General features: G+C 35.6%; 118 protein-coding genes (2 of these 118 cut by a window edge). 42 read left to right on the top strand and 76 right to left on the bottom strand.

Annotation, left to right across the window (positions count from 1 at the left end; genetic code table 11):
• Positions 1–2451: the 5' portion of a SusC/RagA family TonB-linked outer membrane protein gene (locus tag UH1x_RS12880; protein WP_482622071.1), read on the bottom strand. Its footprint begins 729 nt before the window's first position; 2451 of the gene's 3180 nt are visible here — the first part of the coding sequence; it begins with the start codon at positions 2449–2451; its stop codon lies off the left edge, out of view.
• 258 nt (positions 2452–2709) lie between these two features.
• On the opposite strand from UH1x_RS12880, the gene UH1x_RS12875 reads away from it, so the two are divergent.
• Positions 2710–3276, top strand: coding sequence for a helix-turn-helix domain-containing protein (locus UH1x_RS12875; protein WP_116770494.1), 567 nt, complete (start codon positions 2710–2712; stop codon positions 3274–3276).
• Between the two features lie 65 nt (positions 3277–3341).
• On the opposite strand, the gene UH1x_RS12870 is transcribed toward UH1x_RS12875, so the two are convergent.
• The 9 genes from UH1x_RS12870 to UH1x_RS12830 form a co-directional block, all read right to left on the bottom strand.
• Positions 3342–4025 carry a phosphonatase-like hydrolase gene (locus tag UH1x_RS12870; RefSeq protein WP_482622070.1) on the bottom strand — a complete coding sequence of 228 codons (684 nt, stop codon included), beginning with the start codon at positions 4023–4025 and terminating at the stop codon, positions 3342–3344.
• A 1-nt stretch (position 4026) separates the two neighbouring features.
• The gene (locus UH1x_RS12865; protein ID WP_482622068.1) at positions 4027–5184 is read right to left on the bottom strand and encodes a TIGR03364 family FAD-dependent oxidoreductase; all 1158 of its coding nucleotides are present in this window, start codon (positions 5182–5184) and stop codon (positions 4027–4029) included.
• Positions 5171–6445, bottom strand: coding sequence for a DUF5690 family protein (locus tag UH1x_RS12860; protein WP_482622067.1), 1275 nt, complete (start codon positions 6443–6445; stop codon positions 5171–5173). The genes UH1x_RS12865 and UH1x_RS12860 overlap by 14 nt, the downstream gene beginning before the upstream one ends.
• A gap of 175 nt (positions 6446–6620) precedes the next feature.
• Complete coding sequence (locus UH1x_RS12855; protein WP_482622065.1) at positions 6621–8423, bottom strand: metallophosphoesterase; 1803 nt, start codon at positions 8421–8423, stop codon at positions 6621–6623.
• 92 nt (positions 8424–8515) lie between these two features.
• Positions 8516–10273, bottom strand: a complete 1758-nt coding sequence (locus UH1x_RS12850; protein ID WP_482622064.1) for a RagB/SusD family nutrient uptake outer membrane protein — start codon at positions 10271–10273, stop codon at positions 8516–8518.
• An 18-nt stretch (positions 10274–10291) separates the two neighbouring features.
• Positions 10292–13513, bottom strand: a complete 3222-nt coding sequence (locus UH1x_RS12845) for a SusC/RagA family TonB-linked outer membrane protein (protein ID WP_482622063.1) — start codon at positions 13511–13513, stop codon at positions 10292–10294.
• A gap of 201 nt (positions 13514–13714) precedes the next feature.
• Complete coding sequence (locus tag UH1x_RS12840) at positions 13715–14680, bottom strand: FecR family protein (protein WP_482622062.1); 966 nt, start codon at positions 14678–14680, stop codon at positions 13715–13717.
• A 120-nt stretch (positions 14681–14800) separates the two neighbouring features.
• Positions 14801–15370 carry an RNA polymerase sigma factor gene (locus tag UH1x_RS12835; protein ID WP_036152289.1) on the bottom strand — a complete coding sequence of 190 codons (570 nt, stop codon included), beginning with the start codon at positions 15368–15370 and terminating at the stop codon, positions 14801–14803.
• Positions 15371–15471: 101 nt separating this feature from the next.
• Positions 15472–17265, bottom strand: a complete 1794-nt coding sequence (locus UH1x_RS12830; protein ID WP_482622060.1) for an alkaline phosphatase — start codon at positions 17263–17265, stop codon at positions 15472–15474.
• 222 nt (positions 17266–17487) lie between these two features.
• Between UH1x_RS12830 and UH1x_RS12825 the strand changes: the two genes are divergently transcribed.
• The 4 genes from UH1x_RS12825 (at position 17488) to UH1x_RS12810 (ending at position 20435) form a co-directional block, all read left to right on the top strand.
• Entirely contained in the window at positions 17488–17718 is a 231-nt protein-coding gene (locus tag UH1x_RS12825; protein WP_482622059.1) for a hypothetical protein, read from the top strand.
• A 397-nt stretch (positions 17719–18115) separates the two neighbouring features.
• On the top strand, positions 18116–18292 hold the full coding sequence (locus tag UH1x_RS12820) for a hypothetical protein (protein WP_482622057.1): 177 nt from the start codon (positions 18116–18118) through the stop codon (positions 18290–18292).
• Positions 18293–18577: 285 nt separating this feature from the next.
• Positions 18578–18784: a hypothetical protein gene (locus UH1x_RS12815; protein WP_396632052.1), complete on the top strand. Its 207-nt coding sequence runs from the start codon at positions 18578–18580 to the stop codon at positions 18782–18784.
• Positions 18785–19070: 286 nt separating this feature from the next.
• The gene (locus UH1x_RS12810) at positions 19071–20435 is read left to right on the top strand and encodes an exonuclease domain-containing protein (protein ID WP_482622055.1); all 1365 of its coding nucleotides are present in this window, start codon (positions 19071–19073) and stop codon (positions 20433–20435) included.
• Between the two features lie 10 nt (positions 20436–20445).
• Here the strand turns inward: UH1x_RS12810 and UH1x_RS12805 are convergent, their stop codons facing one another.
• The 7 genes from UH1x_RS12805 to UH1x_RS12775 form a co-directional block, all read right to left on the bottom strand.
• A complete protein-coding gene (locus UH1x_RS12805) occupies positions 20446–21855 on the bottom strand; it encodes an MBL fold metallo-hydrolase (protein WP_482622053.1) in 1410 nt (469 codons plus the stop codon).
• 54 nt (positions 21856–21909) lie between these two features.
• Positions 21910–23658, bottom strand: coding sequence for a SulP family inorganic anion transporter (locus tag UH1x_RS12800; RefSeq protein WP_482622052.1), 1749 nt, complete (start codon positions 23656–23658; stop codon positions 21910–21912).
• A gap of 53 nt (positions 23659–23711) precedes the next feature.
• Positions 23712–24056, bottom strand: coding sequence for a TfoX/Sxy family protein (locus tag UH1x_RS12795; protein WP_482622050.1), 345 nt, complete (start codon positions 24054–24056; stop codon positions 23712–23714).
• A gap of 3 nt (positions 24057–24059) precedes the next feature.
• On the bottom strand, positions 24060–24833 hold the full coding sequence (locus tag UH1x_RS12790; RefSeq protein ID WP_482622048.1) for an SOS response-associated peptidase: 774 nt from the start codon (positions 24831–24833) through the stop codon (positions 24060–24062).
• A gap of 28 nt (positions 24834–24861) precedes the next feature.
• Positions 24862–25647 (bottom strand): aldose epimerase family protein, encoded by a 786-nt coding sequence (locus UH1x_RS12785; protein WP_482622046.1) that lies wholly within the window; start codon positions 25645–25647, stop codon positions 24862–24864.
• Positions 25640–26935 carry a M20/M25/M40 family metallo-hydrolase gene (locus tag UH1x_RS12780; protein ID WP_482622045.1) on the bottom strand — a complete coding sequence of 432 codons (1296 nt, stop codon included), beginning with the start codon at positions 26933–26935 and terminating at the stop codon, positions 25640–25642. The genes UH1x_RS12785 and UH1x_RS12780 overlap by 8 nt, the downstream gene beginning before the upstream one ends.
• 75 nt (positions 26936–27010) lie before the next feature.
• Positions 27011–28252, bottom strand: a complete 1242-nt coding sequence (locus UH1x_RS12775) for an ABC transporter permease (protein WP_482622044.1) — start codon at positions 28250–28252, stop codon at positions 27011–27013.
• A 3-nt stretch (positions 28253–28255) separates the two neighbouring features.
• On the opposite strand from UH1x_RS12775, the gene UH1x_RS12770 reads away from it, so the two are divergent.
• A complete protein-coding gene (locus UH1x_RS12770) occupies positions 28256–29491 on the top strand; it encodes an exo-beta-N-acetylmuramidase NamZ family protein (protein WP_482626508.1) in 1236 nt (411 codons plus the stop codon).
• On the opposite strand, the gene UH1x_RS12765 is transcribed toward UH1x_RS12770, so the two are convergent.
• The 4 genes from UH1x_RS12765 to UH1x_RS12750 form a co-directional block, all read right to left on the bottom strand.
• Positions 29480–30352 (bottom strand): sterol desaturase family protein, encoded by an 873-nt coding sequence (locus UH1x_RS12765; RefSeq protein ID WP_482622042.1) that lies wholly within the window; start codon positions 30350–30352, stop codon positions 29480–29482. The two genes, UH1x_RS12770 and UH1x_RS12765, sit on opposite strands and share 12 nt — an antisense overlap.
• 606 nt (positions 30353–30958) lie before the next feature.
• Positions 30959–31771: a hypothetical protein gene (locus UH1x_RS12760; RefSeq protein ID WP_482622041.1), complete on the bottom strand. Its 813-nt coding sequence runs from the start codon at positions 31769–31771 to the stop codon at positions 30959–30961.
• A gap of 178 nt (positions 31772–31949) precedes the next feature.
• On the bottom strand, positions 31950–32672 hold the full coding sequence (locus tag UH1x_RS12755) for a tRNA-uridine aminocarboxypropyltransferase (protein WP_482622039.1): 723 nt from the start codon (positions 32670–32672) through the stop codon (positions 31950–31952).
• Between the two features lie 25 nt (positions 32673–32697).
• Positions 32698–33189 (bottom strand): YkgJ family cysteine cluster protein, encoded by a 492-nt coding sequence (locus UH1x_RS12750; RefSeq protein ID WP_482622038.1) that lies wholly within the window; start codon positions 33187–33189, stop codon positions 32698–32700.
• 75 nt (positions 33190–33264) lie between these two features.
• Between UH1x_RS12750 and UH1x_RS12745 the strand changes: the two genes are divergently transcribed.
• Positions 33265–33978 (top strand): class I SAM-dependent methyltransferase, encoded by a 714-nt coding sequence (locus tag UH1x_RS12745; protein WP_482622036.1) that lies wholly within the window; start codon positions 33265–33267, stop codon positions 33976–33978.
• A 45-nt stretch (positions 33979–34023) separates the two neighbouring features.
• Positions 34024–34926: a hypothetical protein gene (locus UH1x_RS12740; protein ID WP_482622034.1), complete on the top strand. Its 903-nt coding sequence runs from the start codon at positions 34024–34026 to the stop codon at positions 34924–34926.
• Positions 34927–34942: 16 nt separating this feature from the next.
• On the opposite strand, the gene UH1x_RS12735 is transcribed toward UH1x_RS12740, so the two are convergent.
• Entirely contained in the window at positions 34943–35575 is a 633-nt protein-coding gene (locus UH1x_RS12735; RefSeq protein ID WP_405410380.1) for a 7-carboxy-7-deazaguanine synthase QueE, read from the bottom strand.
• A gap of 171 nt (positions 35576–35746) precedes the next feature.
• On the opposite strand from UH1x_RS12735, the gene UH1x_RS12730 reads away from it, so the two are divergent.
• The 5 genes from UH1x_RS12730 to UH1x_RS12710 all read left to right on the top strand — a co-directional run bounded on the left by UH1x_RS12730 (position 35747) and on the right by UH1x_RS12710 (position 39457).
• Positions 35747–37252 (top strand): helicase HerA-like domain-containing protein, encoded by a 1506-nt coding sequence (locus UH1x_RS12730; RefSeq protein ID WP_482622032.1) that lies wholly within the window; start codon positions 35747–35749, stop codon positions 37250–37252.
• Between the two features lie 3 nt (positions 37253–37255).
• Positions 37256–37813 carry a hypothetical protein gene (locus UH1x_RS12725; protein ID WP_036152225.1) on the top strand — a complete coding sequence of 186 codons (558 nt, stop codon included), beginning with the start codon at positions 37256–37258 and terminating at the stop codon, positions 37811–37813.
• 67 nt (positions 37814–37880) lie between these two features.
• Positions 37881–38720 (top strand): alpha/beta fold hydrolase, encoded by an 840-nt coding sequence (locus UH1x_RS12720; RefSeq protein ID WP_482622030.1) that lies wholly within the window; start codon positions 37881–37883, stop codon positions 38718–38720.
• Positions 38721–38777: 57 nt separating this feature from the next.
• A complete protein-coding gene (locus tag UH1x_RS12715) occupies positions 38778–39029 on the top strand; it encodes a DUF7218 family protein (protein ID WP_482622028.1) in 252 nt (83 codons plus the stop codon).
• A 2-nt stretch (positions 39030–39031) separates the two neighbouring features.
• Positions 39032–39457 carry a VOC family protein gene (locus UH1x_RS12710; protein ID WP_482622026.1) on the top strand — a complete coding sequence of 142 codons (426 nt, stop codon included), beginning with the start codon at positions 39032–39034 and terminating at the stop codon, positions 39455–39457.
• An 87-nt stretch (positions 39458–39544) separates the two neighbouring features.
• On the opposite strand, the gene UH1x_RS12705 is transcribed toward UH1x_RS12710, so the two are convergent.
• Positions 39545–40516, bottom strand: coding sequence for an aldo/keto reductase (locus tag UH1x_RS12705; RefSeq protein ID WP_482622024.1), 972 nt, complete (start codon positions 40514–40516; stop codon positions 39545–39547).
• A 138-nt stretch (positions 40517–40654) separates the two neighbouring features.
• Entirely contained in the window at positions 40655–42388 is a 1734-nt protein-coding gene (locus UH1x_RS12700) for an alpha/beta hydrolase-fold protein (RefSeq protein WP_482622023.1), read from the bottom strand.
• A gap of 115 nt (positions 42389–42503) precedes the next feature.
• Between UH1x_RS12700 and UH1x_RS12695 the strand changes: the two genes are divergently transcribed.
• Positions 42504–42650: a hypothetical protein gene (locus UH1x_RS12695; RefSeq protein ID WP_482622021.1), complete on the top strand. Its 147-nt coding sequence runs from the start codon at positions 42504–42506 to the stop codon at positions 42648–42650.
• A gap of 51 nt (positions 42651–42701) precedes the next feature.
• On the opposite strand, the gene UH1x_RS12690 is transcribed toward UH1x_RS12695, so the two are convergent.
• The 3 genes from UH1x_RS12690 to argS form a co-directional block, all read right to left on the bottom strand.
• Positions 42702–43586, bottom strand: coding sequence for a bifunctional 5,10-methylenetetrahydrofolate dehydrogenase/5,10-methenyltetrahydrofolate cyclohydrolase (locus UH1x_RS12690; protein WP_482622019.1), 885 nt, complete (start codon positions 43584–43586; stop codon positions 42702–42704).
• A gap of 46 nt (positions 43587–43632) precedes the next feature.
• Entirely contained in the window at positions 43633–44970 is a 1338-nt protein-coding gene (gene ffh / locus UH1x_RS12685; RefSeq protein ID WP_482622017.1) for a signal recognition particle protein, read from the bottom strand.
• Positions 44971–45242: 272 nt separating this feature from the next.
• The gene (gene argS / locus UH1x_RS12680; RefSeq protein WP_482622015.1) at positions 45243–47024 is read right to left on the bottom strand and encodes an arginine--tRNA ligase; all 1782 of its coding nucleotides are present in this window, start codon (positions 47022–47024) and stop codon (positions 45243–45245) included.
• A 116-nt stretch (positions 47025–47140) separates the two neighbouring features.
• On the opposite strand from argS, the gene UH1x_RS12675 reads away from it, so the two are divergent.
• From UH1x_RS12675 to UH1x_RS12665, 3 genes are read left to right on the top strand one after another with little or no spacing between them, the layout of a single operon-like run.
• Positions 47141–47566: a hypothetical protein gene (locus tag UH1x_RS12675; RefSeq protein WP_482622013.1), complete on the top strand. Its 426-nt coding sequence runs from the start codon at positions 47141–47143 to the stop codon at positions 47564–47566.
• Position 47567: 1 nt separating this feature from the next.
• The gene (locus UH1x_RS12670) at positions 47568–48080 is read left to right on the top strand and encodes a DUF1648 domain-containing protein (protein ID WP_482622011.1); all 513 of its coding nucleotides are present in this window, start codon (positions 47568–47570) and stop codon (positions 48078–48080) included.
• The gene (locus UH1x_RS12665; protein ID WP_482622009.1) at positions 48080–49516 is read left to right on the top strand and encodes an SDR family oxidoreductase; all 1437 of its coding nucleotides are present in this window, start codon (positions 48080–48082) and stop codon (positions 49514–49516) included. The genes UH1x_RS12670 and UH1x_RS12665 overlap by 1 nt, the downstream gene beginning before the upstream one ends.
• A gap of 21 nt (positions 49517–49537) precedes the next feature.
• On the opposite strand, the gene UH1x_RS12660 is transcribed toward UH1x_RS12665, so the two are convergent.
• The 41 genes from UH1x_RS12660 to rpsL form a co-directional block, all read right to left on the bottom strand.
• Positions 49538–51706: a xanthine dehydrogenase family protein molybdopterin-binding subunit gene (locus tag UH1x_RS12660; RefSeq protein WP_482622008.1), complete on the bottom strand. Its 2169-nt coding sequence runs from the start codon at positions 51704–51706 to the stop codon at positions 49538–49540.
• 3 nt (positions 51707–51709) lie between these two features.
• Positions 51710–52201, bottom strand: a complete 492-nt coding sequence (locus tag UH1x_RS12655; RefSeq protein ID WP_482622006.1) for a (2Fe-2S)-binding protein — start codon at positions 52199–52201, stop codon at positions 51710–51712.
• A 9-nt stretch (positions 52202–52210) separates the two neighbouring features.
• A complete protein-coding gene (locus tag UH1x_RS12650; RefSeq protein WP_482622004.1) occupies positions 52211–52813 on the bottom strand; it encodes a hypothetical protein in 603 nt (200 codons plus the stop codon).
• A gap of 108 nt (positions 52814–52921) precedes the next feature.
• Positions 52922–53851 carry a citrulline utilization hydrolase CtlX gene (gene ctlX / locus UH1x_RS12645; protein WP_482622002.1) on the bottom strand — a complete coding sequence of 310 codons (930 nt, stop codon included), beginning with the start codon at positions 53849–53851 and terminating at the stop codon, positions 52922–52924.
• 38 nt (positions 53852–53889) lie between these two features.
• A complete protein-coding gene (locus UH1x_RS12640; protein WP_482622000.1) occupies positions 53890–54804 on the bottom strand; it encodes a dimethylarginine dimethylaminohydrolase family protein in 915 nt (304 codons plus the stop codon).
• 94 nt (positions 54805–54898) lie between these two features.
• A complete protein-coding gene (locus UH1x_RS12635) occupies positions 54899–56185 on the bottom strand; it encodes a citrate synthase (RefSeq protein ID WP_482621998.1) in 1287 nt (428 codons plus the stop codon).
• A gap of 114 nt (positions 56186–56299) precedes the next feature.
• On the bottom strand, positions 56300–57835 hold the full coding sequence (locus UH1x_RS12630) for a glycogen synthase (protein WP_482621997.1): 1536 nt from the start codon (positions 57833–57835) through the stop codon (positions 56300–56302).
• Between the two features lie 119 nt (positions 57836–57954).
• The gene (gene eno, locus UH1x_RS12625; RefSeq protein ID WP_482621995.1) at positions 57955–59247 is read right to left on the bottom strand and encodes a phosphopyruvate hydratase; all 1293 of its coding nucleotides are present in this window, start codon (positions 59245–59247) and stop codon (positions 57955–57957) included.
• A gap of 100 nt (positions 59248–59347) precedes the next feature.
• Complete coding sequence (carA, locus tag UH1x_RS12620) at positions 59348–60475, bottom strand: glutamine-hydrolyzing carbamoyl-phosphate synthase small subunit (protein ID WP_482621993.1); 1128 nt, start codon at positions 60473–60475, stop codon at positions 59348–59350.
• A 94-nt stretch (positions 60476–60569) separates the two neighbouring features.
• The gene (gene rplQ / locus UH1x_RS12615; RefSeq protein ID WP_036152175.1) at positions 60570–61103 is read right to left on the bottom strand and encodes a 50S ribosomal protein L17; all 534 of its coding nucleotides are present in this window, start codon (positions 61101–61103) and stop codon (positions 60570–60572) included.
• A gap of 59 nt (positions 61104–61162) precedes the next feature.
• Positions 61163–62155, bottom strand: a complete 993-nt coding sequence (locus UH1x_RS12610) for a DNA-directed RNA polymerase subunit alpha (protein WP_036152173.1) — start codon at positions 62153–62155, stop codon at positions 61163–61165.
• A 17-nt stretch (positions 62156–62172) separates the two neighbouring features.
• Positions 62173–62778 (bottom strand): 30S ribosomal protein S4, encoded by a 606-nt coding sequence (gene rpsD / locus UH1x_RS12605; protein ID WP_396632095.1) that lies wholly within the window; start codon positions 62776–62778, stop codon positions 62173–62175.
• An 89-nt stretch (positions 62779–62867) separates the two neighbouring features.
• A complete protein-coding gene (gene rpsK, locus UH1x_RS12600) occupies positions 62868–63260 on the bottom strand; it encodes a 30S ribosomal protein S11 (RefSeq protein ID WP_036152169.1) in 393 nt (130 codons plus the stop codon).
• A gap of 9 nt (positions 63261–63269) precedes the next feature.
• On the bottom strand, positions 63270–63644 hold the full coding sequence (rpsM, locus tag UH1x_RS12595) for a 30S ribosomal protein S13 (protein WP_036152167.1): 375 nt from the start codon (positions 63642–63644) through the stop codon (positions 63270–63272).
• A 2-nt stretch (positions 63645–63646) separates the two neighbouring features.
• Positions 63647–63763 (bottom strand): type B 50S ribosomal protein L36, encoded by a 117-nt coding sequence (gene ykgO, locus UH1x_RS12590; protein ID WP_013305171.1) that lies wholly within the window; start codon positions 63761–63763, stop codon positions 63647–63649.
• 8 nt (positions 63764–63771) lie between these two features.
• Positions 63772–63987, bottom strand: coding sequence for a translation initiation factor IF-1 (infA, locus tag UH1x_RS12585; RefSeq protein ID WP_013305172.1), 216 nt, complete (start codon positions 63985–63987; stop codon positions 63772–63774).
• A gap of 3 nt (positions 63988–63990) precedes the next feature.
• On the bottom strand, positions 63991–65334 hold the full coding sequence (gene secY, locus UH1x_RS12580; protein ID WP_036152165.1) for a preprotein translocase subunit SecY: 1344 nt from the start codon (positions 65332–65334) through the stop codon (positions 63991–63993).
• Positions 65335–65348: 14 nt separating this feature from the next.
• Positions 65349–65801 carry a 50S ribosomal protein L15 gene (gene rplO / locus UH1x_RS12575; protein ID WP_036152163.1) on the bottom strand — a complete coding sequence of 151 codons (453 nt, stop codon included), beginning with the start codon at positions 65799–65801 and terminating at the stop codon, positions 65349–65351.
• Positions 65802–65813: 12 nt separating this feature from the next.
• Entirely contained in the window at positions 65814–65993 is a 180-nt protein-coding gene (gene rpmD / locus UH1x_RS12570) for a 50S ribosomal protein L30 (protein WP_036152161.1), read from the bottom strand.
• Positions 65994–66003: 10 nt separating this feature from the next.
• Positions 66004–66528, bottom strand: coding sequence for a 30S ribosomal protein S5 (gene rpsE / locus UH1x_RS12565; RefSeq protein ID WP_058103817.1), 525 nt, complete (start codon positions 66526–66528; stop codon positions 66004–66006).
• A 9-nt stretch (positions 66529–66537) separates the two neighbouring features.
• Positions 66538–66894, bottom strand: a complete 357-nt coding sequence (rplR, locus tag UH1x_RS12560; RefSeq protein WP_036152157.1) for a 50S ribosomal protein L18 — start codon at positions 66892–66894, stop codon at positions 66538–66540.
• An 11-nt stretch (positions 66895–66905) separates the two neighbouring features.
• A complete protein-coding gene (rplF, locus tag UH1x_RS12555) occupies positions 66906–67448 on the bottom strand; it encodes a 50S ribosomal protein L6 (RefSeq protein ID WP_036152156.1) in 543 nt (180 codons plus the stop codon).
• Positions 67449–67467: 19 nt separating this feature from the next.
• Positions 67468–67866 carry a 30S ribosomal protein S8 gene (gene rpsH / locus UH1x_RS12550; protein ID WP_036152154.1) on the bottom strand — a complete coding sequence of 133 codons (399 nt, stop codon included), beginning with the start codon at positions 67864–67866 and terminating at the stop codon, positions 67468–67470.
• A gap of 66 nt (positions 67867–67932) precedes the next feature.
• Complete coding sequence (gene rpsN, locus UH1x_RS12545) at positions 67933–68202, bottom strand: 30S ribosomal protein S14 (protein ID WP_036152152.1); 270 nt, start codon at positions 68200–68202, stop codon at positions 67933–67935.
• A gap of 1 nt (position 68203) precedes the next feature.
• Positions 68204–68755 (bottom strand): 50S ribosomal protein L5, encoded by a 552-nt coding sequence (gene rplE / locus UH1x_RS12540; RefSeq protein ID WP_036152150.1) that lies wholly within the window; start codon positions 68753–68755, stop codon positions 68204–68206.
• A gap of 2 nt (positions 68756–68757) precedes the next feature.
• On the bottom strand, positions 68758–69072 hold the full coding sequence (gene rplX, locus UH1x_RS12535; protein WP_036152148.1) for a 50S ribosomal protein L24: 315 nt from the start codon (positions 69070–69072) through the stop codon (positions 68758–68760).
• Between the two features lie 13 nt (positions 69073–69085).
• The gene (rplN, locus tag UH1x_RS12530) at positions 69086–69454 is read right to left on the bottom strand and encodes a 50S ribosomal protein L14 (protein WP_027064819.1); all 369 of its coding nucleotides are present in this window, start codon (positions 69452–69454) and stop codon (positions 69086–69088) included.
• A 3-nt stretch (positions 69455–69457) separates the two neighbouring features.
• Positions 69458–69715: a 30S ribosomal protein S17 gene (gene rpsQ / locus UH1x_RS12525; RefSeq protein ID WP_027064820.1), complete on the bottom strand. Its 258-nt coding sequence runs from the start codon at positions 69713–69715 to the stop codon at positions 69458–69460.
• A 12-nt stretch (positions 69716–69727) separates the two neighbouring features.
• Positions 69728–69919 (bottom strand): 50S ribosomal protein L29, encoded by a 192-nt coding sequence (gene rpmC, locus UH1x_RS12520; RefSeq protein WP_036152146.1) that lies wholly within the window; start codon positions 69917–69919, stop codon positions 69728–69730.
• Positions 69920–69931: 12 nt separating this feature from the next.
• Positions 69932–70360 (bottom strand): 50S ribosomal protein L16, encoded by a 429-nt coding sequence (gene rplP, locus UH1x_RS12515; protein ID WP_036152144.1) that lies wholly within the window; start codon positions 70358–70360, stop codon positions 69932–69934.
• A 20-nt stretch (positions 70361–70380) separates the two neighbouring features.
• Positions 70381–71097, bottom strand: coding sequence for a 30S ribosomal protein S3 (rpsC, locus tag UH1x_RS12510; RefSeq protein ID WP_036152143.1), 717 nt, complete (start codon positions 71095–71097; stop codon positions 70381–70383).
• A 1-nt stretch (position 71098) separates the two neighbouring features.
• The gene (rplV, locus tag UH1x_RS12505; protein WP_482621986.1) at positions 71099–71506 is read right to left on the bottom strand and encodes a 50S ribosomal protein L22; all 408 of its coding nucleotides are present in this window, start codon (positions 71504–71506) and stop codon (positions 71099–71101) included.
• 3 nt (positions 71507–71509) lie between these two features.
• Positions 71510–71788, bottom strand: a complete 279-nt coding sequence (gene rpsS / locus UH1x_RS12500) for a 30S ribosomal protein S19 (RefSeq protein ID WP_036152139.1) — start codon at positions 71786–71788, stop codon at positions 71510–71512.
• 14 nt (positions 71789–71802) lie between these two features.
• Positions 71803–72627: a 50S ribosomal protein L2 gene (rplB, locus tag UH1x_RS12495; RefSeq protein WP_482621984.1), complete on the bottom strand. Its 825-nt coding sequence runs from the start codon at positions 72625–72627 to the stop codon at positions 71803–71805.
• Positions 72628–72636: 9 nt separating this feature from the next.
• Positions 72637–72927: a 50S ribosomal protein L23 gene (gene rplW / locus UH1x_RS12490; protein ID WP_036152136.1), complete on the bottom strand. Its 291-nt coding sequence runs from the start codon at positions 72925–72927 to the stop codon at positions 72637–72639.
• Between the two features lie 4 nt (positions 72928–72931).
• On the bottom strand, positions 72932–73564 hold the full coding sequence (gene rplD / locus UH1x_RS12485; protein WP_036152134.1) for a 50S ribosomal protein L4: 633 nt from the start codon (positions 73562–73564) through the stop codon (positions 72932–72934).
• 4 nt (positions 73565–73568) lie between these two features.
• Positions 73569–74186, bottom strand: coding sequence for a 50S ribosomal protein L3 (rplC, locus tag UH1x_RS12480; protein WP_036152131.1), 618 nt, complete (start codon positions 74184–74186; stop codon positions 73569–73571).
• A gap of 145 nt (positions 74187–74331) precedes the next feature.
• Complete coding sequence (gene rpsJ / locus UH1x_RS12475) at positions 74332–74637, bottom strand: 30S ribosomal protein S10 (RefSeq protein ID WP_007094989.1); 306 nt, start codon at positions 74635–74637, stop codon at positions 74332–74334.
• 9 nt (positions 74638–74646) lie between these two features.
• Positions 74647–76779 (bottom strand): elongation factor G, encoded by a 2133-nt coding sequence (gene fusA, locus UH1x_RS12470; RefSeq protein WP_036152129.1) that lies wholly within the window; start codon positions 76777–76779, stop codon positions 74647–74649.
• A 6-nt stretch (positions 76780–76785) separates the two neighbouring features.
• On the bottom strand, positions 76786–77262 hold the full coding sequence (rpsG, locus tag UH1x_RS12465; protein WP_027064831.1) for a 30S ribosomal protein S7: 477 nt from the start codon (positions 77260–77262) through the stop codon (positions 76786–76788).
• Between the two features lie 23 nt (positions 77263–77285).
• Entirely contained in the window at positions 77286–77660 is a 375-nt protein-coding gene (rpsL, locus tag UH1x_RS12460; RefSeq protein ID WP_036152127.1) for a 30S ribosomal protein S12, read from the bottom strand.
• A 402-nt stretch (positions 77661–78062) separates the two neighbouring features.
• On the opposite strand from rpsL, the gene UH1x_RS12455 reads away from it, so the two are divergent.
• The 6 genes from UH1x_RS12455 (at position 78063) to rlmB (ending at position 88958) form a co-directional block, all read left to right on the top strand.
• Positions 78063–81305, top strand: coding sequence for a SusC/RagA family TonB-linked outer membrane protein (locus UH1x_RS12455; RefSeq protein ID WP_482621981.1), 3243 nt, complete (start codon positions 78063–78065; stop codon positions 81303–81305).
• 30 nt (positions 81306–81335) lie between these two features.
• The gene (locus UH1x_RS12450; protein ID WP_482621980.1) at positions 81336–83012 is read left to right on the top strand and encodes a SusD/RagB family nutrient-binding outer membrane lipoprotein; all 1677 of its coding nucleotides are present in this window, start codon (positions 81336–81338) and stop codon (positions 83010–83012) included.
• A gap of 11 nt (positions 83013–83023) precedes the next feature.
• A complete protein-coding gene (locus UH1x_RS12445; protein WP_482621978.1) occupies positions 83024–83893 on the top strand; it encodes a hypothetical protein in 870 nt (289 codons plus the stop codon).
• 83 nt (positions 83894–83976) lie between these two features.
• A complete protein-coding gene (locus UH1x_RS12440) occupies positions 83977–87348 on the top strand; it encodes a VCBS repeat-containing protein (protein ID WP_482621977.1) in 3372 nt (1123 codons plus the stop codon).
• 62 nt (positions 87349–87410) lie between these two features.
• Positions 87411–88157 carry a hypothetical protein gene (locus tag UH1x_RS12435; protein WP_157486444.1) on the top strand — a complete coding sequence of 249 codons (747 nt, stop codon included), beginning with the start codon at positions 87411–87413 and terminating at the stop codon, positions 88155–88157.
• A 66-nt stretch (positions 88158–88223) separates the two neighbouring features.
• Positions 88224–88958: a 23S rRNA (guanosine(2251)-2'-O)-methyltransferase RlmB gene (gene rlmB / locus UH1x_RS12430; protein ID WP_482621976.1), complete on the top strand. Its 735-nt coding sequence runs from the start codon at positions 88224–88226 to the stop codon at positions 88956–88958.
• 7 nt (positions 88959–88965) lie between these two features.
• Here rlmB and UH1x_RS12425 read toward each other — a convergent pair whose 3' ends face one another.
• On the bottom strand, positions 88966–89712 hold the full coding sequence (locus UH1x_RS12425) for a rhomboid family intramembrane serine protease (protein WP_482621975.1): 747 nt from the start codon (positions 89710–89712) through the stop codon (positions 88966–88968).
• 138 nt (positions 89713–89850) lie between these two features.
• Here UH1x_RS12425 and UH1x_RS12420 point away from each other — a divergent pair, with 138 nt between their 5' ends.
• Complete coding sequence (locus UH1x_RS12420) at positions 89851–91128, top strand: replication-associated recombination protein A (protein ID WP_036152116.1); 1278 nt, start codon at positions 89851–89853, stop codon at positions 91126–91128.
• Here UH1x_RS12420 and UH1x_RS12415 read toward each other — a convergent pair.
• The 6 genes from UH1x_RS12415 to radC form a co-directional block, all read right to left on the bottom strand.
• Positions 91125–92027 (bottom strand): hypothetical protein, encoded by a 903-nt coding sequence (locus tag UH1x_RS12415; RefSeq protein ID WP_482621973.1) that lies wholly within the window; start codon positions 92025–92027, stop codon positions 91125–91127. The genes UH1x_RS12420 and UH1x_RS12415 overlap by 4 nt on opposite strands.
• 78 nt (positions 92028–92105) lie before the next feature.
• Entirely contained in the window at positions 92106–93545 is a 1440-nt protein-coding gene (locus tag UH1x_RS12410; RefSeq protein ID WP_482621972.1) for a DUF5723 family protein, read from the bottom strand.
• Positions 93542–94081 carry a hypothetical protein gene (locus UH1x_RS12405; RefSeq protein ID WP_482621970.1) on the bottom strand — a complete coding sequence of 180 codons (540 nt, stop codon included), beginning with the start codon at positions 94079–94081 and terminating at the stop codon, positions 93542–93544. The genes UH1x_RS12410 and UH1x_RS12405 overlap by 4 nt, the downstream gene beginning before the upstream one ends.
• A gap of 58 nt (positions 94082–94139) precedes the next feature.
• The gene (locus UH1x_RS12400) at positions 94140–94829 is read right to left on the bottom strand and encodes a YjjG family noncanonical pyrimidine nucleotidase (protein ID WP_482621969.1); all 690 of its coding nucleotides are present in this window, start codon (positions 94827–94829) and stop codon (positions 94140–94142) included.
• Positions 94822–96117 carry a polysaccharide deacetylase family protein gene (locus UH1x_RS12395; RefSeq protein WP_482621967.1) on the bottom strand — a complete coding sequence of 432 codons (1296 nt, stop codon included), beginning with the start codon at positions 96115–96117 and terminating at the stop codon, positions 94822–94824. Before UH1x_RS12395 ends, UH1x_RS12400 begins: the two co-directional genes overlap by 8 nt.
• A complete protein-coding gene (gene radC, locus UH1x_RS12390) occupies positions 96118–96816 on the bottom strand; it encodes a RadC family protein (protein ID WP_482621965.1) in 699 nt (232 codons plus the stop codon).
• A 63-nt stretch (positions 96817–96879) separates the two neighbouring features.
• On the opposite strand from radC, the gene UH1x_RS12385 reads away from it, so the two are divergent.
• Positions 96880–97323 (top strand): DUF1569 domain-containing protein, encoded by a 444-nt coding sequence (locus UH1x_RS12385; RefSeq protein WP_482621963.1) that lies wholly within the window; start codon positions 96880–96882, stop codon positions 97321–97323.
• Between the two features lie 204 nt (positions 97324–97527).
• Here UH1x_RS12385 and UH1x_RS12380 read toward each other — a convergent pair whose 3' ends face one another.
• Entirely contained in the window at positions 97528–98883 is a 1356-nt protein-coding gene (locus UH1x_RS12380; RefSeq protein WP_482621962.1) for a UDP-N-acetylmuramate--L-alanine ligase, read from the bottom strand.
• Positions 98884–99134: 251 nt separating this feature from the next.
• Here UH1x_RS12380 and UH1x_RS12375 point away from each other — a divergent pair, with 251 nt between their 5' ends.
• The 17 genes from UH1x_RS12375 to UH1x_RS12295 form a co-directional block, all read left to right on the top strand.
• Positions 99135–101987 carry a T9SS type B sorting domain-containing protein gene (locus UH1x_RS12375; RefSeq protein WP_482621960.1) on the top strand — a complete coding sequence of 951 codons (2853 nt, stop codon included), beginning with the start codon at positions 99135–99137 and terminating at the stop codon, positions 101985–101987.
• Positions 101988–101990: 3 nt separating this feature from the next.
• Positions 101991–102944 (top strand): PorP/SprF family type IX secretion system membrane protein, encoded by a 954-nt coding sequence (locus UH1x_RS12370; RefSeq protein ID WP_482621958.1) that lies wholly within the window; start codon positions 101991–101993, stop codon positions 102942–102944.
• A complete protein-coding gene (locus UH1x_RS12365) occupies positions 102919–105117 on the top strand; it encodes an OmpA family protein (protein WP_482621956.1) in 2199 nt (732 codons plus the stop codon). The genes UH1x_RS12370 and UH1x_RS12365 overlap by 26 nt, the downstream gene beginning before the upstream one ends.
• Before the next feature lie 81 nt (positions 105118–105198).
• Positions 105199–105516, top strand: a complete 318-nt coding sequence (locus UH1x_RS12360) for a cupin domain-containing protein (protein WP_482621954.1) — start codon at positions 105199–105201, stop codon at positions 105514–105516.
• A gap of 54 nt (positions 105517–105570) precedes the next feature.
• Positions 105571–106356 carry an SDR family oxidoreductase gene (locus tag UH1x_RS12355; protein WP_482621952.1) on the top strand — a complete coding sequence of 262 codons (786 nt, stop codon included), beginning with the start codon at positions 105571–105573 and terminating at the stop codon, positions 106354–106356.
• A gap of 182 nt (positions 106357–106538) precedes the next feature.
• Complete coding sequence (locus UH1x_RS12350) at positions 106539–107003, top strand: barstar family protein (RefSeq protein ID WP_104515826.1); 465 nt, start codon at positions 106539–106541, stop codon at positions 107001–107003.
• The gene (locus tag UH1x_RS12345) at positions 107000–107362 is read left to right on the top strand and encodes a hypothetical protein (RefSeq protein WP_025744134.1); all 363 of its coding nucleotides are present in this window, start codon (positions 107000–107002) and stop codon (positions 107360–107362) included. Before UH1x_RS12350 ends, UH1x_RS12345 begins: the two co-directional genes overlap by 4 nt.
• Positions 107363–107516: 154 nt before the next feature.
• Positions 107517–108065 (top strand): hypothetical protein, encoded by a 549-nt coding sequence (locus UH1x_RS12340; RefSeq protein WP_482621950.1) that lies wholly within the window; start codon positions 107517–107519, stop codon positions 108063–108065.
• Between the two features lie 154 nt (positions 108066–108219).
• Positions 108220–108609 carry a hypothetical protein gene (locus UH1x_RS12335; RefSeq protein WP_482621948.1) on the top strand — a complete coding sequence of 130 codons (390 nt, stop codon included), beginning with the start codon at positions 108220–108222 and terminating at the stop codon, positions 108607–108609.
• 784 nt (positions 108610–109393) lie between these two features.
• On the top strand, positions 109394–109825 hold the full coding sequence (locus UH1x_RS12330; protein WP_482621946.1) for a hypothetical protein: 432 nt from the start codon (positions 109394–109396) through the stop codon (positions 109823–109825).
• A gap of 207 nt (positions 109826–110032) precedes the next feature.
• Positions 110033–110395: a hypothetical protein gene (locus UH1x_RS12325; RefSeq protein ID WP_482621944.1), complete on the top strand. Its 363-nt coding sequence runs from the start codon at positions 110033–110035 to the stop codon at positions 110393–110395.
• Positions 110396–110746: 351 nt separating this feature from the next.
• A complete protein-coding gene (locus UH1x_RS12320) occupies positions 110747–111265 on the top strand; it encodes a hypothetical protein (protein ID WP_482621943.1) in 519 nt (172 codons plus the stop codon).
• Between the two features lie 301 nt (positions 111266–111566).
• Entirely contained in the window at positions 111567–112244 is a 678-nt protein-coding gene (locus tag UH1x_RS12315; RefSeq protein WP_482621941.1) for a hypothetical protein, read from the top strand.
• Between the two features lie 214 nt (positions 112245–112458).
• Positions 112459–113103, top strand: coding sequence for a hypothetical protein (locus tag UH1x_RS12310; protein WP_482621940.1), 645 nt, complete (start codon positions 112459–112461; stop codon positions 113101–113103).
• Positions 113104–113314: 211 nt separating this feature from the next.
• Positions 113315–113854, top strand: coding sequence for a TPM domain-containing protein (locus tag UH1x_RS12305; RefSeq protein WP_482621938.1), 540 nt, complete (start codon positions 113315–113317; stop codon positions 113852–113854).
• A gap of 210 nt (positions 113855–114064) precedes the next feature.
• Positions 114065–114391 carry a hypothetical protein gene (locus tag UH1x_RS12300; RefSeq protein ID WP_482621936.1) on the top strand — a complete coding sequence of 109 codons (327 nt, stop codon included), beginning with the start codon at positions 114065–114067 and terminating at the stop codon, positions 114389–114391.
• Positions 114392–114549: 158 nt separating this feature from the next.
• Positions 114550–115343, top strand: partial view of an SH3 domain-containing protein gene (locus UH1x_RS12295; protein WP_482621934.1) — the 5' portion only. It continues 484 nt past the right edge of the window; only the first 794 of its 1278 coding nucleotides appear in the window; the start codon lies at positions 114550–114552; its stop codon lies beyond the right edge, outside the window.

The following is a 115343-nucleotide window of genomic DNA, read 5'->3' as shown; positions in this document are numbered from 1 at the left end:
TTGAATATCATCACCTAAATCGGTCACTTCACTTTTATTGCTCGCAAAATTGAAGGTAGAGCTCCACTTAAAGTTATCTGTAAGTACCGGAACAAAGTTCGCAATAGCTTCAAAACCGTAGTTACGAACCTCACCGGCATTGATCAATTGACTACTGTAACCACTAGCGATATCTGTACTAATGTTGATAATCTGATTCTTAGTAGAACTGTCATAATACGTAAGATCTAAATTGATTCTGCTTTGCAAGAAACGTAGATCTAAACCGAATTCGTAAGAACCTGTAATCTCTGGTTTTAAATCTGCATTCGGTATCAACGATGATTCCGTCAATATAGGTGTAGAACTATCAAAAGCAGTCTCATTTTGATAAAAGCTACGTAATCTATATGCATCGGTATCATTACCCACTTCAGCATAAGCAGCCCTTACTTTCGCAAACGTTACCCAGTCTGGCATATTGAACATATCACTGGCAATACCACTTAATGTCACCGATGGGTAGAAATAAGAGTTATTCCCCTCTGGCAAAGTACTAGACCAGTCATTTCTACCTGTAATATCCATGAACAATACATTGTCATAACTAAAACGCGCATACCCATATAAACTGTTAATGCGTTTTTCGCTATTGTTAGAACTTACCTGTACCGCCTGTCTACTATTGTTAAAAGAGTACACCCCAGGATTAATTAATTGTGGTGCAACACTTTTAGTGAAATCTTGCTTTTGGCGCAATTGGTTTCCACCTGCAGAAACATTTAAATTAAACTTTTCACCAAAATCCTTATCATAACTCAATAAGAAATCTGAGTTACTTTCTTCGAAGAAAATATTATCCTCTTGGTATGTACCAAATGGGAAACGCTGTGTACTAAACGCTCTTTTACGAACTCTAAAATCTCTATAGAAATCGCGACCACTACGTAATAATAATTTCCAGTTTTCGCTGATGTCATAAGTAAGGCTCACATTACCGAACATACGATCCTTGTCTTGCGCATTTGTATTCTCATACATGGTAAAGTAAGGGTTATCGTGGTAGTTGTAGTTGTAGTTGAACTGCTGCGTACCCTCTAAACCTGGCTGCCAGTAATCTCTTAAATTATTGGTATTCAATTGACGACCGTACCATATAAACAAGTACATAATACTTTCCGTACCATAACCAACCGCAGGTCTGTTATCACTATCAGTTTTTACATAATTCATATTGGCATTTACCTTAACCTTATCCGATACGTTCATGGTACCAGAAAAGCTTAAAGTATTTCTCTTTAAATCCGTATTCGGTAATGTACCTTCCTGATCTAAATTCTGAAAAGACAAACGCATGTTCCCCATTTCGCCACTTTTAGAAATAGCGATGCTGTTGGTCTTTGTGATTCCCGTTTCAAAGAAATCTCTAGTATTATCCGGTTGAGATACCCACGGCGTTGGAATTATATCGGCATCACTTACAAAAGTGTCACCACCACGAGTACCGTCTGTTCTTGGTGAATCAAATTGTGCAATCATAAGTCCGGTATCTAAACGAGGTCCCCAACTTTCATCAACACCATCTGCAATACCAGAACCGCTACCGTCAACAAAAGAGAACTGTTGATTGTTACCTTGACCATATTCATTTTGCCAATCTGGCAACATCAATACATTTTCAATGGTAATACCGGTATTAAAGGATACCCCCAATTTACTGCTTTGAGATGTTCCTTTCTTGGTCGTAATAATAATTGCACCATTCGCAGCTCTTGACCCGTAAAGTGCTGCTGCAGCCGGACCTTTTAATACGTTGATCGATTCAATATCCTGCGGATTGATTTCTGCAGCACCATTACCATAATCTACACTTTGCGTACCCGATCCGCTAGACCCTACAATTTCATTACTAATAGGTGTACCATCTACAATAAATAATGGCGAGTTACCATTAATGTTCAAAGAAGCATCGCCACGTATAGAAACTCGGGCAGAACCACCCAAACCTGTAGGGCTGTTGGTAATTTGCAAACCGGCAACTTTACCTGACATACTGTTCAAAAGGTTCGGTTCTCTTGCCTGAACAACTTCATCGTTATCCAGTTCTTGCGAAGCATACCCTAAAGACTTCTTTTCCCTTTCAATACCTAATGCCGTTACCACAACCTCATCTAATTGCTGTGAATCTGGCTGTAGGGATATAGTACCCGTAAGCTTGTTCGCAGTTTCAAACTCCTGCTTAATGTACCCGATATAAGATACCACTAAAATGTCATCTGAACTGTTTAGTTCAATATTGAAGTTACCATCAAAATCTGTAGCAACTCCGTTCGTTGTTCCTTTCACTACCACGGTTGCACCAGGTAAAGGAACTTGGTTTTCATCTAACACAGTACCCGTAAATACAGTTTGGGCATGTGCTACAAAACTTGCTAAGAAAACAAGCATTGTAATTAATAATGTTTTTTTCATTTTGTTCGTATTTGTAAACTTTGGTTTGTTAGTTCAGCAAATATCTAAATGAAAACTCAATGTATTGCGTTATACATATTAAGCAATTGCAACCATTGCGAGGCTAAGGTTACCTGAAGGTTAGTTAAACATTATTTACAAATATGCAAAATGTAAGTTTTATGTTAAGCCCCTTTATCATGGGTGATAACAGCCATACTACCCACCAAAAACCAATACATTTTATTTTTCATTATGTTTGTAGGAGAACACTTATCAATGGATGATTACCTTATTGGAATAGGAAAACGAATAAAGGAAATTCGCAAAAATGGAAATTTGACTATTAGTGAAATTGCCATGCGTGCAGGGGTCACTGCCGGACTCATTTCTAGAATTGAAAACGGAAGAACCATACCATCTTTACCCGTGCTTTTAAAAATTATAAGCTCTTTGGATATAGAGGTGACCGATTTTTTTAGCGGGCTACCACAATCTAACGGTGCCAATTTTATTGTTTCCCGAAAAGAGGACAATACTTTTATTGAAAAAGAAGACGATGCCATAGGATTTTCGTATTCCTTTATTTTCGGAAAACAACTGAACAGCCTGGGGTTTGAAGCCGTATTGCTACACGTGCATCCAAATTCTAAAAGAGACAAGGTGAAAACCGATGCCTATGAATTCAAATACATGCTCTCGGGAGAATGTTACTACATTATAGACGAAGAAGAAGTACTTATAAAAGAAGGAGATTCTATTTTTTTTGATGGTAGAATTGCCCATGTACCCGAGAATAGAAGTAATAGCACGGCAACCATGTTAGTGCTCTATTTTTTTATATAGCTAACAACAGAATTCAAATAAAAAAAGCCACAATCAGTGGCTTTTTTTGATTTTCATTTTATTCTTTATGATGGCAATAACAACTGTTTTAATTCGGTCAAACTATCTAAAACATAGGTAGGCTTTGCGCTCAACAATTGTTCACGCGTATGCGCACCTGTCGTTACACCAATAATTACACCGCAATTGGCATTTTTACCTTCTTCTATATCAATAATGGAATCACCTGCTTTTAACACTAACTCTTCTTGTTGCACGTTAAGTTTCATCATGGCCTCAACGATCATATCTGGATTAGGCCTACCAAGAACTACGTCATCTGCAGTTACTAAAACATCGTATTCTTTTCCAATAGTCCAGTTCATTTTATTTAATAATAACTGTGCGGTATTGGTATCATAACCTGTATTTAGAGCGACTTTAATTCCGTTAGCTTTTAAAGCATACAACATTTCCTCAACTCCCTCATAACTAGTTACGTTCAGGTTGTTATACGCATCAACCAACAGCTTTTTAAAATCTTCAAATATAGATGCGGGCATAGTGGCATCTACATTACCTATATCTGCAGTAATAATATCTTTTATAGCTTGGTGTTTTTCTTTACCGGCACCATGTTCCAAAACAAAATCCAAAGTCACTTGAAAACCTCTTTCATTAATAGCTTTTTGTAATGTTTTGTACACTACATTGTCTTCATTAACAACGGTACCTGCCATATCAAATACGGCCAATTTAATTGTATGCATGCTAAATATTAAAAATTTGTTGAATGTTATGTTTTGAAAAACCGGCACTGCCCGTCATTCCCTTACCGCCAATACCGGTTATGATATGTATATTTCTATCAATGGTACGCTCATAAATATCGGCGTTTTTACATTGAGAATACATACCAAACCAGCGTTGTTCTATTTCATAAGTAGGTAAGCTGAAAATTTCTTTAGCTTTTGACAGCATTAGATTATCAATCTCCATATTAAGGTCAAACCCAAGGTTATCCATATCATCCGCATCGGCATATTCGTGAGAATCCCCCAGAATTACACCGCCATCCATAGCTTGTTTAAACAAAATGTGTATACCCCATTTTTTTTCTAAGCTATCCAATGGTTCTTTGGATTTGATTTTTAAATATGACGGACATTCTGCAAAAGCCTCATATCTTCTAATGGACAGTCCCGTTAAAATAGAACCACTAATTTTATAATCACCCTGTGATTTCGTCTTCATCATTTGCAACTTAGAAATTTCTAAATCGCTGGTAGCGAACATCTCTGGATACAAAGTTTTAAAATCACTGCCATTACAGACAATCACCTTAGAAGACAACAGCATTCTACCATTGGCCAATTGTGTACTTACCTCGTTATTTAGAGTGTTGCATTCAATGACTTTGGCTTTGTAAAAAATACTGACACCCTTTTTCTTTAAATATTTATGTACACGACCGATCATGGTACGGGGTTCTACGGTAATTTCCTCCGGAAAAAATAAGCCCGCTTTTACATATTGTTCGTTTAGACCGGGATATTTTCTAAGACATTCCGTCTTTGTAAATAGTATAGAGGTGTAATCATTGGCACGATTAATTTCCTTTAACTCTTCTAAAAGCTGAACTTCCTCATCGTTAGAAGCCAAATAAATAGAACCTTCTTGACGTACCGAAATATCGAATTTGGCGTGAATCTTCTTATAAATCTTTAAACTTTTACGCCCGTACTGCTGCCATTTGGTATTCATGCCAGATGGCACTACCTGCCCAAAATTTCGAACGGTTGCCCCTTTGGGCATGGCATCTTTTTCGAGCAAAGCCACTTTTAATCCTTTTTTCATAGCGTGATAGGCATGAAAAGTACCCAATACACCACCACCAACTACAACTAAATCATACTCAATATCTGCCATTAACCATAGGTATTTTAAAATGGAAACTAGAATTATCTTGCTTGTATTTCTTTTGAAAATAGAACATTGACACTACGGAAACACCAACGCCCAAAAATGCAATACAGTAGGTAGCATTTACAAAAAACTGAAGCCATGAACTGTTGGGTTGTCCAAAGTTTTTATAGAGCAACACAGCCATACTACCCAAATAGCCGAAAGAATCAGCAATATAAATAAGGTAGCCAGCGTTTCCTTTAATCTTAAATGTTGCTATCATTCTATCGAAAAATATACAGTTGAAAGGAACATAACAGGCATACAGCCCAAAACCTATGAGTACCATCCAATATACGGGAGACATAGCTCCGTGCTGAAATAAAAAGGTAGAAACACCCACAAGTATACTTGCCAATATCAACAAGAAATGGAAGCCCATAAATGCCTTAAAATTATTTTTCACCAAACCAAACAACCCCAGTACCAGCAAGACTAAAAATGCAATGGGAAGTTCTGCCAAGGTATAGATAGAAGCATCACCGGCATAGCCTACACTGTCCCATAATTCCCTAGAAAAATTATCCCTAAAATCTCGCAATGCCGTAAGCGCGGTATAAAAGACCACCAAAATTATAATAGGAAAAGAAAATCTTTTGAACACTTGCTTGCGGTCTGCCGCACACATTGGTTTTCTCTTTTTCCTAAGACTAATATCTTCGGTCGTTGGCGGTGGTAATTTCTTTAAAAAAGACAGGCATATAAAAAACGGAAGTAAAAAGATTGCACCGGTTACAGCCGGAATCCAAAACTCTGAAATGCTGTATGTGGTCATTAACCATAACCCGACGGATTTCACTGCCCCGCTAGAAACTATAAAACTTGAGCATAGAATAATACTTAAAATTTCGGTCATTTTTCTACCTTCTAAATAAGAAAAGGTAATTCCCCAAATCATCCCTAAAGAGAGTCCGTTGAAGAAAAAAAGGATAAAATTATAAGGTTTTGGCAATAGTCCGAATAAAACAAGTGTCAGCTCTGCAAATAATATCATACCCGTAAGGTAGGCTACTCTATGCTGTGCCTTTAAACTTGAAACTACCCGAATACCAATAAATTTTGAAAGCATATACCCCACTACCTGAGCCAGAATGAGAAGTATCTTATAATCGATACCGAATAAAAGTTGACCATCGAATGTTGCTACCGAGAAAGGCTTTCTAAAAGCGTACATACAAAAGTAGAGTCCGAATGAAGCAAAAGCTCCGTTCAGAAGTACGTTCATATTTATTTTAGAAATTTTAAACACGCAACATTTGTTTACTAATAGTAAATATTTACTTCAAAAATCAATATTTATTTACTATTAGTAACTTTTTTAATGTTATTAGATGGTTATAAAAAGTGGTAGAATAAGTTAAACCTCTGATTTATTGAGGAGATTGTTGAAATGTATTCAACTAGTTTAAATCGATTTTGAAGTTCTCAGACTCTTCCCCATTCATCTGTTTTTGAAAAATTCGTGCAAATTGTTGCAGAGGAACTACTGTTTCATGGTTGGGTTGTGAAAGCAATGCATTAAACAAGAAGTGATATGCTTTCAATCTTGTAGCGTCAATATCTTTCAAAGCTATTTTATCGGCATTTCTAAAACGATAAAAATCTAGGATCAAATCTTCCCCAGTCCAATTTTCAAAATCAGTTATAGCAAGATCCTTATCATTCAGTTTTATTACTATTTCCCTTTCAGATAGTTGCTCGGTATATACTTGCTTTACTAATTGCCATCCGGTTTTACCAATTAACAACTCTCTAATATGTTCTGGCCAATCTGAGGGTAATAATCGCCAACGTATTAATTCCTGCAAATGTGTATTGGTGAATTCTCTGTAATTGGTAGATGTTAAAATGGTATCATCCCATAATCTACCAGGAAAATTATCCGCTAAAAAATTATACTCCACTTTATAGTTCTTAAAAAAAGAATTAAAAGAAGTCACCGAATCCAACACAATCGTTTCCACTTCTAAACTATCTGAATTCCCTACTGTAATAATTTTATAGCCAGGCGCATAAGCAGCCAATGAAGGCGTCTGAATATTCGTTAATGTATTGCCTTTTGGGGTAGTTATGACACCTGTATCGTTTAAATGCATATGCCCACCTACGTGCACTTTCAATCCCATATCGGCAAAAATTACACCTACCACCTGATTGGGTACACGATGTGCTTGAAAACTTTTGGCACCGAATAACTGTTTCATTTCATCGGTTGCCCCGTCATTGAAATCGACCATAGGGTAATGACTAAATGCAATTAAGGTCTTACCTAAACGATTCGCATTTTTAACCACTTTTTCAGTCCATTTCAGTAAATATCTTTTATGTTTCAATACCTCATTATATCCTATTCCAGAACCGTTAAATCCGTCACCGCTTGATTTTGGTGTATACACATTTGCATCTATTGCCAAAAGCCAAATACCTTCGACCGGTTCTACTAAATAGCTTACGTCTGGTATTGTTTTTAAGGGTTCATTCTTCATTACAATTCTCTGACCCAATTTAGATACCATTACTGCTTTTTCATACGTATATTGTTCATAGGTGTACGCAGAAAAAGGTGTTTCCCAATACGTGTAATGTTTTTGTGGAAAAAAGCCATAGTCTTCCAACTCTTCTAAAATCTCTTTATAGCCCCATTCTGAAATTTCTTTAGAAATAACTGTAGGCTTTACCCCATTAGAGCTTGATGTATATAACCCGTCGGTACTCATAATAGGTTGTAGTCGACCATCGTTAGCTAGAAAATCGCGCTCACCGCCTTGTTTACCATAAGGTCTAGTAGGGTCATGATTACCATTTACCATAAAAAAAGACACGTTGTACTTGTCAACATAATGGTTCATTATTTTTCTTAACCCCTTAATATGCATTGGCTGACCGTCATCACTAAAATCACCAGGCATTGCAATGATTTTAATTCTTCTTTCCACAGCATCATCTAATGCAGCTTGAAAAGCGAAATAATTTTCATTGAACAATCGGGTAGAATGCAATTGCGATTCCATGGAACGTATGAGTACATTTTTACCATTCACGGTATCGGTATATACATCAATACTTAAATCTTTCAATTCAGGATATACATCTGCGAAATGAACATCGGCCATGAAGGCAATTTGAACTTCACTCTTTATAGTTTGAGAACTGCATACCAAATGCATCATTAGAACAAATAAAAAGGATATAAAACGCTTCATACTTTGAAATTAAATTGCGAAAACAATTATATAGGAAATAAAAACGGCAAGAACATGAGTTCTTGCCGTATCTAAATAATCATGTTTTCTTTTTAGTACCCTTGGTTCTGATCCAAGAAACCATCTATACCAGAAGCACCATCAACGGCACTTTGTGGTATAGGAAATAATCTATGATTTACATCTGTATCCGTTTTTTCTGTCCAGCTATCTTCATACTTTCCAAAACGTATTTGATCTCCTCGTCTAAACCCTTCCCAATACAGTTCAAAACCACGCTCACGAAATAAGTCATCCGCATCTATAGAAGATAAAGGAGCGGGCGTTTGTTCTGGGCGTGCCGTTCTAGATGTTCTTACTATATTCACATCTGCCAAAGCTCCAGCGGTATCGCCATTTCTTAATTTAGCTTCCGCTCTCATTAAGTATACCTCAGCTAATCTCATCAACACCAAATCAACACTACTATTACCATTACCGTTTGGTGAGGTACGGCTAAATTGATATTTAGAAACTCTATATCCTGTATTATGCAATGACCCCTCATTAGTGAAATCAATTTCTAAAGTGTGATCTACATACCCAATATCTCGTGTAGGACCGTTTCCTTTTACCTGTCTTACAGGTAATATTTTAACCGTACCGTCTTCACAGGTAAGAAACTGACCGTTATCACCTTTTCTTGGTCCCCACTGTATACCGCGAAGAATACCTCTGTCCATTTCAAAAGCAACATCTTGCACACAGTAAAAGCTATCTTCGGTCTCTGTCTCCAACAGTTTTTCACGACCTTCCAAATCTGCCAATTGTACATCTGGCACCAATGTATTTCTTTGGTAGAAACGAGCATCTGCTTCTGCAGGATCTACATCGCCATAGGCATCTGCCCATGTTTGATAAAAATCTGAAGTAATCGCAGGTCCGTCAGTACCATCGGCACTAGGCCATTCCGGTCTAGGAAACATTGATCCAGCAATAGACCAATATGCCCAACGGCTATGCTCCCTTGTCAATACCCCACGTTGATCTAAAGCAAATATCAACTCAGGATTTGAATGATTTTCATCATTGAACAGTTCAAAATACTCTGGCGATAACGAAAAACTTCCAGAGTCTATGATATTGCTGGTATATGTTATTACTGCATCCATATCGGCTTGCGTAAAATTAGGCGTACCGTAAGGATCACGGTATACAGCAGCATTTAGATTTAATCTTGCTAAGAATCCGTAAACGGCAGAACGTGTCATTCTACCAGGTCCTTTATCATCATTGATTACATCAACAACAGACAACAATTCACTTTCTATATAATCAATGGCATCTTGGGTTCTCAATACCTCAGAAAGTTCTTCAGATGATTCTTTTTTAAGCACGATACCCCAACTGTCTAACAACAACATGTTCAAATAAGCCCTTAACGCTTTCATTTCATACAAAGCCCCTGCAGCTTCTGCATCTCCTTCATCCGCTAACGGAGTCAGTACTTCAATTGCTGCCAAGGTTCTGGAAATATTGGTAGTAAGCTCATTCCAACCACTGGCAACCAAATCATTTGTAGGGGTAAAATTATGGCTATGTGCCGCCAAGAACTTACCACCATCAAACCAATCTGTTCCTCCTCTATATGGTAGTATTGCCTCATCTGAGGGTATAAGCTGCAGACCATAATAATTGACATGCCTCCAAGTCCAAGAAATATAGCCGTAAGCAGGCGCAATAGCTCCGCTGATAACTTCTGCCTGGGCACCGGTCAATGATTCATCTAATAATTCTTCTTCTAGATCCGTACAGCTCCATGTCAACAATGCGACAAGAAACAATGACGATATAATTAGTTTATTTTTCATTTTGATAGTTTTATTATGTTAAAAGGATACATTTAAACCGAACAAGATGGTTCTTGAATTAGGGTAAGTATACCGGTCAATACCAAAAGTTTGAATACCATCTATTGCATTACCTGTATTTACCTCTGGGCTGTAGCCCGTATAATCTGTAATGATGAATAAATTCTGACCTGTAAGTGTAAAACGTATATCGTTCACATAATCGCCCAAGCCTATTTTACTTGCCAAAAGATTGTACCCCAACGTAGCATTATTCAATTTTAAGTAAGCACCGTCTTCCAAATATCTCGTTGAAACCTCATTGGAATTGCTTACATCTTCGTTTGGAAATTGAATAGCAAAATCTGTTGTATTCAAGTTTCTGCTCAATTGCCCTTTTGAGAAAGAGGACATTGCGGTATGGTTATAAATTTTATTACCGGAAACCCCATTGAAGTTAAAACCTAGATCAAAATTCTTATAATCGAAATTCAAATAGAACGCATAGGTAAAATCTGGCAAAGCACTACCCGAGGCAATACGGTCATCATCTAAAATTTCACCATCGCCATTAACATCTCTAAATTGATTTAAACCATCATCACCAATACCAATAAACTCTTTCATGTAAAAAGTACCGATAGCTTCATTATTTAAATAACCATTGATCGTAGCACCCGTTTGACCACCACCTTGCGCAGCACCAGTGGTAATAATGGCAAAAGGAGAATCTGTTACCTCATTGTTTATGAAAGTAGCATTACCACCAACATTTAATGAGAAATCTTCACCGATCATTGTTCTAAAATCCAATGCAAATTCCAGACCTGAGTTATGTATTTCCAAATCTTCAAGATTGGTCCATATTTTCTCGGTTGGCTGAATTGGATCTACTCTATTGGCGAACAAAACTACATCTGTAGTTACCTTATTAAAGTAATCTATTGTACCTGTAATCTTATTGTTCAAGAAACCATAATCAAGACCTATATTGGTTTGTGTAGCTACCTCCCATTTTAAATTGGGATTGGCAGTTCTCGCTGGTACCGTACCAAAAGGGTAACCATCTAAAGTAGTAGCACTATCATCTAAAGGGTAAGTGTCATTATCACTTTTACTATCAATATAACTCGCCAAGGAAACTTTATTATCTATACCTTCTTGACTACCCGTTTGCCCCCAGCTAGCTCGTAACTTTAAGTTGTTGACAACTGTACTTTCCGCCAAGAAATTCTCTTTACTAATATTCCAACCTAAGGCAACAGAAGGAAAATATCCGTACTTATTGTTCTCTCCAAATTTTGAAGAACCATCTGCACGCATAGTGGCAGTCAATAAATATTTATCTTGATAGTCATAATTTACCCTACCAAAGAAAGACTGTAACTCATTCTTCTCTGCAGTAGAAAATAAACTAGTAGGAAATTCTTGACTACTGATCTGATCTTGATATCTTGGATCAATGTCATTGTCGGCAAAACTTTGTAGCTCGAATCTCTTTTGTTGAAATAACACTTCTTGGTACGAATGACCTACTAAAATCGTTGCCCCATGATCACCTTTTTCAAATGTATAGGTCAAGGTATTATCTACCTGTGTATTTTGGTTAGTAGTAATCCATGTATTTAAATACCCTTGATTTAAATCTTCTAACAAAGCATAAGGAGCACGTTGCTGATCTCTATTCGTAGAAGAATAATCTACACCCAAGCTCAGTTTATATGTTAGCCCCTTTACAAATTCTACAGATGGGGAAATATTGGCTAGAATACGATTGCTGTTAGACTCGTCTGCATAAATTTCGTTTCGTATCAACGGGTTTAATCTGTTATCATCCAATATCGTTGGTTCTCCATTCGTGTATAAAGGAACGGTAGGATTCAACTCTAACATATCTGTAACCGTAGCGCTAGCATCTGGTCTATTGTTCAATGTTCTGGTAGCGGAAAGATTAAAATCTACGTTCAACTTACCATCCAATGCTTTTTGATTTAAGTTTAAACGACCAGAGTATCTTTTTAAAGAACTATTTGCAAACGTACCCTCCTGATCATCAACCCCTACCGAAGCATAATAGTTGAATTTATCTGAAGCACCACCGCTCATAGAAAAGTTTACATTTTTAGATATTCCTGTTTGTGTAAGCTCATCTTGCCAATTGGTATTTGCACCTCCATCAACCAAAGTACCACCAACAGCTGGCACCTGCGTTCTAAACTCATCCGCAGAAAAAACATCAATTTTATTTGCCAATGTTGCAAAAGCAGTTGAGACCGAAACATTCATTTCCGTTTTACCGGTTTTTCCTTTTTTGGTCGTGATCACAATTACCCCGTTTGCAGCACGTGCCCCATATATGGCAGCGGCAGAAGCATCTTTCAATACATCCATAGACTCAATATCTTGAGGATTGATGAAATTTAAAGGATTGGAAGCTACACCCGTAGAAGTATTATCAATGACAAAACCATCAATAACGAACAAAGGTGAAGTACCTGATCTAAAACTACCGATACCACGAATAACGATATTTTGGGAGGCACCAGGCTCACCACTTACCGAAGTAATGTTAACACCGGCAACCTTACCTTGTAATAACTGACCAGGATTGGCAACTACCCCTTTATTAAAGTTTTCGCTCTTTACCGATGCAATAGAACCGGTAACATCCGATCGTTTTTGAGTACCGTAACCAACTACAACAACATCATCTAGCTGGGTAGCATCTTCCGCTAACTGAACGGTCAACGTAGTTTGTCCCTGTAGCGCTATTTCTTGAGTTGTAAAGCCCAAATACGATACTTCTAATACAGCATCGCTCTTAACGTCTATGGTGAAGTTACCATCAAAATCTGTGGTAACTCCGTTCAAAGTTCCCTTTTCAAGTACAGTTGCACCTACCAAAGGAACACCGCCTTGATCTGTTACCGTACCATTTACAGTGAGAAACTCAACTTCTACCACTCTTTTGTAGACCTTAGGTTTTACAGTTATCGAGATGGTTTTGTTAATTCTTCTGAACGTAAGGTTAGCATCTTTTGCCATTAGTTCTAACACCGACCTTAAAGACACGCCGTCATGCGCAATATTATAGGTGTTTTTCAACTTACCCACTTTGCGGTCATAGACAAATTTAAAATTCGTCTGATTTTCGATATCATCTAAAATATCCAAAACCGATGCGCCTTTTACGGCAATATCCACTTTATAATTTTCTAATTTTTGGCCCCTAAGGTCAGCTGCAAGTATGGGATTCAGCATCGCCATGATTATAAGGAGACAAAACGTATTGAATGTCAACTTGATAAATTGTTTAATAGTTAGCAAATTCATAATTTCACATAATGTTTAATGGTTGTTATCAATAATAATTGTTGAATAAATGACAGTCTGTTTTAGCTCGCCAAAGTGTTACAGGCTGTCTCTTTTTTTGTTTCTACATCATAGGTTGTTTTTGGTTAATTAGTTTTTATCTATACAGTTTCCCTTAATCAGAATCTGGTTATTCTTCAAAGGCTGAAATGACAATCCATTTTTCACATAGCTAATACTTTCCAAAACATTGGATAAGGTTTCATTATCAAAGGATGCCGAAATATGACATTCTAAACGTTGTTCATTACTGATTACAAAAGTGACTCCGTACCACTTTTCTAAATGGACCAATGCCTCTTTTAATGTAATATCATCGAACTTCAAGATTCCTATTTGCCAGTTGAGCAACCCTGTGATATCAACATCTTTCTTTGATATACTATCTAATTTTTTATGGAACACTCCCTGCTCATTTGGCAAGAGGTATACTAAACTGTTTTTAGCACCTATTTGCACTTTTCCCGTAGCCACGGTCACTGAAATATCATCACTTTTTGGGTAGGCATTAATATTGAATGATGTACCGAGTACAGTTGTACACACATCTCCGGATTTAATAATGAAAGGCTTATCAGGATTCTTGGCTACATTAAAAAAAGCTTCTCCTATCAATGTTACCTCCCTTGTATTACCAATAAATTTTTCTGGAAATGAAATGGTGCTTCCCGCATTCAATTTTATCTCAGTTCCGTCAGATAGCACAAAATCTTTTCGTTTACCCCAATCTGTAGTTTCAACTATTTGTGAAACGGTTTCAGGAATTTTATTACCCGCATTCAAACCAAAATAGGCTACAACCCCAAGGTTGATAATAACTGCAATTGCTGCGGCTACTTTTAGCCACGATTTTTTCGACTTCTTATTTTGCTTACTGTCTATTCTATGCAACAGTTTTTTACCCAGTTGTTTTTTATGGTCATCACTTTTAAAAACACGATCTTCATTTTTAATAATTAAAGAAGCATCGAACTTTTCTAATAGCTTTTCCTCATTGGCTGTAATGGTACCATTAAGGAACTTGGTCATGAGTATTTTTACTTCTTTTTCGGTCATTATACTATCGTTACAATGATAAGTACCGAAACCGACGGGGTACGCACACTCAAAAAAGCAGGCTTAATGGTTACTTAACAAAACAACCGTTCACTTAACTTTTAGATAATGAAAAGGAAACTAAAGAAAGGAAAACAACGTTTTTGCCACTGCAAGTTCTTTACGTAATTGTCGTAAAGCATAAGAAATTTGATTCTCAACAGAGCGTTGGGAAATATCTAATTGACTGGCAATCTCCTTATTGTCAATATTGTTGACACGACTGAGCCTAAATATCACCTGGCATCTTTTAGGAAGATGAGAGATAACACTATTTATTCTTGTAGATAGTTCTATTACATCATCATTTTGATCCACTTCTGATGCTACAGAAATCGAACCTGCCATTTCTATTTGAATCTTGTTGAATTTCTGGTCTCTTAAATGATTGTAACACTTATAACGAATCGCCTTATATAAGTAAGACTTCATATGATTTACTTCTAAATCATGCCTTCGTTGCCAAAAATCTACCCAAATATCTTGAGCAATATCTTGAGCGAGGCTATCGTTCATAAGAATAGAACAGGCATAAGAATACATAGGTTCCCATAATTCGTTGAACAATGTATTGAATGCTTTTTGATCTGATTTCTTAACACGCAAAACCAAATCTTCAATTTCAATAGTATCCATACCCTTCTTTTTCATAGTTCACAAATCTCCCTTAAATTAATTGAAGTGATATTATAACATTGTAAACATTAGGTAAAATGATCTCTATAGCAAGACCTTTAGATAGTTGCTAAAAACTACTTCCTTGTAGTTATATCCAATACGCTTAATAGCTTCGCGAAAATTTCATTATTCTCGTACACCCCTTGAAATTCTTGTGACATTGGACCGTATGCAAAAACAGGAACCATAACGCCAGTATGGTCATGAGTAGTAAAGTCTGCCTCAATTTCATGTTTAGCAATATTACCTTGCGGTATGGTCAACCCGCCCGTTTCGTGATCTGCGGTTATGACCACCAAGGTATTTTTATCTGTATCGGCAAATTGTAAAGCTTCGGAAATGGCCTTGTCAAAAGAGATACTTTCGGTAATAACACCATTAATATCATTGGCATGCCCATAGCTATCTATTTTAGCGCCTTCTGACATCAAGAAAAAAGGTTTCTTCTTATTATTCAAAAAAGACAATCCATTTTTAGTTGCTAATGCAAGTTTTTCAACATAAACAGCTAAAGGCTTTTCATTAGTAGCATTGAACCATGCCCCAACCTTTTCATCTGTACTCGTCCCAATAGTATTTAGGTCTGTTTTCATAACAAACTCTGTATTTTCAATTTCTTTAACTGCTGAGGTTGGTTGTGAAATGAACAGTTTTAATTGAGAAGTGTACAAGTCTGATGCTATCTCATCGGCCATACCCCGATCAGTACGGTGTGCAAAAAACGAAGAAGGAGTTGCACCAATAATTTCATCAGTAGTAATGACACCTGTATTGAAGCCTTTTTTGGATAAAATTTCGGTTAGATTAGGAATAGCTTCACCACTTACATTGGTCCCTATTGCTCTATTATTCGTTTTTCGACCAGTAGCAATGGCAGTACCCGCACCGGCAGAATCTGTGGTAAAATCATCTGCAGATTGGGTTTTAATCAACCCAATACTTTTTAATTGCGTTAATGACAAATCGCCATTATTTGCTAAAATAGTAGCCGATATTTGTGTTAACCCGTTACCATCACCAATCAATAAAATGATATTTTTTGGTGAGCGCTGTGCTTTATCCGACTCAAAAGTTGGGTAATAGGCCTCAGAAAAAATAGAATTCTGCACTACCCTTTCATTCAGTGAAGAAATATAGCTTACACATTCATTGGGCATATCGGTATTAATAAAATCGACACCCATGTTTACAAAAGCTTTCCAGGCGGATTTAGAGTCTGGTGTAGCCCAAAAACGAAAAGGTTTCTTTAATTGATGTGCCTGTGCTATGACCTCTGTTACCTTATTATAATCTTGAGAGGTAAGCCTGCCTTTACCGTTCCATTCAGAATAGTTCTTAAAACTAACACTTACCAAGGCAATTTTATCAAGTACTTCTGTATCGGTTACCGGTTGCACACTTTGATAGTCGAAATAAATATAATTTGGATAATCTACATATTCTTCTAATGCCGGGCGGTTACCAGAGATGACAATTTTTACATCCTTATTGCTGATTATCGAAGGATACTTTCTTAGACTAGCTACAATAGCATCTAAAGTTTTATAAGCATCGGTCTTTACATCAATCAATAATTGCAAAGATCTATTGGCTGACAAATTTAAATCTAAAGCTTCTTGCAACGGATTTAAATAGAGCCTCTCTAATGTTTTATTTTCTTCTATTTCACCTTGTTCATGGGCAACCATTAACTTTCCGTTCTTATAAAAAACATCTACTTCAATTGACTGCACCTCTGCACCAAAAGCTTTCCAAAAGGGAATATTCTGCTTATAATCGTTATGGGAATGAACTTTATAATCTTGGGCAACAGCTACAAACATGTTTATAAACAGCAAGCAGGCTATTGGTAATTTTAGAAATTTCATATGTCTATTGTATAAGTATGGAAGTTTGGTCAATAAGTTTAAGGGGGTAGTTATACCTCCATAAAATTTAACAGATTGCAAAAGTGAGGTCAAAATTTCATTATTATTTTAAGTTAAGGTCAAGTAAACATTAAGATGTTATGAAAATGCTCATATCTATTTTATTTTTTTGGCAAGCTGAAAGACTTTTTTATTTATTTTTGAAAACTACCATAACCACCAATGACCGAAAATATAAGACAAATGTTCAGTAAAATGAACGACGAAACTCGCGAGGAAGCTTTACAACTGTTAAAGTCAGAGTTTAATTTGGAAAGCACCAAGTACGTTAAAAAAAACTGGATTATTGGCGGTCGTATTCCTGAAGAAAACCAAGAAAGAATAGTTCGTATTTTTCAAAATCTTCTTAGAACCCAGGTTTTTAAAATCAATGAAATTAAAGTTCAACTTTAATCTACACGAATTTTTCACTTTAGTATACCTAGAATTTTGAGTCTAACAAAAAACCGATACACTATGAGGATGTACCGGTTATTCAACTAACTCAAACTTATTCTAAACTCAATGCAAAGATGCATTCATTTATTAAGGTCAAGTTTATCTAAACATCAAGGTAAGTTTAAATTCTTTGTATTTTTTAAACCTGCTGGAAAAAAAGTTAATTAGAATTCAACTTTTATAGAAATTCAAATACTTAGTATAATTATTTAGAATATCCCCTTTAGTGGGTATTGTTCAGAAAGTTGACTTCCCATAGTTTTATACCAGTATTTGGAACAGTTAATTGAGTTAGTTGTTAGTTGTAAAAATCCGTCCTCCCCACAAGAGGGCGGATCTAAACTGGAAAAAAATGCAGAGACAAAAAGAGGAACTTCAAATTTTAGCACTTATAGGAGAGCAAAAAATTAAAACGATGAAGACAAACTATGAACTAACCGAATCTGAACTATTACACATTATTAAACTTCATCATAAAAGAAGTCATCAAAAAACTACCGACGTTTTAAAGACATTGAATATTTTTTAGACCAAGCCCTTCATGGAAATTGCCTATCAAAATCGGGGGAACTAGAGAAGCAACGAAAATGAAGGGCTTGGTTTTTATGTTTTTTGTTAAAATATCACTTATTCTTACATAACATATAAGTTAATACACTAATAAATATACCGATAGTTGTTATTAACAAGGGGTGTTAATAACATTTGTGTGCATTTCATCGAATAAAACCAACTTTTCGTCGTTAATGAATAAAGTTTAAATATTTTCGAAATGCGCTAATAAAATAGCGAGATAATTTTTACCACCAACTACATGAAATTATACCCTACCAAAACCTTTTTCGTCCCTTTAGCAGCTGTTGTTTTTCTATTAAGTTTATCTTCTTGCGGGAAGGACTATGATCTTGTTTCAGAATATGTAGTAAGAGAAAACGCTGAAAAAGTAATTACAAAAAATACTTCAGATAATAATAATTTTGAAGTAACGAGCAGTGATAAGATTGTTGCCGTTAGCAATTAATTACACTAGACTAATTATAGATTTTATTTGGTTTTAGCTAACCGATAAATCTTTATTTTACCACATAGACAGTTAGATAAATCTAACTACACTCATATTTAAAAAGCAATTCTCTTGTTTTTATTACTATTTCACAGTAAGGGTACACCTATCTTTTTCTATAACCTTTCAACTTACATAATTAAATAACCTATTAACATTTAAAGGTTATCTTAAACCCTAAGAGGGTACACCTATATTATTGCATTTTCTACTAACTTTGCAGTATTAAATCATTCTCCTCTTTTTGTACACGATAATTGACATAGAAACTACCGGAAACGGTATTAAAGGCAATCGCATTACCGAAATCTCCGTATTTAAATATGACGGACATGAAGTTATAGATGAGTTTACCTCTTTAGTAAATCCGGAATGTGAAATACCTGCTTTTATTACCGGACTTACAGGTATTGACAATGACATGGTACGCAATGCTCCATTGTTAGAAGAAATAATTCCGCAGATTGTAGAAATTACCAAAGACACGATTTTTGTAGCCCACAGCGTCAATTTTGACTACAATGTCATCAAAAACGAGTTTAAACTTTTAGGACATGACTTCTCTAGAAAGAAATTATGTACGGTTCGTTTATCCAGAAAATTATTACCGGGCTATAACTCTTACAGTTTAGGAAAATTAACAGCAGCATTAGGAATACCCCTAACTGATAGGCACCGCGCCAGAGGTGATGCACACGCCACAGTCTTATTGTTTCATAAATTATTGAGGACGGAAAATGCAGACACGGTTTTTAAACAATTCTTGAATTCAAAATCTCAAGAGGCTACTTTACCTCCTGGGTTACCAAAAGAAGAGTATCTAAAGCTACCAACAACCGCAGGTATATATTACTTTAAGGACCAAAAGGGAAAAATTATTTACGTGGGTAAAGCCAAGAACATAAAAAAAAGAGTTCTTGGACATTTCTACGATAAAAAAACAAAAGAAATCACCCTTTGTGCAGAAACTGCTTCGTTAGATTTTATGGAAACTGGTAATGAGCTTATTGCTTTATTGAAAGAATCAGCTGAAATTAAACACCACTACCCTAAATATAACAGTGCTCAAAAAAGATCTATTCAACAATACGGCATTTTCACTTATGAAGACCGTAACGGCATTATACATCTTGCGTTCAATAAAATAAAGATGACTCCTAATCCGGTTGCTATTTGTTATAGTCCGACCGAGGCCAGACAGTATTTAGAAACGCTATGCAGCACTTTTGAGCTTTGCCCAAAGTATTGCCATTTACAAGAAAATGTGGCAGTTTGCTCGCACTATAAAATAAAGCAGTGCATAGGTATTTGTTCTGACTTAGAAATGGTAGAAGAATACAACCAACGCGTTCAAGAGGCTTTACAAAGTATAAAAGACGTTGCTTCCACGCTGGTCATAAAAACCAATGGAAGAACATTGGATGAAAACGGATTTGTGGTCATAAGAGAGAATAATTATGCTGGTTACGGATTTGCCCCTAACGATGTAGCTATAGAACAAATTGAAGACCTTGAAATGTTCATTACACCACAAAAAAATACGCTGGAGACCCAGCGTATTGTTGAAAGCTATGTACGAAATCATCCCACAGCTGTATTTGCATTCTAACCTGAAGTGATTATAAGGTTGTAGGACAAACGTAATCCGTCTTTTCTAAATCTTCATTTTTAAGTGCACCATATCCACCTTTCACATCAATTAGATTGTGAATTCCCCTACTTTTTAAAATAGACGATGCTATTACAGAACGGTATCCGCCGGCACAATGTACCAAGAATTCTCCCTTATCAGGAAATTCAGATAAATGCTTGTTCAGTTCACTCAACGGTGTATGAACAGCCCCTACCAAATGCTCACTTATGTATTCCCCATCTTTACGAACATCAAAAATACCGACATTTCCTTTATCGATCAGGTCTTTGGCTTCTGATGAAGTAATTGAGGTTATTTGGTCTATTTCCTTACCTGCCGCTTTCCAAGCTTGAATTCCTCCTTTTAAATATCCAATAGCTGAATCGAAACCTACACGCGATAATCTGGTGATTGCTTCTTCTTCCTTTCCTTCAGGAATCACCAATAACAAAGGTTGTTTGGTATCGGCAATTAAATCACCCACCCACGGAGCAAAATCACCATTAAGACCGATAAATATGGATCTTGGTATATGACCTTTTATAAATTCGTCTTGATGTCTTACATCCAACACCAAAGCTTCCGTATCGTTCGCTGCTTTTTCAAACTCATTGGGTGACAACTCAACATTACCACGATCAAGCACATCACCAATATCCTCATAACCTTCCTTATTCATCTTTACGTTCAAAGGAAAATATTTAGGCGGTGGTAACAGACCATCGGTTACTTCTTTTACAAATTCTTCTTTGGTCATATCTGCCCTAAGCGCGTAATTCATATTCTTCTGATTGCCCAAGGTATCCACAGTTTCCTTCATCATATTCTTACCACATGCAGAACCTGCTCCGTGCGCAGGATATACAATAACATCATCTGCCAACGGCATAATTTTAGTTCGTAAACTATCAAACAACGTACCTGCTAATTGCTCTTGCGTCATGTCTGCAGATTTCTGTGCTAGATCTGGTCTACCTACATCGCCCAAAAACAAGGTGTCTCCAGAAAAGATCGCATGGTCTTTACCATTTTCATCTCGCAATAAATAGGTCGTACTCTCCATAGTATGCCCAGGTGTATGCAACACCTTGAACGTAATCTTACCCAATTTAAATTCTTGTCCGTCTTCGGCAATTATAGCATCAAAAGAAGGGTTTGCGGTAGGACCGTAAATTATAGGCGCACCAGTTTCCTTTGATAAGGTTACATGACCGCTAACAAAATCTGCATGGAAATGTGTTTCAAAAATATACTTGATTTTTGCATTGTCATTTTCGGCTCTTTTCACATACGGACTCACCTCACGCAATGGATCAATAATAACTACTTCACCATCACTCTCAATATAATATGCTCCTTGAGCCAAACAACCAGTATATATCTGTTCTATATTCATTCTACACTTTTTTATTTTTAAAATATCTCTTCACCTTTAAGGTACGAGATTTATTTAATTTAGGCTTCTTTTTGCTCTAGCCATTCTACTATTTTCATAAGCTACTTTTGCAGCCAATAATGAAATTTCATTTGGGTCGTCAAAGAAATCAACGGCTTCTTTCGTTTTTACGAATAAAAACTCTCGCTGCAATTCTTTGATTATACCCGTATTAAAAATGATATCTCGTGTGGGTCCTATTGCTCCTGCAATAAAAAATTGAAGTCCTCTTTCACGTATATCGTGTATGAGCTTTGATAGCATATCCGCTGCAGTAGCATCTATATAATTAATGGATTCAGCATTCAAAATAATACCTTTTAACTGAGGTCCCTTTGCTTTGATATGCTTTAATAACTGCTTTTTAAAATATGCTGAATTACCAAAGTACAATTGCGAATCAAATCGAACTATTAAAAGATCATTACGCACTACCACCTCATCTGCAAAACGAATCACATTTTTGTAATAGTCTGAGTTACCTATGTTACCAATCTCCACAAAGTGCGGTTTAGATGTTCTATACACCATCAACAATAAAGAACATAAAACCCCAATTAAAATTCCTTGCGTAATACCTACAAACAGCGTAATCAGAAATGTAATCAACATAACAAAAAACTCATCTTTACGGTTGAGCCATAAATGTTTAAAGTAGGCAATATCTATAAGTTTTACTACGGATACCATAATGATACTCGCCAAAATAGCATTGGGTAAATATTGAAACAAAGGAGTTAAGAACAATAATGTCAATACCACCAGAACAACACTGAAAATTGCGGACAAGTTGGTTTTAGTACCAGCTTCATAACTAATTGCCGATCTAGAAAAGCTTGCCGTTACCGGATAACCTTGAAAAAAAGAACCCACAATATTTGATGAACCAATAGCAATTAATTCTTGATTTGCATCTATGGTATCTTCACCTGTTTTATCTTCTATAGCTTTACCAATAGAAATTGCTTCTAAATAACCAACTAATGCCAAAGCAATGGCAATAGGCGCTAATTTTTCCATGTCTACAACATCAAATGAAGGCATAACAAAGGATGGAAATCCACTAGTAACTTCACCAACCAGCTTTATACCGTAAATATCTAATTGAAATAGATAAACAGCCAATATACCTAACACCACTATTATTAAAATTCCCGGTATATTTTTATTCCACTTTTTAAAACCTAAAAGAAGAACAATACCGACCAAACCAATACTAAAATCTACCCAATTGATTTCGCCTAGTTTATAAAAGATATTAAATATGGTCTCATAGATTTTATTACTTCCTGCCACGGAAATACCTAATAAATGCTTCAGCTGACTAAGCACTATTATTATTGCTGCAGCAGAGGTAAAGCCACTAATAACAGGTTTGGAAAGAAAATTAACTAGAAAACCCATACGAAGCACCCCTAGAATAAACTGAATTGCACCAACCATTAAGGTGAGCAAAACAACCATTGTAATATAGTTTTCTACACCTGTAATTGCCAAAGTTCCTAATCCTACAGCTACCAAAAGTGAATCCATAGCAACAGGACCAACGGCTATTTTTCTTGAGGTACCCAATAAGGCATATGTAAGTATAGGCAACAGAGAGGCATACAGCCCATGAACCGGTGGAAGACCAGCGATCATTGCATACGCCATACCTTGTGGTACCAATACGATACCCACGGTAAGACCAGCCAACAAATCTTTTATGAAGTAAGCTTTTTTATAGGTTGAAACCCATTCCAAAAAAGGGAAAATGTTTTTCACTTTGTAAATTTAATCAATTCAGAGGGCACTAATGCGAAATTAAAACGATAACATTAGGCATTCAAAAGCCTATTAAATTCCAAAGCTTTATCTACCCAAAAATCAAGATCATCTTCAGCATCAAATCCATCTGGACCAACGAATAGAAAACCGCGCAAGGGTTTGCCCGTAAAGTCCATTGGTCTGCTACCAGGTTTATTTAGTAGTTCTTCATAATTCAATTTACCCACCCTGACCATTAATTTATCTTCTTCGGTTTTCTTATCGAACATGATGCCCAAACACATTTTACCATTGACCATGAATGTGAGACCGCCCATCATTTTCTTCTCTTCAATCAAGCCTTTTCCTTTTAACCTTGGTCTTACCCTATCTGCCAAATACTCACTATATGCCATAACCTAGAAATCAAGTTCTTCCGGTTCAAGCTCATTGTATACTACTTCTTGCGTAACTGATTCTATATTTCCTTTATAGCTTTTACCACGAAGTTTGCCTACGGTATGCGCTTGCAATAATATATTGTTATTAGAGCTTAGCAGCCCTTTTAATTCCTTTTGAAAATCTGCGGATGAAGTTAGCCACTCCTCTTCCAAATCTTCAGAAAGCATTAAAGGCATTCTTGGCTCTTTCAGTTTTGGATTGTTATGAATTTTAGCCATCATACCATTACCTTTTGTGGTTACAATTGAGAATGAATTGATGATACCACCATGCTCAGGATGTATCCATTCAGACCACAAAGCAGCCAATGCTAATGGTTCATTATTTTTTCGGTGAATGAAAAACGGATAGGTATTATTATTAAAATGGTGATGCTCGTAAAATCCATCGACATAAAATACACAGCGCTTTTCATTGGCAGCATCTCTAAAAGAAGGTTTGTCAAAAATGGTTTCGACCCGAGCGTTCAAGGTACTGTTCCAAATTTTCTTTTGTTGTTCAACACTATTTACCCAATGCGGAATAAGACCCCAAGTAGCTACCATAGGGTAAAACGGATCTTCGTTTGTATAAATTAAAACCTCAGGATGCGAAAAACCCGATGCATGGTGAAGCGGTAAATCTGTCAACGGCCCCAATTTTTCAACGATTTCTTCAATCGCCTTTAAATCTTGACTTCTCTTTGCCCTTTTTAATTGCGCCTCTAAGCTGGTTTTTACATCATAACACATACACTACCCTTTAGTGATGAATTCTAAACTATACCGGTTTTAACGCTACAGCAAAAATTGCAGGCTCATCCTTTAATACCATAAAGCCTTCAGCTAAATCATCTTGTTCCACAGCATACGGATAGAATGTTATGGGCTCTATACAGACCATATTCGGTACCTCCGTCCAAAGCATAAAATGACTAAAACCTTCGGATGTTATTTGTAGCGATTTCTCATCTTGCAAAGTAATAACATCTGTATTTGGCACTTGTAATGCTCTACTACCAACTTCCATCACCTCTGGTATGGTAATGTTTTGTTCGCCGGCGGAAATAATAGCATTATTGCTATGCAACATAAATGCAGGGTGATACCCTAGCATAAAAGGCATGCCCTCTTCACCAGAAATTGAAAACGTAACCACCAACGAGTTGTCTATTAATTCAAAGGACTTTATAAACTCAAAATCGTAAGGCCAGCTCAGCTTCTCTACGGTAGATTTTTTAGGATACTTTGAATTTAAAACGGCTGTATTTGCTGTATATTTTTTAGAAAATACAGCTTTACTTGCTGAGCTTTCCATTAACTTATATTTCATTTCACGTAGCAGACCGTGCTGATCTTGAGTAGCGAAACCTTTAGGGGTTTTTACTTTAAAATCCGCCTCATTTGTTGGTCCGATCAACGGAAACATTTCAGTATCTACACTGCGCCACCCAGGGCTTCCCTTTTGGTGCATAAATTCATAACCAGAAACTTGGTAGCCTACCAATTCTCCCGCTTCAATTGTCACCTGTTGTTCACCTACTTTTAATGTTGTTATATTACTCATTTATCAATCTATAAATTAATAATGCTGTTCTTTTCGTTAATGCTTCAATAGTATTCAAATTCACTGTTTCTTCGGGAGTGTGAGCTGCATTACCCATAGTACCCAATCCGTCTAAGCAATCTACATACTCCGCCACAAAAGAAGTATCTGCCGCGCCTCTTTTACCCGGGTCGTATGCCAAAACCTCACCTTGTTTTAAATCTAAACTCACCTTGTTCAGTTTTGTCAGTAACGCCTTATTACCTTCTGTTGGTTGCATGGCAGGGTAACTATCTTTGAAAGTTACTGTTGCAGATGTATGTGGTAAGTTATTTGCCACTATGGCCCGCATGTTTTCTCGAGCGCGTTCTTTTTGTTCTTCGGATATAAAACGTAATCCTCCACGGACTTCTGCTTTTTGCGCCACTACATTAGTCTTGCCAAAAACAGTTCCCTTACTGGTCATTTCATCGAATTCCACAAAAGTACCACCAACTAAAGTACCCGGATTAAAAGTCAATAAATCTTCGCCCTTTACATCTGTATAAAATCCGTTCAAGATTCTAGACATTTCAAAAATGGCTCCTGCACCTGTGTCTTCACTAAAGATACCAGATGAGTGCGCTCTCTTGCCCTCTACTTCAACTTTCCACCCTGAAGAACCTCTTCTTGCAACAGTTGCATAATTGAACCCGGTAGAGTTTTCAAAACCTAAACCTATGTCACTTCTTTTGGCAGCTTCAATTAAGTCATGTCTACTTTTTTCTAACGGACTACCTGTGCTTTCTTCATCACCCGTAAAGGCAACAATAATTTGAGCATCATTTAGCAATCCGTTTTGTTGTAATGCTTTTAGCGCATACAGCACTATAACATCGCCACCCTTCATATCATTACCACCTGGTGCATGTGCGATAGAATCGTTCACCATTTCAAAAGTTTGAAACGGACTATCTTCCTCAAAAACCGTATCAAGATGACCAATTAGTAATAACTTCTTGCCTTTGGTGCCTTTAATTTCTGCAAATAAATGACCTGCCCTATTCATTTCTTCGGGCATAGGTATCCAAGTACTTTCAAAACCTATATCTGTGAACGCAGTAGCAAATTCTTGTCCTACCATCTCAACACCTTTAAGATTTAAGGTACCGCTATTGATGTTTACGACTTTTTCTAAAAATGAAATTGCCTCGGCATTATTTTGCTCGATAGATTTAACAACCTTCTTCTCGTTTTTTGAAAGTTTCTGTGCATTGACACCTGTCAATAAAAACACAGCAATTAGAGTACATAGTAATTTATGATGCATGTGGACTGTTTTACATCAAATTTACCAAAAAGGGGTCTAATCGAAGATTAATTACGAAATAAGCTATTGAAAAAATTACTCGAATCGAATAGCTTTCACTGGTGTAATTCTAGTAATAATGTATGATGGGATCAAAAGCATCAATAAACAAAGAAGCAACACTCCCGCATTTAAAAGAAGAATAGTCCACAAATCTATACTTACAGGTATGTACTCAATGTAGTATTCTTTCGGGTTAGGAAATTTGAATACACGAAACTTATCTTGTATAAAAATAACACCCAGACCAATAAGATTACCCCAGAACAACCCAACTGCAATAAGGTAGGCTGCATTGTACAAAAACACCTTTCTAATACTCCAATTGTTACTGCCCAACGCCTTTAGAATACCGATCATTGGAGTCCGTTCTAATATTAAAACCAATAATGCGGTAATCATATTTATACCACCAACAATGATCATGATACCAATTATGAGTGCAATATTAAAATCGAACAAGCCTATCCATTCAAAGATTTTATAGTACTTGTCTTTTATGGTTTTGGTATCTAAACTGGCTACTGTTTCACCATAGATTTCATTCGCTTTTTGATCAATTTCATCAAAACTATTTAGGAAGATTTCAAAATTACCCACTTCGGTATCTTTCCATTTATTCATGCGCTGTATATGGCGTATGTCTGTAAAAATATAGAGTCCGTCAATTTCTTCAAATCCGCTATCATAGATTCCGGTAATGGTAAACTTTCTTTGGTTAGGTATTTTATCGGCTGCATCATCCCGCAAGAAAAAGGTAAAGAAAGAATCCCCCACTTTTAAGTTCAACCGATTTGCCATTATTCTCGAAATAAGCACATCAGAATTCAACTCCCCTGAATAATCAGGTAAAACGCCATCAATTAAAAATTCATCAAACGGCTCCCAATTATATTCTTTGCCCACACCCTTGGCAATAATACCTTCAAAGGTTTCTTCAGTACGGATAATACCAGCCTTAGTTGCCACAGCTTGTATATGCACAATACCATCTACCATATTGAAGTCCGGATAAAACTCTTGCTCCGTACTCACCGGCACGACAGAAACTTCCGAATTATTATTGTCGTAATTATAGATTTGAACGTGACCGTTAAAAGCAGTTACTTTTTCACGTATTTTCTCTTTTAAACCGCCTCCTGTAGCAATGGCTACCAACATCATGATAACCCCTATTGCAATTGCTGCAATGGCTATTTTTATTATTGGTGCAGATATGCTAATTTTATGCTCCTTACCCTTTATAAGCCGTTTGGCGATAAAATATTCTAGATTCAAATGATGTTATTTTTATCCAATTTCAAAAGTACAGTTTTATTATGGTTTTTGGTATTGGCTACCTGCGGAAACGAAACCAAAGAACAAGCCATTACCACATCAGCAACCGATGAACCTCAAATAGAACAAGAAGCAAAAGAAATTGTAGTCGCGGCTAATCGTACAGAGGCATATATTCCCCTTTTAAAAGGAAAAAAAATAGCTGTTGTAGCTAACCAGACCAGTGTTATTTTCAAACCAGATGGACATACACATTTGGTAGATAGTCTTCTTTCTTTAAATGTAGATATTAAACACGTATTTGCCCCAGAACACGGATTTAGAGGGAATTTTGATGCAGGTGAGCACGTGAACAATAGTAAGGACATTAAAACAGGACTGGATTTAATATCATTACATGGTAAAAACAGAAAACCAAGTCAAGAGCAATTAGAAGGTTTAGATTTAGTTGTATTCGATATACAAGATGTAGGCGTTCGCTTTTATACCTATATATCTACCATGCAATTGGTGATGGAAGCTTGTGCGGAAAAAGGAATTCCTGTTCTAGTTTTGGACCGCCCTAACCCGAATGGACATTATGTAGACGGACCAACCATGGAAGCTGCAAATACCTCTTTTCTTGGGATGACGGAAATTCCGTTAATATACGGAATGACTATTGGTGAATATGCAAACATGATTAATGAAGAAAATTGGTTAGAAGGTGATAAGAAAGCGGACTTAACTGTGATACCTTTAGAAAACTGGACACATGAAAGTTTCTATAGCTTACCAATTAGGCCTTCTCCTAATTTACCAAATGACACTTCTATTACGCTATACCCTAGTTTAGGAATGTTTGAAGGCACTAATATTAATGCCGGTCGTGGAACGGAGTTTCAGTTTCAACGCTACGGAGCTTCATTTTTAGATTCAAAAATGTATAATTTCACCTATACTCCAAAGCCAAATTTCGGTTCTAAATATCCAAAGGAAGATGGAAAATTATGCTACGGTAAAGACTTATCTAAAGCTGAGCGTATGAACGAGGTTACTATGGATTATATTATTGATGCCTATACCAATTGCGTAGATAAAAGTAAATTCTTTCTAACTAGCGGATTCACCAAACACGCTGGTAACGATAGACTTCAAAAACAAATTGAAGCCGGTGCAACCAATGCCGAAATAAAAGTGACTTGGCAAGATGACATTATAAAGTTTAAAAAGATAAGAGCAAAGTATCTACTTTACTAAAGGCTGTTCACTTACAATTTCTGTAAGGTCACTACCATCGGTTGTTGGTTTTCTATAGCCCACAAAAGGATATTTCAACAACGAGCTAATTTGTCCATTTGCAACCTCATCTGGGAAAGTGTCCACACCATAAACGATTTTCTCTCTATCTAAATGCATGTAGGTGCCGAATAAACGATCCCACCAAGAAAATATGTTTCCGTAATTACTATCTGTATATGGCAATACATAGTGATGGTGCACTTTATGCATATCTGGTGAAATCAGCACCCAACTTAAAGCTTTGTCTACACTCTTTGGCAATTTAATGTTGGCATGATTAAATTGAGACAATACTACCGAAAGACTTTGGTACAACATAATTATACCTACAGGAGCACCAACTACAAAAACCCCCACCAAAGTAAAAATATATCGAATTAAACTTTCTAAAGGGTGGTGTCTATTCGCAGTAGTCGTATCTACATTATGATCCGTATGGTGTACCAAATGAACCATCCACAAAGGTTTTACACGGTGCTCCACCAGATGAGCCAAATAGGCTCCTATTAAATCCAACAAAGCAACACCTAAAAATACATACGCCCACAAAGGCATTTCTGGTAACCAATTAATAATTCCGAAATCATTGGCAACTGCCCAATCAGAAGTTTTTAATAATAAAAATGCTAGTGGAAAATTGATAACTATTGTAGTAAGTGTAAAAAAGAAGTTAGGCAGCGAATGCTTCCATTTGTTATAGCTTCCATTAAATAAGGGCACAATACCTTCTAGTATCCAAAAAAAAGTAATCCCACCAACTAAAATAAGTGACCTATGCGCTGCAGGGATTGATTCGAAATATGCTATAAGTTGTTCCATGAATTAAATATGTACTTTAAGTTATAAAAATGCGACACAGGACTTCAATACAAAATTAAAGTATCAACAATTAAATATGTAAATTCTGACAAATTCGCAAACAAACACTCAATATAATAAACTTTTATCGATTTTAATCTGAAAACAATTAAATTTCAAAAACACCTAACTTAAAATTTATGTATTAAATAAGTCCTAAAACTCTCAAATTACGGGAAGGTTATCAGTTACTATGAGATAGTAGGATATTAATCTGGCATTTGATTCCTCTTACTTCAATGTTGCTCCTGTTTATAATACATTCTTGGATTTTCTTCCTTTAAAGATTCTAACTCAATCTTTGCTGAATAGAACGCTATTAATATTACAAGAACAAAAATTGATAATTGAATAAACTTAAGTGGCTTGTCCTGTTCTTTAAAAATCAAAACTAAATTCCATACTAATAGCATAACAACAATTACAAATAAAATAGTGTCTAAAAATGGATTCATTCCTGAAAACAAAGTCAGATGGAATGCAATATATAATCCTATTAAAATGGAAAGGAATATTGATTTAAGAAATTTAAGATTCATGCAATCATTTTAACACTTCATACATTATCTACCGTTCACCATATATACCAACAGTTTCAATACCAGATTCAGAAAATTTTAAAAGCTCAGGTGTTAATGGATAAGCCGATTGTTCATATTCATCTATTACTACTTGACCTATGCGTTGAGAGAAGAATTCAAAATCATTTTCTGAAAATAGATAGCAAAAATTTCGCACGGGAATTACAGCATAATATGGAAAGCTAAAGTCTTTTAGAATCCTCTCTTTCATTGAAGGAGCCAACAAAAGTGCAGCTTTCAAATTAGTATTTTCAGGCGATTCTAGCATTCCTAATTTTCTACCCTTTATAGTATCATATACTATTTTAGTTCCTGATAGTATTCTATCTCCATTTTGCTGAGCTTGTTTGATTAAAATATTCTCAGAAATATTCCATTTTTTCAAGTCCTCTTTTTTTGCCCAAATAAACATGTCATTTGCCCTGTAAGTAAATATTCTATTAGCTCTTTTAGTCAAGACAAAGTTTATAAAATCTTTGTAATCGTAATCCGAAGTAAATAGTGAAACATAAATATGGTCTTTAACCTCATTCCAATCACTCGGTATTTCCAAATTATAACCAAGAATTGTTTTAACAAAGTTTTCAATAACTGCTTTATCCTTCTCCTCTTTATAAATTAACTTGATGTTATCCAAACTTATTTTTAAAGTAATATCTCCCTTAGAAATATAAATAAGTTCATTATCGTCTATAGAATCAATTTTGAAGCCTTGTTTTTCAATTTGAATTTTAAATTCATCTAAAACAAAATCTCTTTTATGATTTCCGAATCCAAAAAAACTCTTTAGTATGTTCAAGAATCAATAAGTATATAAAGGTTTGTACAAGCCTACTTCTCCCAATCTAGTTAATTTTCAAATTAACTAATAATAATAATAATATTTTAACTCTATGTTACTAATAATGCTGAAAAATTCCCAACAGTAATTATAATTAATGTTTTATCAAACTAAATTAAAAGCCCAAAAAGCCAATCTATTCCAACTCAAAAACAACATTTCTCTCTTTATTCTTCTTATACATAGTCTTAGGACCAATTTCTATGTTTGCAGTTGAGCTATAGGTTTTATTGTTTGGATTTAGCATATAGTCGAGTTGATGTTCGATCATCTTTTCAAAAGGAAGTAGAAAGTCTGTAGTATCGCATTGCTCTACCCCACCCATATTCAATAAATTTAAGACTGTATATACCGACTCGATAGTACTAAGACAAAGTGCTTTGGGTTGCTGCTTGATAATAAATTTAGATGCTATGCTATTATCAAAACTTACTCTATTCAACTTTTGCAAATTCGTACTTAGCTTGATCATTTTACGGGCGCAAGGCCAGGTACCATCTAGAATGAAGAAATTGGCACCATTCTCCATAAAAGATTTTATATCAGAAGCATTTCTTTTAGAAAGATTAAAACTTCTTTTACCTGGGTAGAGTAAGAAAGAGTTTTTCTCAGCCGTCAATATTTCATTTACACGCTCATTATTACTAAAATCGACACCAACTATAATTTCTGAATTTTCAAGCTGAAGATTCGTCATGCACCCTGTTCCATTCTTTTCTTTCTTATACTCTTTTGGATGCATGAGTATAATACAACGTGTTTTAGTCTTAATAGTACTAATGTGTTTACAAATACAGGTGCTCGATGGCCGCATGCATTTGTAACATTGTACTCTTGGATTATTATTTTGGGTTTGCAATATAAATGTCTTTTTATTTCCCTATTTACTTTATCAACTTCTTCATTTCTTCCACAATATTAAAAGCAGCAGGGCAAATAGCTACGTTTTTAAGGGTAAGGTTACTTATTTGCTGAAACTTCTTTCTATCGGTATGCGGAAACTCGCGACATGCTTTTGGGCGAACGTCATAAATAGAACAGTAATTATCGGCTCCTAGAAAAGTACAGGGCGTTTGCTGCAAAACATAATCGTTCTCTTCATCAATGCGTAAGTAAGTTTCAATGAATTTCTGTGGTTTCATTCTAAACGACTTAGATATACGTTCCACATCTGCATTTGTAAATAAAGGTCCCGTGGTTTTACAACAATTGGCACAGATAAGACAATCGGTTCGTTCAAATTCCGCCTCATGAAGTTCTTGCATGATATAGTCCAGATTCTTTGGCGGCTTCTTCCGTAGCTTGACAAAGAACTTTTTATTCTCGGTATATTTTTCTTTTGCCTTTTGCGGCAGTTCACGTAAAACCTCTTCCATGTTCGAAATTAATTCTCCAAAACTAGCGAAGTAGCACCAAAAATTGAGACTTTTGTAACTAGAAATATAAGAATTTTGAACAAGGACATTTTAGGAACGGCACTTTTAGATTATCAGAACGGTAACTATACCGAAGATATTACCACATATTCATCTCTGCTTGAAGATGATGTTTTACCGTTACCCTATATGTTCAGGGGTTTTAAAGAAATGCCAGAGCTAGAGCAAAAGGCTTTACAATTATGCAAAGGCAAAGTGCTAGATGTTGGTTGTGGTGCCGGTAGCCATGGACTGTATTTACAAGAAAAAGGTTTTCAGGTCATTGGGCTAGATGCATCTAAAGGCGCAATTGAAGTCAGTACACTTCGCGGATTAAAAAACACTACACACTCCGAGATCCTAAAATATGAAGGAGAACAATTCGATACCATTCTAATCTTAATGAACGGCATCGGTTTGGCAGGCACGCTAGACGGATTGGAACCTTTCTTTACTAAATTGAAATCGCTTTTAAAAGACGGCGGACAAATTCTACTAGATTCCAGCGACATTATTTACATGTTCGAAGATGATGAAGATGGTGGCTACTGGATTCCCGATAACGTTAATTACTACGGCGAAGTAAGCTTTGAAATGGAATATAAAAAAGAGAAAAGTGAATCTTTCCCATGGTTATATGTAGACTACAATACTCTACAAAGAGCGGCAAATTATAGTAATTTAACATGTGAACTTGTAATGGAAGGCGAACATTACGACTATTTAGCAAGATTGACACATATGAAGTAATAGCGACCCATTTTTTTCGTTATCCTATTTGTACAAAACGATTTTATGAATAAGTTCAAAAGTTTACTGCTCATTTTTATTGTAGCATTTGCCGTTTCATGCTCTAAAAATTCTTCTGATGATGATAGCTCAGAAGCTAAAGTTGACAAGGCTGCTAACTTACTGGCAACAGGAGATTCTGCAAAAGATATTCTTTCTAACGACACCTATGACAAACTTTTAATTGAAATAGCATACGTTACTGGTTTTAAACCAACTGAAGCTGCTATGGCAGATTTTACGGAATATTTACAAGAACATACATTCAAAGAAGATATAGAGATTGTATATAACGAATTATCTAGTCCGTCAGAAGACGAACTTACTTTACAAGAAATTGCAGATTTAGAAACCTCTAATAGAACAGCCTTTAATACCGGAAGCACATTGGCTATCTATATTTACTTTGCAGATGCACCGGCAGAAGGTGATGATTTAGAAGGCGGTCTTGTAACCTTAGGTGCTGTTTACCGCAATACTTCTATGGTTATACATGAAGCTACCGTAAGAGATTTAGCAAGTTTAAGTTCTTCTATTAGTGAAGCAGATGTAGAAACCACAACCTTAAACCATGAATTCGGTCACCTATTCGGCTTAGTCAATTTAGGTACTGATATGGTAAATGACCACGAGTCTGAATCTGAAAATGAAGACGGTCAGCTAGTTCCTGATAACCATTGCAATCAAGCTGTTTGCCTAATGCGCGCAGAATTACAATTTGGTGGATCATCAGGCAAATCTTTACAACCAAGTACTCTTGCGCAATATGAAGACGGTGTAAAATCTGGTTGTAGGTTATCCGGCACAACTGTTTTAAGCCTACTACAACAGCATACCGCTAAAACTACGAATACAGTACCGTTAGATGCAGAATGTTTATTGGATATTCAGGCTAACGGAGGACGTTAATTCGGTATAGAATATTTTAAGGTATATTCAAATACTTATGCGTTTGCAATGACACTTTCCATTTTGGATTGTTCATTACATAATCAACGATCATTGGTACAACCTTATCCCTAACACTCCACTCTGGCTGTAGGTATAAAATGCAATTCGCATTGGTTTTCGCCGCTTGCTCTTCGGCAAAAATCAAATCATGCTTATTATACACAATAACTTTAAGTTCATGAGCTTCGTCGTAAATACGACCTTCAGGTAATTTATTTTTCTTTGGCGATAGACAGATCCAATCCCATTCGCCAGAAAGCGTGTAGGCTCCAGAAGTTTCTATATGGGTTTTTAGACCTTTATCCTTTAATGCTTTTGTGATCGGGTTCATATCCCACATTAAAGGTTCCCCACCGGTAATAACAATAGTATCAGAATACTTTGCTGCATTATCAACAATTTGTTCGATGGCAGTAGGCGGATGCGTTTCTGCATTCCAGCTCTCTTTTACATCGCACCAATGGCAACCAACATCACACCCACCAACACGAATAAAGTAAGCTGCAGTTCCTTTATGAAAGCCTTCACCCTGTATAGTGTAAAATTCTTCCATTAATGGTAAATACACCCCTTTATTCACTTTTTCAAGTACCTCCTCATTTTTCATTCGGCAAAGATACGTTTTAGTTGACAAATTCTATTAGAAGCACACATCTGTAAATTCTGTACTCAGGCACGTACTGTTCGCACATTAAATGTTAAAAAGTCGTGATATTTAAGGCTGCTGTAGTCTTTTGGTTTGCTGAAAAATGCCCTATTTTTATCGAAAATATAAATAATGGCCGGTACCGAAGATTTTTTTGACCATATAGAAAAAGGATATTCCACAAAAGGAGACTACATAAATATGGGTGCAGCAATGCTTAACGGCGAAGCTGTTAAAGATGCTTTTGTAAAAATTCCGTTGAAAACATTAAATAGACACGGGCTTATTGCAGGTGCTACGGGTACTGGTAAAACAAAGACGCTACAGGTTTTAGCAGAAAATTTATCCGACAAGGGTATTCCTGTAATGTTGATGGATTTAAAAGGGGATTTAAGTGGATTGGCACAACCTAGTCCCGGTCACGCAAAAATTGATGAACGCCATGCTAAAATAGGCTTCCCTTTTGAAGCAAGTAGTTTCCCCGTAGAAATACTTTCTTTATCTGAGCAAGACGGAGTAAAATTGAGAGCTACGGTTTCTGAATTCGGCCCTGTTTTATTATCACGTATTCTTGATCTTTCTGACACGCAATCCGGTATTGTCTCTGTAGTATTCAAATACTGCGATGACCAAAAAATGCCATTGCTAGATTTAAAAGATTTCAAGAAAGTATTACAATACGCTACCGGAGCAGGGAAAGCGGATTTCACCAAAGAATATGGTAGGATCTCAACAAGCTCTACCGGTGCCATACTTAGAAAAATTATTGAGTTGGAACAGCAAGGTGCCGAGCTGTTCTTTGGAGAAAAATCTTTTGATGTAAACGACCTAACCCGTATTAACGAAGAAGGCAAAGGGTATATCAATATTTTAAGATTGACCGATATTCAAGACAGACCAAAGTTGTTCTCGACATTTATGTTGAGTCTTCTAGCAGAAATATACGATACCTTCCCAGAGCAGGGAGATAGTGACAAACCAGAATTGATTCTTTTTATAGATGAGGCGCATCTTATCTTCAAAGAAGCTTCAAAAGCATTGTTGGATCAAATAGAAAGTATTGTTAAACTGATACGTTCAAAAGGTATTGGTTTGTATTTTGTAACCCAAAACCCTACAGATGTACCAAACGATGTACTATCTCAGTTAGGTTTAAAAGTACAACATGCGTTAAGGGCATTTACCGCTAGAGATAGAAAAGCGATCAAATTGACCGCAGAAAACTATCCGGAGTCAGCGTATTATGACACCAAAGAGGTACTTACATCTTTAGGTATTGGTGAAGCTTTAATTTCTGCCCTAGATGAAAAAGGTAGACCAACACCACTTGCGGCGACCTTGTTGCGAGCACCTATGAGCCGTATGGATGTGTTGACCAAAAAAGAATTGGCAGAAGTTATTGATAGTTCTTCATTGGTTAAAAAATATGGTGAGATCATCGATAGAGAAAGTGCTTATGAAATCTTGAACGAAAAGATTGAAAAAGCAGAAAAGTTAGCGGAAAAAGAAAAGAATAAACCGGCTGCTAGAAAAACATCAAGTAGAACTAGCACAAGGCAAAATCCGGTAATAAAAGTATTAACGAGTGCTACTTTTATTAGAGGCGTACTTGGAGTGTTGAAAAAAGTGATGAGATAAGATATGAGATTAAAATATACCCTTTTATTGATTTTATGTTGCGCACTTCTTATTAATTGTGCGGGTGAAACAAATACGGATTTTGTAATTTCCGGTGATAAGGTGGGCAAATTATCCAAAGAAAGTTTAGCCCGAGATGTAGAATTGATTTTTGAAAAAGATTCTGTGGTTCAAGATACCGTGAAACTTAAAATTGGTAGTGGAGCCAGTAAAATTAGAATCTTTGAAAGAGGTGCCGGCGCTTTACTATTAACCCTTACCCCTAATAACGATAGCATTGCCACCATACAGAATGTATTAATCAATGATGAAAGATTTAAGACGGACAAGGGTATTTCAAAACTGAGCACATTTAAGGAGATAAGAGAAAACTATCCCATTAAAAAAATCATTACATCCATTAACAACGTAGTGGTGTTACTAAAGGACAGCGACCTCTATTTTACCATAGACAAAAAAGAATTGCCAGAAAGTCTAAGGTATAATGCCAATAGCAATATTGAAGAAGTTCAAATACCAGATGCAGCAAAAGTGAAATACATGATGGTAGGTTGGGATTGATTTCTCTTTAACATTTCAGGTGAATTATCTGAAGAATATTTTCTTTTTACATTTTAAATTTTAGCAAGTGCCTGTATTTCTTCAAAAACTCATCCCTAAGTTAGTTGGGTACTATCTTAATTTTCTTGTATGGTTTTCGCCTAAGAAAGCTGCAAAAAAAGCTTTTCTAGTATTTATAAAGGTTAGAAAAGGTCGTGTACTACCTAACCAAAAAACGTTTTTGGATAATGCCAAATTTGAGGTGTTATCAATGGATAAAAATGATATTCAAATATACAACTGGCCCGGAAAAAAAGATACCGTATTACTTGTACATGGCTGGGAAAGCAATACCTGGCGTTGGCATAAACTCATAGAAAAATTACAAAATGCAGATTATAATATTATAGCATTTGATGCCCCTGCACACGGGTATTCCTCAGGTGGCAACCTTCATGTACCGCTATATGCCGATACCGTGCAACAAGTATTAACCAAATACAGACCAACTACTGTTATTGGGCATTCCATGGGTGGCATGACCGTTTTATACAATGAGTCTTTACACCCTAACAAAACCATTGAAAAAATAGTTACCATTGGTTCTCCCTCAGAATTTCATGAGATACTAGCGCATTACAAAAAGCTGTTAGGCTTCAACGATAAGGTTTTAAAAGCATTAAAAGACTTAGTTTACAACAAATTCCAATTTACGGTAGAAGAATTTTCAAGTTCCAAATTTGTAGAAAATAACTCCAAAAAAGGGCTACTCTTTCATGACAAGTTAGATATGATCGCTCCGTATCACGCCTCCGTAGATGTTCATAAGCATTGGAAAGGAAGTGAATTGGTAAGTACGGAAGGCTTAGGGCATTCTATGCACCAAGATGGAGTAAACGAAAAGATTGTTTCTTTCTTAGAAGGATAATTTCTGATTGTATATAGCACACCCAAAAGTCACTTTTTATTTAATTTTAAAACAAAAATGGCAAAGTCAAACAACATACCTCAAATAAAAAATGAGGAACAGTACGAAGCATTAGTAGACAAAGGTTACAGTAAAGAAAAAGCTGCACGTATTGCAAATACTAAGGATGCCGGAAAGAAAGGTGGTAAAGCTTCCACTTATGAAGAAAGAACTAAAAAAGAGCTTTATGACCAAGCGAAAGAAATTGGTATTGACGGACGTTCCAAAATGAGCAAAAAAGAGTTAATTTCAGCCTTAAGAAATAACTGATTATGCAAAACGTAACACCTTTCCACATTGCCATTCCCGTTCATAACTTAGAGGAATGCAGAACTTTTTATAGAGATATCTTGAATTGCGAAGAAGGTCGTAGTAGCGACCATTGGGTTGATTTCAATTTATTCGGTCATCAATTAGTGATCCATTACAAACCTAAATCTGAATCAGAAAGTGTACACCACAACCCCGTTGATGGTCATGATGTACCAGTGCCACATTACGGAGTAGTTTTACCTTGGGATACCTTTCAAAGTTTTTCAGAAGAATTAAAATCCAAAGGCGTGAAATTTGTCATTGAGCCTTATGTGCGTTTTGAAGGTAAAGTTGGCGAACAAGCTACCATGTTTTTCTATGACCCGGCAGATAATGCTTTAGAATTCAAAGCTTTTAAAGATATGGGACAGTTGTTTGCGAAGTGATTAGGCTCTACACTTTAAATGTAAAAACCATCAACAAAAATGTATACTGATGGTTTTTAACTAAGTTAATTTCTATTTAAACTACAATTACTGCGACCAAGAAGTCGGTACTCTATCCCAACGGTGCTTTTTTAATTCTTCATACAGTTCATTAGATAATAAATGACCATCACTTGTAGCGGTATTTGCCAATACATTACGTTGCTTACGCATACCCGGTATGGTAGTACCCACATTATCGTTCATTAGTATAAAACGAAGTGCCATTTCCGCCATAGTCATACCTTCAGGTATCAAAGGACGTAAAGCATCTGCATGCTCTACCGATGAAATTAGATTCTCTGGCACAAAATAAGTCCCACGCCAATCGCCTTCAGGGAACGTAGTTTCTTTCGTCATTGTACCGGTCAATGTACCCTCATCAAAAGGTACACGTGCTATAGTTGCAATATCTAGCTCTTTACAGAGCGGAAACAAGGTATCTATTGGCGCCTGATCGAATATGTTGTAAATGACTTGTACAGCATCTAGCAGTCCTGTTTTTAGAGCTTTTATTCCATTTTCTGGCTCCCAACGATTCATACTAATACCCATTGCAGCTACTTTACCTGAAGTCTTTAAATCTTCAATAGCACGTTGCCATTCTTCTCTGCCGCTCCAAACATCATCCCAGGTATGAAATTGCATAAGATCAATTTGCTCCAGCCCTAAATTCTTTAAAGTCTTATGGGTGTATTCCATAATATGTTCTGTAGGATAAGAATCCTCAAAAGCATATTCAGGTTTTGCTGGCCATTGGAAGTTTTTTGGTGGAATTTTACTTGCTGTATATATTTTCTTAGAAGGATGTCTTTTTACCAACTCTCCAAGCAACTCCTCACTATGACCTTCTCCGTAACCCCAAGCGGTATCAAAAAAATTAACTCCGTTTTCGACTGCCAAGTCCAACGATTTTGCAGATTGGACATCGTCACTTGCCGTCCAACCAGCCATTCCCCACATTCCATATCCAACTTCACTTACTTGCCAATCTGTACGACCAAATCTTCTGTATTTCATTAAATCTTTATTCTAAAATTATTATACATATTTTAAAAATCAACAAGCATCATTGCATACTAAGATGTTTCTCGATACTAATTTTTCGTGCCTCAAAATTCACTCGAAGTGACATTGATATTTTTAAAACCACTACTCCTACTTATACCTCCAACTTGTTAAATCTGCCCCTTTGGGTGCACTTTTTTCTATACGTTCCATAATCTTTGGTACATACATGGTATTATATCTTAAGCGAGTAATTGCATTTGGTTGGTCTGGATCGCCGTTCCAACAATGTTCGTCCCTATCTCCATATTTCACCTCACCTTCATAATAAGGATCTGTAGTATTCTCCAAGAAATCTTCCATTAGGTAAACTGCATTATTAAGGTAGTAGTTATCCATATCTCCACAATAGATATGAATTTTACCTTTTAGATGATCACCTAACTTATCCCAGTCGCGTTCTAGAATATATCTTAAATCGAAATTCTCTTTCCAGTATTCAGCCACCTCCTGGTCAATATCACCTGTCTTTTTATCCCAAATCCTCTCTGGGTACCCATCTTCGGCTTGTGGCGAATAAGTAGCTTCCCAAATATCCCATTGTTGTCCTGATCTAGACTTATCTCCCAATACCAATTCCAAATGATTTCCTTGTTTCAGGGTAGATTGAATTTGACCTAGGTAATTACGATGCGATGGCACTTCTAATGTTTTATGTGCGCTCTTATAGAAGTAGGCATTTTCATCTTCATATATATTCGTTAAAGTATATGCTCTAAAATCTATGGGGTCTGGGCATGCCGCAAAGCAACCATTGTACTCATCTGGGTATTTTACCTGAACAGCCAAAGCTTCCCAACCACCAGTTGAACCGCCATAAAGAAAACGAGACCACCCCTCTCCCATTCCTCTGAATTGTTTTTCTATTTCAGGAATCAATTCATAGGTAATAGCATCGCCATATGGACCTTGACTTGCAGAATTCACCGCATAAGAATCATCATAATATGGGGTTGGATGTTGAATCTGCAGCACTATGAATCTTGGAAAATCTGGCTCATTCCAACGCTTATAAAAATCGTAAGCTTCTTGTTGTTGTATAATATTATAGCCTTCTAAACTAAATCTTTCAGAATACTCTGGTTTCATATTAGGATCTGGAGGCGTAGTTCTGAATCCGCCAAAATCTGAAGGAAAATGACCGTGAAAAACCATCAGCGGATACTTAGCTTCCGGATGTTCTTCAAATCCTTTTGGCAGCAATACATGCGCTCCTAAGAAAATATCACGTCCCCAAAACTCAGAAAGCTTTTCTGACTTCACTTTTACATGCTTAATCCACTTAGTATCTTCTGGTTCTTCAATTGGCGCAATTACCTGATCTAAATCCACCGATACATTTTCAAATCCGTTGCCGGCAACTCTTATTTTAAATGGTTTGCTATATAAATTGCCTGGTGATTTATTCCATTGCTGTCCCTCGCCATTATCCATAGGTAGCTTTACTTTATGACCGGTAGACAAATTAAAAGTTTCATAAACATTCAAAAGTGCTTGTACATTATACTCCCCCGGCGGAACATCTTTTAAGCTCTCGTACGGATAACCAAAAACTGTCTCATCAAAAGTTATGACTGAATCCTTAGCCCAGTTCTCCACATTCACTCCAAATATCAGTTGCGTATTGAGTCCGTCATTAATCTGAAACCGAGGCTCATTACTATCATCTGTAGAAAGCATAAGCAGCAAACGACCATCTTTAGCCAAGGAATCTAACTCAGCTGAATAACTAACCTTTATTGAAAATTTATGCTCTAATTTAGGAGGTTCCGTACATCCTATTACAAAAGCAACGACCACTAGTATCAAAAGAATTTTTCTCATAAGGATAAATGTTTCACAAAAGGTACAGCATTCTCAATTCACATCAAATACCAAGACTAACATTTCACCGTTTTATATACATGTCCCATTTATTTGACAGGATAAATCCTTTATTATGAAAAAATTACTATACACTTTATTCATAGGAATTTCAATAACCGTACTGGCAAGTTGTGATTATGATGACAGTAATGACATAGACATTCTAGTACCAAATGATACTACCGAAACCGGAATAACTATCAAGAAATTACCGGCATAAAAAAAGCCTCACAATACTATTGCAAGGCTCATTTATAAATTTCTATAGAAATTAGTTTCTACTTCTATGTCTCTCACGAGCCAACAATGTATTTTTCAATAGCATTGCAATGGTCATAGGACCAACCCCTCCAGGAACGGGAGTAATGTATGATGCTTTTTTACTGATATTTTCAAAGTCAACATCACCCGTAATGTAGTATCCTTTTTCTTTGGTCTCATCTGGTACTCTAGTAATACCCACATCAATTACAACGGCATCGTCTTTTACCATTTCCGCCTTTAAGAATTTAGGAACTCCTAATGCTGAAATTACAATATCTGCCTGTGAGATAATCTGTGTAATGTTTTTTGTATGACTATGAGTAAGGGTTACGGTAGAGTTACCTGGCCATCCTTTTCTACCCATTAAAATACTCATTGGTCTACCTACAATATGGCTACGACCAATAACTACGGTATGCTTACCTTTTGTATCTACTTTGTAGCGTTCCAATAATTCAAGAATACCGAACGGAGTAGCAGGTATGAACGTACTCATGTCCAAAGCCATTTTACCAAAGTTTGTAGGGTGGAATCCGTCTACATCCTTATCCGGATCTACGGCCATAATTACCTTTTGGGTATCTATCTGCTCAGGTAAGGGTAATTGAACAATAAAACCATCAATATCATCATCAACGTTCAATTCTTTGATCTTGTTCAATAATTCTTGCTCAGAAGTAGTACTTGGCATTTGTATTAAGGTAGATTCAAAACCAATACGCTCGCAAGAACGAACTTTACTACCTACGTAGGTTAAACTAGCCCCATCACTACCAACGATAATTGCTGCTAAATGTGGTACTTTTTCACCTCGTTCTTTCATCTTGGCTACCTCAGCCTTGATTTCCTCTTTAATTTCGTTGGATACTTTTTTACCATCCAATAATTCCATATCCGCTTCTCTTTAAGTTGTGTTGTTAGGTTGTGTATTTCGGTATTTATTTCATTCCTTTCATGGCGCCCATCATCTGCATCATCTTCTTACCGCCACCGCCTTGCATCATTTTCATCATCTTGCTCATTTGATCAAACTGCTTCAACAACTGATTGATTTCTTGAACTTCTCTACCAGAACCTTTTGCAATACGTTTTTTTCTACTTGCATTTAATTTAGATGGTGTAGAACGTTCTTCTGGAGTCATAGAATATATAATAGCTTCAATATGCTTGAAAGCATCATCATCAATATCCAAACCTTTTAAGGCTTTTCCCGCTCCAGGAATCATCCCCATAAGGTCTTTCATATTACCCATCTTCTTGATTTGCTGAATTTGGCTCAGAAAATCATCGAATCCGAATTTATTCTTGGCAATCTTCTTTTGGATCTTTCTAGCCTCCTCTTCATCAAACTGTTCTTGAGCCCTTTCTACAAGTGATATCACATCACCCATACCCAAGATACGGTCTGCCATACGTGATGGATAGAAAACATCAATAGCTTCCATCTTCTCACCGGTACCAATGAACTTAATTGGCTTATCTACCACAGACTTAATAGAAATAGCGGCACCACCACGGGTATCACCATCTAACTTGGTTAAGATAACACCATCAAAATTCAAGATATCGTTGAAGGCTTTTGCCGTATTCACAGCATCTTGACCGGTCATAGAATCAACAACGAACAAGGTCTCTTGAGGTTGTATAGCTTTATGAATATTTGATATTTCATTCATCATAGCCTCATCAACTGCCAAACGACCAGCGGTATCTATAATGACCACGTTATGTCCATTAGCCTTTGCATGAGCTATACCTGCTTTTGAGATAGCTACCGGATCGGTATTTTCCCTATCTGAAAATACCTCAACACCAATTTGTTCACCTACTACATGTAACTGATCAATTGCCGCCGGACGATATACATCACAAGCGACCAATAATGGCTTTTTAGATTTTTTTGTTTTTAGGAAATTAGCAAGTTTACCAGAAAAGGTAGTTTTACCAGATCCCTGCAAACCAGACATTAAAATAACCGATGGATTCCCGGAAAGATTAATACCTTCTGACTCACCACCCATTAATTGGGTAAGTTCATCTTTTACAATCTTGACCATTAGCTGACCAGGTTGTAAGGTGGTCAATACATCTTGCCCCAACGCCTTTTCTTTTACCCTATTGGTAAATTCTTTGGCTATTTTAAAGTTAACATCCGCATCCAATAAGGCTCGGCGTACTTCTTTGGTAGTCTCTGCAACATTAATTTCTGTAATCTGACCATGTCCTTTTAGTACATGTAATGCCTTGTCTAGCTTATCGCTTAAATTATCGAACATTCTTTTCTTTTTTAAGGGGCTACAAATTTAATAATATCAATGCTAATTCCGTAGCAAGTACCACAAAATAACAAAACAAAAGAGCATCGATTTAAAAAAAAGATGCTCTATTGCTGCTTGTGGGGCAAAAAAGGTGATTTCATATTCGGTATTGCCGATTGTACTCTTACCTGTTTCGTTGAAAACAAGTTCACCTAAATTTTTGCATGCTTAATTTACGCTTTTTGTTCGAGAAAATTAAATATGGAAAATATAATTGGTCTTTAATTGAACTACATACGCTCAGGTACCTCTACACCCAATAATTTGAATGCATCTTGTATTACCTCAGCAACCTTCTTAGACAATTGTACACGTAAAATTTTCTTCTCATCGTCTACTTCACCTAAAATAGATACCTGCTGATAAAACGAATTAAACTCTTTAACCAAGTCATACGTATAATTGGCAATCAAAGCCGGACTGTAATTATCTGCAGCTAATTGTATAGTATCTGGAAATAGTTGAAGTTGTTTGATCAACTCCTTTTCTTTGCTATGAAGTTCCGTAACCTTGGCATCTTTAGAAATATCGATACCCATGCTTTCTGCCTTTCTTAATATAGACTGAATACGTGCGTAAGTATATTGAATAAACGGACCAGTGTTCCCTTGAAAATCTACCGACTCTTCTGGGTCGAACAAAATTCGCTTTTTAGGATCTACTTTTAATATGTAATATTTTAAAGCTCCTAAACCGATCATTTTATAAAGTGATTGCTTTTCTTCTTCATTATAATCGTCAAGCTTACCTAACTCCTCTGAAATATTTGCAGCAGTTTGTGTCATATCAGCCATAAGATCATCGGCGTCTACCACGGTACCTTCCCTACTTTTCATTTTTCCACTAGGCAAATCGACCATACCATAACTCAGGTGGTGTAATTTATTCGACCAAGAGAATCCTAGTTTTTGTAGTATTAAGAACAATACCTTAAAGTGATAATCTTGCTCGTTCCCAACAGTATAAACCATACCGCTTACATCTGGATGATCTTTTACACGTTGTATAGCAGTACCAATATCTTGGGTCATATAAACCGCTGTCCCATCTGAACGAAGCACAATTTTCTCATCTAATCCGTCTTCGGTCAAGTCAATCCAAACACTACCGTCTTCCTTTTTAAAGAAAACTCCTTTTTTCAATCCCTCTGCAACAACATCTTTACCTAAAAGATAGGTATCACTTTCATAATAAAGGTTATCAAAATCAACACCTAAATTCTTATAGGTAACGTCAAAACCTTTATACACCCAACCGTTCATGGTTTTCCAAAGTGCTACGGTCTCTTCATCACCAGCTTCCCATTTTAAAAGCATTTCTTGGGCTTCCAATAAAAGTGGTGCTTCTTTTTCTGCAATTTTCTGATCGGTACCTTCAGCTACTAATGCTGCTATTTGTTCTTTATACGCTTTATCAAAAGCAACGTAATAATTACCAACTAACTTATCGCCTTTTAACCCTGTAGATTCTGGTGTCTCTCCGTTTCCAAATTTCTGCCAAGCTACCATACTCTTGCAAATATGAATTCCTCGATCATTAATAATCTGGGTCTTGTACACTTTTTTACCAGATGCCTTTAAAATTTCAGCAACGGAATATCCTAATAAATTATTACGAATATGACCTAAGTGTAATGGTTTATTGGTATTAGGAGAAGAATATTCTACCATTACGGCATCATCAGACTCTTTTACAAATCCGAAATTCTCCACTGAAGAAATTGAATTGAAAAAATCTAAATAGAAACCATCATTGATAACAATATTTAAAAATCCTTTAATCACATTAAAGCCTGCAACGGCATCTACATGTTCTTCTAAATAAGCCCCAATTTGCTCACCAATTTGAACCGGATTACCCTTTACCACGCGCAACATAGGGAAAACCACAATAGTGATATCGCCCTCAAAATCTTTACGGGTAGGTTGAAATTCTACATTTGGTAATTCTTTGTCAAAAATAGATTTTACCGCTTCTTTTACTTTATCTGATAGTACCTCTTGAATATTCACCAAAACGTTTAATTAAGGCTGCAAAACTAATCATTTTTTAGGCTTTTAGGGTAAACAGATGCTGTATTCATTTGGCTTTTCGCTAACTTTAATAAAAACAACGTAATTGAATTCGTATGCTTGTAAATGTATCTTACAACAATAAAGAGGCTACTAGAAAAATAGATGATGCGGTCGGTAAGCCATTTACCTTAAAACAACGTTGGGCAATGGGCGGTATTGGCTCTCCAAAATTGATTATTACAGAAACAAGCGTTGAGATAAGAAACTTGTTAATTTTAGACAACAATAGGGATACCTGTAATATTGAAATGAGACCCAAGGGAATTATAGTTGGGTTTAGATCGTTATTAGAATCTTACGCATTGATCATACCTTATTACAAACTAACGATGTATAAAGGCGAAGCATCTGTTTATTCGATTTACCGCGACAATTATTTTATTAAAGTGGAATCTGACACAAAGGCCGTACAGAAGTTCTTTAAAAAAATACTAGGCTACAAAGCAGATAATGCACCTACCTCAATTGAAGATTTATAATATGTTCGCAGATTTACCCAAAATAGATATAAATCCTACTAAAAATCAGCAAAGGCAAATTGCTATTGGGTGGATCATGATAGTGATGAATTTTATCATTATCGGCATTTTTTATACTGATCTGCCAGATAGAATTCCTGCACATTTTAATTATAAAGGAGAGGTTGATGGTTATGGAGATAAAGATTCAATTTGGACGCTTCCTATTATAATGGGATTAACCTATGCCCTATTGGCGATAATTATCAAAAAAGTGAAGTCATGGAATATGAATCATCCGGTTAAAGTCACAGAAGAAAATGCTACAGCCATTTATAAAATGTCATTACAAATGCTGATATACATGAACTTGTTCATATCGATTATAGCCACACCAACAATTATAGAAACTATTTTACAAGCTCATGAAATTAACTTAGGTTTTAAAATACCAAGTCTATCCATAATTATTGTAGTTATCGTAACCCTGCTACCCCTCTATTACATTTTTAAAATGTTCAAAATACCCAAATAATGAAAATACTACTTACAGGAGCCAATGGTTATATAGGGATGCGTATTTTACCGCAACTATTAGAAATGGGGCATGAAATAGTTTGTGCGGTACGTGATGAAACCAGACTTTCTGTAGATAAAGAAACCAGGCAACGAATAGAAGTCATTGAAATTGATTTTTTAGAAGAACCCAAAGAAAATGTAGTTCCAAAAGATATAGATGCCGCTTATTTTCTAATTCACTCCATGAGCTCATCAACACAAGATTTTGACGAAATGGAGGCTAAAACTGCCGAAAACTTCAACAAGTATGTTGCTGAAACTCAAATTCAACAAGTTATTTATTTAAGCGGAATCGTAAATGATAATAATCTTTCTAAACATCTACAATCTAGAAAAAACGTAGAAGACATTTTATATCAAGGTAATTTTAAATTAACAGTACTAAGAGCAGGTATTATAGTAGGGTCAGGAAGTTCCTCTTTTGAAATCATTCGCGATTTATGTGAAAAACTTCCGGTAATGATCACCCCTAAATGGGTATTGACAAAAACGCAACCCATTGCCATACGTGATGTCATTGCATTTCTAACAGGAGTTCTGGGAAATGAAAAAACATATAACGACTCCTTCGACATTGCCGGACCCAATGTACTCACATATAAAGAAATGTTGCATAAATATGCCGAAGTCAGAGGCTTTAAAAACTGGATTTGGACCGTACCCGTTATGACTCCAAAACTCTCTTCGTATTGGTTATATTTTGTAACCTCAACGTCATATAAACTAGCATTGAACCTAGTAGACAGCATGAAAATCGAAGTCGTAGCAAAAGACACTCGACTACAGGATATTCTAGGTATTACTCCCCACACCTACAAAGAAGCTATTGATTTAGCCTTTAAAAAAATAGAGCAGAATTTAGTGATTAGTAGCTGGAAGGATAGTATGATTAGCGGTAGGTTTGTTGATAATCTTGAAAAACATATTCAGGTACCAAAATATGGAGTGCTAAGAGATTACAAACAACTAAAAATATCTAACCCAGAAGTAGTATTGGAACGAATTTGGAGTATTGGCGGGGAAACCGGATGGTATTACGGAAACTGGCTTTGGAAAATAAGGGGGTTTTTAGATAAGCTTTCTGGTGGTGTTGGTTTAAGACGAGGAAGAACCCATGCCCATAAAATATTTGCAGGTGATTCATTAGATTTTTGGCGGGTGTTATTAGCCGATAAAAAAGCAAAAAGATTATTATTATTTGCTGAAATGAAGCTGCCAGGTGAAGCTTGGTTAGAGTTTAAAATAGATGAGAACAATGTGCTACACCAAACCGCAACATTTAGACCGCGTGGTTTACGAGGACGTTTATATTGGTACAGCATAGTTCCCTTTCACTATTTCATTTTTGGCGGCATGATCAAGAATATTGCCAATCAAAAAAATGCTAAGTAATATAACACCCTTACATTAGACCTACTGCGATAATTTCAAAGGCAGCTCTGTTAAACGCTGCCCCGTTAAACGCCTTACCGCATTAGCAATGGCGGCACCAATAGGTCCTAATGGTGGCTCCCCTACAGCACCGGGAGTATCTTTACCTTGCAGCAATACCACATCAATTTCTTTAGGTGCATTCTTCATCAAAGCCATTTGATAAGGCCCGTAAATCGTAGGAGTTAATTCCCCATCCTCCACAAACATTTGCTCGTAAAGCACAGCACTCATTCCCATGATAACACAACCTTCACATTGGGCACGTATCTGATCAGGATTTACTGCTAAACCAGGATCCATAGCCACGGTTACCTTATGCACTTTAATTTCATTGTCAACAATAGAAACCTCAGCTACTTGAGCACAAGGTGTATTCGCATCTATGGAAGCGGCGAATCCCATTGCACGACCATTAACAACTTCTTCGTTATAATTTGCTTTTTCGGCTGCAGCCTTAATCACATTTTTTAAACGGTTATCTATTGGCTCTTCACCTATTTGATGCAGTCTAAAGTCTACCGCATTCTTATTGGCCTTTAACGCCATTTCATCTATAAAACTTTCCATGGCAAACGTATTAGCTAACAAGCCCAAACTACGCCACCAACTGGTTGCAAATGGCAACACTACATGCCAATACACCGTTTTAAAATTAGGAATAGCCGTATACTGAATGAATCCACCACGAATAGCTCCAACATCTGCACCTAAAAAGTTAGTAAGTGCATTAGGTATCAAGGCAGAATCCGTAGCCACATCGCCGCTCACAAATTCATGCTCCAGCGTATCTAAATATCCTTCACTATTTAATTTACCTTTAATAATATGATGTGTTGGCGGGCGAAACATGTCATGCTGAAATTCTTCCTTTCTACTAAAAAAGTATTTTACCGGTTTACCCACAGCTTTAGACATTACCGCAGCTTGCACTGCATGCGGTGTATGTAACCTTCTACCAAATCCGCCACCTAAATAAGTAGGTACGATATTTACCTTGTCGGTATCTAAGCCCAAGCGTTTTGCAACCTCTTTTCTAGTAATGCTTACAACTTGCGTTGAAATTTTAATGGTAGCACTGTCACTTTCAACAAAAGCAACAACACCATTAGGTTCAATTTGGGCATGTGCTCCAATAGGGCTTCTAAATTCTAGTGTTTCAAATTCATCATCTTCGTCAAAAGCATCACCGTTTTTCTGTATTGTAGTAAAGTTACCGTTACCTACCGTCATCATATTAGTGATAGCAGCAGTATCTAAATTTTCATAACTATCCCAAGTTACATTAATGGCATCTTTAGCGTGCTCGGCCTCTATCATAGAATTTGCGACTACACCTACAAAATCATCTTCAACAATTATCTTCACCACCCCAGGCATATTTTCTGCAGCAGAAGTATCTGCGCTTACAAAAGTTGACCCAATTTTAGATGGTCTAACCACTGCGCCATAAAGCATATCGGGCATTTCTGCATCCATACCAAAAATTGGATCTCCGTATACTTTCGCATCCAAATCTACCCTAGCAATAGGTTTGCCTATATATTTATAGTCTTTAGCATTTTTTAACGAAGGAACATCTGGCACTTCCCAATTTTCAACTCCTTCAGCTGCCTGCGCAAAAGTCAGTGTTTTTCCGTTACCGGATATGACACCGTCCTCAACATTAAGTTCATCAAAACCAACATTCATTTTACGGGCAGCTTCTTTAATAAGCATAACCCTGAGCATTGCAGCAAGTTCCCTTAAGGGTTTCCATAGTCCAGAAATCGAAGTACTACCACCTGTAGCAAAACTATCCACATTACCGGTAGATGAAGCAGCATGAACAACTTTTATCTGGCTCATAGAAACAGAAAGTTCATCAGCGGCCATTTGGGCTATTCCGGTAAATGTTCCTTGCCCCATTTCCATTTTAGGAGAATGCAATAGTATCTCATTGTTATTGGTCACTTCAAACCACACCATAGGTTTATCCGTATTATCGGTATATGGCGCTTCAAGAGAATTTGCAAATCCTAGCAGCTCTCTACGGATGGGATTTCTGAAAATATATGCACCAACTGCAACCACACCAATAGTACCTAATCCACCCTTTACTAGAAACTTACGTCTAGATACTTTCTTTGAACCTTTTTCTTTATCAGCCATGGATTACAATTCTTTAGATTCCTTATTTTCTTTTTCAAACTGCAAATTAGCCGCTTTATGTATTGCCTTTCTCATGCGGTAGTACGTTCCGCAACGACAAACATTTATAATATTCTTATCTATATCTTCATCTGTAGGCTTAGGCACCTTATTTAAAAGGGCAGCCGTTGCCATAATAAAACCTGGCTGGCAATAGCCACATTGCGGCACAATTTCTTCAATCCAAGCTTGTTGAACAGGATGAAGGTTTTCTCTGTCTCCCAACCCTTCAATAGTAGTAACTTCTCTACCTTCTGCAAATTTTACAGGATAGGAACATGAGCGCACCGCTTCACCATCTACATGTAAGGTACATGCTCCACAAGCCGCTTTTCCACAGCCAAATTTCGTGCCTTTTAAGTCTAGCGTATCTCTAACTACCCAAAGTAAAGGCGTATTTTCATCTGCTATATCAACAGTTTTTAATTCACCGTTAACAGTTAAGGAAATTTTCATAAAATTTTATTATTTAGAAGGAATTACCGCCCCGTTAGCAAACCAGTTTTCAACAGCTTTTTTAAAATCTTCTTTAGAAACCGGAGGCAAAGTTCTTTGTTCTCCATTTGCATGAATACCTGGTTCCCATGCCCAAAGCACTAAATCATCTTCGGTCATATGTTTAACAAGTTCCTCATGACTTCTGTTTCCATTGGTGTTTTTATCCAATAAACGTTCTGCGATTTCTTCTCTTGTTAATCCTTCCCACGCCATTGAAGCTGGCGCTAATGCCCAATGTGGTGCACCAGGAACTCCAGAATTTAAATTATTTTCAGATTGATGACAGGTATTACAATTAGTAGCCTCAAAGCCATGGTCATCTTTTCCCCTTGCCATACCAAAATAATGCGGATGACTATCATCGCCTTGCTTAGGAATGTTATCACTAGGATGACAATTCATACAACGCTGATGGGTAAGTACATCCATCATCATATTATAATCATTATTAGAACTTTGAGATTGCTCTTCTACCATTTCATAAGCTGAAATTTTGGGAGTATTTGCCAATGCAAACAACAAACCCACGACAGTTAATGCTAGAAAAATATAAATTGGCTTTATTTTCATAGTGATTATTAAAATGTAAAAAACATCTAACCTCTTTGAAGATAGCGAATACTTCACAAAAAAGTTACCCCATTAAAATATATAATTTCAACAGGGTAAATATTTTATTTAGTTCTTTGGAAGAAAAACTTCTGCCATCATACAGCGAGCACTACCGCCACCACATGTTTCAATAGTATGAAGAGAGCTATGTAAAATAGCACAGTAATTTTCAATTTGAGCAACTTGTTTTGGTGTTAAACTATGGTAAGCCGCAGAACTCATGACCATATATCGCTTATCATCACTACCCAAAACCTGTAGCATATTACCCGCAAATTGATGCATCTGTTGCTCGGTAATAACTATGACTTCCTTTCCATCTTTTTTAAGGTGCTGCAATACATTTTTTCTTTCTTTCTTATCATCAATGGAATCTGTACAGATAATGACGAAATTTTCAGCCAGAGCCATCATTACATTGGTATGATAAATAGGTAATCGCTTACCATCAACAGATTGATTAGCCGTAAATATGACCGGAAAGAAATCGAAATCTTCACAAAACTCAATAAACAACTCTTCATCTGCACGTTCAGATAATGCACAATATGCCTTATTGTTTACTCTATCTATTAATATACTACCGGTACCCTCTAGAAACAATTCTTCTTCTTCAGCAGAAGTATAATCGACGACATCATTGATTTTAAAACCGTTCTGTTCTAAAATCTCAAAAATATCATCTCTACGTTCATTTCTTCTATTCTCTGCAAACATAGGATAAACACCTACTGTACCGTTGGCATGAAAAGAAATCCAATTATTTGGAAAAACGCTATCTGGAGTATCAGGTTCTTTGGTATCCTGCACAACGATAACATTTACTCCCTTATTTTTTAATACGGAAACAAATGCATCGAACTCCTCTTGAGCTTTCTGATTTATTTCTTGATTCTTCATATCAATATCTTCCATAAAGTAGTTATTGACAGCGGTCTGCTCATTCATTCTGAACGACACCGGGCGAATCATTAGTATTGTATTTGTTATTTGCATAGGGGTACTTATTAAATTGTTGTTTGTTGATTTATAAATTATGCTCTGATCAAGGGTAATGTACTACAACGCAATAACCCTTCTTGCTTTGATATTTCAGCATACGGAATTTCCTCTACCGTAAAACCTTGTTCCCGTAACCAATTATTTAAACGTGTAAATCTTTTTTCTGAAACAACCACATCTGGTGAAATGGAAAATACGTTACTGTACATATGATACATTTCTTTAGCATCAATTTCAAAGACATTTTCCTTTCCAAAAAAATCTACCAACCATTGGTACTCCTCTTCAACTAAAAATCCATTTTTATGAATAATAGCTTTTCCTTTCCCTAAAGGTTGAAAACAGCAATCTAAATGCAATGCGTTTTCTTGAGCAATGGTGTTAGACTTGCGCAATTCAAAAGACTTAATTGTTTTATGCGGAAATTGTTTGGTCAAATATTCAACGGCAGCTTTATTTGTTCTAGCAGTTATGTACGCAGCATAATCAGATGCCGTATAGGTACCTACAAAAATATAATCGTTCCAAGGCATGACATCACCACCTTCAACATGAACATTTTCAGGCGGAGTTAAAATGTTGTCATCATCAATCTTGTCAAGCACATGTAAAATTGCTTCAACCTCTTGCTCACGGTCAGGTAATATATTGGCTTTGATCAATTTATCTTCAATAACAAATGCGATATCTCTAGTAAAAATCTGATTACAATCTTCAAGAATTTCAGGTCTAAAAACCTTAACATCATATTTCTCGAACACTTCTCTAAATGCTTCCATTTCCGCAATCATATCAGATTCAGTTGGGTACGTACCAGCTTTAATATGTTCTTTTGATTTTGGATCGTAAGCTTCTTCTAAAGTAGGAGTTGGTCCAGAACTTTTGGCTATACCTAGAACAACTGCCTTTAAAGGGGAAATTTCATCATTAACATTTAACTGTAGCATATGTATTTATTTAAATCTGAATTAAAATTTGGCACAAAAAAAAAGCTCCTTTACAATTAAAAGAGCTTTTTGTTTTTTTATTAACGGTAGCAATCTACCTCTTGTCCAGTTCGACAAAAGATCTTAAATTTTCACCAACATAAACCTGTCTAGGTCTACCAATTGGTTCACCATTCAATCTCATTTCTCTCCACTGTGCAATCCACCCTGGTAATCTACCTAAGGCGAACATTACTGTAAACATTTCTGTTGGAATACCTAAAGCTCTATAAATAATACCTGAGTAAAAATCTACATTAGGGTATAATTTTCTATCTACAAAGTACTGATCTTCTAATGCTTCTTTCTCCAAACCTTTTGCTATATCCAATATAGGGTCATCTATACCTAAATCTGCCAGTACTTCATCAGCCGCAACTTTTATAATCTTAGCACGTGGATCAAAGTTTTTATAAACTCTGTGCCCAAAGCCCATTAATCTAAAAGGGTCTGATTTATCTTTAGCCTTAGCCATATATTTTTTGGTATCACCACCATCAGCTTCTATAGCCTCAAGCATTTCCAATACTGCTTGGTTGGCACCACCATGTAATGGTCCCCAAAGCGCAGAAATACCTGCAGATAAAGATGCAAACAAACCAGCATGGGAAGAACCTACTATACGTACGGTACTCGTAGAACAGTTTTGCTCGTGATCCGCATGTAATATCAACAACTTATCCAATGCCTCTATTACTACTTTGTTCTTTTTATAATCTTGATTAGGACGTTTGAACATCATTTTATGAATGTTCTCTACATAACCTAAATTATCATCACCGTAATCTAACGGAAGACCTTTCTTTTTACGCAAAGTCCAAGCTACAAGAACAGGGAATTTTGCAAGAATACGTACAATAGCATGGTACATATCATCATCAGAACTTACATCTACAGTAGAAGGGTTAAATGCAATTAATGCACTTGTCAATGATGACAAAACACCCATTGGATGAGCAGATTTTGGAAAACCATCCAATATCTTTTTCATCTCTTCATCTACATGAGACTCATCTTTAATATCCTTATGAAACTTAGCCAACTCTTCTTCATTTGGCAAGTCTCCAAAAATCAATGCATAAGCTACTTCTAAGAAATCGGCTTTCTCTGCTAATTCTTCAATTGAGTAACCTCTGTAACGTAAAATACCTTTTTCGCCATCTAAAAAAGTAATTGCACTTTCACAAGATCCTGTATTTTTAAAACCTGGATCAATAGTTATAATTCCTTTGGTTGCAGAACGCAATGATTTGATATCGATTGCAAGTTCATCTTCGGTTCCCTTAATTACAGGAAACTCGTATTTTTCACCATTATATTCTAAAATAGCTTTGTCTGACATTTTTATTTTTACGTTTTAAATACTTCTCGTAAAGTTAACAAAACAGGATTGGTCTACCAATTTCAAAAATCTGTTTTGGGTAAAATTAACAATAAGTACTATGAATAGCTTTCATTACAACAGATATAGCGACTCGTAATATGCATCTAAAGATTTTTCCCAAGTAAATCGAGCTTTTTTTGCATTCGCTTTTATCTTTTTCCAAGCATCTTTATCTTCTTCCCAAAGAGTCAATGCCTCATCAAAAACCTTAACCATATTCTCTATTTGCTCATCATAAGTTTCACCACCAAAAGCAAAACCTGTTTTTAAATGGTCCACGGTATCTTTTAATCCGCCAGTATGATGCACCAAACAAGGGTTACCATTTCTCATAGCCAACATTTGACTTATACCACAAGGCTCAAATAAACTAGGCATGAAATACAAATCTGTTTCTAAATACATAGAATCTATCAAATCTTCAGATTGCCCGTTAGTAAACACAAAATTTTTATGATGGTAGCTCATATGACGAAAGAATTCTTCATAATCTGGATCACCGGTCCCCAATAGAATAAATATACCGTCTATCTCATTTAACCTGGCAAGCATTTTTTCAAAAGCTTCAGGAGATCGTTTTAAAAAATAGAATTTCTGTTCTGTTAATCTAGCTACGCTAGAAACTATAAATTTAGGTCTATTACCTACAAACTGCATAATCTTCTCACCTGTATGAGCTAGAAAATCAGCTTTATATTTCTTTGAATTTTCTTGAAGCCATCTAAATATAGCTTTAACCGTATTTCTATATAAAAATCCTTTTTCCGCTACTCTTATATTACCATAATTACTAGCATTTAGAATACCAAAAAGACGACCTTCATTATCTGCTTTCAATAAATCGTTCTCCAGACTTTCACCTCCAATAAATTCCGGTCTCCTACTTGGTAATAGCACATCTTCTTTATAAGATGGCGAAACCGTATGTACCGCATCAGCTAAGCGTATACCTACCGCCATTAGATTGATACAATCTTGATATCTAGAATCCATTAATGCAGCATGATCTAACTGTACTTCTGGAAACCAATTATTCACGGAAGCATAATTATTATAAAAAGGACGAATACCCTGTATTGCCAAATTATGTATGGTATACACATATCTCATCTTTTTTAAATCTTGATAATTTGGATGATATGTTTTTATAAACAAAAGTGCAGCAGAATGCCAATCATGCATGTGTACAATATCTAAATCACCAAAAGCTCCTATTTTAATTGCTTCTGCAGTAGCTGTGCAAAATATGACAAACTTTATAAAATCATTAAAAAATGGCTCCGTTGGATCGTCGTGATAAATATGAGCTATACCGCCTTCTACAATTTCAGGATGATGTATAACATAATGTGTAATGTTCTTATCTACTCTCTTTGGAATAACCTCATACAATTCTGCTGTATATGGCATACCCCTAAGACTAAACTCAAGCTTTGTCTTAAAAATTCCGTTTATATGTAATCTAGAGTATGAGGGTACAACTACATGAACTTTATCTTCCCGCTTGGATATTTCTCTAGGGACGTCTCTTACAACATCACCCATTCCACCAGCTTTACAATCAGGAATGGCATCATTCTCTGCGGAAACAAAAAGAAAATTATTCATACGCTAACAAAGAGGGGTTATTATTGATTTATTCTCAAAAGGTAGTTAAAGTTTTGAAGTACGCCAAAAAAAAAAGCCTTTCTCGAAAGAAAGGCTTAATTATATATTACACTTAGAAATTAATCTAATTTGAAAGCCTTTTCTTGTGGGTAGTAAGCTGTACTTCCTAATTCTTCTTCTATACGAAGTAATTGGTTGTACTTAGCCATACGATCCGATCTTGAAGCTGAACCAGTTTTTATTTGACCTGTATTTAATGCAACAGCCAAATCAGCAATTGTATTATCTTCTGTTTCTCCAGAACGGTGAGACATTACTGAAGTATAACCAGCGTTTTTAGCCATATTTACAGCAGCAATAGTTTCCGTTAAAGTTCCAATTTGGTTTACTTTAATCAATATTGAATTAGCAATACCTTTTTCAATACCTGTAGATAGACGTTCAACATTAGTAACGAATAAATCATCACCTACTAACTGAACCTTATCACCAATTTTATCGGTCAAAGATTTCCAACCATCCCAATCATTTTCATCCATACCATCTTCAATAGAGATTATAGGATATTTAGCACTTAAATCCGCTAAGTATTGGGCTTGCTCTTCAGATGTTCTAATTACACCCGATTCTCCTTCAAATTTAGTGTAGTCATATTTTCCATCAACAAAGAATTCTGCTGCAGCACAATCTAAAGCAATCATTACATCGTCACCTAAGTTGTAACCTGCATTCTTCACTGCTTTTGCTATCGTATCCAAAGCATCTTCAGTACCACCTGCAAGGTTTGGCGCAAATCCACCTTCATCACCTACTGCAGTACTAAGACCACGATCGTGCAATACCTTCTTAAGGTTGTGAAAAATCTCTGTTCCCATTTGCATTGCATGTGTAAAGCTTTTTGCTTTAACCGGCATTACCATGAACTCTTGAAACGCGATAGGCGCATCTGAGTGAGAACCACCATTTATAATGTTCATCATTGGTACAGGCAACGTATTAGCGCTAACACCACCAATGTATCTAAAAAGAGAAAGACCTAATTCATTTGCAGCAGCTTTCGCAGCAGCTAATGAAACACCTAAAATTGCGTTAGCTCCTAATTTAGATTTATTTGGTGTTCCATCTAAATCTATCATAGTTTGATCTAAAAGATTTTGATCAAACACACTCATTCCTAAAATCTCTTCCGCTATAATACTGTTTACGTTATTAACAGCTTTACTTACACCTTTACCCATGAAAGATTTACCACCATCACGTAATTCAACAGCTTCATGCTCACCAGTAGAAGCTCCAGAAGGAACCGCAGCTCTACCCATTACACCATTTTCCGTAACTACATCTACTTCAACAGTTGGATTACCTCTAGAATCTAAAATCTGCCTTGCGTGAACATTTAATATAATACTCATTTTAATCTTTTTATTTGTTGTTTGTAAGAAGTAAAGATACAAAACAGGGAAATCACTGGGTTTGTTTAAACCCAACATTTCCCAATTAATTAATGTTAATTTAAACTATTTCGTTATGTTTTGAACTTTTCTCAATTAATTTGAAAAAATCATCAAAAAGGTAATCAGCATCATGGGGACCTGGACTTGCTTCTGGGTGATATTGAACAGAGAATACATCCTTATTTTTCATACGAATACCAGCAACCGTCTTATCATTAAGATGTGTATGCGTAATTTCTAAATTCTCATTAGCCTCTGTTTCTTCCCTATTAATTGCAAAGCCGTGGTTTTGAGAAGTAATCTCTCCTTTACCTGTAATCAAATTTAGTATTGGATGATTAATACCCCTATGTCCATTATGCATTTTATAAGTTGAAACTCCGTTTGCCAAAGCTAAAACTTGATGACCCAAACAAATACCGAAAAGAGGCTTATCTGTTTGTATCATTTTTTTAACTGCAGTTATGGCATCAACCAAAGGCTCTGGATCACCAGGACCATTAGAGATAAAAAATGCATCAGGATTCCAAGAAGACATTTCTTCAAAACTACTGTTAAAAGGAAACACTTTTACATAAGCTCCACGCTTAACTAGATTTCTTAAAATATTCTTTTTAATACCTATATCAAGTGCGGCAATTTTGAAAGTAGCATTTTCATCACCTACAAAATAGGGCTCTTTCGTAGAAACTTTAGAAGCCAACTCTAGTCCTTCCATACTAGGCACTTCACTTAACTGTTTTTTTAAGTCTTCTATGTTCTCTATATCCGTAGAAATTACAGCATTCATTGCTCCATTATCTCTAATATAACTAACTAAGGCACGTGTATCTACATCAGATATTGCAAATAATTCATTTTTATCTAAAAAACCTTGTAAACTATCATCTGCCAAAGGTCTAGAATATTCATAGCTAAAATTTCTACAAACTAATCCAGATATCTTAATAGACTCAGATTCAACTTCATCTTTATTTACTCCATAATTACCAATATGTGCATTAGTAGTTACCATAATTTGCCCAAAATAAGAAGGATCAGTAAAAATCTCCTGATAACCTGTCATTCCCGTATTAAAGCACACTTCTCCAAAGGCAGTACCTTCTTTATCGCCAACAGATTTTCCATAAAAGATAGTACCATCTGCAAGTAATATAATAGCTTTTCTCTTTGCCTGATATTTCATTTTAGTCTTATAATTTATTCGTTCACAAAAAAACATAAAAAAAGGATAAGCTAGAAAGCTTATCCTTTTTCATTATTAATATTTATCGACAATTTTATTCCTTAGAATCATCTGTCTTAGCTTCTGTTTCTGTTTGAGCTTCTTCAACTTTAGTTTCTTTCTCTGCAGAAACCGCAGCAGCATCACTACCACCTGATCTTCTACTTCTTCTAGTAGATTTCTTCTTAGGCTTACCAGCATTATACAATTCGTTGAAATCAACTAATTCTATCATTGCCATATCAGCGTTATCACCTAAACGATTACCTAATTTGATAATTCTAGTATAACCACCTGGTCTATCAGCAACCTTTTCAGATACTACACTGAACAATTCTGTTACAGCATACTTATCACGTAGGTTCTTAAAAACAATACGTCTATTATGAGTACCTTTCTCAGCACTAACATTATTTTCCGCTTTTGATTTTGTAATCAAAGGCTCAATAAACTGCTTTAAAGCTTTAGCTTTAGCAACTGTAGTGTTGATTCTTTTGTGCTCGATCAAAGAACAAGCCATGTTTGCTAACATTGCTTTTCTATGAGCAGTCTTTCTACCTAAGTGGTTAATTTTTTTACCGTGTCTCATGTTTTAATTTTATCATCTTGCTACCAAACTCGACAGAACGAGGAGCAAAATATGATTATTTAATCTTTATCTAATTTGTATTTTGATAAATCCATACCAAAACTTAATCCCTTATTAATAACAAGTTCTTCAAGTTCAGTTAAAGATTTCTTACCGAAGTTTCTAAACTTCATTAAATCATTCTTATTGAAGGAAACTAAATCTCCTAAAGTATCTACTTCAGCAGCTTTTAAACAATTTAGAGCACGAACAGAAAGGTCCATATCCACTAATTTAGTTTTCAACAATTGTCTCATGTGTAAAGACTCTTCATCATAAGTCTCAGTCTGAGCAATCTCATCAGCTTCTAATGTAATACGCTCATCAGAGAATAACATGAAGTGATGTATAAGAACTTTTGCTGCTTCAGTTAAAGCATCTTTTGGATGAATTGACCCATCTGAAGATATTTCAAAAACCAATTTTTCATAATCGGTTTTTTGCTCTACACGAAAGTTTTCAATACTATATTTTACATTCTTAATTGGCGTAAAAATAGAATCAACAGCTATTGTACCTAATGGTGCACCAGATTTCTTATTTTCCTCTGCAGGAACATAACCTCTACCTTTTTCAATAGTTATCTCCATATTGATACTAACTTTAGCATCCATATTACAAAGAACTAAATCTGGATTTAAAACTTGATATCCAGAAATAAACTTTTGAAAATCACCAGCAGTTAATTGATTCTTACCACTTACAGAAATTGAAACAACTTCAGCTTCAGAATCTTCTATTTGCTTCTTGAAACGAACTTGTTTCAAGTTTAATATAATCTCTGTTACATCTTCAACAACGCCAGGTATGGTAGAAAACTCATGCTCTACCTTATCAATCCTAACCGAAGTAATTGCATGACCCTCTAAAGAAGAAAGCAATACTCGTCTTAATGCATTCCCAACAGTTAATCCATAACCAGGTTCCAAAGGGCGAAATTCGAACTTCCCTTCGAAATCAGAGGAATCGATCATTATTACTTTATCGGGTTTCTGAAAATTAAATAATGCCATAATTGGATCGGTATTGTTTATTTAGAGTATAACTCCACGATTAATTGTTCTTTGATATTTTCTGGAATCTGTAATCTTTCTGGAATACTAACATAAGTACCTTCCTTCTTCTCACTGTTCCAAGAAATCCACTCATATACTGCACTACTAGCAGCTAATGAATCTTGTATACTTTGTAATGATTTAGATTTTTCTCTAACACCAACAACATCACCTGCTTTTAATGAGTAAGATGGTATATTAACCAACTCTCCATTAACTGTAATATGTCTATGAGAAACTAATTGTCTTGCACCACTTCTAGTTGGAGATATACCCATTCTAAAAACTACGTTATCTAAACGAGACTCACATAATTGAAGTAAAATCTCACCAGCAACACCTTCTTTTCTCTTTGCAGTTTGGAATAAGTTTCTAAATTGCTTTTCTAAAATACCGTAAGTATATTTAGCTTTTTGCTTCTCCATCAACTGAACAGAGTACTCAGACTTCTTGCCTCTTCTTCTGTTGTTTCCGTGTTGTCCTGGAGGGTAATTCTTTTTTTCGAAAGATTTATCATCTCCGAAAATTGCTTCGCCGAATTTACGTGCGATTTTTGATTTTGGTCCTGTATATCTTGCCATTTTCTTTTAATTTGAAAGTGAGATTATGAATTAAGGCTTATCCTTCGATAATCGTAACTACACTTTCGGTGAAATATAATAGTAATTAATTAAACTCTTCTTCTCTTAGGAGGTCTACATCCGTTGTGAGGCATTGGAGTAACATCGATAATCTCAGTTACTTCGATACCAGCATTATGTAAAGATCTGATTGCAGATTCTCTACCATTACCTGGACCTTTTACATATACCTTAACTTTTCTTAAACCTGCTTCATGAGCAACTTTAGAACAATCTTCTGCAGCAACTTGTGCAGCATAAGGTGTATTTTTCTTAGACCCTCTAAAACCTAATTTACCGGCAGATGACCAAGAAATAACATCTCCCTTTTTATTTGTCAAAGAGATAATGATGTTGTTGAAAGATGCACTTATGTGCGCCTCACCTACAGAATCAACTATAACTTTACGTTTCTTGGTAACTTTAGTATTTGCCTTTGCCATACCTAATTATTATTTAGTTGCTTTCTTCTTGTTAGCAACTGTTTTACGCTTTCCTTTTCTAGTTCTAGAGTTGTTTTTAGTACGTTGACCTCTTAAAGGCAAACCTGACCTGTGACGAATACCTCTATAACAGCCAATATCCATTAAACGCTTAATGTTCAACTGAGTCTCTGAACGTAACTCACCTTCAATGGTAAATTCAGAAACAGCTTCCCTGATACGACCTATTTCATCATCATTCCAATCAGAAACCTTAGTATCTTCGCTAACTTGGGCTTTACTCAATATTTCTTGTGACCTACTTCTTCCAATTCCGAAAATATAGGTTAAGGCGATAACGCCTCTCTTTTGTTTTGGTATATCTATACCTGCGATTCTTGCCATAATTACCCTTGTCTTTGTTTAAATCTAGGATTCTTTTTGTTGATTACGTACAACCTGCCTTTTCTGCGAACAATCTTGCAGTCGGCACTTCTCTTCTTAACTGATGCTCTTACTTTCATCTTGTATCTTAGTATCTATATGTAATTCTTGCTTTAGTAAGGTCATATGGACTCATCTCCAATTTAACCTTATCTCCAGGTAATAGTTTTATATAGTGCATACGCATCTTACCTGATATATGCGCTGTTACCACATGTCCATTCTCCAATTCTACACGAAACATTGCATTTGATAATGCTTCAATGATAGATCCATCTTGTTCTATTGCTGCCTGCTTAGCCATAAATTATGCTACTTTTCTATTTTTACCAGTTTTCATTAAGCCGTCATAATGTCTATTCAACAAATACGAATTAACCTGTTGTACCGTATCTATAGCAACACCCACCATAATTAAAAGTGAAGTACCACCGTAAAATAACGCCCATCCAGCTTGAACATCCATCAACTTTACCACTATCGCCGGTAAAATAGCCAGCAAAGCTAAGAAAATAGATCCAGGTAACGTTATTAATGACATAATCTTATCTAAATAATCTCCAGTTTCTTTTCCTGGACGAATTCCAGGGATAAAACCACCACTCCTTTTAAGGTCATCTGCCATCTTATTGGTAGGAACCGTAATTGCAGTATAAAAATATGTGAAGATTATAATCAATATTGCAAAAAGCAAATTATAAGCCCAACCAAAAATATCGCTAAACTGTACTTGCATCCATTGTCCAAATGAAGTATCATCAAAAGCTCCACCTATCATACCCGGTACAAACATTATTGCCTGAGCAAAGATTATTGGCATTACTCCTGAAGCGTTTAACTTTAATGGTATATACTGTCTAGAACCCATGATGTTTTTCTCATATCCACCAGAAGCGGTTCTTCTTGCATATTGCACAGGAATTTGTCTTGTAGCCATTACTAACAGAATACAAGCCAAGATTACTAGGAACCAAACAATTACTTCAATTAATATGAACATTAGTCCACCATTATTATTAGTAGTTCTTGATATAAATTCTTGAACGAACGACTGAGGCATTGTAGCGATTATACCTATCATAATCAAAAGTGAAATACCATTACCAATACCTTTATCAGTAATTTTCTCACCTAACCACATTGCAAACACAGTACCTGTTACCAATATAATAACAGCTGGAACCATAAAATCTAATCCTTTCCCTAATAAGAAAGCACTATCCCTTACACCGAAAGCCTCAAGACCATACAAATATGCAGGAGCTTGAACAATACAAATACCGATAGTCAACCATCTAGTAATTTGATTAATAGTCTTACGACCACTTTCTCCTTCTTTTTGTAATTTCTGAAGATAAGGAATTGCAATACCCATTAATTGAACTACAATAGATGCAGAGATATAAGGCATGATACCTAATGCAAAAACAGAAGCATTAGCAAACGCTCCTCCTGTAAATGCATTTAAAAGACCAAAAATACCTTGATCAGTACTATCCGTTAAACCACCTAATTGTGTTGAATCTATACCTGGAAGTACAATTTGACAACCAAAACGGTAAACCAATAAAAGACCTAACGTTATAAGAATTCTATTTCTTAGCTCTTCTATCTTCCAAATATTGGATATTGTATCAATAAAATTCTTCATGCTCTCGTTTATGCTTACAAACTTATTGCTTCACCACCTGCCGCTTCAATAGCTGCTTTGGCAGATGCTGTAAATTTATGTACTGAAATTTTAAGAGATGCTTTTAATTCACCATTTCCTAAAATTTTCACTAAATCGTTCTTACCAACTAAACCATTCTCAATCAAAAGATCTAAAGAAACTTCATTGGTTATAACTTTGTTATCAACAAGCTCTTGCAACTTTTCTAAATTGATACCTTGGTAGCTCTTACGATTGATATTCGTAAAACCGAACTTAGGTACACGACGTTGCAAAGGCATTTGACCACCTTCAAAACCAATTTTCTTAGAATAACCAGATCTTGATTTTGCTCCTTTATGACCTCTTGCAGCTGTTCCTCCTTTTCCAGAACCCTGACCTCTTCCAAGGCGTTTTCCGTCTCTATTCACTGAACCTTCTGCAGGCTGTAAATTATGTAAACCCATTTTATTCTAAATTTAAGCTTCCTCAGTGGAAACTAAATGTTTAACTTTATTTATCATACCAAGAATGTTAGGTGTATCATCATGTTCTACAACCTGACCAATTCTTTTTAAACCAAGAGCCTCTAAAGTCCTTTTTTGATTTTGAGGTTTCTTAATTCCACTTTTTAACTGTGTAACTTTAATCTTTGCCATAATTTTCCTCTTAACCTTTAAACACTTTTTCTAAAGAAACACCTCTTTGTGTAGCAATAGTTTTTGCATCTCTAAGTTGTAATAAGGCATCAAATGTAGCCTTTACAACGTTATGTGGATTGGATGAACCCTGAGATTTAGATAATACATCATGTACACCTACAGATTCTAATACTGATCTTACAGCACCACCAGCAATAACCCCAGTACCATGAGATGCAGGCTGAATATAAACTCTTGCACCACCAAATTTACCTTTTTGCTCGTGAGGTAAAGTTCCTTTATTTAAAGGAATACGAACTAAATTCTTCTTGCCATCTTCAATTGCCTTTGCAATTGCAGTAGCAACTTCTTTTGACTTACCTAAACCGTGACCTACAACACCATTCTCATCACCTACAACAACAATTGCAGAAAAACCAAATGCTCTACCACCTTTTGTTACCTTAGTTACACGTTGAATACCAACTAATTTATCTTTTAAATCTAAACCACCTGGTTTAACAGTCTCTACGTTTTTATATTTTTGGAACATACTAGTATATTAGAATTTTAGTCCTGCTTCTCTTGCACCATCAGCTAAAGATTTTACTCTTCCATGATACAAATTACCTCCTCTATCAAAAGCAACTTTATCTAAGCCAGCTTTAACAGATTTCTCAGCGATTGTTTTACCAACCAAAGCAGCAATCTCGGTTTTATTTCCTTTTACTTTTGCAATATCCTTATCTCTTGAAGAAGCGGATACTAAAGTGACTCCTTTAACGTCGTCTATAACTTGAGCGTAAATTTCGCTGTTACTTCTAAATACAGATAATCTTGGTTTAGCTGCAGTTCCAGAAGAAACCTTACGTATTCTACGTCGGATTCTTAATTTTCTTTGTGTTTTTGATAATCCCATAATATCCTTTATTAAGCTGATTTACCAGCTTTTCTTCTTAATATTTCACCTACAAACTTAATTCCTTTCCCTTTGTACGGCTCCGGACTACGGAAAGATCTAATCTTTGCTGCTATATGACCAACTAATTGCTTGTCATGAGAAGTAAGCTTTACAATAGGGTTTTTACCTTTTTCAGATATAGTCTCAACCTTTACCTCTGGGGCAAGATCAAAAACAATATTATGAGAAAAACCTAAAGCCAAATCAAGTTTTTGACCTTGATTACTTGCTCTATAACCTACACCTACTAATTCTAATTCTTTGGTCCATCCTTTAGATACACCTTCTACCATATTGGTGATAAGTGATCTATATAAACCGTGCTTTGCTTTATGGTCCTTAGAATCAGATGGCCTTGTAACGAAAGCCTGTCCGTCTTCTACTTTAACCGATACTCCTGAGAACTCTTGAGTCAACTCACCTAACTTTCCTTTAACAGAAATGATATTGTCGTTGATTTCAACTGTAACCCCTTCAGGAATTGCGACTGGATTATTACCTATTCTAGACATTTTCTAAATCTTTTATCAATTAATAAACGTAGCATAAAACTTCACCACCAACTTTCTCTGCCTTAGCCTGCTTGCTAGTCATTACACCATGAGATGTAGAAACGATTGCAATACCCAAACCATTCAATACACGAGGTAAATCTTCGTTACCTGCATATTTTCTAAGACCAGGCTTACTTATACGCTGTATTTTCTTGATAACAGGTTCTTTTGTAAGCTTATCATACTTCAAAGCTATTTTTATAGAACCTTGAACTTTGCTCTCTTCGAACTTGTAACTCAAAATATATCCTTGGTCGAATAATATTTTAGTAATTTCTTTCTTTAGATTCGACGCAGGGATTTCAACAACCCTATGTCCCGCTCTACTCGCGTTTCTAACTCTCGTTAGGTAATCTGCAATAGTATCTGTTACCATATGTATATAATTCGGAAACGGTTTTCAGCACTTAAGCCAAACCTGAATCCATTAATAATTCTTTACTTACCAGCTAGCTTTCTTAACACCTGGTATTAAACCAGCGTTAGCCATCTCTCTGAATTTTACCCTTGAAATACCAAAAGTTCTCATGTAACCTTTAGGTCTTCCAGTTAACTTACATCTATTGTGTAAACGTACCGGAGATGCATTTTTAGGTAATCTTTGTAGCGCTTCGTAATCACCAGCTTCTTTTAAAGCTTTACGTTTCTCAGCATACACTGCTACAGTTTTTTCCCTTTTTCTCTCACGGGCTTTCATTGATTCCTTAGCCATACTAATTCTTTTTAAAAGGTAAACCTAATTCTGTTAATAATGATTTCGCTTCTTTGTCTGTATCCGCAGAAGTTACAAATGTAATATCCATACCGTTAATTCTATTGATTTTATCAATATTAACTTCAGGAAATATAATTTGCTCCGTTACACCCAGGTTATAATTTCCACGACCATCAAAACCAGTAGCTTTAATACCTTGAAAATCTCTTACACGTGGTAACGCAGAAGTAACCAAACGGTCTAAAAATTCGTACATACGCTCACCTCTTAAGGTAACTTTAGCACCAATTGGCATACCTTTCCTTAATTTAAAGGCAGCAACATCTTTCTTAGACATAGTAGCAACGGCTTTTTGACCCGTTATCATAGTCATCTCATCTATTGCATGGTCAATAAGTTTCTTATCAGCAACAGCAGCTCCTACACCTCTACTCATTACTATCTTCTCTAACTTAGGAACCTGCATTACATTACTGTAACCAAACTCTTCGGTAAGGGCAGCTACTATTCGCTCCTTATACTCTTTCTTTAATCTTGCAACGTATGCCATAACTAAATTACTTCATTGGATTTTTTGGAAACCCTAACTTTTTTACCATCCTTAATCTCGTAACCTACTCTTGTTACATCGCCAGTTTTACTGTCGATCAACGCTAAATTAGAAATATGGATTAAAGCTTCTTTTTTTACAATACCACCTTGAGGGTTTTTAGCACTAGGCTTCTCATGTTTAGATACCATATTGGCACCTTCAACGATGGCTTTATTTTTCTCAAGATTTACACGCATAACTTTACCTTCGGTACCTTTATGGTCACCAGCAGTAATTCTTACCGTATCTCCTGTTTTGATTTTTAACTTTTTCATCTTGTCCGTTATATTATAATACCTCTGGGGCCAATGATACAATCTTCATGAACTGCTTATCCCTAAGCTCTCTTGCTACAGGTCCAAAAACACGAGTTCCTCTCATTTCTCCGGCAGGATTCAATAACACACAAGCGTTATCATCAAATCTGATATAAGACCCATCAGGTCTTCTAACCTCTTTCTTTGTACGAACTACAACAGCAGTTGAAACCGCACCTTTCTTGATACCTCCGTTTGGAGTTGCCTCTTTAACAGTAACAACAATTTTGTCACCTATTGAAGCATATCTTCTTTTGGTACCACCAAGAACACGGATAGTTAAAACTTCCTTTGCCCCTGTGTTATCCGCTACTTTTAGTCTAGATTCTTGCTGTAACATAACTTATTTAGCTCTTTCTAAGATTTCTACTAATCTCCAACATTTGGTTTTACTCATAGGTCTTGTTTCCATGATCTTTACAGTATCACCAATGTTACAATCGTTCTTTTCGTCATGTGCAACATATTTCTTTGTCTTCAAAACGAATTTACCGTACATAGGATGTTTTACCCTCTTTACTTCAGCAATAACAATAGATTTCTCCATTTTATTACTAGTAACAACTCCTACTCTTTCTTTTCTTAAATTTCTTTTCTCCATAAAGCCCACCAGTTATTGGTTCTCCCTATTAGTTAATTCAGTAGCTAATCTTGCTACCGTTCTCCTTACTTTTCTAATCTGAAGCGGATTTTCTAACGGAGTTACAAAATGTGCCATTTTCAAATCTGCATGCTGCTTCTTGTACTCGGCCAATTTCTCCGTAAGTCCTTCCACAGACATTTCTTTAATCTCTTGTTTTTTCATTATTACTTACGTTTAATTTCCAGCCTCGTAATCACGAGCTACAATGAATTTTGTTTTTACAGGAAGTTTCTGAGCCGCTAATCTTAAAGCTTCTTTTGCTACTTCCATAGGAACTCCGGCTACTTCGAACATAATTCTACCTGGCTTAACCACGGCTACAAAATATTCTGGCGCACCTTTACCTTTACCCATACGTACTTCTAATGGCTTTTTGGTAATCGGCTTGTCTGGAAATATTTTAATCCACAATTGACCTTCTCTCTTCATAAATCTAGTAGCAGCAATACGAGCAGCTTCTATCTGGCGTGAAGTCAAAAATGCAGCATCATCAACATTCTTTATACCGAACATACCATTTGAAAGTTGGTGTCCTCTTCCAGCAAGACCTTTCATACGGCCTTTCTGCATCTTACGGAACTTTGTTCTTTTCGGTTGTAACATTACTTTAGTTCTTTAAAAAATTACTTTCTACGACGTTGTTTTCTTCCACCTTCTTGCTTACCACCTTTGGAAGAATCTTTTTTCATCCCTACTAATGGAGATAATTCTCTTTTACCATAAACCTCACCTTTCATAATCCAAACTTTAATACCAAGTTTACCATATGTAGTTTGAGCTTCTTGTAAAGCATAATCAATATCTGCTCTAAAAGTAGATAATGGAATTCTACCATCCTTATAAGATTCGGAACGTGCCATTTCAGCACCATTCAATCTACCAGAGATTTGAATCTTTATTCCTTCGGCATTCATACGCATTGCTGCAGCGATTGCCATTTTTATTGCTCTTCTAAAAGAAATTCTACTTTCTATTTGACGAGCAACACTTGCAGCTACTAAATTAGCATCAAGCTCAGGTCTTTTTATTTCAAAAATGTTGATTTGAACCTCCTTATTGGTGATCTTTTTCAACTCCTCTTTTAATTTATCAACTTCCTGACCACCTTTACCGATAATGATACCAGGTCTAGCAGTGGTAACAGTAACCGTGATTAATTTAAGAGTACGTTCAATTATAACTCTTGAAACACTAGCTTTAGAAAGTCTGGCATGAATATACTTACGTATTTTATCATCCTCAGCCAATTTATCTCCGTAATCGTTTCCACCATACCAGTTAGACTCCCAACCTCTTATGATTCCTAGACGATTTCCTATTGGATTTGTTTTCTGTCCCATCCTAGTTTTCTGTTATGTTTTTTGAACCCAAAACCAATGTAACATGGTTTGAACGTTTTCTAATTCTATGTGCTCTACCTTGTGGAGCAGGACGCAATCTTTTCAACATTGCACCACTATCTACTCTAATCTCAGCAACAATTAAATCAGCATCTTCTAAATTTGCATCTTCATTTTTTGCTTGCCAATTAGCCAAAGCTGAAAGTAATAATTTCTCTAACTTTCTAGAAGCTTCTTTAGGATTAAACCTTAATATAGCTAATGCTTGCTCTACCTTTACACCGCGAATTAAATCTGCAACTAAACGCATTTTTCTAGGTGAAGTAGGACAGTTATTCAACTTAGCGAAAGCTACCATCTTCTTCTCAGCCTTTATTCTTTCGGCCATCTGTTTTTTACGAACTCCCATAGCTTACTTTTTTCCTTTGTTTTTCGCACCCGCATGACCTCTAAAAGATCTAGTTGGTGAAAATTCCCCAAGTTTATGTCCTACCATGTTTTCTGTTACAAAAACAGGTACAAATTGTTTTCCGTTATGAACCGCTATTGTCATCCCAACAAAATCAGGAGTAATCATAGATGCTCTAGACCAAGTTTTGATAACCGATTTTTTACCGGATGATACACTTTGTTGGATTTTTTTCTCCAAACTATAGTGAACGTAAGGTCCTTTTTTTAGTGAACGTGCCATTTCTTTCTACTTTTTTATTTCTTTCTACGTTCTATTATATACTTGTTGGTGCTCTTGGTCTTAGAACGAGTTCTGAATCCTTTAGCAGGTACTCCGTTTCTCGATCTTGGATGACCACCTGAAGCTCTACCTTCACCACCACCCATTGGGTGATCGACAGGGTTCATAGCTACCGGTCTAGTTCTAGGTCTTCTACCCAACCATCTACTTCTACCAGCTTTACCTGATACCAATAATTGATGATCCGAGTTAGATATAGCACCAATAGTTGCCATACAACCAGAAAGAATTAATCTAGTTTCACCAGATGGCATCTTAACAGTAACAAATTTACCGTCCTTCGCCATAAGTTGAGCAAATGTACCAGCACTACGAGCCATAACAGCTCCTTGACCAGGTCTTAACTCAATACATGAAATTATAGTACCTAATGGAATTTCGCTTAACGGCAAAGCATTACCAATCTCAGGAGCTACCGTAGCACCAGCAGAAACCTGCTGATCAACCTGTAAACCATTCTGAGCGATTACATAACGCTTCTCACCATCTGCATACTCCAAAAGAGCAATAAATGCAGTTCTATTAGGATCGTACTCAATAGTCTTAACAGTAGCAGACACATCTTGTTTGTCTCTCTTAAAATCTATTACACGATACCTTCTTTTATGACCTCCACCTTTTTGGCGTATGGTCATCTTTCCTTGACTGTTTCTACCTCCCGACTTTTTTAACGGAGCAAGCAAGCTTTTCTCCGGCTTATCAGCAGTAATGGCGTCAAATCCATTTACTACTCTAAAACGCTGTCCTGGAGTGATTGGTTTTAATTTTCTAACTGACATTTCTTGTCTTTATAGATTACTGTAAAAATCGATAATATCACCTTCTACAACATCAACAATCGCTTTTTTAATAGCATTTGTTTTTCCATGCTGTACACCAGTTTTTGTATATCTGGATTTTCTTGAAGGACCGTAATTCATTGTACGAACCTTCTTCACAGAAACACCATAAGTAGCTTCAACCGCATCTTTAATCTGCAACTTGTTAGCCTTAGGGTCAACTACGAATCCATAACGGTTATTCAACTCGCTATCAGCAGTCATCTTTTCCGTTATAATTGGTTTTATCAACACACTCATGATATTATTGTTTATTTAAATTCGATTCAATTCCTTCTAAAGAGCTTTCTAACAACACCACACTATTAGCATGAAGAATTTTGTAAGTACTTAATTCTGAGTTAGTTATAACTTCTGAGCCTTTAAAATTACGCGAAGACAAATATACACCTTTATTTGAATCACCCAACACTATTAAAGACTTTTTATTCTCAAGACCTAAAGTCTTTAAAACCTGAACAAAATCTTTAGTTTTTGGAGTGTCAAAATCAAAGTCTTCAACTACTAAAATTGCATTCTCTTTAGACTTTAAAGTCAATGCAGATTTTCTTGCCAAACGCTTTAAGTTTTTATTTAACTTTTGACTATAATCTCTAGGTCTAGGACCAAATATTCTACCACCACCTCTAAAGACTGGAGATTTAATACTACCTGCTCTCGCAGTACCAGTACCTTTTTGTTTCTTAATTTTTCTAGTACTACCAGCAATCTCAGCTCTTTCCTTTGCTTTGTGCGTACCTTGTCTCTGGTGAGCCAAATACTGCTTTACATCTAGGTAAACTGCATGATCATTAGGCTCTATAGCGAAAACATCATCAGAAAGGTTTGCCTTTCTACCTGTGTCTTTTCCTTTAATATCTAAAACTGCTATCTTCATTACTCTACCTTTGTATGGTTACATAAGCATTCTTATGGCCCGGAACACAACCTTTTACTACTAAAAGATTCTTTTCTGGAACTACTTTTAAAACTCTAAGGTTCTGTACCGTTACACGATCAGTACCCATTCTACCGGCCATTTTCATACCTTTAAATACTCTTGCAGGATATGATGCAGCACCAATAGAACCAGGAGCTCTAAGTCTGTTATGCTGACCATGAGTTGCTTGACCAACTCCGCCGAATCCGTGACGTTTTACAACACCCTGAAAACCTTTACCCTTAGATGTACCAATAACATCCACGAATTGTCCCTCAGCAAAAACATCAACACCAACAGTGTCACCTAACTTAAATTCACCTTCAAAATCTCGAAACTCAACGACTTTTTTCTTAGGAGAAGCACCTGCTTTTTTAAAATGGCCTAATTCAGCCTTAATAGCACGACTTTCTGCCTTGTCATCGAAACCAAGTTGAAGGGCACTATACCCGTCGACCTCTTCGGTTCTGACTTGGGTAACTACACATGGTCCAGCCTGTATAACGGTACATGGAATGTTTTTTCCATTCTCGTCAAAAATACTGGTCATGCCTACTTTCTTTCCTATTAACCCAGACATACTTATTTATATTAATTATTACTTATTAAATTCTATTCAAAAAAATAGGGTCAAAATAATTTAACCCTAAATTATTTTTTCCGTTTTTCCCTCGCACGCAGCTTAGGACATGTTATCTAACCCATATTAAGGATTAGATTGTGAATTACACCTTAATCTCTACTTCTACACCACTTGGAAGCTCTAACTTCATAAGTGCATCAATAGTTTTAGATGAAGAGCTATAGATATCCAATAATCTCTTATAAGAACTTAATTGGAACTGCTCTCTAGATTTTTTATTTACGTGCGGTGAACGCAATACTGTAAATATCTTTTTATGTGTTGGTAAAGGAATTGGCCCTGTTACAACAGCACCGGTAGTCTTTACCGTTTTTACAATCTTCTCAGCAGACTTATCCACCAAATTGTGATCGTAAGATTTAAGTTTTATTCTAATTTTCTGACTCATGTCCTAAATTTATGCTGTTATACCTTTTGCTGCTTTGATAACTTCTTCTGAAATATTAGAAGGAGTTTCTGCATAGTGTGAAAATTCCATTGTTGAAGTTGCACGACCTGAAGATAATGTTCTAAGAGAAGTAACATATCCAAACATTTCAGATAATGGCACTGTACCCTTAACAACTTTTGCTCCAGCTCTATCGCTCATATCACCAATAGTACCTCTACGTCTATTTAAATCTCCAACGATATCACCCATGTTTTCTTCAGGAGTAATAACTTCTAACTTCATGATTGGCTCCATAACAACGGCACCAGCAGCTTTACCAGCAGCTTTGTAACCCATTTTTGCAGCTAATTCGAAAGAAAGTGCATCAGAATCCACAGGGTGGAAAGATCCATCCTTAAGAACAACTTTCATAGAATCCATTTCATATCCAGCTAAAGGTCCGTTTTGCATTGCAACTTTAAAACCTTTCTCTACAGATGGAATAAATTCTTTTGGAATACGACCACCTTTAATTTCATCAACAAACTGAAGTCCTTCTCCTTCGAAATCCTCATCAGCAGGACCCATTTCAAATACAATATCACCAAACTTACCACGACCACCAGATTGCTTCTTATAAGTTTCTCTGTGTCCAGCCGTTTTAGTTAACGCCTCTTTGTATTCTACTTGAGGTTCACCTTGACTAACTTCAACCTTAAATTCTCTTCTTAAACGATCAACAATAATATCTAAGTGAAGCTCACCCATACCAGATATAATTGTCTGTCCAGAAGCTTCATCAGTTTTTACTTGGAAAGTAGGATCCTCCTCAGCTAATTTAGCTAAAGCCATACCTAACTTATCAACATCCGCTTTCGTTTTAGGCTCTACAGCAATACCAATTACTGGTTCCGGGAAGTCCATGCTTTCCAAAACAATTGGGTGCTTTTCATCAGACATGGTATCACCAGTCTTAATGTCTTTAAAACCTACAGCCGCACCAATATCACCTGCTTCGATAAAATCGATAGCATTTTGCTTATTGGAATGCATTTGATAAATACGAGAAATACGTTCTTTTTTACCTGAACGATTGTTCAATATATAAGATCCAGCATCTAAACGACCAGAATATGTTCTAAAGAATGCCAATCTACCCACGAAAGGATCGGTAGCAATCTTAAATGCTAAAGCCGAGAACGGCTCTTTTACATTAGGCTTACGTTTTTCAACAGCACCTGTATCAGGATTTGTTCCTTCGATATCATCCTTATCTACAGGAGAAGGTAAATATCTACAAACAGCATCCAATAAAAATTGAACACCTTTATTCTTAAATGAAGATCCACAAATCATAGGAATTATTGCACGATCCATAACCGCAGCCCTTAAAGCAGCGTGTACTTCTTCTTCAGTAATAGAATCCTCGTCTTCGAAGAATTTCTCCATCAACTCCTCATCATATTCTGCAACAGCTTCAATTAAAGCAGCTCTATACTCCTTAACTTCAGCTTTCATTTCTTCAGGAATATCAATTACATCAAATGTAGAACCGAATCCTTCATCATGCCAAACAATAGCCCTGTTCTTAGCCAAATCAACAATACCTCTAAAATCAGCTTCATCACCGATAGGAAGTACAATTGGCACAGCATTAGAACCTAACATTTCCTTAACTTGCTTACAAACCATAAGGAAATTAGAACCTTGACGGTCCATTTTGTTCACAAAACCTATTCTTGGAACTTTATAATTATCAGCCAATCTCCAGTTAGTTTCTGATTGAGGCTCAACACCATCAACAGCACTAAACAAAAAGACCAAACCATCCAAAACACGTAAAGAACGATTCACCTCTACGGTAAAATCAACGTGACCTGGAGTATCTATTATATTAAAGTGATAATCCTTTGTATCAGGCAATTCTTTTGCATTTTCCAAAGGAAATTTCCATGTACATGTAGTAGCAGCAGAAGTAATTGTAATACCTCTTTCTTGCTCCTGCTCCATCCAGTCCATAGTAGCGGCACCATCATGAACCTCACCTATCTTATGACTAACACCCGTATAAAAAAGTATACGCTCTGTAGTAGTAGTTTTTCCAGCATCAATATGTGCTGCAATACCTATATTTCTTGTAAATTTTAAATCTCTTGCCATGTCTATTTAGAATCTAAAGTGCGAAAATGCTTTGTTTGCCTCAGCCATCTTGTGCGTATCGACTCTTTTCTTAACAGCTGCACCTTCTTCTTTTGCAGCAGCTAAAATCTCTCCAGCCAATTTTTGGGCCATACCTTTTTCGTTACGCTTTCTTGCATAACTAATCAACCACTTCATAGCTGTTGATATTTTACGGTCCGGTCTAATCTGCATTGGAATTTGAAATGTTGCACCACCAACTCTTCTACTTCTAACTTCTACGTGCGGCATCACATTACTTAATGCATCTTTCCAAAGTTCTAAAGCTGTCTTCTCTTCATCAGTCTTCTTTGCATCTACGATATCAATTGCATCGTAAAAAACACCAAAAGCAACTGATTTTTTACCATCCCACATCATCATATTGACGAAACGTGTCACCAACTGATCATTAAATCTTGGATCTGGTAAAAGTGGTCTTTTCTTTGCCTGTCTTTTTCTCATTACTTCCTTTTAAACAAGTTTAATTACTTCTTAGGGCGTTTTGCACCATATTTAGATCTACGCTGTGTTCTACCGGCCACACCTGCTGTGTCCAATGCACCACGTACAATATGATACCTAACTCCTGGTAAATCTTTAACTCTTCCGCCTCTTACTAATACTATCGAGTGCTCTTGAAGATTGTGACCCTCTCCTGGAATGTAAGCATTCACTTCCTTACCATTAGTCAACCTTACCCTTGCTACTTTTCTCATAGCTGAATTTGGTTTCTTAGGCGTGGTAGTATAAACACGTGTACAAACACCCCTTCTTTGAGGACACGAATCCAAAGCAGCCGATTTACTCTTCTTAGTAATCGTCTCTCTTCCTATTCGTACTAATTGTGATATTGTTGGCATACTATTAAATAATATATAAAAATTACCCCTACTTTAAGGGTCGGCAAATGTAGTAATATTTCAGTAAAATTCAAACCAAGTTCAATTTATTTTTATTTTTTTTTGATTACCTCATTTTCACACCAAATAAACCATAGTTAATATGTTCTTAATTCTTGAGAATTAATCACCAAATCTCATACAATTTTCGATCTGAATAAAATGCAAGTTTTTCTGTATTTTTTTGAAGAATTGCGAATATGACAAAAAAAACCATGTTGAATTATATAACTTTAAATCTGGATCGTGTTTAATCTGTAACTCCTAATTTTACCACAGGTTCTTAAAGTTTTATTAAAATTATCTTGCATTATTAACACATTATTGTGAAGTTTGTCGCTAGCTAATTCAAATAATTTAAAAATGAGAACAAAACTAAATGGATTGTTAACGCTACTTTTAGCGTTAGTTGTGCATATTTCTTTTGCACAGCAAAAAACAGTTTCCGGTACGGTTACTGATCAGGGAGGGCTACCTTTGCCCGGGGTTAACATTGTAGTTGAAGGTACCACTACTGGTACACAAACTGATTTTGATGGTAACTACTCTATTATGGCCTCTCAAGGCGAAACATTATTATTTACTTACATCGGTCAAAAAGCTGTGAGAAAATCGGTTGGAGCCGGTAGCTCAGTAAATGTACAGATGGAAGAAGATGCTCAAGCCCTTGAAGAAGTGGTTGTTACCGCTCAAGGTATTAAGCGTGAGAAAAAAGCTTTAGGTTTTGCAGTTTCATCTGTAGACGAAGAAGATTTAGAATCTCGTGCTGAAGGTGATGTTGCCCGTGTATTATCAGGTAAAGCATCTGGTGTACAGATAACATCGGCTGGTGGTATGTCTGGATCTGCAACTAACGTTGTAGTAAGGGGTTTAAGTTCCTTTAGTGGGAGTAACCAAGCTCTTTTTGTTGTTGATGGTGTTCCTTTTAGTAGTGATACTAATGCACAAGATACTAACGGTGGTGGTTCTAACTTCTTAACAGGTAACACTGGTTCTTCTAGATTTTTAGATTTGGATCCAAACAACATCGCAAAAATTGAGGTATTAAAAGGTCTTGCAGCTGCAACACTTTATGGTTCTCAAGGTAAAAATGGTGTGATTCTAATTACTACTAAAGCAGGTTCTGCTGTTGGTGGTAAGAAGAAAACTGAAATTACCGTTAACCAATCTTACTTTGTTAACGAATTTGCTTCTTTACCAGATTACCAAGATGAATACGGTAATGGTTTTGATCAAGCATTTGGTTGGTTCTTTAGTAACTGGGGTCCTAGCTTTGAAGAAAGCGGCCTTTCTGGATGGGGAAGACAAGCAGCTATTGATGAAAACGGTACTTTAGAGCATCCTTATAGTAGTACAGCAGTCGCTTCTACTAGAGAAGCATTTCCTGAATTACAAGGTACAAGATACGATTGGAAACCTTATGATTCTGTTGAGGATTACTTCAAGCCTGGATCTGTAAGCTCTACGTCTGTTAATATTAATGGTGCTTCTGAAGATGGAAACACTACCTTCAATGCTAACTTTGGTTACTTAGATGATGAATCTTTCGTACCTGGAAATGGCTTAACAAGAGCTAACGTATCTATAGGTGGTAGATCTAAACTATCAAATAGATTTACTGTATCTGGAGCTATGAACTATACAAGAACCGATTACAGCTCACCTCCTATTGCAGCAAGTGAAGGTAATGGTACTACTGGTCTATCTATCTTTGGTAATATTTATTTTACACCACGAAGTGTTGATTTATTAGGTTTACCTTACGAAAACCCAATTGATGGATCTAGTGTATACTATAGAAATGGTAATGACATTATCAACCCACGATGGACTGAGAACAATGTAAAATATTCTCAATTAACTACACGTGTTTTCTGGAATGCTTCTGTACAATATGACATTAACGATAATCTTAACATGACGTACAGAGCAGGTTTAGATTATTATAATGAAAGAAATGAACAATATTCTAACAAAGGTGGTGTAAACTTTACAGATGCCATTTTTGGTTTCTTAAATACATATGATAACAACAATACAATTTGGGATCACTACTTAGCCTTAAACGGTAATTATGATTTATCAGAAAAATTAGGATTGTCATTTAACGTTGGTGGTACTACTAGATCAACTACTTTTGATCAATCTGGTGTTGCCAGTACAGGACAGATTGTATATGATATACAAAGACATTTTAACTACTCTAACCAGTCTCCTATTCAATATACTGAAAGAAGAAATATTGCAGGTCTTTTAGGGCAAGTTACCTTAGATTACGACAATATGTTGTTCTTTACAGCTTCAACTAGAACTGACTGGGTTTCTAACCTTACTACTGAAAATAATAGTCAAACATACCCAAGTGCAAGTGCATCATTCTTGCCAACGGCTGCTTGGCCTGGTATTAAATCAGAAAAAGGACTTAATTTCTTGAAATTAAGAGCTGGTTTAGGTCAATCTGCAACATTTCCTACAGCATACCCTACAGTAAGTGTTGTTGAGCAAAATACACAAGTTTATGGTGAAGGTGCTGAAGTGACAACAAACCAAGTTGCTGCTTTTAAAGCAAATCCTGATTTGAAGCCAGAGCTTCTTTCTGAATTTGAAGTTGGTTTTGAATCTAAATTCTTTAGCAACAGAGTATCCTTAGATTTTACATATTTTGACAGAACAACTAAAGATCTTATTGTAAGAGAACCTCTTTCTCCATCAACAGGTTTTACATTCACACAAAGTAACGTTGGTAAGATTGAAGGTGATGGTATTGAAATTGATTTAGGTGTTGACTGGATTAGAAGTGCAGAGCCTAGTGGTTTTAACTGGAATACTAGAGCTAACTTCACTAAAAACAAATTTATTGTAACAGAGCAAGAGCAAGATATCATTATTTATGCTGGTAGTTCAACTTTATCAGTTGGTGGTAATGCCGCAATTAAAGGTGAGCAATTAGGTGTTATTGTTGGTGATGCAATCGCAAGAGATGCTGATGGCAACTTCTTAATTGATGATGGTGGTGATTATGTAACTACTGAAGTAGATGCAGATGGTAACGTTCCAGTTATTGGTAATCCAAATCCTGATTATATCATGAACATCATAAACTCTCTTTCTTATAAGAACTGGAATTTAGGTTTTCAGATTAGTCATACTAAAGGTGGTGACATAGTTTCTAACACTATTGGTACATTATTAGGTAGAGGTTTAATTACTGAAACCTTAGATAGAGAAAACACTTATATTTTACCTGGTGTTTCTCAAAGTACTGGTGAAGTGAACAATAAGCAGATCAACAACTCTACTTATTACTTCAACAATATCTTATTTGGCCCAACTGAATTGAAGGTTTATGATGCATCTGTGGTTCGTTTACAAGAACTTTCATTAGGATACACTTTCCCTGCAAAATCGTTAGAAAGAACTCCTTTTGGATCATTAACAATTACAGCACAAGGTTTCAACCTATGGTATGATGCTTACAATACACCAGAGGGTGCTAATTTTGACCCTAATATTCAAGGTGCAGGTGTAGGTAACTCTCAAGGTTTTGACTTTATTAACGGTCCAAGTTCAAGAAGGTATGGAGTTAGTATCAAAGCAACCTTTTAAAAATTGCTAATCTTAATTAATAGAAATATTATGAAAAAAATAATTAAATATATAACCGTTGTTTTTACCGCAGGAGTGCTATTAAACTCTTGTGAAACAACAGATCTAGATCTTAGGACTAGCCCTAACGATCTTGCTGCTGATCAAGCAGATCCAAATTTATTGTTGAATTCAATTCAACTTGCATATGTAGCAAATATGTATACCATAAATGATATTGGTTCAGAACTAACTAGAATCGATTATATGCTTGGTCGTAACTATTTCAACACATACCCAGGTAATACTTTTGATGATATTTGGGAACGTCTTTATAGTAGTACAGATGGTAATAATGATGTATTTACATCTGATGTAGATTTAGGTATTTTCCCTAATGTAGAAAACTTAAAAACCATAGATGCTGGAAGTGACACTGATTATTCTTTCCACATTGCGGTTGGTCAAACTTTAAAAGCGCACATGCTTTTATTATTGGTTGACTATTTAGGAAAAGCTACTTTAAGTGAAGCTGGTAATCCTGTTGAATTTCCTGCACCATTATTGGATGAAGGTCAAGATGTTTATGCCGGTGCATTAGCCTTATTGACTGAAGCAGAAGCGTTATTTGCAGCTGATCCTGCTACACAAGGAGGTGAAGATTTCTTCTACGGTGGGGACACTGAAAATTGGATTAAACTTATTAATACTATCAGATTAAAAGCTGCTGTTACTACTGGTGACATGAGCACATTTAATTCAATTATTGCTGGTGGTGACTATATTTCTGAAAACGGAGATGACTTTCAATGGCAGTACGGTACTAGAGAATTACAACCAGATACACGTCACCCAGATTATCAGGATGATTATACAACTAGTGGTGCAAACATTTACCAGAACAACTGGTTAATGAATAATATGTTGGTTAAAAACGACCCTAGAATCAGATACTACTTCTACCGTCAAGAAAGTGCAACACCAGGTGCTGCAGGTGAACCTGCAAATGAAGAGTTACTTGCTTGTTCATTAGCAATACCTCCTGCTCATTATGCTGGTTATATTTATTGTTCTGTACCTAATGGCTACTGGGGTAGATCTCACGGTAATAATGAAGGAACACCACCAGATGGTTTCCAAAGAACTGCTGTAGGTGTTTATCCTGCAGGTGGTCGTTTTGATGATAGTAGCTTTGATGTTGTTGGTCTTGGCCTAGGTGGCGGAGGCGGAGGTATTGAGCCAATTATACTTGCTTCTTACGTTGATTTTTGGCAAGCTGAAATGGCAACTTCTGCTGCTGTAAAAGCAACATTCTTAGAATCTGCTATGACAAAGTCAATTGCAAAGGTTCAAAGTTTTGGTTCTTTAGATTCTGGCGCAGATTTATCTGTAGCACCTTCAGAAACAGATGTTACAACTTACATTGATGGTATTGTTACTGATTATTTAGCTGCTTCAGGGGATGACCAAACAAATATTTTGGCTGAACAATACTGGATCGCTCTTTACGGTGGTGGAGTTGAAGCATTCAATTATTACAGAAGAACAGGTTTCCCTACAACATTAGCTCCTAACTGGGAACTAAACCCAGGTTCTTTTCCAAGATCATTTTTATATCCTCAAACAGAGGTTATAACGAACTCAAATGTTTCGCAGAAATCTGATTTATCAACTCAAGTATTTTGGGATACCAATCCAGCTGGACCAGCTTTCCCATCTGCTAACTAAAAATTAAGAAAATGAAAATAAACAATAAAATATTAGGCGCTATTATAGGTGTTTCCTCGCTACTAATAACATCTTGTGATGATGACGGTGGTAAAGTTATTGATGAAGTATTTGCAGAAACTACAAGAGGTGCTGTTTTAAGAACAATTGAATCAGGCGGTATTTTAGATCGTTTTGATACCTCTACAACTTTCGGTTTTACTTTTGAAGAACAAGATTACGAAGATGGTGATTTGTTAGAAAAAGTTGATTTATACATTAGCTTCGAAGATAACACTGAAGCAAATGGAGATTCTACAGTAGATGAAATTTTAATTGAAACTTTTTTACCTGCTGATTTTACCGATGGTGAATTTGGTTTACCACGAGCTAGTTACGAAACTACTCTTGCTAACGCTTTATCATTATTAGGTTTGGTAGAAGGTGATTTTGATGGTGGTGACGCTGTTCAGTTTCGTTTAATTTTAACGCTAACAGACGGTAGAACTTTTACTAATGATGATAGTACAGGTACTATTACAGGATCTTTCTTTAATGCTCCTTACTTCTACAATCCAATTATAAAATGTATACCACCTGCACCAGTTGCCGGTGAATATACTATTACTTTGGAAGATAGCTATGGTGACGGTTGGAACGGCGCATCTATTGATGTTGTAATAGATGGTGTAGAAACTTCTTACACATTAGCAAGCGGTGCTGCTGGAACAGAAACATTTACTGTTCCTGAAGGAACTGCTGAATTTACATTAGCCTTCTCATCTGGTGATTGGGATAGTGAAATTACTTATGAAATAGAAGCTCCTACTGGAGAACTAGCACTTTCAGACGGACCAAGTCCAACTGTTGGTATTCAAACTTTGAATATCTGTGGTGGGTAGTCTAAGTAATTTATAATTTATATAATGGCTGCCTTATTAATTTAGGGCAGCTATTTTTTTTTACAACTTTTAATAACCCCCGCATGCTACATCTATTACAGATTACAAAAGAAAAAAAACTGATTACTAGTTATTTGATTACATCAGCATTGCTAGCTCTTTCATGTTCTGACCAGAAAAAAGAACCAATCAAGAATGTAGCACATAACAAATCAAAAAATCAAAAAATTTTTAATAGTATCCCAAGTGAACAAAGTCAAATAACATTTAGCAATGATCTTAAGGAAAACATGGAAACCTACGACAATGTTTTCAACTTCGATTATTTTTATAATGGCGCAGGCGTTGGTGTTGAAGACATAAATAACGATGGACTATTAGATATTTTCTTTTCTGGTAATCAAGTAGACAACAAACTATATCTAAACAAAGGCAATTTTATATTTGAAGATATTTCTACAACGGCTGGTATTAACATCAACAAAAAATGGTGTAACGGTGTAACCTTTGTAGATATCAATAACGATGGTTGGCATGATATTTATGTTTCACAAGGAGGTCCTAATAATAGGAGTAACAGAAACAACCTTTTATACATTAATAATCATGACAATACCTTTACAGAAAAGGCGAAAGAATATGGAATTGACGATCCGGGCATCTCCACTCAAACTGCATTTTTTGATTTCGATAAAGATGGCGATCTTGATTGCATTGTAATGAACGAAAATGAATTATATGGTCTAGACCCCATTTCTCTTCTTAAAACTGTTAATAGTTCAACGGAAACCAAATACTTTAACAGTAGTCACTTTTACGAAAATATAGATGGAAAATTTATAGATATCACCAAAGAAGTAGGATTAGAAAATCCAATATTTGGCTTGGGTTTATGTGTTTCTGATATCAATAACGATGGGTATTTAGATATCTATATTTCTAGCGACTATTACTTACCTGACGCGCTATACCTAAATACCAAGAATGGTGGTTTCAAAAACTCGGTAAAAGAACTGACCCAACATATTTCATTTTATGGCATGGGCTTGGATATTGCTGATATAAACAATGATAAATTACAAGACATATTTGTTTTAGACATGGCTTCTAGCGACCATTTTAGAGCCAAAACACTTATGGCTTCAATGAGTACAGAGAAATTTAATTACCTCACTAATACTGCTGGTTTTCAATACCAATACATGTTCAATTCACTTCAATTGAATTTAGGAAAGAATCACTACTCCAATATCTCTCAACTTACATCAATGGCAAGCTCTGATTGGAGCTGGTCCGTATTAATGTCAGATTATGACAACGATGGATTAAAAGATGTTTTCATTACTAATGGATACCGTAAATATGCATTAGATAATGATTTTCAAAATAAAGTATACAAAAACAAGGTTAAATACAAAGGCAATATCCCAAATAGCATAAAACAACAATTGTATGACGAAATGCCTTCTGAAAGTCTTAGTAATCTTATATACAAGAATTACGGCAATTTAGACTTTAAAGAAATTAGCAGGAATTGGGGCTTAGAAGAACTAACATTTAGTAATGGGGCGGCACAAGCAGATTTTGACAATGATGGCGATTTAGATTTGATTATAAACAATATTGATCAGACAGCTCTACTATATAAAAACAACACAGTTGAAAATGATTTAGGAAACTTTTTAAAAATAAAGACCAATGATCAAAATAAAGAGTCATTTGCCAAGGTTACCATCTCACATGACAACAAAAATCAATTTGAAGAAATAAAAAGGGTAAGGGGTTACATGTCTTCTCAAGAAAATTCTGCACATTTTGGCATCGGAAAATCAACGAACATAGACACTGTTAAAATTGAATGGCCAAGTGGAAAAATAGCCTACCAATTTAATGTTAAACCAAATTCAATACTAACTTTTTCAGAAACTGATGCGAAATCTATTTCCAGCAAACCATCTTTTGATAAAAACTCCTTTTTTATTGCAAAAAACGACAAAGAATTTAAATTAGATTTCAGACACAAAGAAACAAGTTATGATGACTTTGCACAAGAAATTTTACTACCCTACAAACAATCTAATACCGGACCGTTTATGACCAAAGGAGATGTTAATAGTGACGGAAAAGAAGATCTGTATGTAGGTGGTGGATCAGGACAGTCAGGATCAATTTATCTGCAGACTCAAAATGGCTTCATCAAAAAAACTCCAAAATCTTTTCAGCTAGATAAAGGTAAAGAGGATGCTGAATCAGTATTCTTTGATTTTGACAATGATAATGACCTAGACCTTTATGTTGTAAGTGGAGGAAATGAATACGGAGAAAGCTCATCTTACTATGCAGATAGATTGTACCTAAATGATGGCAATGGTAATTTTCAAAAATTAGATACCCCAATATTGCAATCCCTTCCCAAAAGCGGTAAATCTGTTACCATCATAGATTTTGATAAAGATGGTGATAATGATGTTTTAGTTGGTAATAGAATTATACCACACAATTACCCATTGCACAGTGCATCTATTCTCTATGAAAATGATAACGGAGTATTAAAGAATGTAACTAAAGCTATTGTTCCTGGGCTAGAAGATTTTGGATTAATCAACAGTATTATTACCACGGATTTTAATAATGATGGTTGGCAAGATTTTATTGCCGTAGGTGAATGGACCCCTATTGGTATGTTTGAAAATAAAAATGGAAAATTTGAACGCCTAACCACTAGTGACACATCCTTACATACCAAAGGCTGGTGGTTCAAAATAAAAGAAACGGATATAAATAATGACGGCAATAAGGATTACATAGTGGGTAATGTTGGTAGAAACATCAAATTTACCGCTAGTGAAGAAAAACCTTTCAAAATTTTCGCCAATGATTTTGATAATGATGGTGTAAACGATGTGGTATTAAGCAAAAAATATCATGAAACATATGTGCCTGTAAGAGGAAGAGAATGTTCTTCCCAACAAATGCCATTTATTAAGGATAAGTTTTCTACTTATAATGATTTTGCTCAAGCAACCATGGAAGATATTTATGGTGAGAAATTAAAGGAAGCATATACAAACGAAGCAACAGAATTTAATTCTATACTACTTTTAAATAAAGGGAATAATAAATTTGAAAAAATCAACCTACCCAATGAGTCTCAATTATTTCCAACTTTAGCCATATCATTGTTTGATTTAAATAATGACGGATTTGAAGATTGCGTAGTTTCAGGAAATATATATGAAACAGAAGTTGAAACACCACGGTTAGACGCTATTTCTGGACTGGCTTTAATTTCTAATGGTAAAGATGGCTACATACCATCTACCATGGAGAAAACAGGTCTTTATCTACGTGGAAATGTTAAAAGTATGGAATCAATAAAATTTAATGACCAGACTTTGTTAGTCACTGGTTATAATAACGAGAAACTAAGAACTTTCGAATTAACAAAAAATTAAACATCCTGAATATAAGAGGTTTAAAAATTATATTTAAATTAAGCATCTTAAACAACCACACCATGAAAAAAATCTTAATGTTAGCTATTACCGCAATAGCAAGTACAACTTTACAAGCTCAATATTCTGGGCAAGTACCAACAAATATGGGAGGAGCTAGTCAAAATGCAGCAGCAGGTGCTGCAATAGCAAACTTCCTAGGTCCTGTAAACGAGGCTTATCAAAAAAGACGAGAAATAGATCTAGACAAATTTCAAGGTTCCCCATACACTTCCAATACTTTTGCCCCAACAATCTTAAAATACAATGACGAAGTTGTTGGCAATATTTATTATAGATACAATGCTTTGAACGAGGAGATTGAAATTAAAAAAACAGCTTCTGAGGAAGAAGCGTACCAAGCTTTAGTAAAAGATAAAGAGATTAGCCTTCTTATTAATGCTAAACCTCTAAGTTTTAAAACTTTTGTGACAGAGAAAAACGCTACTCTTAATGGGTATTTATCTCTTATTCAAAAAGGTAGCAAGTATGATTTATACGAAAGAACACTTGTTAAGTTTACAGAAGGGCAACCAGCACAAAATTCATTTGTAGCAGCTGTACCAAGTAGGTTTACAAAATTTACAGAATTCTATTTCCAAAAAAATGGTGTAAATAGAATTGATCAGGTTCCGCTAAAGAACAAAAAACTAATTAAGTTAGTAGATGAATCTAAAAGAGAAGAACTCAAACTTTTCTTAAAAGAAAACAATCTAAACATTAAAGACGAATCAGATTTAATTAAAGTATTTGACTATTTAAATAGCTAAAACATTTATCTCTAATATTTAAAACCGCCCAACAATAGTTGGGCGGTTTTTATTTACCTTTGCCTCATGCAAAAAACCACTCAAATTTATGGCTTAAGAGCCATTATAGAAGCTGTTAATTCAAATGAAGAGATAGACAAGGTATTTCTTCAAAAAGGTCTTAAAGGAGACCTTATGAAAGAACTTGAGGGTTTATTGCGTCGTAATGAAATCAATATGGTCTATGTGCCTATTGAAAAATTGAACAGACTTACAAAAAACAATCACCAAGGTGCAGTTGCCAACATCTCCCCTATCGGATTTCATACTCTTGAAGATTTAGTGGAAAAGGCGAACGAGAAAGAAGGTCCCGCTTTATTTTTATTATTGGACCAGCTATCTGATGTACGTAATTTTGGAGCAATCATTAGAACTGCAGAATGTACCGGAGTTGACGGAATCATTGTTCAAAAGAAAGGTGCCGCTCCTGTAACCGCAGATACCATTAAAACCTCTGCCGGTGCTGCATATAGAGTGCCAATAGCAAAAGTAGATCACTTAAAAGATGCTGTTTTCTATTTACAGGCATCAGATATTAAAATAGTATCGGCTACCGAAAAAACAGATGATTCTGTTTATGATGTTCCTTTTACAGATTCTATAGCCATTGTTATGGGTGCTGAAGATCGTGGTATTACGCCTTCTATTTTAAAAGCTTCTGATTATAGAGCTAAACTTCCATTATTAGGTGAGATTGAATCGTTAAATGTTTCTGTTGCATGTGCCGTTTTCTTATACGAAGCGGTTCGCCAACGTTTGTAACTATAATTTACCTATCTGAATCACTTTTAGAGCTTTTCTTGAAGATGTAGTTATATTTAAAACTTTCTTCTTCCTCGAATTCCTCTTCTATGGGTAACTCCCTGAAGTTTCCGTTTTCATCAAAATGCTGTAAAAACAAATCATCTTCTTCTTTAAAATCTTCCTTCTCCCATTCATACTTTTTGGTTGGTGGAATGCGTGCTTTCACCATTTTTGCAAGAAACAATCCCGTGAGAAAACCGGCTAAATGTCCTTCCCAAGACATTCCTTCCTTAACCGGAAATATATACCAAAGCATACTCCCATATATAAAAACAACAATTAAAGAAAGTGCTACCAGTCTAAAGTGAGAACTAAATATTCCTTTGAAAAAAATAAAACTAGCCAGCACATAAATAAGTCCGCTTGCACCTATATGATAGGATGTTCTACCTATTAACCAAGTTATTAAACCGGATAAAATAATGCCATAGACAACTACTTTCCAAGCAACATCTTTATAAAAATACCAAAGCGCAGTAAGTAAAATGGCTAAAGGAATTGTATTGTTATAAAGATGCTCCAAAGAACCATGAATAAATGGACTAAAAACTACTCCGCGTAATCCCAATAGTGTTCTTGGCATTACCCCCATTTCATTAAAGTTCACGCCCAAAATCAATTCTACCCAATACACGCACCAGATGACTATCATAGCAAATAGCGGAATAGCCAGCACTTTATTAGAAAACTTAAAATGTCCCATTTCTGACATGAGCTTGTTTTAATTTATAGCTTACAATTATACTACCAACGTTTGCAAATTGGTCATATTGTCACTTCAATCCTTACTTAACAATCAATTGGCAACATACTTTTCTCTTCTCATTTAAGAATATTATATTTTTGTACTATGAACGAACCTTTAGCAGAACGCGTACGTCCAAAAACATTAGACGAATATATTAGTCAGCATCATTTAGTAGGTGAAAAGGGCTCGCTAACGAATCAAATAAAGAAAGGTATTATTCCTTCATTAATTCTTTGGGGACCTCCAGGAACAGGAAAGACAACTTTAGCAAATATTATAGCAGAACAAAGTAAAAGACCTTTTTATGTTTTAAGTGCCATAAATAGTGGTGTTAAAGATATTCGCGAGGTCATTGACAAGGCTAAACAAGCCGGCGGATTGTTCACCGCTAAAAACCCTATTCTATTCATAGATGAGATACATCGTTTTAGCAAATCTCAACAAGATTCGCTCTTGGCAGCGGTTGAAAAAGGTTGGGTAACTTTAATTGGGGCTACTACTGAAAATCCAAGTTTTGAGGTAATACCAGCACTACTCTCTCGTTGTCAGGTCTATATTTTAAATGCCTTTGGAAAAACGGATTTAGAAAATTTGATCAAAAGGGCAATGGAAAAAGACGCATTGCTAAAATCAAAAAAAATAGAATTAAAAGAAACGGAAGCCTTATTACGTATATCTGGAGGTGATGGTAGAAAATTGTTGAACGTTTTTGAATTGGTCGTTAATTCTGAAGAAAGTGACACCATTGTCATTACGGATGAATTGGTACTGTCTAAAGTTCAAAAAAACACGGTTCTTTATGACAAAACGGGGGAACAGCATTACGATATTGTATCGGCCTTTATAAAATCTATTCGTGGTAGTGACCCCAACGGCGCGGTGTATTGGTTAGCGAGAATGATAGAAGGTGGTGAAGACGTAAAATTTATTGCACGTAGAATGCTTATATCTGCCTCTGAAGATATTGGTTTGGCAAACCCTACCGCTTTGGTAATGGCAAATACAACTTTTCAGGCAGTGACTTCCATTGGTTATCCAGAAGCACGAATTGTATTAAGTCAATGTGCAATTTACTTGGCAACCTCAGCAAAGAGCAATGCAAGTTATATGGCGATAGGAAAAGCACAACAGGCAGTGAAACAAACAGGAAATTTGACCGTTCCACTTCCATTAAGAAATGCACCTACCAAATTAATGAAAGACTTGGGCTACGGGCAAGAGTATAAATATGCCCATGATTACCAAAATAACTTTGTGGATGCTGAGTTTCTACCTGATGAAATAACTGGAACTACCTTCTATAAACCTGGTAACAATGCCAGAGAAAAAGCGCTTAGCGATTTTATAAAGAATAGATGGAAAACGAAATATGACTTTTAGAATTTGATATTCAATTCTTCTTGAACCAATTTATCGTTCTCATAGTATTCAAAAATCCAATTTCCGTCCTTTTGGTATACCATACCGTTCTTAGTATCTGTCTTTGCCATAAAAACATTGTCTGCAGAGCTCTTCATTAAGTTCATTCTTACCTTTGGAGAACTATCTACCAATTGGTAACCGGTTTCTGTAGCCTGTGCATACCAAATATCTTTTACAGCTGTCTTTTTGACTTCTATATTTTTTAAAACAGATGTTTTTGGCTCTGCTTTCTTAATATTGGATGCTACGGGAGTTTGATCTTTATAGTATTGCGTTTTCTCGGTTTCCTCAGAAATCACCGCCGTACTTTTGGTAACTTTCTCCTTTTCTTTTGTTTTTTCTCCTTCTAAAATCTTAGCAGCTTTAGACTCATCTAATTTTTTAACGTCATTTTTAAAACTAACGGTCACCGGCTCCTCTTTTTCTTTTTTATCAATATAAGTATAGTTGATACCATTAAAAGAACGCATAGATTCTCTAATTGCTTCATTATATGCCTCTTTATACTGCTTTATCTTACTTATACCCTGCATGGTACTAAAAACAATCTTGTCATTACAGTCTATTAAATTAATGATGGTCTTGGTAGAAAACATACTACTATCATCTTGTAAATCTGCAACAACACCCAAACATCTATTAAATTTTAAATCATCGGGCAATTGATCGTCATATACCGTAGTAAATCCTTTACCTGTAAATAGAAATTTTATCAACGTACTTGTTTGATGTTCATTCATATTCTTAAAGGCATCAAACTTCTTTGGAACAATGATGTACTTGTAATCATCTAAGTTCTCTTGGGCATACGAAGAAAGTCCTATAAATGTGAATAGTATTGCGATAACTGTTTTCAAAACGACATAATTTTAAATTCATCGTAATATATGAAAAAAGCATGCCAAAAAAATAAAAGAAGCGTAGAAGATGTGCTACTATTTACGACCCCATGATATAATATTCAACCCAAGTTGAAACGATGCGTAATTGGTTGCGGCTATATTATTATAAGATAGCAGGTTATCTCCCATAACATAAAAATTAACTGGTCCGGCTTGTAAATTCATTCCCAATCCTATATTGGTTTTACTAAATTTATCTACAGTATAAGTTCCTTTAAATGCCAAAGCATTACCTATTCTACGGGTATAAAAACCTGTTAATGCCATTTGTGGACCTCTAGGTCTATTGATCATATATAATTGTCCACCAAATGAATTTCTGTATTTAGTGCGCAACTCTCCACCACCAGAAGAGCCAGCTGTACAATCACAATTTTGCGAACCACCATTACCCACAGGTTCTCCAAAATCATTTCTAATAGATGCATATAATTTTGTGGGTCTAAACGAAACATAGCTTTTAGTGTCAGTTTCAAAAGGCACTACTTCCTCAATTTCATCTACCAATTCTTGCCAAAAATCTCTATCTAAACTTGCAAAATTTTCAAGTACATCTATTTCTATACCTTCTACAGATGTATTTCCTTTTAAACTATAACTTTTAGAGTCTCCAGAATGATAAATAAATCCTACGTCCAATAAACTGCCGGTAACCGTTGTTCGCTCAGATAAATGATATGTAAACCCCAAGTCTACACCTAAACCCAGATCCCCACCAAAAAGGGCTCTACTTATAATTTCATTTCCAAGGGCATCATCGTTATTTGCATCTCTTAAACTTCGTAGTCCAGATGTACGCAGCAGCAAATCTGCATTTAAATTCGTGGCAATTAAATTGTTCTGCCCCTCTACATTACTTAAATGTCCATTATTTGTTGAAGAACTATAGTCCGCAATAGCCGAGTATAATTTTCCCCTTGCACCTAAGGTTAAATTACGATCTATTCTTTTATTGATGCCAAAATGAAAAACATTGACTAAAGAACCACGAACCTTTAAATCTCCCAAATCATATCTTCTACCCAACTGATCAGCATTACCGTCAAATAACAGATAAGCATAATCTTGAGGCCAGTAGCCTATATTGTCAAACTCAAGATATCCACCAAACGAGTAAAATATATTCGGATTCTCACTTCTGAATCCGCCACTCAAATATTCCATTTGTATCGTGGTACTTAACTCATCTTTTGGAGTAAGTACATCTAAAGCCCGCTCCTTGAATTTTATATTGATATCTATGCCATCATTGGCAAAAATATCATTGATGGATATAGCATTAGAACCACCATACCCAGAAATACCAGATAACATAGGCACACCTGCATACCATTTAAAATCAGATTCTACACCGGGGTTTACAGATAGTGATTGTGGTATTTCATTAAAATCATACAGAATTTGCTTATTCTGAGCTTTTAAACTCAAAGTAAGCAAAACGCCAGCTATAAAAAAGCATTGGCATAATCTCATCGTATATCTAAAGTAAATTGTGCACTAGAACGAAGCACGATTGCGGGATCTTGTAAAGTGGACTCGCTAGTATTATCACCTAAATTAATAGCGGTCAATCTTATTTCTGAAGTAGCTTTTATAATATCTAAACTTTTACCGGTTGCCCCATATGCCACATCTCTTTGCAGAATTGCCGTTGGTGCCGCATCCATACTAAAAACTTCGGTATCCAATACATTTTCGGCTTCATCTAAAAACTCTAGTCTAATTTCTATAGGTTTACTGGTAGTATTCTCTAACTCATAAGCAAGCACTCCAGCTAGCACTCTTTCAGCAAAAAATGGCTCTTCAAAAGCATCAAAATTAAAATCCTGAGTAAAAAAATCTAGACCTTCCACTCTATTGATCAAGGTCTCTTGGGCTTTTACGTAGAAAATACTGGTTTCATAATCTGGGGTAATGGTTAAATCGTCTAACTGATCAAAATCTTGCTCTTCAGAACAAGACGTAACCAGCAGCAGACCTACCATTATCAATGTTAGAATACGTACCATTTTCATCACCTCAAACAAGTTTTATACTTATAGACAAGCGTCTATAGTAATAGTAACTCTACAAAAGGGATTTTATTTCTTGCAAATCGTAAATAATAGGAGCAATATTGTGACTTTCTTCTTTATGAGCGTTAAAGTGTAGGGTATAGAACCCTAATGATTTAGCGCCCATAATATCTGCCTCTAAGCTATCACCAATCATCAATGATTGTTCTGGCAAGACACCAGCTTTATCTAAAGCCAAATTAAAGATAACCGGGTTAGGCTTTTTAGCTCCTGCCATTTCAGAGTCTATAATCTGATCAAAATAACCATGAATACCAGCGTTTCTAAGCTTCTTTTCTTGAACTTCTTGAAAACCGTTGGTTATAATGTGTAGTTTATACTTCCGCTTTAAATACTCCAACACCTCTATCGCATTAGGAAAAAGAGTATTAAATGAAGATAAATGGTTTATGTATTCTTCGGATAACATATGGATAAGATCATCTGTAGCCGGATAACCCATAGTATCAAAAACCGATTTTAAACGTTGATACCGCAATTCTGATTTTGTTATTTTATCATCTCTAAACAATCTCCAGAACTTCAAATTTGCAGGTACATACACCTCTAGAAAAGCTTCTAATTCAACTTCTACCTTTTGCTCGTTGAATATTTTCCTAAATGTAAGTGCCGAGTTCTGATCAAAATCCCACAGGGTATGATCTAAATCGAAAAAAATATCTGTTACTTTACCTTCAAACATGCTGTTGTTTTATTACCTCAGAATAAACGGTCATCCAATCTCTATCTTCCTTGTTTCCTAAAACTTCATTAGAAAACATAGCTATCAGTGTACCATTAACTTTTTTTACCTCATTCGTCAACAATTCTATTTGACGATAAATCTCTTCATCCTTCTTAATCTTAGATAAAGAAATATCATGAATAGCGAACGGATGCACTTTTATAGGCTGCTTTACCTCTAACGGAATATCGTAAAATTGAAACGGAGTACAAGTACCTGCTCTAAAACCAAGCTCAAAGGTATACCCCATAGTAAAGTCGTTCGTAAATTCCGCTGCTATCAAATTCCTATAAGTTTGCGGTACATCTACCCTATTATATCGCATTTTACAATTGTTAACAGGTCTATTGATGACCTCTTCCAAATTTGCCTTTTCCTTTTTTAAAAGTTCAAGATCGGAAAATGAACTATAACTAGCCGCCAATGAAACCGGCATATAATCTGCCACATGTTTAATGAGCGACTTAAATTTTATACTATTTGTTGAAACGTTTTTATCGTACTTCGAATAATCCGCAAACTGAAAAAAGAAATTGCATTTTATTTTATACTTTTTGTGCAAACCGATGAGCTCATTGTAATTATCATAAGGATCTTTTTGCCTATTTAATCCTACAGCAATACGTTCTACCACTCTTTTAAGCTTGAAGGTACCTAAGTCCATCAGCATTCCTATAACACCACGCATGAGACCACGGTTGGCATAGCAATGAGAAGTGGCGACATCTATAACAGAGATAAAGTCATACGTTTTGTTTTTATATTCCAAATCCGCAAAACGTTCTTTCAGTGCATTTAACAGTTTGAAAGCCCAAATATCAACAACAGGTTTTTTAAGGAATCCGTTTTGAAAAGCGATACTGTCTTTAGGAGAAAACCTTCCATGTATATCCTTTACATGAGGTAAATACTCTTCATATCTAGAGAGCATAAAAAAACTAGCGGCAAAAATATCAAAAGGTAACGTGCTTCTTTCCCCTGCCTGAAAAAAGCAAGGCGTACCATCATAATCCCCTATATTCAACTGAATATCATTAATTCCCTGTTCAAACAACAAATCATTGCTACGAATAAAAAATTCGTTCTGCAGGGGTTGTTTTGTATAGGTGATCTTTGGTCCCGTATGTTTTATAAACTCTTCTACCTTTGTAGTAAAATCTAGCTCAATACCCAATATATTCACGAAGATATGCCTCATGATATAGGTAAGACGCGGAGTGATTTTATGTGTATAAATCAATAACATTTATAGAATATTTTCATCTGCAAAGCTATAGTAACTTTTTTGGGTAATGATCAAATGATCCAACACTTTAATATCTAAAGTTTCACTGGCAATTTTTAACTTCTGGGTAATCTGTTTATCGGCAGCACTGGGTCTTAAGGTACCTGAAGGGTGATTGTGGGCAAGAATAATGGCAACCGATCCAAGCTCTAAAGCTTGTTTCATAACAATCCGCACATCTACCAAAGTACCGGTAATACCACCTTTGCTTAATTGTGCCTTATGTAATACTTTGTTGGAGTTGTTAAGAAAGAGAATCCAAAATTCTTCATGTTCTAAATCGCCCAACAGCGGTTGTAAAATCTCGTATACATCCTTACTACTTCCTATTTTCTCTATTTTGGCGGCATCTTCTCCCCTACGTCTTCTACCTACTTCTAATGCAGCCGCTATGCTTACCGCTTTTGCTTCTCCAATACCTTTAAAGTTCATTAATTGCTTAATGGAAAGCCTACCTAATTCATTTAAGTTATTATCTACGGATGCCAAAATACGTTTAGATAGCTCAACTGCACTTTCTGATCTACTGCCAGAACCTATTAAAATGGCAATCAATTCAGCATCAGACAATACCGAACGACCCTTCTGAACTAGTTTTTCTCTTGGCTTATCATCATCTGACCAATTTTTAATAGATAAAGAAGTTGGTTTATCGTGCATTGGCTAAAGATACAGAACAAATTATTTTATGGTAAATTTATGCATCAATTAAAAAAACCAACCATGAAATCGATTTTGAACGAAGAGGCATACCAAGAAATTAAGGGTAGAATAAATCAACTCTCAGAAACCTCTGAGAAAGGTTGGGGCAAAATGACCGTTGGACAAATGTGTTGGCATTGCCAGTACCCATTAAAATTAGCTATTAAGAATACACCCAATACTTCTAAAGGCAATTGGTTCGTAAAAACGTTCTTTAAAAAGTCTTTGTATAATGATAAGCCGTGGAGAAAGAATTTACCAACGGCACCTCAACTAAAAACAAAGGAAGCCAAAGACTTTGCTGCTGAACATCAAATACTAAAGACTTTAGTGAACGATTTTTATGCGGTACGTGAACGTAAAGAGTGGTACCCACACCCTGCATTTGGCACGTTTACAAAAGAGCAATGGGGTCAAATGCAATACAAACATTTAGATCATCATTTGAAGCAATTCGGCGTTTAGTTGTTGGTTGTTGGTTGTTGGAAAAAACAAATTCAAATTCAAAAGTCAAGTTCAAATTCAAGAATTAAGTTCAAGTTCAAAAAGGACTTGATACTTTGTACTTAATTTCTTTACTCTATTATCTATTTTCTCTATTCCAACTTTACACTTAGTACTTTATACTCTTTACTTCAGACTTCAGACTTCAGACTTCAAACTTCCGCCTTAACCCATCAACTCTTGAAATCTCTTCAAATCGAATCCGCCATAATTACCTGAGCTCATAAGTAACAATGTGGTGTTATCGTACGGCTGACTTTCTAAGTAATCATGAAAAGAGGCAGCATCGGTAAATATGTTTAAATCGTCTCTTTGAAAAGCTTCTGAAATTTGTTCGGGGGTTACCGCTTCTAACTTCTTAATAGCTACAGATTCCGGTAAGAAGAAAATTACCGCTTCATCTGCAGCATCCAAAGCACCTTTATATTCCTTTAAAAACTCCGGATTAAAACTGCTGTACGTGTGCAACTCTAAACAAGCTATCAGTTTTCTATTAGGATATTGCTCTTTTACCGCTTTTGTAGTAGCTGCAACTTTACTTGGAGAGTGTGCAAAATCCTTATAGGCAATACTTGAATTACCTTCCGCTATTTTTTCCAATCGTTTAGATGCCCCTTTGAATGTGGCAATAGCCTCATAAAAATCATCCTCGTCAACTCCCATATTTTGGCAAATCCACTTTGCTCCTGCCAAATTGCTTAGGTTATGTTTCCCAAAAACCTCAATGGGCATTGGTCCCTCATTAGTTTCCAACAGCGTTTCCCCTTCTTCTACACTATATTCAGGTGTGGTATACGGTAATTTTCTAATGGCATTTTCAGAAGCTTCAACAATCTCTGTTACTGTTTCGTCTTCTATGTTATATGTAATAGAACCACCGTTAACAATACTATCAACAAATATTTTAAACTGCTCTACGTAATTTTCAAAAGTGGGAAATACATTAATATGATCCCAAGCAATACCACTTAACAAAGCAATATTAGGTTGGTATAAATGAAATTTAGGTCTGCGGTCTATTGGTGAAGACAAATATTCATCGCCTTCTAGCACTATAAAATCATTATCCTCTGTTAAATGCACCATTCTATCAAAACCATCTAATTGTGCACCGACCATATAATCTACCTCAATATCATTAAAGTTAAGTACATGGAGTATCATTGAGGTAATGGTTGTTTTACCATGACTACCGCCAATAACTACTCGTGTTTTATTTTTAGATTGCTCGTATAAAAATTCTGGGTAAGAGTAAATAGTGATTTCTAATTCTTGGGCTTTTAGCAATTCTGGGTTATCTGCTTTGGCATGCATACCCAATACAATAGCATCTACATCACTTGTTACTTTTTCAGGAAACCAGCCAAATTCACTGGGCAACAAACCTTTTGCCGCTAATCTAGATTTAGAAGGTTCAAAAATAACGTCGTCACTACCTGTAATAACATATCCTTTATGTTCTAGAGCCAACGCTAAATTGTGCATGGCACTTCCTCCTATTGCAATAAAATGTATTCGCATTACTAAATTTTAGGTGGCAAAGATACGTATTGTGCATTTACTATTTTCCAATTCCAACAAAACTAGAGCTTAGCAAATCCCTTAAAAAATGGCATTATCATCGACGAAATACGTTAATTTTTAACACTTTCTATCATGTTTAGTAGTATTCACCCTACATTATGATGTTTTCACAACATATAATTTCCTACAAATACAACCGGAAATACCTTTAACATCTATTAAGGTATTCAACAACCAACCCCCTATTAATGAATAAATTAAAAATTAGGTTCTTAGCCATTGTGTTTTTTACGCTTGGTTTCTCAAACTTGGTCAAAGCACAATGCGCAGGAAATGATGCTAGTGTTGTAGTCTGTGAAAAAGATGCAGATGACACCAACCGTAACTTTGCCTTATTTCCAAGACTAGGTGGCTCACCTACCGCTGGCGGAACATGGTCAACCACAAATCCAGAAAATTTCTATGCTTTAAACCAAAGTACGGGAATCGTTGATTTATGGCGTATTAATAACTATGGAACGCACTCCTTTGTATATACCAATACAGATTGTAATGAAACTGCTACCGTAACCATAACTTTAGGTGGTTACCCTGGTGAAGATAATATTGATGGTAGCGCCAATGCCTGTGGTGATGACCCTAGTGTAAACTTACACGGATTTTTAGGAAGTAATGTAGACGGAAAAGTTCAAGATTTCAATGGTCTTTGGGAAGAAGACCTTAGTACATTTACAGGTCAGTTAGAAGATAATATCTTCAATGCCCAAATGGCAGGACCCGGAATATATAATTTTACGTATACCGTACCAGATGTTGATAGTTGCTTAGAAAGAACTTCAACAGTAATTTTAGAAGTGCACCCACCACCTAATGCTGGTGATGCTTTTGGTCTTACATTTTGTGCAGATGATGATTTATCTGCCTACACCGCATTTAATCTCAGCGACCAATTGGTAGGTGAAGATCCTAATGGAACTTGGACAGAAAATGGCACAAATCAATTAAGTGACCTCAACGATTCAGTCATTAACATTCAAGAAATGTATGACAATTTTGGTTATGCAGATTTCACGTTTATTTATACCGTTTTCCCTAGTCACCCAGTGTGCGAAAAAAGAGAGACCGAAATAAGCATTAGTATTTTACCTGTGCTACACGGTACTATTACCGCAGATGATATATGTGCTGGCGAAGACTATGTTGTTGATCTAGTTTACGATGATACGCTATTGCACAATGGTGATTTTTTAATTCAGTATACCATAGATGGTTCCATTGGCGATTCACCCGCAACATTAGCTAACGGAAATGGAGATTTTATTGTCGATCCTTCTTTAGTACCCTTAAATCAAGAAGTAACTCTTGAAATTATTGGCATAACCAGTGTTACTCCCCAACGAGCTGTTTGTGATAGAGTTGTTGTGCCACCAACTACGTTCTTGGTTACAAGCTCATCTGTTAGCGCAGAAGATATCTGTGTTGATAATGACAATACCATTCAGGTAATTGAAATTCTTGACACCAATGGTAATTTAGCTAATGGAAACTTTACTACAGCATATACGATTACTAATCCGGATGGAGCTACCATAACTTCAGATGCGTTTGAACTTGAGTTTACTGATGGTGCAGCTACGTTCATTGTTCCCGGAAGTAATTTTACGGAAGGTGGAGATTATGGAATTAGACCTACAATAAGCGATATCTACGCCACTAGTTGTCCAATTACGGATACCATTACGGTAACTCCGTTACCAGATGCTATTCAACTAGATTTGATCATAGATAATAATTGCGATGCCACACAAATAGATGTACTTGTTGATGCGCCAATTCTACCAGATGGGACCTACACCATTACTTATGATGTTACTGAGTTAGGTTCTAATACGGTGTTGACGACCAATACCATTAATTTTACCGGTGGTACTGCAGCATACCAAATAGATGTAGATGCATTACCTATTGGTAATTATACAGCCAATGTACGTAGCATACAGGATGATACCACACCATGCCGATTAGATTTTGAGTTTGAAGAGAGTGAAAATTTCTCAAGAGGCGGAATGCCGGAAGCCCCAACAGCCGATGCTAGTCAGACTTTTTGTCTGAGTGATTTTGATGGAACCCCAACATTAATGGATATTAATGTTACCGCAGCTGGCGATATCTTATTTTACAATACGGATACGGATACCAATATTCTACCTATCTCTACTGAACTTATTGATGGTGAAGATTATTTTGTAACCAATAGCGATCCACTTACCAATTGCGAAGGCACTGAACGGGTTCAGATAACTGTTAATTTCAGCAATCCTGATGCGCCAACTACCACAGTTAGTAACCCTTTGTTTTGCGCAGAAACGAATCCGACTCTGGCAAATATCGAATTAACGGTCGTTTCTGGAACCTCAGTTACTTGGTTTGACGCTCTCTCAGGCGGTACTGCATTAGACAATGCCACGCTTCTTGTTGATGGGCAAACATATTTTGCTTCTACCAATAGCGGTGGTTGCACGAGCACAGAACGATTAGAAATTACCCCGACCGTAATTACCGTGGCACCAACAGCTATTTCTTCAGATATATTATCTATTTGTGGTTTAGATGACCCTACTGTTATAGCATTAAGAGCCTTAGAAAACGAAACAGAAAATGAAGTATTATGGTTTATAACCGAAACTGGCGGTACAGCACTAACAGATGATATTCCTTTAGTACCAGATACTACGTATTACGCCGAGAATTATAATTCCGTTACCGGATGTTCTTCTGCAACACGTGTTCCTATTACTATAGATTTCAGTGATTGCGATCCCGAAAATTATGACTTTTTTATACCAGACGGATTTTCACCGAATGCCGATGGCAGAAACGACACTTTTTTCATTCCTAATATAGAAATGATATTCCCCAATTTCACTTTAGAAATTTTAAACAGATATGGAACCACCTTATTCAAAGGTGATATAACCAACCCAGCGTGGGATGGAAGGAACGGTTCTTCAACAGCACCCAACGGAGTCTATTTCTATATCATCAATTATAACAAAGGCAATTCAGAACCTATTCAAGGTCGCTTATACTTAAACAGATAACCCATGCACAAGAAATTAACAAACACACCTTGGGGTATTTGCATCCTTATGCTTTTGTTCCTTTTAAAAATGCAGGCACAACAAGACCCGCAGTACACGCAATATATGTATAACATGAATGTGGTCAACCCTGCTTACACGACCAATGAACCAGGCATGCTCAATTTTGGTACGCTATACAGAACCCAATGGGAAAATGCTATTGGCGCACCAAAAACGCTGACCTTTTTCGCCCACACTCCGTTATCTGAAAAAATTGAAATGGGCGCATCTATTATATCAGATGATATTGGCGACGGTTCATTGAAAGAAAATAATATCTATGTTGATTTTGCTTATATCCTTAAGCTAGATGAGCAAAGTAATTTAAGCTTAGGATTAAAAGGAGGTATCACTACTTTCGAAACTAATTTTAACGGATTCAGGCTACCAGAGGTTCAAGATGATCCTGCCTTTAGTGAAAATATGAACAACACCTTCCCAAATGTGGGTATAGGTGCATTCTATAACAGAGATAAGTTTTACGCAGGTCTGTCTATTCCAAATTTATTGACTTCCAAACATTTAGAAAATAGAGATGGGCTTAACCGCATTGGCTCAGAAGCCATTCACCTTTTTGGTATGGCAGGTTATGTATTTGACATCAATCCAAAATTAAAACTAAAGCCATCTGTATTGACCAAAATAGTATCGGGCGCACCTATTACGGCAGATGTATCTTTCAACGCACTGTTCAATAATCGTTTTGAAGGGGGTGTCTCGTACAGATTAGATGACTCTGTCAACGCCATGTTCAATATTGCGGTCATACCTTCTGTTAGAATAGGCTATGCTTATGATTACACCTTGTCTAATTTAGGCGCATTCAATAATGGATCACACGAAATTTTTGTGCTGTTCAACCTAGACCTTTGGGGACTTAAAAAAGGCTATGATAAATCTCCTAGATTCTACTAAAATGAAAAACTTACATATTTATATCATCCTATTTCTAGGAATATTTCAAGCGTCATGGTCACAAGATTTAAAACGTGCCAACGACCTATTTGAAAAGAAATACTATGCAGATGCCATTGCCTTATACGAAGCGGCATTGCCTAGCAACAAAAGCAGTCTGGTCGTGAAAAATTTGGCAGATAGTTACTACCACACTTTTGATTTAAATGCATCGGCACGTTGGTATCGTTATCTTATTTCCAATTATGGAGATACGGTAGATGAGCAGTATTATTTTAAGCTGAACCAATCTTTAAAAGCTATTGGCGAATATGACGAAGCCGCACAAGTATTTTTTGATTATTACACCAAAAAAGGTAGTACGGAAAAGTTACAGCAACTAAAAGAAGAAAATACATACCTAGAAAATGTAAAAGCGATCGGTAATCGTTTCGCTATTGCAAACAGTAATCTAAATACGACCACATCGGAATTTGGGGCAATGCAGGTAGGTGATGCTATTTGGTACACCGCAGCACATAAAAAATCAGCTTCAAAAACATACCGGTGGAACAATCAGCAGTATCTTGATATTTATACACACCCAAAAGATCAAGAACAACTGGGCGATAGTATTAGTACAAGCTTATCAAATACTATTAATACAAAATTACACGAAGGTTCTTTTACGGTTTCACCCGACGGAAACACGATGTATTTTACCCGTAACAACTATAACCATGGTAAGCGTAAAACCGATGACAAAAAGGTATCCAATTTAAAAATATACAGCGCTAATTTAGTTGATGGGGAATGGAAGAATATAACCGAACTTTCGTTCAACAGTGACGATTATTCTAATGAGCACCCAGCTTTAAATGTAGATGGTACAAAATTATATTTTTCTTCGGATAGACCAGGCGGATTCGGTTCTTTCGATATTTATGAAACAAGCCTGCAAACCGATAATACATTTAGCAATCCCATTAATTTAGGCAGTGAGATCAATACGGAAAAGAAGGAGCAATTCCCATTTATAGCTTCAGATAATTCACTTTACTTTTCATCGAACGGTCACCCAGGTTTCGGACTTTTAGATGTCTTTGTTTCTAAAAACGAGAATGGAACATTTCAGCATCCGGATAATTTAGGGTTACCAGTAAACAGTGGTTATGATGATTTCTCGTATGTATTGAATACTGATAATGCATCGGGTTATTTTGCATCGAACAGACCATCTGGTAAGGGTAGCGATGACATCTACAGTTTTAGCGTAACCAAAGAATTATCAATTGAAGATTGTGAACAATTTATTGCCGGTATTATTACGGATCGTACCACTACCCTACCGTTAGCCAATGCAACGGTAACTTTAATAAATGCAGAAAACGAGGTCATAGCCACATGCATTACCAAAGAAAATGGTGCGTTTGATTTTAATATTGTCTGTGAAGCATCCTACGAAGTAAAAGCAGAAAAAAACGGATATGAGGGTAATGCCAAGAACATCCACAGTACAAAAGAAAGAAATGCCGAACATGATGCTTCCATGAGCTTATATTCCATCCTAGAAAAACAAAAAACAGCAGCACTGGCATTACAAGAAAAGCAAGAAGCTGAAAAACTACGCACCGAACAAATGGCTGCTAAAAAGTTAGAGGCAGATAAAAAAGCCGATCTATTAGCAGAAAAACAACGTATTGAAGAAGCTGAACGTTTAACGCAACAGCGCATTGCCGAGAAAGCAAAAACGGAGAAGGCACTGGCAAAGAAAATAGCCGATGCCATAGCTACAGAAGAAGCTTTAGTAAAAGAGAGCGACCGTACCGTTATACAGACCGAAGAAATACATTTCGATTATAGTTTATGGTATCTAAGAAGAGAGTCTCGCGAACGTTTACAGACCGTTATCGATATCATGAAGAAAAACCCAGGTATGGTCATTGAAATTGGCACCCATACAGATATTCGTGGCAATAAAAGCTATAACAAAGACCTATCTCAAAAACGTGCCGATTCTGCCAAAGATTTCTTGGTTAAAAACGGAATTGAATCTGGCAGAGTGGTTTCAAAAGGATACGGAGAATCAAAACCTATTGTAGTTTGTGCAACTGAAGAAGCCTGTTCTGAAGAAGATCATGAGTGGAACAGACGCTGCGAATTTGTAGTACTTGATTGGAAATACGGCTACTAACCGAAAACAACATTTCTAGACGAACATCTATTATAAAATTGCGACAGATTCTAGTATCTTTAGTTCTTAAACTAAAGAATAATGAACTATAACCTTTCTACAATTCCGTCAAAAGAGATTATGCCTGGTTTACATGGCAAATTGGTACATTCTGAAAACATGAGTATGGCATTTTGGGATGTTGAAAAAGGAGCTGAAGTGCCTGAACATGCTCATATGAACGAGCAGATCATGCACGTAATGGAAGGTGAATTTCAATTCACACTAGATGGCGACACCCAAATATACTACCCGGGCGACATTGTGGTCATTGCCCCTCATAAAAAGCATAGTGGCATTGCCTTGACCCCATGTAAATTATTAGATGTTTTTAGCCCTACAAGAGAAGAATACAGATAAAGGATGGTTGTTAACAACGGTTACGCTCATTTATCCCATCTTAAAACATAAGAAATGAATATATCTTTAAAAAATAGAAAAGCATTAGTTGGTGGTAGTAGCGGTGGTATTGGTAAAGCAATAGCACAACAATTAGCAGAAAGTGGTGCCAGTGTAACCTTGATGTCTCATAGCGAAGAAAAATTACACCATATAGTAAATGACTTACCTACAGACCAAGGTCAGCAACACCAATACCTAGCCGTAGATTTCAATAATTTCAAAGATTACAAACAAGTAATAAGCACCTACTTTGAAAACAACACGGCAGATATATTGGTTAACAATACCCAAGGTCCGGCTGCAGGCAGCGCTTTAGAAAAAAAAGTAGATGATTACCAAGTAGCTTTTGACCTCTTGTTCAAAACCGTAGTCTATACGACAGAATTGGCTTTGCAGTCAATGACAGAAAATAATTGGGGACGTATTATTAATGTAGCTTCGGTCTCTGTAAAAGAACCATTATCATACTTGGCACTATCTAACTCTATTAGAGCTGCCGTGGTCACTTGGGCCAAATCATTAGCTACAGATGTTGGCAAACATAATATTACGGTAAATAACGTTCTCACCGGTTATTTTGATACCGACCGTATTGCGCAACTTAATGCCAAAAAAGCGGAACAATTAGGTATTGAACAAAGCCAGGTAAGAAAAGAAATGGAATCTAGAGTAGCGGTGCAGCGAATTGGCGACCCAAAAGAGTATGGTTATTTAGCTGCATTTTTAGCATCTGATAATGCCGCTTATATTACGGGTATAAATATGCCAATTGATGGCGGACTATTGAAGTCGCTTTAGTTAAAATAATTTTTACGCCAACAACATAATTTAAACGTTTACAAACGTATATTATACGGATAAACACCACTAAGCAACCGTATTCATTGATACTTTAGAAGATTTGATTAAATTACGGGTAAATAAGAAATAAACGTACCTAGATACGTTTATCCAATTGTTGTAAGTAATTTAAACAAACCGTGATAATACGAAAGGAAATAAAGAATGACAATGAACTTTACTTATATTTCAATGGAAAATTGATTTATAAAAGATGGTTGAATCTTGGCTATTCTAAAGTCTTTGATAAAATGGCTTATGGAAAAGATACTTTTGTAAGTATTGTAACAGACGAAAATGGAAAAACGAGACACAAGAGAAAAATATTTATAAACGGAGAATTTTGTGAATCTAAACAAGATTTTTGGAATAAATACGTTGCGGAAATAGACTCTGAATCGGTAAAACATTTTGGAAAAAATCTTGATGCTTTTAATGACGCTATAACAGCAGAAGGACCAGGTTTTCCAGGAGATTGTATAATAGAAATAATCGGAACTGAAAAACTGGAAAAAGTATTCGGGAAAGATGATTTTGATTTTATTCTAGATTTATTGAGAAACGCTGAATTCGTAGATTTAATAGTGGAAAAATCAGAGGTGTGAAATACAAAAATATTCCTTCAGCAATTCACAATTTTGGACATAGTTTTTTAAGCTATGAAAATTATGTTGATTCTGATTTCGTAATTGATGAATTGAATAAAATAAGTGGAAAGAATTATGACATAAAAATTGATTGGAAAACTAAAGAATTCCAACCAAAGACAATGATTTCTGACCGAATTACTAAATCAATTGGGTATTGGTATGATAACATAAATGAGCATTTCAAATCACAAAATGTGGAATTTGACTCTCTAAAATCATTTGAACTAATTTGGGAAAATGGAAAAAGACCAAAAGTTATTGCGACTGACGATAGAGGAAAATTTTACGAAAAGGAAATAACAAATACATTATAAACTGAATAAAAAACTACTTACAACACCGTATATAATTTATTGCTAGTTCTAGCCTACTTACGAAAATCCTCGCGGATTTTCTATTCGGTTTTTATTTACTAAATTACGTGCTAAACCACGCAACAAACCATATACAACAACGTTACCTGCTAATATGAAAAAGCTTTATTTCATATTGCCCTTTTTAGTTTTTAGTCAAAATTTTGTCTTTTCACAAACGGAAATGGAGATAGATTCGCTTCTGCAAAAGATTGCGGAAACGGAAAATTCTAAGGGAATCGTAAAAACTGTTCAGGCGGAAAAAATAATCTCTTATGGAGAAAGTTCTTTACCCATTCTCTCGGACTTTTTTACCGATTCGACCGAAACAAAAGTCTTTTCTGAATGTCAGGCACGAAATTTATCGAAAGGAGAATTGGCAATAATCATGGCGGACGGAATTGACAGAATGCCTTATATGCGTATAACTGGAATACAAAATTGTCTTCTTACTTATTGTGAAAACAATCCGAATTGGATTGAATATTACTTGTATGCAATTAATAGAGATGGACTCAATAATTTCCAAACTAAATACAAAGATTGGTTGGCTTATCTGAAACTTTCGGACAAGGAGAAAAGAAAAGTCGAAAGGAAAAATAGTAGGGAATTTAGAACTCAACAACGAAATTTCAGAAGAATGCTAAAAAATAACAGCAGGTAACAATACCTATAATTAATTGCTGCCAATTTTCCTCACGGAAAATCTTTCGCAATTTTAAGTACCTTAGCTAGCACGCTGGAAACATCCTGTGGACATTTCCGCAACTAATCATAGCCGAACCGTTGTGCAACATTTGCCAAATCACAGCCAAAAAATGAATTCGAAAATATTTGACCATATAAAATTCATATTAATTGACTCGATAAATGACGATATTCAAGGAGTCTACGAATTGAATAATGCTGTGAAGAAGTATTACACTGAATTGGACACTCAAAATGGAACTGAATTTGTTTGCGGGAAAATACTCTGTGAACTGATTTCGGATAATTATGTAAAAGTTCTTAAAATGACTAATCCTGAATTTAAGAAAATTGAGTCTATAGAGACCAAAATTGGACTGAAAATAGCGTCGGACAAAACTAATTGGACTGAATACCAAAATGGATGGATTTACGGAATTGAAAGTGTGGATTTAAAAAAATCAGTTGAATTGGAAAATAAGCTTTACGAAAAAATAAAAACGTTGCACAACAATGCCTAAACGTAATGCGGACTTTAGGGCTAAATCGAAAGGTCAGTGTATATTTATAATGTCGCTAAATCTTATGGATTTAGCTTTGGAACAAGAAAAGAAAAAGCAAAACAATAAGCTTTAGCTACGTCGGCAGACGGAAACGAAAAGTTTCCTTGCCTCCGCACTACGCTTAGCCCAACCGTTAGCAAAAATGGCTCAAAACGAAAATTAATTGGAGTTCAAGACGAAAATAATTGTTTCTATCGCATTTATAATAGGCGTTCCTATTTTGCTGAAATTAGGAGAGATAAATGATAAGCGCTTTATTAATAGACTTGAAAAAGTTAATCCATGGTTAGCGAAAAAATCTTCATGGTTTTTCTCGAAAGAGAAAGGCTCTTTTTCAAAATATATAGTTGTGATTTTCATAATAATTCTACTATTGACCATATGGGTAGATTTTGAATAAACCGTGTCAATTATTATACAAAGGGCTTGAGCAACTTTACGCAATTGGATTTTTTAGCTTGTTTGCTCAAATGGACCTCACTCCTACCCAATCGTTACGCAAATGGACTCTACTCAGGCAGGGGATTTAGGATAATGTAATCGTTCGTGCTTACTCGTGCGTGTCGCCACATTTTGCTAACAATACCTAAAATTAATTGCTCCGGATTTTCCGATGGAAAATCTAGAGCAATTTTGCTATTTTAGTTCGCGATGGGAAATCCTGTCGGATTTCACAACGCAACTAATCTTAGCTTAAACGTTAGCCATTATTTTAATGAACCTTCGAAATATTAAATACATATTGATTTTATTTCTACTAATTTCTTTTGGGTGTCGAAATGAATCTAAAACTGATGGAAATTATCATCTGTGTGAAAATGGGTATTATTCTGAAGTTTATATTAAAAATGATTCGATACGTATCGCTTGGGACACAAATGGACAAGATTTGTCGGAATGGCAAAAAATTAAAATAAAAAATGACACGCTTTATTTTGAGCAATTTGGACATATGCGGGACTCTATTAAGGGTACTTTAAAATATATCGGGAGGAGTAAAACGGAATTTCATTATTTCGTAGGCTCAGGAAAGTATAGCTTTGAGGGTATGGACACATTAATTGGAATCGATAATAGTTTAAACTTTGAGCCAATTGAACAATTCTGGTCGGAATTTGAAAAAAGAAAGAATAAAGCAGATTGTAAAAATATTGCGGATAAAAACGCTGGCTAACACAGCCTAAACGTAATGCGGACTTTAAGGCAAAACCGAAAGGTCTGTATATATTTATAAAGTCGCTAAATCTTATGGATTTAGCTTTGGAAAAGAAAAAATAAAACTAAACAATAAGCTTTAGCTTCGTGCGCAGACGGAAACGAAAGGTTTCCTTATCTCCGCACTACGCTTAGCTCAGACGTTACCACACATTTTGGTACACCTATGAATATTGAAGATTTAATAGAAGATTATAAAGAGCAAACAAAAATCTATTCTGAATCAGAGCATGACTATTCGGATAAAACTTCTGTCCAAAAGTGTAATAAAGCGGTTGGAAGAATGTATAAAATTGTCCAAATGATTTCGAAAAATAACGACTCAAACGAAATCGCAAGATTTTCTGAACTATTAATTGAAAAAGAAAACAGAACCAATATTTGGGCTGCCGTTCATTTGCTCGAAAAATTAGAATATGATAGAAGTAGTGGGCAAAACGCATTGAAAATTATAAAAAAAATAGCTAGCGGAAATGATGCCCGAGCTTTGGGCTTTCAATATTGGCTAAAAGATTTTAAGTTAAAATAATTCTGGTTTTACTCAAAAGTAATTGTTAAGCGAATGGACTTTTTAGCTAGTTGACGGAATGGACTTTACTCAGACGCAATCGTTACGCAGATGGACTTGCCAAAATTGCACATTCGAAAGTGCCAAGAGAGCGCAAAAAACGTGTGGTAACAAAACCTAAACGTAATGCGAAGTTTAGGGCAAAACCGAAAGGTCTGTGTATATTTATAATGTCGCTAAATCTTATGGATTTAGCTTTGGACAAGAAAAAATAAAACTAAACAATAAGCTTTAGCTACGGGGTATGGCGCTAAGGGAATCGCATCTCTAAAACCGCACTACGTTTAGCTCAAGCGTTAGGCACAATTTCAAATGAGCACGAAATGGAAATCGGAAATTAAGTGGATTCTATTTATTGGGGTATGTGCTTTAGTGCTCACTTTTATCATCTTGTCCCAATTTCAAAACTATAATTGGACTCTAGGATTCCAACACTCAGGATTACTCTGGATTTTATGGATTTTCATTTCGCTATTGGGTATAATAGGCGGGATTATCTATTTCATCAGATTTTTAATATCCAAAGAATACAATGGACTTAAAAACCAATTGACTTTAATAATTCTGTCCATATCCGTTATCGGAATTTATGGAATTGCAAAAGTAGCGAATGGACTTGAAAAATATTTTACTCCCACCTCTGAAAAAACAGAATACGGATTTACCATTTATCCACCACTAACAGCCGACCCAGAACAATGGGAACAATTAAATGGACTTAAAAATCATGCTAAAACCGCATATGAACTTATGTTTCTCATGATAATTTTGCTAATTATAACAGCTGTAATTACATGGAAAAGAAAAAAAACTGCGCCTAACAATACCTAAACGTAATGTGGACTTTAGGCTAAAACCGAAAGGTCTGTGTATATTTATAATGTCGCTAAATCTTATGGATTTAGCTTTGGACAAGAAAAAATAAAACTAAACAATAAGCTTTAGCTTCGTGCGCAGACGGAAACGAAAAGTTTCCTTACAACCGCACTAATCTTAGCCGAGACGTTAGCAATAATTCCCAATACAGAATCCGATTAATTCCTCGAGCTAACGAGAAAAAAGATGCTGAAAAAGGAAAATAATAATTAACTGATTATCAATAACTAAATTTGACGTTAGTCGAAATAAAAAAATGAAGTGGTTTAACAAGAAAAAAAAAACAATAGAAAAATTTGAATTTAGAGACGAATTGTCTAATTCATATGAGTCGAATTTAATAGACAAATTGGGTATTCAAAAAAATCATTTTATTCAATTATTTAAAGGTATGATTGTTTCTGAGGTTTTATCTGACGAGGAAATGGATGGGATTCAATTTATTGTAATTAATGATAATGCAAAGAGTTATTATTTTTTAAAAAATGAACTGAAGAAAAAAGGCTGTACTATTGAAATGTCCTTAAACATTCCATCTAAACGTTATTCGAAATTCGATTATAACCAATATTCAGGTAATGAAAAAATTGAGGACATTAAAAAACAGATAATTAAACTTTATCCTATCTCAAAACAGATAAATTTCATAAATCAACTTGAATATTGGAAAGATGACAAATCTGACATAAGTGCTATTTACGAATATTGGAAAAGCACATATCAGGCGGAACCAATTTGGGCTGACGGCAACGAGAATTTAATTATTATGCAATCAGATAAAGCAAATATTGATTTAATGAAATTATGTGAAGATAAATTTATTATTGCACCTGGAATCAAAGAAAAAATAAATGATGGATGGGGAACAATAGAGGATTTACAAACAAGTTTAAAAAGTAGATTACCAATTGTTGATTTATGCTTCTACAACTAAAAACTATTGCTAACAATGGCTATAATTAATTCGGGTTTTGGTGCTTAACCCAAATTTTAGAGCTTTTAACAGTCCGCCAAATCTTTTGATTTGGCTTTAAAATGAAAAAGATAAAACAAAATAAAAAGTTTTGGCTAAGTGCTTAATCGGAAATTAATCGCTTTTTAATCCCGTACTAACCATAGCCGAGCCGTTGGGCTTCATTAGATAACAAATGAAAATAATATTATACGTAACAGTAATTATCGGAATTCTGACAAGTTGTTCTGAACAAAAATCAGATAAAAATAAATCTATTGAATCTAAAAAGGTAGAACCAATTTCGACAGATATTTCTAAGGAGACTGTTAAACAGCAAAATTACCGTCAAATAGAATTAAAAGAAAACTCGATTGACAGTTTTGCTCTTCCGTTTCCTGAAGAGAATATGCTTTTACCACTTCGGAATTATTACAAACCATATTGGGTTGAAGCTAATATCGGACAACAAGATGGACCTGACTTTATGTACATTGATATTTTAAAGCTTGACACTCCTCTTGTTTATTTCAATTTCGATTCAGAAAATGAGTTAATTCTTAATAGTATTATTGTTCACGAATCAACAGTAACTGACCAATATGGACTAAATGTTGGCAGTACAATTGAAAAACTGAAAGAAAACAGAGGTGATGGGGAAATTAATTTTGACCCTTACCATCAACACGTCTACTACTATTACGAAAATTCAAATATTTCTTATGAAATAAACGGAGATTTAGAAATACCAGCGGACATCCAAAATATAGAGGACTTGATAATAACGGAAAAAGATGTTGAAGGATGGACAATTGAATACATAATTTGGAGAAAGAAATAACGAAAGCCCAACAAGGGCTATACCTAATACGGGTTTTCTGCTAAACGAAAGGTCTGTGTATATTTATAAGGTCGCTAAATCTTATAGAATTAGCTTTGGACAAGAAAAAATAAAACTAAACAATAAGCTTTAGCTTCGTGCGCAGACGGAAACGAAAAGTTTCCTTACTACCGCACTACGCTTAGCTCAGCCGTTGCCAACAATACGAAAAATGAAAATCGGAACTAAAATATTAATCCTTTTCTTGACTTTAAATTTTCTTTCCTGTAAAGAAATTGCTCAAGAAACGGAAACTGAAAAACTAACAACTGAAATTGATTTTTCGGACACGGAAAAAAATTCTATTCCAAAACCAATTGGAATTATAAATGATTACGGTGAAGTTTTTACAGAACCTCAACGTGCTGAATTATCAAAAATACTTTATGATTACGATATTGAAACAACCAGACAAATTGTGGTAGTGACTGTTGACAGCATAAGACCTTATGAGAACATTCAAAGATACGCAACAGATATAGGTCAAACTTGGGGAGTAGGAACTGCCGAAAAAAATAACGGATTAACAATAGTACTTTGTAAACCTTGCAGGCAAATAGGCATTTCAACCGGTTACGGTACCGAAGTAGTTTTAACCGATGAAATATGTAAAAATGTAATTGATAGTATAATAATACCCGAATTTAAAAATGAGAAATTTTATCTCGGTATTAAAAAAGGTGTATTAGCATTAATAGAAAAGTGGAAATAAGTTTTATAAACACTACTTCTGATAAAAGCATTTTGTAGCCCATTAAAAATTATATCAAATGACTATTTCACAGAAAAAGCAACCTCATAATATAGATGAAAGCATAAATACTTTTGATGTTAAGAAAAATATTGATCAAAAAATAAGATATTTTACTCGCTTATTCTACTTTGAAAAAATGCATATTGCCATCATTGAAAAATTCTATTAATGGAATTATCTAAGAGAACATTAAATAGCGGACTGAGTTTCTCAATGGAATTCGGAAAAAATTGGCTAGCTGACATTCAAGAAAGCTTACAAAATGATAATCTCGAGTTAACTACATCAGAATTAGATTTCTGCAATAAGCTTTGCAAAAAAGTAAATAAATGTGCTCATGATTACGTGAGTAATAATCCGGTAATAGGTGAAAAGGAAATTAGTTTTGTGGAATTTTATTCATTTACGAAATTCATCATATCAAAATATGAGTGGATTAATGATAAAAACCTTCGCCATCTTTATAGCCAAAGCTGCTATTACGCTTTAAAATAATCGAAAATTAAAATAAGTAAATGACTCTTAAACTACTTTAAAAATTAAGGCGACTATGCAATCGCTAGGTATAAAATATAATTAATTACTTAAACAAACTCACTTTAATTGAATAAACAACGTTGTTAATACTCCCCTCATAACTGTCATTTAAAAAAATGAAAAACTATTTACAATTAATAGTACTATATACACTGTGCATAACATTTGGTTGTAAAGAAAATGCCAAAGACCAAAATACAAGCAATACTCAAAACCAAGTTGTATTAAAGAATCCTATTAAAGAAGTTGATATTGTAAAGGAGTCAATAACAGCTCCTACTCAAACTAAAGAGAAACAGCAATACATTATTGCAGAGTCTGGCTTAAATTATAGAGATAAACCTAAAGGTAAAGTAGTAGGAAAATTTGAGTGGAGAGATAAAGTAGAATACCTTTTTAGCACACAGCAAACAGAAACTATTACAGACAATTATCAAGAAGTTGAAGGCACATGGGTCGCCGTAAAACATTTAAATGATACCGTTTATGTTTTTGATTATTATTTATCTGAACACGAGCCAAGGAGATCAAGAACTAAATTATACTATGCTGAACCCTATTATAGAGGAATACTTCAGCCCTCTAAAGAAATAGATATAAGACTAGCATTTGTTAATGTATCTGAGAGTTTTTACATGCCCGAAAATTTCATTGATGAAAATGATTTACGAAAAGACACGATACACTTTAGTAAAAAACAACGTACAGAATTCTTTAAAAGAATGAATTATGCTAACAGCGATACATTGTTCATTTACGACTTAGCATCAACTTTAGTTAAAAGACTCCCTGTTAAAAACATACCATTAATGGCTTGTATTAACCCTTATTCTAGCATAATAGATGAGTACAAAACAGAAGATTATTATAGTTATGACTATCAAATTGGTTTTAATTTAGGTAGGGCTGA

It is taken from the genome of Maribacter sp. UH1, from assembly GCF_056839145.1.
Note: the sequence above shows the minus strand (reverse complement) of the source record. Positions and strands in the feature narration are given on the sequence as shown.

Bases quoted from the DNA above. Each gene is read 5' to 3' on its own strand.
- UH1x_RS12875 (WP_116770494.1), top strand. From the start codon at position 2,710: ATGGATGATTACCTTATTGGAATAGGAAAACGAATAAAGGAAATTCGC.
- UH1x_RS12870 (WP_482622070.1), bottom strand. From the start codon at position 4,025: ATGCATACAATTAAATTGGCCGTATTTGATATGGCAGGTACCGTTGTT.
- UH1x_RS12865 (WP_482622068.1), bottom strand. From the start codon at position 5,184: ATGGCAGATATTGAGTATGATTTAGTTGTAGTTGGTGGTGGTGTATTG.
- UH1x_RS12860 (WP_482622067.1), bottom strand. From the start codon at position 6,445: ATGAACGTACTTCTGAACGGAGCTTTTGCTTCATTCGGACTCTACTTT.
- UH1x_RS12855 (WP_482622065.1), bottom strand. From the start codon at position 8,423: ATGAAGCGTTTTATATCCTTTTTATTTGTTCTAATGATGCATTTGGTA.
- UH1x_RS12850 (WP_482622064.1), bottom strand. From the start codon at position 10,273: ATGAAAAATAAACTAATTATATCGTCATTGTTTCTTGTCGCATTGTTG.
- UH1x_RS12845 (WP_482622063.1), bottom strand. From the start codon at position 13,513: ATGCTGAATCCCATACTTGCAGCTGACCTTAGGGGCCAAAAATTAGAA.
- UH1x_RS12840 (WP_482622062.1), bottom strand. From the start codon at position 14,680: ATGACCGAAAAAGAAGTAAAAATACTCATGACCAAGTTCCTTAATGGT.
- UH1x_RS12835 (WP_036152289.1), bottom strand. From the start codon at position 15,370: ATGAAAAAGAAGGGTATGGATACTATTGAAATTGAAGATTTGGTTTTG.
- UH1x_RS12830 (WP_482622060.1), bottom strand. From the start codon at position 17,265: ATGAAATTTCTAAAATTACCAATAGCCTGCTTGCTGTTTATAAACATG.
- UH1x_RS12825 (WP_482622059.1), top strand. From the start codon at position 17,488: ATGACCGAAAATATAAGACAAATGTTCAGTAAAATGAACGACGAAACT.
- UH1x_RS12820 (WP_482622057.1), top strand. From the start codon at position 18,116: ATGCAGAGACAAAAAGAGGAACTTCAAATTTTAGCACTTATAGGAGAG.
- UH1x_RS12815 (WP_396632052.1), top strand. From the start codon at position 18,578: ATGAAATTATACCCTACCAAAACCTTTTTCGTCCCTTTAGCAGCTGTT.
- UH1x_RS12805 (WP_482622053.1), bottom strand. From the start codon at position 21,855: ATGAATATAGAACAGATATATACTGGTTGTTTGGCTCAAGGAGCATAT.
- UH1x_RS12795 (WP_482622050.1), bottom strand. From the start codon at position 24,056: ATGGCATATAGTGAGTATTTGGCAGATAGGGTAAGACCAAGGTTAAAA.
- UH1x_RS12790 (WP_482622048.1), bottom strand. From the start codon at position 24,833: ATGTGTTATGATGTAAAAACCAGCTTAGAGGCGCAATTAAAAAGGGCA.
- UH1x_RS12785 (WP_482622046.1), bottom strand. From the start codon at position 25,647: ATGAGTAATATAACAACATTAAAAGTAGGTGAACAACAGGTGACAATT.
- UH1x_RS12780 (WP_482622045.1), bottom strand. From the start codon at position 26,935: ATGCATCATAAATTACTATGTACTCTAATTGCTGTGTTTTTATTGACA.
- UH1x_RS12770 (WP_482626508.1), top strand. From the start codon at position 28,256: ATGTTATTTTTATCCAATTTCAAAAGTACAGTTTTATTATGGTTTTTG.
- UH1x_RS12765 (WP_482622042.1), bottom strand. From the start codon at position 30,352: ATGGAACAACTTATAGCATATTTCGAATCAATCCCTGCAGCGCATAGG.
- UH1x_RS12750 (WP_482622038.1), bottom strand. From the start codon at position 33,189: ATGGAAGAGGTTTTACGTGAACTGCCGCAAAAGGCAAAAGAAAAATAT.
- UH1x_RS12740 (WP_482622034.1), top strand. From the start codon at position 34,024: ATGAATAAGTTCAAAAGTTTACTGCTCATTTTTATTGTAGCATTTGCC.
- UH1x_RS12735 (WP_405410380.1), bottom strand. From the start codon at position 35,575: ATGAAAAATGAGGAGGTACTTGAAAAAGTGAATAAAGGGGTGTATTTA.
- UH1x_RS12730 (WP_482622032.1), top strand. From the start codon at position 35,747: ATGGCCGGTACCGAAGATTTTTTTGACCATATAGAAAAAGGATATTCC.
- UH1x_RS12725 (WP_036152225.1), top strand. From the start codon at position 37,256: ATGAGATTAAAATATACCCTTTTATTGATTTTATGTTGCGCACTTCTT.
- UH1x_RS12715 (WP_482622028.1), top strand. From the start codon at position 38,778: ATGGCAAAGTCAAACAACATACCTCAAATAAAAAATGAGGAACAGTAC.
- UH1x_RS12710 (WP_482622026.1), top strand. From the start codon at position 39,032: ATGCAAAACGTAACACCTTTCCACATTGCCATTCCCGTTCATAACTTA.
- UH1x_RS12705 (WP_482622024.1), bottom strand. From the start codon at position 40,516: ATGAAATACAGAAGATTTGGTCGTACAGATTGGCAAGTAAGTGAAGTT.
- UH1x_RS12700 (WP_482622023.1), bottom strand. From the start codon at position 42,388: ATGAGAAAAATTCTTTTGATACTAGTGGTCGTTGCTTTTGTAATAGGA.
- UH1x_RS12695 (WP_482622021.1), top strand. From the start codon at position 42,504: ATGAAAAAATTACTATACACTTTATTCATAGGAATTTCAATAACCGTA.
- UH1x_RS12690 (WP_482622019.1), bottom strand. From the start codon at position 43,586: ATGGAATTATTGGATGGTAAAAAAGTATCCAACGAAATTAAAGAGGAA.
- ffh (WP_482622017.1), bottom strand. From the start codon at position 44,970: ATGTTCGATAATTTAAGCGATAAGCTAGACAAGGCATTACATGTACTA.
- UH1x_RS12675 (WP_482622013.1), top strand. From the start codon at position 47,141: ATGCTTGTAAATGTATCTTACAACAATAAAGAGGCTACTAGAAAAATA.
- UH1x_RS12670 (WP_482622011.1), top strand. From the start codon at position 47,568: ATGTTCGCAGATTTACCCAAAATAGATATAAATCCTACTAAAAATCAG.
- UH1x_RS12665 (WP_482622009.1), top strand. From the start codon at position 48,080: ATGAAAATACTACTTACAGGAGCCAATGGTTATATAGGGATGCGTATT.
- UH1x_RS12660 (WP_482622008.1), bottom strand. From the start codon at position 51,706: ATGGCTGATAAAGAAAAAGGTTCAAAGAAAGTATCTAGACGTAAGTTT.
- UH1x_RS12655 (WP_482622006.1), bottom strand. From the start codon at position 52,201: ATGAAAATTTCCTTAACTGTTAACGGTGAATTAAAAACTGTTGATATA.
- UH1x_RS12650 (WP_482622004.1), bottom strand. From the start codon at position 52,813: ATGAAAATAAAGCCAATTTATATTTTTCTAGCATTAACTGTCGTGGGT.
- ctlX (WP_482622002.1), bottom strand. From the start codon at position 53,851: ATGCAAATAACAAATACAATACTAATGATTCGCCCGGTGTCGTTCAGA.
- UH1x_RS12640 (WP_482622000.1), bottom strand. From the start codon at position 54,804: ATGCTACAGTTAAATGTTAATGATGAAATTTCCCCTTTAAAGGCAGTT.
- UH1x_RS12635 (WP_482621998.1), bottom strand. From the start codon at position 56,185: ATGTCAGACAAAGCTATTTTAGAATATAATGGTGAAAAATACGAGTTT.
- UH1x_RS12630 (WP_482621997.1), bottom strand. From the start codon at position 57,835: ATGAATAATTTTCTTTTTGTTTCCGCAGAGAATGATGCCATTCCTGAT.
- eno (WP_482621995.1), bottom strand. From the start codon at position 59,247: ATGAGTATTATATTAAATGTTCACGCAAGGCAGATTTTAGATTCTAGA.
- carA (WP_482621993.1), bottom strand. From the start codon at position 60,475: ATGAAATATCAGGCAAAGAGAAAAGCTATTATATTACTTGCAGATGGT.
- rplQ (WP_036152175.1), bottom strand. From the start codon at position 61,103: ATGAGACACGGTAAAAAAATTAACCACTTAGGTAGAAAGACTGCTCAT.
- UH1x_RS12610 (WP_036152173.1), bottom strand. From the start codon at position 62,155: ATGGCATTATTTAATTTTCAGAAACCCGATAAAGTAATAATGATCGAT.
- rpsD (WP_396632095.1), bottom strand. From the start codon at position 62,778: ATGGCAAGATATACAGGACCAAAATCAAAAATCGCACGTAAATTCGGC.
- rpsK (WP_036152169.1), bottom strand. From the start codon at position 63,260: ATGGCAAAGGCAAATACTAAAGTTACCAAGAAACGTAAAGTTATAGTT.
- rpsM (WP_036152167.1), bottom strand. From the start codon at position 63,644: ATGGCAAGAATCGCAGGTATAGATATACCAAAACAAAAGAGAGGCGTT.
- ykgO (WP_013305171.1), bottom strand. From the start codon at position 63,763: ATGAAAGTAAGAGCATCAGTTAAGAAGAGAAGTGCCGACTGCAAGATT.
- infA (WP_013305172.1), bottom strand. From the start codon at position 63,987: ATGGCTAAGCAGGCAGCAATAGAACAAGATGGATCTATCATTGAAGCA.
- secY (WP_036152165.1), bottom strand. From the start codon at position 65,334: ATGAAGAATTTTATTGATACAATATCCAATATTTGGAAGATAGAAGAG.
- rplO (WP_036152163.1), bottom strand. From the start codon at position 65,801: ATGGGTTTACATAATTTACAGCCTGCAGAAGGTTCAGTGAATAGAGAC.
- rpmD (WP_036152161.1), bottom strand. From the start codon at position 65,993: ATGGCAAAGATTAAAGTTACACAGTTAAAAAGTGGAATTAAGAAACCT.
- rpsE (WP_058103817.1), bottom strand. From the start codon at position 66,528: ATGTTCCAAAAATATAAAAACGTAGAGACTGTTAAACCAGGTGGTTTA.
- rplR (WP_036152157.1), bottom strand. From the start codon at position 66,894: ATGGGATTATCAAAAACACAAAGAAAATTAAGAATCCGACGTAGAATA.
- rplF (WP_036152156.1), bottom strand. From the start codon at position 67,448: ATGTCTAGAATAGGTAATAATCCAGTCGCAATTCCTGAAGGGGTTACA.
- rpsH (WP_036152154.1), bottom strand. From the start codon at position 67,866: ATGGTAACAGATACTATTGCAGATTACCTAACGAGAGTTAGAAACGCG.
- rpsN (WP_036152152.1), bottom strand. From the start codon at position 68,202: ATGGCTAAGGAATCAATGAAAGCCCGTGAGAGAAAAAGGGAAAAAACT.
- rplE (WP_036152150.1), bottom strand. From the start codon at position 68,755: ATGGCATACGTTGCAAGATTAAAGAAAGAGTATAAGGAGCGAATAGTA.
- rplX (WP_036152148.1), bottom strand. From the start codon at position 69,072: ATGAAAAAGTTAAAAATCAAAACAGGAGATACGGTAAGAATTACTGCT.
- rplN (WP_027064819.1), bottom strand. From the start codon at position 69,454: ATGTTACAGCAAGAATCTAGACTAAAAGTAGCGGATAACACAGGGGCA.
- rpsQ (WP_027064820.1), bottom strand. From the start codon at position 69,715: ATGGAGAAAAGAAATTTAAGAAAAGAAAGAGTAGGAGTTGTTACTAGT.
- rpmC (WP_036152146.1), bottom strand. From the start codon at position 69,919: ATGAAAAAACAAGAGATTAAAGAAATGTCTGTGGAAGGACTTACGGAG.
- rplP (WP_036152144.1), bottom strand. From the start codon at position 70,360: ATGTTACAACCGAAAAGAACAAAGTTCCGTAAGATGCAGAAAGGCCGT.
- rpsC (WP_036152143.1), bottom strand. From the start codon at position 71,097: ATGGGACAGAAAACAAATCCAATAGGAAATCGTCTAGGAATCATAAGA.
- rplV (WP_482621986.1), bottom strand. From the start codon at position 71,506: ATGGGAGTTCGTAAAAAACAGATGGCCGAAAGAATAAAGGCTGAGAAG.
- rpsS (WP_036152139.1), bottom strand. From the start codon at position 71,788: ATGGCACGTTCACTAAAAAAAGGACCTTACGTTCACTATAGTTTGGAG.
- rplB (WP_482621984.1), bottom strand. From the start codon at position 72,627: ATGTCAGTTAGAAAATTAAAACCAATCACTCCAGGACAGCGTTTTAGA.
- rplW (WP_036152136.1), bottom strand. From the start codon at position 72,927: ATGAGTGTGTTGATAAAACCAATTATAACGGAAAAGATGACTGCTGAT.
- rplD (WP_036152134.1), bottom strand. From the start codon at position 73,564: ATGAAGATAGCAGTTTTAGATATTAAAGGAAAAGACACAGGTAGAAAG.
- rplC (WP_036152131.1), bottom strand. From the start codon at position 74,186: ATGTCTGGGTTAATAGGAAAGAAAGTAGGCATGACCAGTATTTTTGAC.
- rpsJ (WP_007094989.1), bottom strand. From the start codon at position 74,637: ATGAGTCAGAAAATTAGAATAAAACTTAAATCTTACGATCACAATTTG.
- fusA (WP_036152129.1), bottom strand. From the start codon at position 76,779: ATGGCAAGAGATTTAAAATTTACAAGAAATATAGGTATTGCAGCACAT.
- rpsG (WP_027064831.1), bottom strand. From the start codon at position 77,262: ATGAGAAAAAGACAGGCAAAGAAAAGACCACTTTTACCAGATCCAAGA.
- rpsL (WP_036152127.1), bottom strand. From the start codon at position 77,660: ATGCCAACAATATCACAATTAGTACGAATAGGAAGAGAGACGATTACT.
- UH1x_RS12455 (WP_482621981.1), top strand. From the start codon at position 78,063: ATGAGAACAAAACTAAATGGATTGTTAACGCTACTTTTAGCGTTAGTT.
- UH1x_RS12450 (WP_482621980.1), top strand. From the start codon at position 81,336: ATGAAAAAAATAATTAAATATATAACCGTTGTTTTTACCGCAGGAGTG.
- UH1x_RS12445 (WP_482621978.1), top strand. From the start codon at position 83,024: ATGAAAATAAACAATAAAATATTAGGCGCTATTATAGGTGTTTCCTCG.
- UH1x_RS12440 (WP_482621977.1), top strand. From the start codon at position 83,977: ATGCTACATCTATTACAGATTACAAAAGAAAAAAAACTGATTACTAGT.
- UH1x_RS12435 (WP_157486444.1), top strand. From the start codon at position 87,411: ATGAAAAAAATCTTAATGTTAGCTATTACCGCAATAGCAAGTACAACT.
- rlmB (WP_482621976.1), top strand. From the start codon at position 88,224: ATGCAAAAAACCACTCAAATTTATGGCTTAAGAGCCATTATAGAAGCT.
- UH1x_RS12425 (WP_482621975.1), bottom strand. From the start codon at position 89,712: ATGTCAGAAATGGGACATTTTAAGTTTTCTAATAAAGTGCTGGCTATT.
- UH1x_RS12420 (WP_036152116.1), top strand. From the start codon at position 89,851: ATGAACGAACCTTTAGCAGAACGCGTACGTCCAAAAACATTAGACGAA.
- UH1x_RS12410 (WP_482621972.1), bottom strand. From the start codon at position 93,545: ATGAGATTATGCCAATGCTTTTTTATAGCTGGCGTTTTGCTTACTTTG.
- UH1x_RS12405 (WP_482621970.1), bottom strand. From the start codon at position 94,081: ATGGTACGTATTCTAACATTGATAATGGTAGGTCTGCTGCTGGTTACG.
- UH1x_RS12400 (WP_482621969.1), bottom strand. From the start codon at position 94,829: ATGTTTGAAGGTAAAGTAACAGATATTTTTTTCGATTTAGATCATACC.
- UH1x_RS12395 (WP_482621967.1), bottom strand. From the start codon at position 96,117: ATGTTATTGATTTATACACATAAAATCACTCCGCGTCTTACCTATATC.
- radC (WP_482621965.1), bottom strand. From the start codon at position 96,816: ATGCACGATAAACCAACTTCTTTATCTATTAAAAATTGGTCAGATGAT.
- UH1x_RS12385 (WP_482621963.1), top strand. From the start codon at position 96,880: ATGAAATCGATTTTGAACGAAGAGGCATACCAAGAAATTAAGGGTAGA.
- UH1x_RS12380 (WP_482621962.1), bottom strand. From the start codon at position 98,883: ATGCGAATACATTTTATTGCAATAGGAGGAAGTGCCATGCACAATTTA.
- UH1x_RS12375 (WP_482621960.1), top strand. From the start codon at position 99,135: ATGAATAAATTAAAAATTAGGTTCTTAGCCATTGTGTTTTTTACGCTT.
- UH1x_RS12370 (WP_482621958.1), top strand. From the start codon at position 101,991: ATGCACAAGAAATTAACAAACACACCTTGGGGTATTTGCATCCTTATG.
- UH1x_RS12365 (WP_482621956.1), top strand. From the start codon at position 102,919: ATGATAAATCTCCTAGATTCTACTAAAATGAAAAACTTACATATTTAT.
- UH1x_RS12360 (WP_482621954.1), top strand. From the start codon at position 105,199: ATGAACTATAACCTTTCTACAATTCCGTCAAAAGAGATTATGCCTGGT.
- UH1x_RS12355 (WP_482621952.1), top strand. From the start codon at position 105,571: ATGAATATATCTTTAAAAAATAGAAAAGCATTAGTTGGTGGTAGTAGC.
- UH1x_RS12340 (WP_482621950.1), top strand. From the start codon at position 107,517: ATGAAAAAGCTTTATTTCATATTGCCCTTTTTAGTTTTTAGTCAAAAT.
- UH1x_RS12335 (WP_482621948.1), top strand. From the start codon at position 108,220: ATGAATTCGAAAATATTTGACCATATAAAATTCATATTAATTGACTCG.
- UH1x_RS12325 (WP_482621944.1), top strand. From the start codon at position 110,033: ATGAATATTGAAGATTTAATAGAAGATTATAAAGAGCAAACAAAAATC.
- UH1x_RS12320 (WP_482621943.1), top strand. From the start codon at position 110,747: ATGAGCACGAAATGGAAATCGGAAATTAAGTGGATTCTATTTATTGGG.
- UH1x_RS12315 (WP_482621941.1), top strand. From the start codon at position 111,567: ATGAAGTGGTTTAACAAGAAAAAAAAAACAATAGAAAAATTTGAATTT.
- UH1x_RS12310 (WP_482621940.1), top strand. From the start codon at position 112,459: ATGAAAATAATATTATACGTAACAGTAATTATCGGAATTCTGACAAGT.
- UH1x_RS12305 (WP_482621938.1), top strand. From the start codon at position 113,315: ATGAAAATCGGAACTAAAATATTAATCCTTTTCTTGACTTTAAATTTT.
- UH1x_RS12300 (WP_482621936.1), top strand. From the start codon at position 114,065: ATGGAATTATCTAAGAGAACATTAAATAGCGGACTGAGTTTCTCAATG.